This is a genomic window from Enterobacter cloacae complex sp. P38RS (assembly GCF_014930775.1).
Classification (GTDB): domain Bacteria; phylum Pseudomonadota; class Gammaproteobacteria; order Enterobacterales; family Enterobacteriaceae; genus Enterobacter; species Enterobacter bugandensis.
Window position 1 is genome coordinate 1 of record NZ_JADBRS010000001.1, and the last position, 115,343, is coordinate 115,343.

The 115,343-nt window shown below is 57.5% G+C and carries 102 protein-coding genes (1 of these 102 running past the window's edge); 58 read left to right on the forward strand and 44 right to left on the reverse strand.

Annotated features, from left to right (window positions below):
• Window positions 1-107 precede the first annotated feature (107 nt).
• Window positions 108-1,028: a L,D-transpeptidase gene (gene ldtB / locus IM303_RS00005; protein WP_049119881.1), complete on the reverse strand. Its 921-nt coding sequence runs from the start codon at window positions 1,026-1,028 to the stop codon at window positions 108-110.
• Window positions 1,029-1,250: 222 nt separating this feature from the next.
• On the opposite strand from ldtB, the gene IM303_RS00010 reads away from it, so the two are divergent.
• Window positions 1,251-2,846: an ABC-F family ATPase gene (locus IM303_RS00010; protein WP_041910703.1), complete on the forward strand. Its 1,596-nt coding sequence runs from the start codon at window positions 1,251-1,253 to the stop codon at window positions 2,844-2,846.
• 187 nt (window positions 2,847-3,033) lie between these two features.
• Here the strand turns inward: IM303_RS00010 and IM303_RS00015 are convergent, their stop codons facing one another.
• Both IM303_RS00015 and IM303_RS00020 read right to left on the reverse strand, forming a co-directional pair.
• Complete coding sequence (locus IM303_RS00015) at window positions 3,034-5,397, reverse strand: TIM-barrel domain-containing protein (protein WP_193359461.1); 2,364 nt, start codon at window positions 5,395-5,397, stop codon at window positions 3,034-3,036.
• Between the two features lie 17 nt (window positions 5,398-5,414).
• Complete coding sequence (locus tag IM303_RS00020; protein WP_193359462.1) at window positions 5,415-6,716, reverse strand: MFS transporter; 1,302 nt, start codon at window positions 6,714-6,716, stop codon at window positions 5,415-5,417.
• A 288-nt stretch (window positions 6,717-7,004) separates the two neighbouring features.
• Between IM303_RS00020 and IM303_RS00025 the strand changes: the two genes are divergently transcribed.
• A complete protein-coding gene (locus IM303_RS00025) occupies window positions 7,005-8,078 on the forward strand; it encodes a LacI family DNA-binding transcriptional regulator (protein WP_193359463.1) in 1,074 nt (357 codons plus the stop codon).
• Here the strand turns inward: IM303_RS00025 and IM303_RS00030 are convergent.
• From IM303_RS00030 to IM303_RS00045, 4 genes are all read right to left on the reverse strand, one after another.
• Window positions 8,075-9,331 carry a DUF1479 domain-containing protein gene (locus IM303_RS00030; RefSeq protein WP_048957029.1) on the reverse strand — a complete coding sequence of 419 codons (1,257 nt, stop codon included), beginning with the start codon at window positions 9,329-9,331 and terminating at the stop codon, window positions 8,075-8,077. The two genes, IM303_RS00025 and IM303_RS00030, sit on opposite strands and share 4 nt — an antisense overlap.
• A gap of 149 nt (window positions 9,332-9,480) precedes the next feature.
• The gene (locus tag IM303_RS00035) at window positions 9,481-10,296 is read right to left on the reverse strand and encodes a Cof-type HAD-IIB family hydrolase (protein ID WP_193359464.1); all 816 of its coding nucleotides are present in this window, start codon (window positions 10,294-10,296) and stop codon (window positions 9,481-9,483) included.
• Between the two features lie 166 nt (window positions 10,297-10,462).
• Complete coding sequence (locus tag IM303_RS00040) at window positions 10,463-12,895, reverse strand: formate C-acetyltransferase/glycerol dehydratase family glycyl radical enzyme (protein WP_193359465.1); 2,433 nt, start codon at window positions 12,893-12,895, stop codon at window positions 10,463-10,465.
• A 4-nt stretch (window positions 12,896-12,899) separates the two neighbouring features.
• Window positions 12,900-13,799, reverse strand: coding sequence for a glycyl-radical enzyme activating protein (locus IM303_RS00045; RefSeq protein WP_193359466.1), 900 nt, complete (start codon window positions 13,797-13,799; stop codon window positions 12,900-12,902).
• A gap of 127 nt (window positions 13,800-13,926) precedes the next feature.
• Between IM303_RS00045 and fsa the strand changes: the two genes are divergently transcribed.
• Window positions 13,927-14,589: a fructose-6-phosphate aldolase gene (fsa, locus tag IM303_RS00050; protein ID WP_028012473.1), complete on the forward strand. Its 663-nt coding sequence runs from the start codon at window positions 13,927-13,929 to the stop codon at window positions 14,587-14,589.
• Between the two features lie 89 nt (window positions 14,590-14,678).
• Here fsa and moeB read toward each other — a convergent pair whose 3' ends face one another.
• Together moeB and moeA are read right to left on the reverse strand one after the other, a co-directional pair.
• Window positions 14,679-15,431 carry a molybdopterin-synthase adenylyltransferase MoeB gene (gene moeB / locus IM303_RS00055; RefSeq protein WP_048960857.1) on the reverse strand — a complete coding sequence of 251 codons (753 nt, stop codon included), beginning with the start codon at window positions 15,429-15,431 and terminating at the stop codon, window positions 14,679-14,681.
• Window position 15,432: 1 nt separating this feature from the next.
• A complete protein-coding gene (moeA, locus tag IM303_RS00060) occupies window positions 15,433-16,665 on the reverse strand; it encodes a molybdopterin molybdotransferase MoeA (protein ID WP_193359467.1) in 1,233 nt (410 codons plus the stop codon).
• A gap of 188 nt (window positions 16,666-16,853) precedes the next feature.
• Here moeA and iaaA point away from each other — a divergent pair, with 188 nt between their 5' ends.
• The 5 genes from iaaA to gsiD are packed head-to-tail and all read left to right on the forward strand — an operon-like array spanning window position 16,854 to window position 23,076.
• The gene (gene iaaA, locus IM303_RS00065) at window positions 16,854-17,792 is read left to right on the forward strand and encodes a beta-aspartyl-peptidase (protein WP_192972081.1); all 939 of its coding nucleotides are present in this window, start codon (window positions 16,854-16,856) and stop codon (window positions 17,790-17,792) included.
• 11 nt (window positions 17,793-17,803) lie between these two features.
• Window positions 17,804-19,675 (forward strand): glutathione ABC transporter ATP-binding protein GsiA, encoded by a 1,872-nt coding sequence (gene gsiA / locus IM303_RS00070; RefSeq protein ID WP_193359468.1) that lies wholly within the window; start codon window positions 17,804-17,806, stop codon window positions 19,673-19,675.
• A 23-nt stretch (window positions 19,676-19,698) separates the two neighbouring features.
• Window positions 19,699-21,237 carry a glutathione ABC transporter substrate-binding protein GsiB gene (gene gsiB / locus IM303_RS00075; RefSeq protein ID WP_193359469.1) on the forward strand — a complete coding sequence of 513 codons (1,539 nt, stop codon included), beginning with the start codon at window positions 19,699-19,701 and terminating at the stop codon, window positions 21,235-21,237.
• A gap of 5 nt (window positions 21,238-21,242) precedes the next feature.
• The gene (gsiC, locus tag IM303_RS00080) at window positions 21,243-22,163 is read left to right on the forward strand and encodes a glutathione ABC transporter permease GsiC (RefSeq protein WP_193359470.1); all 921 of its coding nucleotides are present in this window, start codon (window positions 21,243-21,245) and stop codon (window positions 22,161-22,163) included.
• Between the two features lies 1 nt (window position 22,164).
• Complete coding sequence (gene gsiD, locus IM303_RS00085) at window positions 22,165-23,076, forward strand: glutathione ABC transporter permease GsiD (RefSeq protein WP_028012480.1); 912 nt, start codon at window positions 22,165-22,167, stop codon at window positions 23,074-23,076.
• 63 nt (window positions 23,077-23,139) lie between these two features.
• On the opposite strand, the gene rimO is transcribed toward gsiD, so the two are convergent.
• Window positions 23,140-24,465 carry a 30S ribosomal protein S12 methylthiotransferase RimO gene (gene rimO / locus IM303_RS00090; RefSeq protein ID WP_041910688.1) on the reverse strand — a complete coding sequence of 442 codons (1,326 nt, stop codon included), beginning with the start codon at window positions 24,463-24,465 and terminating at the stop codon, window positions 23,140-23,142.
• A 216-nt stretch (window positions 24,466-24,681) separates the two neighbouring features.
• Here rimO and bssR point away from each other — a divergent pair, with 216 nt between their 5' ends.
• Together bssR and IM303_RS00100 are read left to right on the forward strand one after the other, a co-directional pair.
• Window positions 24,682-25,065 carry a biofilm formation regulator BssR gene (bssR, locus tag IM303_RS00095; protein ID WP_048960862.1) on the forward strand — a complete coding sequence of 128 codons (384 nt, stop codon included), beginning with the start codon at window positions 24,682-24,684 and terminating at the stop codon, window positions 25,063-25,065.
• Between the two features lie 108 nt (window positions 25,066-25,173).
• Window positions 25,174-26,292, forward strand: coding sequence for a PQQ-dependent sugar dehydrogenase (locus IM303_RS00100; protein ID WP_048999337.1), 1,119 nt, complete (start codon window positions 25,174-25,176; stop codon window positions 26,290-26,292).
• Here IM303_RS00100 and IM303_RS00105 read toward each other — a convergent pair whose 3' ends face one another.
• A complete protein-coding gene (locus IM303_RS00105) occupies window positions 26,293-26,919 on the reverse strand; it encodes a glutathione S-transferase family protein (RefSeq protein ID WP_045259989.1) in 627 nt (208 codons plus the stop codon).
• A 240-nt stretch (window positions 26,920-27,159) separates the two neighbouring features.
• Here IM303_RS00105 and dacC point away from each other — a divergent pair, with 240 nt between their 5' ends.
• Window positions 27,160-28,365: a serine-type D-Ala-D-Ala carboxypeptidase gene (gene dacC / locus IM303_RS00110; RefSeq protein ID WP_045260004.1), complete on the forward strand. Its 1,206-nt coding sequence runs from the start codon at window positions 27,160-27,162 to the stop codon at window positions 28,363-28,365.
• 97 nt (window positions 28,366-28,462) lie between these two features.
• Here dacC and deoR read toward each other — a convergent pair whose 3' ends face one another.
• From deoR to IM303_RS00125, 3 genes are all read right to left on the reverse strand, one after another.
• Complete coding sequence (gene deoR / locus IM303_RS00115; RefSeq protein WP_041910685.1) at window positions 28,463-29,221, reverse strand: DNA-binding transcriptional repressor DeoR; 759 nt, start codon at window positions 29,219-29,221, stop codon at window positions 28,463-28,465.
• A 66-nt stretch (window positions 29,222-29,287) separates the two neighbouring features.
• Window positions 29,288-29,896, reverse strand: coding sequence for an undecaprenyl-diphosphate phosphatase (gene ybjG / locus IM303_RS00120; protein WP_193359471.1), 609 nt, complete (start codon window positions 29,894-29,896; stop codon window positions 29,288-29,290).
• A gap of 7 nt (window positions 29,897-29,903) precedes the next feature.
• On the reverse strand, window positions 29,904-30,632 hold the full coding sequence (locus IM303_RS00125) for a phosphatase PAP2 family protein (protein ID WP_193359472.1): 729 nt from the start codon (window positions 30,630-30,632) through the stop codon (window positions 29,904-29,906).
• 168 nt (window positions 30,633-30,800) lie between these two features.
• Between IM303_RS00125 and IM303_RS00130 the strand changes: the two genes are divergently transcribed.
• Entirely contained in the window at window positions 30,801-32,033 is a 1,233-nt protein-coding gene (locus IM303_RS00130) for an MFS transporter (RefSeq protein ID WP_047362755.1), read from the forward strand.
• 66 nt (window positions 32,034-32,099) lie between these two features.
• Here IM303_RS00130 and IM303_RS00135 read toward each other — a convergent pair whose 3' ends face one another.
• Both IM303_RS00135 and IM303_RS00140 read right to left on the reverse strand, forming a co-directional pair.
• Window positions 32,100-32,912, reverse strand: coding sequence for a Cof-type HAD-IIB family hydrolase (locus tag IM303_RS00135; RefSeq protein WP_193359473.1), 813 nt, complete (start codon window positions 32,910-32,912; stop codon window positions 32,100-32,102).
• Entirely contained in the window at window positions 32,902-34,116 is a 1,215-nt protein-coding gene (locus tag IM303_RS00140) for an MFS transporter (RefSeq protein ID WP_048999340.1), read from the reverse strand. The genes IM303_RS00135 and IM303_RS00140 overlap by 11 nt, the downstream gene beginning before the upstream one ends.
• A gap of 81 nt (window positions 34,117-34,197) precedes the next feature.
• Between IM303_RS00140 and IM303_RS00145 the strand changes: the two genes are divergently transcribed.
• On the forward strand, window positions 34,198-34,749 hold the full coding sequence (locus tag IM303_RS00145) for a TetR/AcrR family transcriptional regulator (protein ID WP_047368174.1): 552 nt from the start codon (window positions 34,198-34,200) through the stop codon (window positions 34,747-34,749).
• A 21-nt stretch (window positions 34,750-34,770) separates the two neighbouring features.
• On the opposite strand, the gene arsC is transcribed toward IM303_RS00145, so the two are convergent.
• The 4 genes from arsC to IM303_RS00165 all read right to left on the reverse strand — a co-directional run bounded on the left by arsC (window position 34,771) and on the right by IM303_RS00165 (window position 38,804).
• Complete coding sequence (gene arsC, locus IM303_RS00150) at window positions 34,771-35,202, reverse strand: glutaredoxin-dependent arsenate reductase (RefSeq protein ID WP_048999341.1); 432 nt, start codon at window positions 35,200-35,202, stop codon at window positions 34,771-34,773.
• 12 nt (window positions 35,203-35,214) lie between these two features.
• Entirely contained in the window at window positions 35,215-36,504 is a 1,290-nt protein-coding gene (locus IM303_RS00155) for an arsenic transporter (RefSeq protein ID WP_048999342.1), read from the reverse strand.
• Between the two features lie 40 nt (window positions 36,505-36,544).
• A complete protein-coding gene (locus IM303_RS00160; protein WP_048999343.1) occupies window positions 36,545-36,865 on the reverse strand; it encodes a metalloregulator ArsR/SmtB family transcription factor in 321 nt (106 codons plus the stop codon).
• A 253-nt stretch (window positions 36,866-37,118) separates the two neighbouring features.
• Window positions 37,119-38,804: an aspartate:alanine antiporter gene (locus IM303_RS00165; RefSeq protein ID WP_014169303.1), complete on the reverse strand. Its 1,686-nt coding sequence runs from the start codon at window positions 38,802-38,804 to the stop codon at window positions 37,119-37,121.
• A 279-nt stretch (window positions 38,805-39,083) separates the two neighbouring features.
• Here IM303_RS00165 and IM303_RS00170 point away from each other — a divergent pair, with 279 nt between their 5' ends.
• Window positions 39,084-39,452: an inner membrane protein YbjM gene (locus IM303_RS00170; RefSeq protein ID WP_080339193.1), complete on the forward strand. Its 369-nt coding sequence runs from the start codon at window positions 39,084-39,086 to the stop codon at window positions 39,450-39,452.
• Window positions 39,453-39,482: 30 nt separating this feature from the next.
• On the opposite strand, the gene IM303_RS00175 is transcribed toward IM303_RS00170, so the two are convergent.
• Complete coding sequence (locus IM303_RS00175; RefSeq protein ID WP_028012502.1) at window positions 39,483-39,752, reverse strand: GrxA family glutaredoxin; 270 nt, start codon at window positions 39,750-39,752, stop codon at window positions 39,483-39,485.
• A gap of 185 nt (window positions 39,753-39,937) precedes the next feature.
• Here IM303_RS00175 and nfsA point away from each other — a divergent pair, with 185 nt between their 5' ends.
• The 11 genes from nfsA (at window position 39,938) to IM303_RS00230 (ending at window position 50,612) form a co-directional block, all read left to right on the forward strand.
• Window positions 39,938-40,660: a nitroreductase NfsA gene (nfsA, locus tag IM303_RS00180; protein ID WP_048960877.1), complete on the forward strand. Its 723-nt coding sequence runs from the start codon at window positions 39,938-39,940 to the stop codon at window positions 40,658-40,660.
• A gap of 69 nt (window positions 40,661-40,729) precedes the next feature.
• Window positions 40,730-41,632: a 30S ribosomal protein S6--L-glutamate ligase gene (gene rimK / locus IM303_RS00185; RefSeq protein WP_028012504.1), complete on the forward strand. Its 903-nt coding sequence runs from the start codon at window positions 40,730-40,732 to the stop codon at window positions 41,630-41,632.
• Window positions 41,633-41,695: 63 nt separating this feature from the next.
• A complete protein-coding gene (locus IM303_RS00190; RefSeq protein ID WP_003858385.1) occupies window positions 41,696-42,172 on the forward strand; it encodes a YbjN domain-containing protein in 477 nt (158 codons plus the stop codon).
• A 350-nt stretch (window positions 42,173-42,522) separates the two neighbouring features.
• Window positions 42,523-43,635, forward strand: coding sequence for a spermidine/putrescine ABC transporter substrate-binding protein PotF (potF, locus tag IM303_RS00195; protein WP_028012505.1), 1,113 nt, complete (start codon window positions 42,523-42,525; stop codon window positions 43,633-43,635).
• Window positions 43,636-43,733: 98 nt separating this feature from the next.
• The gene (gene potG / locus IM303_RS00200; RefSeq protein WP_045630953.1) at window positions 43,734-44,867 is read left to right on the forward strand and encodes a putrescine ABC transporter ATP-binding subunit PotG; all 1,134 of its coding nucleotides are present in this window, start codon (window positions 43,734-43,736) and stop codon (window positions 44,865-44,867) included.
• A gap of 9 nt (window positions 44,868-44,876) precedes the next feature.
• Window positions 44,877-45,830: a putrescine ABC transporter permease PotH gene (potH, locus tag IM303_RS00205; RefSeq protein ID WP_193052258.1), complete on the forward strand. Its 954-nt coding sequence runs from the start codon at window positions 44,877-44,879 to the stop codon at window positions 45,828-45,830.
• Window positions 45,827-46,672 (forward strand): putrescine ABC transporter permease PotI, encoded by an 846-nt coding sequence (potI, locus tag IM303_RS00210; protein WP_028012508.1) that lies wholly within the window; start codon window positions 45,827-45,829, stop codon window positions 46,670-46,672. The genes potH and potI overlap by 4 nt, the downstream gene beginning before the upstream one ends.
• A 65-nt stretch (window positions 46,673-46,737) precedes the next feature.
• Window positions 46,738-47,211, forward strand: coding sequence for a YbjO family protein (locus IM303_RS00215; RefSeq protein ID WP_028012509.1), 474 nt, complete (start codon window positions 46,738-46,740; stop codon window positions 47,209-47,211).
• Between the two features lie 40 nt (window positions 47,212-47,251).
• Window positions 47,252-48,379 carry a 23S rRNA (uracil(747)-C(5))-methyltransferase RlmC gene (gene rlmC / locus IM303_RS00220; protein WP_193359474.1) on the forward strand — a complete coding sequence of 376 codons (1,128 nt, stop codon included), beginning with the start codon at window positions 47,252-47,254 and terminating at the stop codon, window positions 48,377-48,379.
• 72 nt (window positions 48,380-48,451) lie between these two features.
• Complete coding sequence (locus IM303_RS00225) at window positions 48,452-49,159, forward strand: response regulator transcription factor (protein ID WP_041912037.1); 708 nt, start codon at window positions 48,452-48,454, stop codon at window positions 49,157-49,159.
• Window positions 49,143-50,612 (forward strand): ATP-binding protein, encoded by a 1,470-nt coding sequence (locus IM303_RS00230; RefSeq protein WP_059358016.1) that lies wholly within the window; start codon window positions 49,143-49,145, stop codon window positions 50,610-50,612. Before IM303_RS00225 ends, IM303_RS00230 begins: the two co-directional genes overlap by 17 nt.
• A 75-nt stretch (window positions 50,613-50,687) precedes the next feature.
• Here the strand turns inward: IM303_RS00230 and artJ are convergent, their stop codons facing one another.
• The 6 genes from artJ to IM303_RS00260 form a co-directional block, all read right to left on the reverse strand.
• Window positions 50,688-51,419, reverse strand: coding sequence for an arginine ABC transporter substrate-binding protein ArtJ (gene artJ / locus IM303_RS00235; protein WP_015571008.1), 732 nt, complete (start codon window positions 51,417-51,419; stop codon window positions 50,688-50,690).
• Window positions 51,420-51,598: 179 nt separating this feature from the next.
• Complete coding sequence (gene artM, locus IM303_RS00240; RefSeq protein WP_028012513.1) at window positions 51,599-52,267, reverse strand: arginine ABC transporter permease ArtM; 669 nt, start codon at window positions 52,265-52,267, stop codon at window positions 51,599-51,601.
• Window positions 52,267-52,983 carry an arginine ABC transporter permease ArtQ gene (artQ, locus tag IM303_RS00245; RefSeq protein ID WP_192970834.1) on the reverse strand — a complete coding sequence of 239 codons (717 nt, stop codon included), beginning with the start codon at window positions 52,981-52,983 and terminating at the stop codon, window positions 52,267-52,269. The genes artM and artQ overlap by 1 nt, the downstream gene beginning before the upstream one ends.
• Before the next feature lie 6 nt (window positions 52,984-52,989).
• On the reverse strand, window positions 52,990-53,721 hold the full coding sequence (gene artI / locus IM303_RS00250; RefSeq protein WP_008500032.1) for an arginine ABC transporter substrate-binding protein ArtI: 732 nt from the start codon (window positions 53,719-53,721) through the stop codon (window positions 52,990-52,992).
• Between the two features lie 19 nt (window positions 53,722-53,740).
• The gene (artP, locus tag IM303_RS00255; RefSeq protein ID WP_008500030.1) at window positions 53,741-54,469 is read right to left on the reverse strand and encodes an arginine ABC transporter ATP-binding protein ArtP; all 729 of its coding nucleotides are present in this window, start codon (window positions 54,467-54,469) and stop codon (window positions 53,741-53,743) included.
• A gap of 226 nt (window positions 54,470-54,695) precedes the next feature.
• Window positions 54,696-55,214 carry a lipoprotein gene (locus tag IM303_RS00260; RefSeq protein WP_028012515.1) on the reverse strand — a complete coding sequence of 173 codons (519 nt, stop codon included), beginning with the start codon at window positions 55,212-55,214 and terminating at the stop codon, window positions 54,696-54,698.
• A 97-nt stretch (window positions 55,215-55,311) separates the two neighbouring features.
• On the opposite strand from IM303_RS00260, the gene IM303_RS00265 reads away from it, so the two are divergent.
• The 3 genes from IM303_RS00265 (at window position 55,312) to IM303_RS00275 (ending at window position 57,357) form a co-directional block, all read left to right on the forward strand.
• A complete protein-coding gene (locus tag IM303_RS00265; RefSeq protein WP_028012516.1) occupies window positions 55,312-55,635 on the forward strand; it encodes a heavy metal-binding domain-containing protein in 324 nt (107 codons plus the stop codon).
• Window positions 55,632-56,462: an N-acetylmuramoyl-L-alanine amidase gene (locus IM303_RS00270; RefSeq protein WP_045630959.1), complete on the forward strand. Its 831-nt coding sequence runs from the start codon at window positions 55,632-55,634 to the stop codon at window positions 56,460-56,462. Before IM303_RS00265 ends, IM303_RS00270 begins: the two co-directional genes overlap by 4 nt.
• Window positions 56,463-56,733: 271 nt before the next feature.
• A complete protein-coding gene (locus IM303_RS00275; protein ID WP_028012518.1) occupies window positions 56,734-57,357 on the forward strand; it encodes a helix-turn-helix domain-containing protein in 624 nt (207 codons plus the stop codon).
• Here IM303_RS00275 and IM303_RS00280 read toward each other — a convergent pair whose 3' ends face one another.
• Together IM303_RS00280 and IM303_RS00285 are read right to left on the reverse strand one after the other, a co-directional pair.
• The gene (locus IM303_RS00280) at window positions 57,358-57,996 is read right to left on the reverse strand and encodes a hypothetical protein (RefSeq protein ID WP_193359475.1); all 639 of its coding nucleotides are present in this window, start codon (window positions 57,994-57,996) and stop codon (window positions 57,358-57,360) included.
• Window positions 57,996-59,561 (reverse strand): ExeA family protein, encoded by a 1,566-nt coding sequence (locus IM303_RS00285; RefSeq protein ID WP_193359476.1) that lies wholly within the window; start codon window positions 59,559-59,561, stop codon window positions 57,996-57,998. The genes IM303_RS00280 and IM303_RS00285 overlap by 1 nt, the downstream gene beginning before the upstream one ends.
• A gap of 301 nt (window positions 59,562-59,862) precedes the next feature.
• On the opposite strand from IM303_RS00285, the gene gspC reads away from it, so the two are divergent.
• The 15 genes from gspC to IM303_RS00360 all read left to right on the forward strand — a co-directional run bounded on the left by gspC (window position 59,863) and on the right by IM303_RS00360 (window position 76,100).
• Window positions 59,863-60,594, forward strand: a complete 732-nt coding sequence (gene gspC / locus IM303_RS00290) for a type II secretion system protein GspC (RefSeq protein ID WP_041910664.1) — start codon at window positions 59,863-59,865, stop codon at window positions 60,592-60,594.
• 13 nt (window positions 60,595-60,607) lie between these two features.
• On the forward strand, window positions 60,608-62,542 hold the full coding sequence (gene gspD, locus IM303_RS00295) for a type II secretion system secretin GspD (protein WP_192985881.1): 1,935 nt from the start codon (window positions 60,608-60,610) through the stop codon (window positions 62,540-62,542).
• Window positions 62,543-62,556: 14 nt separating this feature from the next.
• A complete protein-coding gene (gene gspE, locus IM303_RS00300; protein ID WP_006809432.1) occupies window positions 62,557-64,035 on the forward strand; it encodes a type II secretion system ATPase GspE in 1,479 nt (492 codons plus the stop codon).
• The gene (gspF, locus tag IM303_RS00305) at window positions 64,035-65,243 is read left to right on the forward strand and encodes a type II secretion system inner membrane protein GspF (RefSeq protein WP_045261802.1); all 1,209 of its coding nucleotides are present in this window, start codon (window positions 64,035-64,037) and stop codon (window positions 65,241-65,243) included. The genes gspE and gspF overlap by 1 nt, the downstream gene beginning before the upstream one ends.
• Window positions 65,244-65,246: 3 nt before the next feature.
• On the forward strand, window positions 65,247-65,696 hold the full coding sequence (gene gspG / locus IM303_RS00310; RefSeq protein WP_028012525.1) for a type II secretion system major pseudopilin GspG: 450 nt from the start codon (window positions 65,247-65,249) through the stop codon (window positions 65,694-65,696).
• Entirely contained in the window at window positions 65,696-66,181 is a 486-nt protein-coding gene (gene gspH / locus IM303_RS00315) for a type II secretion system minor pseudopilin GspH (RefSeq protein ID WP_062936067.1), read from the forward strand. Before gspG ends, gspH begins: the two co-directional genes overlap by 1 nt.
• A complete protein-coding gene (gene gspI, locus IM303_RS00320) occupies window positions 66,174-66,551 on the forward strand; it encodes a type II secretion system minor pseudopilin GspI (protein ID WP_028012527.1) in 378 nt (125 codons plus the stop codon). Before gspH ends, gspI begins: the two co-directional genes overlap by 8 nt.
• Window positions 66,548-67,183 carry a type II secretion system minor pseudopilin GspJ gene (gspJ, locus tag IM303_RS00325; RefSeq protein WP_193359477.1) on the forward strand — a complete coding sequence of 212 codons (636 nt, stop codon included), beginning with the start codon at window positions 66,548-66,550 and terminating at the stop codon, window positions 67,181-67,183. The genes gspI and gspJ overlap by 4 nt, the downstream gene beginning before the upstream one ends.
• Complete coding sequence (gene gspK, locus IM303_RS00330) at window positions 67,180-68,190, forward strand: type II secretion system minor pseudopilin GspK (protein WP_048959674.1); 1,011 nt, start codon at window positions 67,180-67,182, stop codon at window positions 68,188-68,190. Before gspJ ends, gspK begins: the two co-directional genes overlap by 4 nt.
• 15 nt (window positions 68,191-68,205) lie before the next feature.
• Window positions 68,206-69,339 (forward strand): type II secretion system protein GspL, encoded by a 1,134-nt coding sequence (gene gspL, locus IM303_RS00335; RefSeq protein ID WP_193359478.1) that lies wholly within the window; start codon window positions 68,206-68,208, stop codon window positions 69,337-69,339.
• Window positions 69,336-69,821, forward strand: coding sequence for a type II secretion system protein GspM (gene gspM, locus IM303_RS00340; RefSeq protein WP_193359479.1), 486 nt, complete (start codon window positions 69,336-69,338; stop codon window positions 69,819-69,821). Before gspL ends, gspM begins: the two co-directional genes overlap by 4 nt.
• Window positions 69,818-70,615, forward strand: a complete 798-nt coding sequence (locus tag IM303_RS00345) for an A24 family peptidase (protein ID WP_193359480.1) — start codon at window positions 69,818-69,820, stop codon at window positions 70,613-70,615. Before gspM ends, IM303_RS00345 begins: the two co-directional genes overlap by 4 nt.
• 255 nt (window positions 70,616-70,870) lie before the next feature.
• Complete coding sequence (locus tag IM303_RS00350; RefSeq protein ID WP_047368191.1) at window positions 70,871-73,597, forward strand: glycosyl hydrolase family 18 protein; 2,727 nt, start codon at window positions 70,871-70,873, stop codon at window positions 73,595-73,597.
• Window positions 73,598-73,699: 102 nt separating this feature from the next.
• Window positions 73,700-74,140: a type III secretion system invasion protein IagB gene (gene iagB, locus IM303_RS00355; protein ID WP_048999354.1), complete on the forward strand. Its 441-nt coding sequence runs from the start codon at window positions 73,700-73,702 to the stop codon at window positions 74,138-74,140.
• Between the two features lie 133 nt (window positions 74,141-74,273).
• The gene (locus IM303_RS00360) at window positions 74,274-76,100 is read left to right on the forward strand and encodes a chitinase (protein ID WP_048959680.1); all 1,827 of its coding nucleotides are present in this window, start codon (window positions 74,274-74,276) and stop codon (window positions 76,098-76,100) included.
• Window positions 76,101-76,223: 123 nt separating this feature from the next.
• On the opposite strand, the gene IM303_RS00365 is transcribed toward IM303_RS00360, so the two are convergent.
• The 4 genes from IM303_RS00365 to poxB form a co-directional block, all read right to left on the reverse strand.
• Entirely contained in the window at window positions 76,224-77,237 is a 1,014-nt protein-coding gene (locus IM303_RS00365; RefSeq protein ID WP_028012536.1) for an NAD(P)-dependent oxidoreductase, read from the reverse strand.
• A gap of 91 nt (window positions 77,238-77,328) precedes the next feature.
• Window positions 77,329-78,765 (reverse strand): SDR family oxidoreductase, encoded by a 1,437-nt coding sequence (locus IM303_RS00370; RefSeq protein ID WP_047368194.1) that lies wholly within the window; start codon window positions 78,763-78,765, stop codon window positions 77,329-77,331.
• Between the two features lie 10 nt (window positions 78,766-78,775).
• On the reverse strand, window positions 78,776-79,777 hold the full coding sequence (gene ltaE, locus IM303_RS00375; protein WP_193359481.1) for a low-specificity L-threonine aldolase: 1,002 nt from the start codon (window positions 79,775-79,777) through the stop codon (window positions 78,776-78,778).
• A gap of 38 nt (window positions 79,778-79,815) precedes the next feature.
• Window positions 79,816-81,534: a ubiquinone-dependent pyruvate dehydrogenase gene (poxB, locus tag IM303_RS00380; RefSeq protein WP_193359482.1), complete on the reverse strand. Its 1,719-nt coding sequence runs from the start codon at window positions 81,532-81,534 to the stop codon at window positions 79,816-79,818.
• Window positions 81,535-81,685: 151 nt separating this feature from the next.
• On the opposite strand from poxB, the gene IM303_RS00385 reads away from it, so the two are divergent.
• Complete coding sequence (locus IM303_RS00385; RefSeq protein ID WP_048999358.1) at window positions 81,686-82,120, forward strand: DoxX family protein; 435 nt, start codon at window positions 81,686-81,688, stop codon at window positions 82,118-82,120.
• 274 nt (window positions 82,121-82,394) lie between these two features.
• Here IM303_RS00385 and hcr read toward each other — a convergent pair whose 3' ends face one another.
• From hcr to aqpZ, 4 genes are all read right to left on the reverse strand, one after another.
• Window positions 82,395-83,363, reverse strand: a complete 969-nt coding sequence (hcr, locus tag IM303_RS00390; RefSeq protein ID WP_028012541.1) for an NADH oxidoreductase — start codon at window positions 83,361-83,363, stop codon at window positions 82,395-82,397.
• A gap of 10 nt (window positions 83,364-83,373) precedes the next feature.
• On the reverse strand, window positions 83,374-85,026 hold the full coding sequence (gene hcp / locus IM303_RS00395; protein WP_048999359.1) for a hydroxylamine reductase: 1,653 nt from the start codon (window positions 85,024-85,026) through the stop codon (window positions 83,374-83,376).
• A 144-nt stretch (window positions 85,027-85,170) separates the two neighbouring features.
• Window positions 85,171-86,070, reverse strand: coding sequence for a lysine exporter LysO family protein (locus IM303_RS00400; RefSeq protein ID WP_028012543.1), 900 nt, complete (start codon window positions 86,068-86,070; stop codon window positions 85,171-85,173).
• 181 nt (window positions 86,071-86,251) lie between these two features.
• On the reverse strand, window positions 86,252-86,947 hold the full coding sequence (gene aqpZ, locus IM303_RS00405) for an aquaporin Z (protein WP_041912036.1): 696 nt from the start codon (window positions 86,945-86,947) through the stop codon (window positions 86,252-86,254).
• A 291-nt stretch (window positions 86,948-87,238) separates the two neighbouring features.
• Here aqpZ and IM303_RS00410 point away from each other — a divergent pair, with 291 nt between their 5' ends.
• Entirely contained in the window at window positions 87,239-88,897 is a 1,659-nt protein-coding gene (locus tag IM303_RS00410; RefSeq protein ID WP_088204927.1) for an ATP-dependent endonuclease, read from the forward strand.
• On the opposite strand, the gene IM303_RS00415 is transcribed toward IM303_RS00410, so the two are convergent.
• Window positions 88,894-89,850: a VirK/YbjX family protein gene (locus IM303_RS00415; protein WP_028012547.1), complete on the reverse strand. Its 957-nt coding sequence runs from the start codon at window positions 89,848-89,850 to the stop codon at window positions 88,894-88,896. The two genes, IM303_RS00410 and IM303_RS00415, sit on opposite strands and share 4 nt — an antisense overlap.
• Before the next feature lie 159 nt (window positions 89,851-90,009).
• Here IM303_RS00415 and macA point away from each other — a divergent pair, with 159 nt between their 5' ends.
• Together macA and macB are read left to right on the forward strand one after the other, a co-directional pair.
• Window positions 90,010-91,125, forward strand: a complete 1,116-nt coding sequence (gene macA, locus IM303_RS00420; protein WP_028012548.1) for a macrolide transporter subunit MacA — start codon at window positions 90,010-90,012, stop codon at window positions 91,123-91,125.
• On the forward strand, window positions 91,122-93,062 hold the full coding sequence (macB, locus tag IM303_RS00425; protein ID WP_193359483.1) for a macrolide ABC transporter ATP-binding protein/permease MacB: 1,941 nt from the start codon (window positions 91,122-91,124) through the stop codon (window positions 93,060-93,062). The genes macA and macB overlap by 4 nt, the downstream gene beginning before the upstream one ends.
• Window positions 93,063-93,132: 70 nt before the next feature.
• Here macB and cspD read toward each other — a convergent pair whose 3' ends face one another.
• Window positions 93,133-93,354: a cold shock-like protein CspD gene (cspD, locus tag IM303_RS00430; RefSeq protein ID WP_006809408.1), complete on the reverse strand. Its 222-nt coding sequence runs from the start codon at window positions 93,352-93,354 to the stop codon at window positions 93,133-93,135.
• Window positions 93,355-93,621: 267 nt separating this feature from the next.
• Here cspD and clpS point away from each other — a divergent pair, with 267 nt between their 5' ends.
• The 3 genes from clpS to IM303_RS00445 all read left to right on the forward strand — a co-directional run bounded on the left by clpS (window position 93,622) and on the right by IM303_RS00445 (window position 97,013).
• Window positions 93,622-93,942, forward strand: coding sequence for an ATP-dependent Clp protease adapter ClpS (clpS, locus tag IM303_RS00435; protein WP_006174393.1), 321 nt, complete (start codon window positions 93,622-93,624; stop codon window positions 93,940-93,942).
• Window positions 93,943-93,969: 27 nt separating this feature from the next.
• A complete protein-coding gene (clpA, locus tag IM303_RS00440) occupies window positions 93,970-96,249 on the forward strand; it encodes an ATP-dependent Clp protease ATP-binding subunit ClpA (RefSeq protein ID WP_193359484.1) in 2,280 nt (759 codons plus the stop codon).
• Between the two features lie 314 nt (window positions 96,250-96,563).
• Entirely contained in the window at window positions 96,564-97,013 is a 450-nt protein-coding gene (locus IM303_RS00445) for a hypothetical protein (protein ID WP_193359485.1), read from the forward strand.
• A gap of 70 nt (window positions 97,014-97,083) precedes the next feature.
• Here IM303_RS00445 and infA read toward each other — a convergent pair whose 3' ends face one another.
• The 5 genes from infA to trxB form a co-directional block, all read right to left on the reverse strand.
• Window positions 97,084-97,302, reverse strand: a complete 219-nt coding sequence (gene infA, locus IM303_RS00450; RefSeq protein WP_002211347.1) for a translation initiation factor IF-1 — start codon at window positions 97,300-97,302, stop codon at window positions 97,084-97,086.
• Window positions 97,303-97,586: 284 nt separating this feature from the next.
• Window positions 97,587-98,291: a leucyl/phenylalanyl-tRNA--protein transferase gene (gene aat / locus IM303_RS00455; protein WP_041910636.1), complete on the reverse strand. Its 705-nt coding sequence runs from the start codon at window positions 98,289-98,291 to the stop codon at window positions 97,587-97,589.
• A gap of 45 nt (window positions 98,292-98,336) precedes the next feature.
• Window positions 98,337-100,058, reverse strand: a complete 1,722-nt coding sequence (gene cydC, locus IM303_RS00460) for a cysteine/glutathione ABC transporter ATP-binding protein/permease CydC (RefSeq protein ID WP_193359486.1) — start codon at window positions 100,056-100,058, stop codon at window positions 98,337-98,339.
• The gene (gene cydD / locus IM303_RS00465; protein ID WP_028012554.1) at window positions 100,058-101,824 is read right to left on the reverse strand and encodes a cysteine/glutathione ABC transporter permease/ATP-binding protein CydD; all 1,767 of its coding nucleotides are present in this window, start codon (window positions 101,822-101,824) and stop codon (window positions 100,058-100,060) included. Before cydD ends, cydC begins: the two co-directional genes overlap by 1 nt.
• Before the next feature lie 114 nt (window positions 101,825-101,938).
• Window positions 101,939-102,907 carry a thioredoxin-disulfide reductase gene (gene trxB / locus IM303_RS00470; RefSeq protein WP_028012555.1) on the reverse strand — a complete coding sequence of 323 codons (969 nt, stop codon included), beginning with the start codon at window positions 102,905-102,907 and terminating at the stop codon, window positions 101,939-101,941.
• A 544-nt stretch (window positions 102,908-103,451) separates the two neighbouring features.
• Between trxB and lrp the strand changes: the two genes are divergently transcribed.
• The 8 genes from lrp to IM303_RS00510 form a co-directional block, all read left to right on the forward strand.
• A complete protein-coding gene (lrp, locus tag IM303_RS00475) occupies window positions 103,452-103,946 on the forward strand; it encodes a leucine-responsive transcriptional regulator Lrp (protein ID WP_000228469.1) in 495 nt (164 codons plus the stop codon).
• A gap of 135 nt (window positions 103,947-104,081) precedes the next feature.
• Window positions 104,082-107,777 carry a DNA translocase FtsK 4TM domain-containing protein gene (locus IM303_RS00480; RefSeq protein WP_193359487.1) on the forward strand — a complete coding sequence of 1,232 codons (3,696 nt, stop codon included), beginning with the start codon at window positions 104,082-104,084 and terminating at the stop codon, window positions 107,775-107,777.
• A 127-nt stretch (window positions 107,778-107,904) separates the two neighbouring features.
• The gene (gene lolA, locus IM303_RS00485; protein WP_028012557.1) at window positions 107,905-108,519 is read left to right on the forward strand and encodes an outer membrane lipoprotein chaperone LolA; all 615 of its coding nucleotides are present in this window, start codon (window positions 107,905-107,907) and stop codon (window positions 108,517-108,519) included.
• Between the two features lie 9 nt (window positions 108,520-108,528).
• Complete coding sequence (rarA, locus tag IM303_RS00490) at window positions 108,529-109,872, forward strand: replication-associated recombination protein RarA (protein WP_028012558.1); 1,344 nt, start codon at window positions 108,529-108,531, stop codon at window positions 109,870-109,872.
• A 92-nt stretch (window positions 109,873-109,964) separates the two neighbouring features.
• Window positions 109,965-111,257 (forward strand): serine--tRNA ligase, encoded by a 1,293-nt coding sequence (serS, locus tag IM303_RS00495; protein WP_063154575.1) that lies wholly within the window; start codon window positions 109,965-109,967, stop codon window positions 111,255-111,257.
• Window positions 111,258-111,468: 211 nt separating this feature from the next.
• Window positions 111,469-113,913 carry a dimethylsulfoxide reductase subunit A gene (dmsA, locus tag IM303_RS00500; protein WP_193359488.1) on the forward strand — a complete coding sequence of 815 codons (2,445 nt, stop codon included), beginning with the start codon at window positions 111,469-111,471 and terminating at the stop codon, window positions 113,911-113,913.
• Window positions 113,914-113,923: 10 nt separating this feature from the next.
• The gene (locus tag IM303_RS00505; RefSeq protein ID WP_014883208.1) at window positions 113,924-114,541 is read left to right on the forward strand and encodes a DMSO/selenate family reductase complex B subunit; all 618 of its coding nucleotides are present in this window, start codon (window positions 113,924-113,926) and stop codon (window positions 114,539-114,541) included.
• Between the two features lies 1 nt (window position 114,542).
• Window positions 114,543-115,343 carry the 5' portion of a dimethyl sulfoxide reductase anchor subunit family protein gene (locus IM303_RS00510; protein ID WP_048999366.1) on the forward strand. The gene runs 63 nt beyond the window's last position, so 801 of the gene's 864 nt are visible here — the first part of the coding sequence; it begins with the start codon at window positions 114,543-114,545; the stop codon falls past the right edge of the window.

Below are 115,343 nucleotides of genomic sequence, written 5' to 3' on the forward strand. Positions count from 1 at the left end.
TGGTAAAGGAAAGGCCCTGGAGATACCCCACAGCCCCGAAAAAGGGCCAGTCAGAGTCTTAACTGACTGGCATTAGGCCTCGAGGCCCGCTTTTTTGATGCGCGTGGTTAGTTCAGACGCACCGGCATACCGGAACGGTTCTGAATCGCCTGGTCGACGATGGTGGTTTCCACGTCTGGCTGAGAGGTCACGGCCTGCACCGCGCTGTTCAGCGTAATCGGCACGATCTCGTTGTTGTTGATCTGGTCTTCGCTGGTTGACAGCGGGTTGTGCACTTCGATGTAGCGGCTGCCGTCTGGCTCAGACGTCGCTTTCACCGGTTCGTTGATGAACTGCACGCGCGTACCGACCGGCACGTTTTCGAACAGGAACTTGATGTCGTCGTTACGCAGGCGCACGCAGCCGTGGCTCACGCGCAGGCCGATACCGAAGTTGGCGTTGGTGCCGTGGATGGCGTACAGACGACCAATGTACAGCGCGTACAGGCCCATCGGGTTATCCGGGCCGGCTGGCACAACGGCTGGCAGCGGCTCGCCTGCAGCGATGTATTCCGCGTGCATTTTAGCCGTCGGCGTCCAGGTTGGGCCCGCTTTCTTACGTTCAACTTTGGTGGTCCAGTTCAGCGGGGTGTCTTTACCCAACTGGCCGATACCGATTGGCAGCACGATCACGGTGTTGGTGCCTTTCGGGTAGTAATACAGACGCATTTCGGCGCTGTTAATAACGATGCCTTCATGAACGGTATCCGGCAGGATCAGCTGCTGAGGAATATTCAGCACGGTACCCGCTTTCGGCAGATACGGGTCAACGCCCGGGTTGGCTTCCAGCATGTTGGACAGACCCAGCTGGTACTGCGCGGCGAAATACTCCAGCGGCTGAGAGTTACCCTCAGGCACCGTCACCACCTGGTTTTGACCCACCAGACGGCTTCCGTCTGTCGGCAGGGGATACGTCACCGCAGACGCGGTCTTACAAAAACCTACTACGGCTAACGCCGCCGCAAAAAGCGTTGTTAATTTCATGTTCATGTTGTGCGAGGTATCTAAGCCATTCAGGCGATGAGTTGATAAGTCTGAATCTGTGATGGGAGCGCATTATATGTGCATTCCCGCTAACAGGGAATTCAGATGTGTACGAAATCACATTTTTTTCGATTTTGTTAAAGTTTAGTGGATTGCCGCAACACGGGATCTCAATTCGGAATTGTGGCATAATGCCGTGTTTATCACACTTTTCGCAGGAATCTCTCCGTGTTAGTTACCAGCAACGTCACTATGCAGTTTGGCAGTAAGCCGCTGTTCGAAAACATTTCCGTCAAATTTGGCGGCGGCAACCGTTACGGCCTGATTGGTGCCAACGGTAGCGGAAAATCCACCTTTATGAAGATCCTCGGCGGCGATTTAGAGCCGACGCTGGGCAACGTGTCGCTCGATCCGAACGAGCGTATCGGTAAGCTGCGTCAGGATCAGTTCGCCTTCGAAGAGTTCACCGTGCTCGACACCGTGATCATGGGGCACGCGGAGCTGTGGGAAGTGAAGCAGGAGCGCGATCGTATCTACGGTCTCGCCGAAATGAGCGAAGAAGACGGCTATAAAGTGGCCGATCTGGAAACCCAGTACGGCGAAATGGATGGCTACTCTGCGGAAGCGCGTGCGGGCGAGCTGCTGCTGGGCGTGGGTATTCCGGTTGAACAGCATTACGGCCCGATGAGCGAAGTCGCGCCAGGCTGGAAGCTGCGCGTGCTGCTGGCGCAGGCGCTGTTCTCTAACCCGGACATCCTGCTGCTCGACGAACCAACGAACAACCTGGACATCGATACCATCCGCTGGCTGGAGCAGACGCTGAACGACCGCGACAGCACCATGATCATCATCTCGCACGACCGTCACTTCCTGAACATGGTCTGTACGCACATGGCGGATCTGGACTACGGCGAGCTGCGCGTGTATCCGGGCAACTACGACGAGTACATGACGGCGGCCACCCAGGCGCGCGAGCGTCTGCTGGCAGATAACGCCAAGAAGAAAGCGCAGATTGCGGACCTGCAGTCCTTCGTCAGCCGCTTCAGCGCCAACGCCTCTAAATCCCGTCAGGCAACCTCGCGTGCGCGTCAGATCGACAAAATCAAGCTGGAAGAGGTTAAAGCCTCCAGCCGTCAGAACCCGTTCATCCGCTTCGAGCAGGACAAGAAGCTGTTCCGTAACGCGCTGGAAGTGGAAGCCCTTACCAAAGGCTTTGATGAAGGCCCGCTGTTTAAAAACTTCAACCTGCTGCTGGAAGTGGGTGAGAAGATTGCCATTCTGGGCGCCAACGGCGTGGGTAAATCTACCCTGCTGAAAACCCTGGTGGGTGAACTGCAGCCGGACAACGGCACCGTGAAGTGGTCCGAGAACGCGCAGATTGGCTACTACGCGCAGGACCATGAGTACGAGTTCGAAAACGATTTGACCGTCTTCGACTGGATGAGCCAGTGGAAGCAGGAAGGTGACGACGAGCAGGCGGTGCGCAGCATTCTGGGGCGTCTGCTGTTCAGCCAGGACGACATCAAAAAGCCGGCCAAAGTGCTCTCCGGTGGTGAAAAAGGCCGCATGCTCTTCGGCAAGCTGATGATGGAAAAACCGAACATTCTGGTGATGGACGAACCGACCAACCACCTGGATATGGAATCTATCGAATCGCTGAACATGGCGCTGGAGATGTATCAGGGCACCCTGATCTTCGTCTCTCACGACCGTGAGTTCGTCAGCTCCCTGGCGACCCGCGTGATCGAAATTACGCCAGAGCGCGTGGTGGACTTCACCGGTAACTACGAAGATTACCTGCGCAGCAAAGGTATCGACGGCTAATTTCCCGTCGTCTTTCACGCTGCAGATGCGTTGGCTGCACCTGTTCACCCCGGTCACTTACTTATGTAAGCTCCCGGGGATTCACAGGTTTGCCGCCTTCCTGCAGCGCGAAATACTTAGGGAAAGGCGTCGTGCCTTTATCCCCTCTCCCCGTGGGAGAGGGTTAGGGTGAGAGCATCAGGCCGTACTACACCACCCACTCGCTCCCTTCAACCCCATTCACCCGCAGCGTACGTTTTTCCCCCGCCGGTAACGACACCTTCAGCGCCTTCCACGCCGGACGATAATCCCCGCGCGCGTTCACCTTCAGGTTGATGGTTGCGCCATCACACTCCATTTCCCATTCCACCCACAGCGCATTGCCCTTCTTATAGCCCCAGCTTTCACCGTCGTCTTCAAACAGCAGCCCCGTGGTTGTGCCGACGCCTTTAACTGGGAACAGCTTCAGCTCGCGGGTCGAATCTTTTTCAGCACTCACATGCGTGATGCGCTCGCTAAGCGGCAGACCGGCCCCGGCGCGCACCAGCAGCGGCAGTTTTTCCAGCGGCGCATCAAGGACGATGGATTGCCCGCCCGCATACCACGCGTGGGTGTAAAAATCGTACCAGCCCGTTTCGTTATCTGGCAGCCAGACGCGGCGCTCGCGCTGCCCGGCTTCGACGACGCTGGCGACCAGCAGGTCGCGGCCCAGCAGGAAGTCATCGCACTCTTCGAAGGTCTGCGCGTCGTGCTCGTGGTCGAGGAAGGTCGGGCGCAGCATCGGCTCGTCGTCGGCGTGCGCCTGCCAGAGCAGGGTGTAGAGATACGGCAGCAGGCGGTAGCGCAGCTCAATCGCGCCGCGAATGGCAGGCGTGACGCCCGGATACATCCACGGCTCGTTCACGGTGCGATCGTCATTCCAGGAATGGATGGTAAAGCGCGGGTGCATTACGCCGTTCTGCACCCAGCGCACGAACAGCTCGGCGTCCGGCTTGTCGCCGGAGAAACCGCCCACGTCGTGACCGACGTTGAATAATCCGGACAGGCTCATGCCCAGCCCCATGCGGATGTTATAGCGCAGCGTGTCCCAGTTAGTGCGGTTGTCGCCGCTCCAGGTCTGAACGTAGCGCTGCATCCCGGCGCAGCCGGAGCGGGAGATGAGATACGGACGCTTCTCCGGCGCAAAGCGCTGCTGCGCTTCCAGCGAGGCGCGCATCATCAGCAGTGGCATCACCGGGCGAATGTGCTTGATGGCGATCTCCTTGCCGAAGCCAAAGCAGCGGGCTTCCCCGTCCCACACTTCATACTCGTTGTTGTCGTTCCAGGTGGAGTCGATACCCATCTCCAGCAGCTGTGTGGTCACGCCGTTCTGCCACCACTGCACCGTCTGCGGGTTGGTAAAGTCGAGGTGCGAGCCTTCGTCATCCCAGAAGCTGGAGCGTTCAGGCGCGTCGGTTTCTGAATCACGGATGAACAGGCCGCTCTCCGCCACTTCACCGTAGCGCGGATGATCCTGCAGCAGGCACGGCTTGATGTTGGCCGCAAGCTTCAGTCCCGCGTCGTGGAAGGCCTGGCTCATCGCCTTCGGCTGCGGCACTTTGTCGTAGTTCCAGTTGAAGACGTAGCGCTTGCCGTTGATGGAGGTATAGCCGGACGAGAGCTGGAACGAATCGCACGGAATGGCGTGCTCTTCGCACAGGCGGATGAAGTTCATCAGCTGATTCTGCGCGTCCGGTGCGTCGGTGTAGTGCATGGTCGAGCCGCTGTAGCCCAGGCTCCACTTCGGCCCAAACAGCGTTTTCCCGGTCAGGCGCACGAAGGCTTTGGTGACGTCCAGTGCGCGCTTGCCGGTAAAGATGTAATAATCAATATCGCCCGCTTCCGCCTGCCAGCGGCGATAGGCGGTGTGATAGTTGTCGATCTCGTTGCCCAGATCCAGCCAGCAGCTGCTCAGGTTGTCGTAGAACAGGCCGTAGCTCACGTCATCGCGGCGGGTGAGGGTAAACGGAATGTGCTTATAAAGCGGATCGGTGCTGGCGGCGTTATAGCCCATGGCGTCCAGGTTGCGCATCTCGTAACGTTTGCCGTTGCGCTGCAGATCGCCCGCTTTCTCGCCCAGGCCGTAGAAACGCTCGTCCTTGCGGCGGCTGAGATAGTGCGCCACGCCGTCGCCGTGGGCGTCCAGCAGGTAGGCGCTGGTCGGGCGATCCTGGACCAGCGGCTGCCATTCGCCCGCATCATTACGGTAGTGCCACTCCAGCCACAGGGGCTGGTGGACGGTCACGCGCAGCTGCTCGGTTGCCACCGTCACTGCGTCATCCTGCTGCGTCAGGGTCCAGGCCGGGCAGGAGAAACCGCTCAAGTCGTCACGACGGCGGCCTTCCCACGGCACGTCTTGTTCCGGCGCGATGCTCCAGGTGCGGTCCAGCGCCAGCTCGCCTTTGCGTTTGATCAGCACGCGGAACAGGTTCTGTTCCAGCACGTACAGGCACAGGCGGTGCTGATTATCCACCAGCAGCTCCAGATGATTCGCAGACTGCTTATCAACGGTCCAGTTTTTCAGGGTTTTCATATGCAATACATCCACTATCAGGCGCGCTTGGCGCGACGTTCAGCAATAAATGCCACCAGGAAGAGAGCGCCAATCAGGTCAAAAAAGCCCATGGCAATAAAAAGCGGGTTGAAGCCGATTTTGTCGGCGGTCACCCCGATTAACAGGGAAAACAGGAAGCTGGCGATCCACGCCGCCGAGCCGCGCATGCCGTTGACGGTCGCCATCTGGCCCTTATCGAAGGACTCCACCACCAGCGCGCTCAGCATGCATGAGATAATCTGGTGCCCGAAGCCGCCGATGGAGATCAGCACGATGGTGATATACGGGTCGCGGGTCACGGCGACGATGGCCAGAGAAATCATCAGAAACGCGCCGGTGACGGAGCTTGCCACCACCGAGTTCACGCGGGAGTAGCCGAACCAGCGGGTGTACAGGCGCGTCAGGTAGCCGCTTGCCACGCTGCCGAGGTCGGCGGCGAGGAAGGGCAGCCAGGCAAACATCGCGATCTGCTTCAAATCCATGCCGTGCTCTTTGGCGAGGTACAGGGGCACCCAGAAGCTCAGCACCGCCCAGGCGGGTTCTGCCATAAAGGCCGGGATGGCGATACCGTAGAAACGTTTGTTTTTCGAGACGGTTTTCAGCGCGGTCAGGAAGGGCAGCTTGACCGGTGCGGGTTCGTTATCCTGCTTGATAAACGCCAGCTCGTCGCGGCTCAGGTTCGGGTGCTGTTCCGGGTTGTGGTAGAACGCCCACCACAGGATCACCCACAGCAGCGCCAGCACGCCGGTAAACATAAACGCCCCCTGCCAGCCGAACGACGCGTGAGCGAAGTAAATGATAGGCGGAGCCAGCATCGCGCCGATGGAGAAGCCCACGCCCGCCCAACCGGCGGCAACGGGACGCTCTGATTTCGGGAACCATTCGCCGATGGTTTTGGCATTCGCTGGCGTGGCGGCAGCTTCGGAAGCACCCATAAAGAAGCGCAGAATCGCCAGGTGCAGCCAGCTTCCGGCGCCCGCGTGGAAGATACACATCAGCGCCCAGATCCCGGCACAGACCATAAAGCCAATCTTCAGGCCGATAACGTCGATCAGCCAGCCGCACAGGGGCTGGAAAATGGTGTAGGCGATCTGAAACGCGCCGACTATCCAGGAGTACTGCTCGGTGGTGATCCCGAGGCTCTCTTTCAGTTCCGGGGCGAGGATCCCCAGTGAGTTACGGGTGATGTAGTTAACGGTGACGCCAAGTAAAAACAGCACCAGCACGTACCAGCGCAAATTCTTAATGACGCGACGGGTTTTGCTTGTCGCAACGGTGTTATTGATGTCCTGACTCATTTTACTCTCCACAAGACGGACGGTAAGGGGACGGAGGTTCAGATGTCACACAGATTGTTATGCCTTTGATTTCTATCCGCTTAGAATGCTTAAGTTGCTATACAACTAGTATGGAAGCTGTGTGACAAGTTCACCTTAGGGAAGAAAATGAGAGGGCAAAAGTGGATTTTGTGCAAAATTTCTCATAACTGACGTAAACCCTCTGGCATGATGGTCTTTATATCAGTTATTGCCTGATGAACACGCTATGAAAATTTTTTCATTTCGCAAATGGAGCCAGATCACAAAATGGACAAAAGGCTAAAAATCACCGAAATCGCCGCCCGTACCCAGCTCTCCATCAGTACGGTTTCCCGTGTGCTGGCAGGCAAAGCGAATACCAGCGAAAAGGCGCGGGCTAAGGTGCTGGCGTGCGCGCGGGAGCTGGGGGTAATGGACGGCATGGCGGCGGGGCGTCTGCTGCTTAACAGCCTTGTGGTTTTTGCCCCTCAGCGTGCCTTCGACGAGCGGTCCGACATCTTTTATTACCGCGTGATCCAGAGCGTGAGCAAAGGGCTTGCCTCGCACGAGGTTCGGCTGCGCTACTGCGCGCTGGAGGAGAACGACAGCGACGCCCAGATTTTTCTGGCACGCATGAACGAGCCGGATACCCAGGCGGCCATTCTGCTCGGTATCGACGATCCGCATATCCACGATCTGGCGGTGGATGTGGGGAAACTCTGCATGCTGATTAACTGCCGGGACCGCCGCATGCGCCTGCCTGCCGTTGCCCCGGATCACCGTGCTATTGGCGAGCGGGCGGCGGAGTACCTGTTCGAGATGGGGCACCGCGAGGTGATGAACGTGCTGTGCCTGCGTCGCTACACCATGGAGCTGCGCCTGGCGGGTATCCGCGACGCGTGGCATGCCCATAATCTCAGGTTTAACGACAGGCGCGACCTGTTGGTGGTGCCAAGCTTCAGCGCCAGAGAGACGGAGCAACTGGTGAGCGAGTGGCTTAACCAACAGAAGGGAAAAGACCTGCCGACGGCGTTCCTGGTAGGCGGGGACTTTATGGCGGCAGGCACCATCAGCGCGCTGCAAAATCACGGTCTGCGCGTGCCGCAGGACGTCTCGGTGATGAGCATTGACGGCTTTAATCTGGCGGCGATTCAGGATGTGCCCTTAACGGCGGTGCATGTTCCCCGCGACGAGCTGGGAACGGAAGCGGTGCATATGCTCCAGCAGCGGCTGATGCGCCCGGATGCCCCGGTAGGAACATTGCTGCTGAACGGTACGCTGGCCGTGCGGGAATCGGTACGGCGGATACGTCAGGGGAAACGACGCACCGCCGTGGAGCGGGAAGGGCTGTACGACAGTTAAGCCATGCCCAGCGCGCGCTTGCCGTGGATATTGAGATCGTTCACGGTAAAACGGTCCTGCCAGCTTTTTTCATAATCCTCGCGCGGGAAGTCTCCTGGCGACGCGCCGGTTTCCAGCGCTTCCTTGACCTTTTTCGCATAGGCGAGGTTCTTCTCGCACATTGGCGCGGCGGGGATGTACATCACGTTGCCCCAGCCCTGCTGATTTTCCACCGGCGCGACGGAGTGGATCACGTCGCAGTGCCACCACACGGAATCGCCCGCCTCCAGCGCTGGAATACTGGTCAATGCTTCGACAAGCAGCGGGTGCCACTTCTCGGAAATCGGCAGCACGCGCCCCGGCGCCACGCCGCAGAGTTCGTCTTCCGGCACGTCGTCCAGCAGAGGACGCAGCAGAATGTAGGCCATTGCTTCCGGGATCGGCACCACGTGCAGCAGCCCTTGGCCGGGGATCATGTCCGACAGCGCCGTCCAGCCCTGGAAGGTGCGGAACACCGAGCACTTGGTGGTGTTATCCACGGTGTACTCTTCCACTTCGGTACGGTGTGCGGCGTTCCACGGATCGTATTTCTCGACGTTGCCGTCAAACACGCGGGCAAACACCTGCTGGTAAGCCGGCAGCAGCCAGCGCTCCAGCGCGCCGGAATCGGTATGCGCCCCCAGCCCTTTGGAGGTGGTTCCCGGCGGACGGCGGCGAATGCGGTCCGGGTAAATCACGCTCACGTCAGGGTCGAACCACTGCTTGCCGTTGCTCTCGAATGTCCATAAACGGTTCAGGAACGACTGCACCTGCGCCATCGCTTCACTCTGGCGCGCCTGCATTTGTGCCTGGGACCAGTAGATCGGGTAAATCTCCGGGCGGGAGGCGGTTAAGGTGCCGAAGAAGTTGTCGCCCGGCCCTTTGTACACCTCGTCAAACTTGTTCAGATCGAGGTAGTCGAGCATCGACCGATCCCACGCCAGCGCCTGCTCGCGGGGGAAGTGACCTTTAATCACCGCGCAGCCGCGGCGCTTAACGGCCTCGCGCTGAGCGTCGGTAATCGTGCCGTTTTTCACATCTGCAAACGGAATCACCGGCCAGACGGATTCGCCTTTATTTTTCAGGGCGTTGATCTCCGCCACGCGGGTGGCGATTTTATCGCTGAGCTTGTCAAACACCGCCTGCACGTCGCCGATCTGCGCGCGTAACTCACGTTTTAACTGACGGATTGCCGCTTTATGGTCCGCTGGCAAGGTTTCACTGGTAAAGGTCATAACTGCCTCGCATCTTTCATTCGAAAGTAAAAATATCTACAAGTGATACTTTAAGTTAAAAATAAGTTAATGCAAGTTTAAAAACTTGACGCAAGCCACAGGACGGAAAAAGAGTGAGAGGCCGGAGCGGGGCTCCGGCGAGGAAAGGATCAGACGTCGAAAGGAGAGTGGTTGTCGAGCACGGCCTGAATGACGTTCAGCGCGCCCTGATGGTTGTTATCGTCGGTGCTGTAGCGGCTAATGTCTTTAATGCTCTGCGCCGCGTTGCCCATCGCAAAAGCGTATTTCACCAGCTTCAGCATTTCCGCGTCGTTGCCGCTGTCGCCAATGCCGACGCACTCCTGCGGGGAGATTTTCCAGCGTTTCAGCAGGCGGCTAATGCCGTTGGCCTTGTGCAGGCCGGGGATAATCAAATCGACAAAACCGAAACCGCTGGTGACCGGCTTCATGATGCCGTCCAGGGAGACGTGCAGTTTATCGACCAGGTTCGGGATATCGCTGTCCGGCAGGTTCAGGGAGAACTTAAACAGCACGTCGTCGATTTCGCGGTAATCGCTGATGCGTTTTAAGCGGTGATAGTGCTTTGACATCAGCGCCACGAAGGCGTCCGGGGCTTTGTCGCTGACGTAGGCGCTCTCCAGACCGCAGGCTACAAAGTTCAGCCCTTCGTCTTTCAGCAGTTCGCCAATAACGATCTGCGACTCATGGCGGGTCAGCTCGCCGTGGAAAACCTGTTCGCCGTGGTCAAACACCAGCGCGCCGTTCTCCGCCACGAAGGAGATCTGCTCTTTCAGTTCGGGGAAGAAGGAGATGAGCTGGTAATACTGGTTGCCGCTGGCGACAACGAATTCAATATCGCGGGATTTAAGCTGCTCAAACTGTGCCTGGAAGCGGTCACGATCGTACTGCTTGGCATCATCAAGGAAAGTTCCGTCCATATCGGTGACGATAACTTTAACGGTCATACTGTGCTCCTGGGTCACTGCGTTTTGAAACATTCTAATAACAAGGTGACGGGGAGCACAAATTTAATTTCGAATGAAAGTCAGAAAGCCGGGTGGCGGCTTCGCCTTACCCGGCCTACGGGGAGATGCTGTAGGCCCGGTAAGCGCAGCGCCACCGGGCGTTTTCTTACAGCGTATGCTCAGTACGGGCGATAATATCGTCCTGCGCATCCGGCGACAGGGCGGTGAAGAACGCCGAGTAACCCGCCACGCGCACTACCAGGTCGCGGTACTGGTCCGGGTGCTTCTTCGCTTCCAGCAGCGTTTCGCGGGAGACAATGTTGTACTGAATATGCCAGCCCTTGTGCACCTCGAAGAAGGTACGCAGCAGTACCATCAGCTTCTGGCGATCGCTGTCGTTTTCCAGCGTCGACGGGTTCAGCTTCTGGTTAAGCAGCACGCCGCCAAGAATCGCTTCCGTCGGCAGTTTACCCACGGAGCCAATCACCGCCGTCGGGCCGAGGTGGTCCGTACCGGAGGCCGGGCTAGCCCCTTCTGCCAGCGGGGTGTGGGCCTTACGTCCGTCCGGCGTGGCCATCGTTGCCGCGCCGAACGGAACGTTAGCGGAGATAGACGACGTGCCCGCGTAGTAGTTACCGCCAATCGGGCCGCGGCCGTAGCGCGGGTTGTGGTACTGCTTCAGCTCCTCAATGTAGGTTTCGTAAGCACGGGTCAGCAGCATGTCCACGCTGTCGTCATCGTTGCCGTACTTCGGCGCGCCGTTGATCAGGCGCTGGCGCAGCTGCTCGTGGGTCAGCCCGTCGAAGTCATCCGCCAGCGCCGCCGCCAGCTGCTGCTGACCGATAGCGCCCTGCTCAAAGACCAGCTTTTTCACCGCCGCCAGGCTGTTGCCGAGGTTGGCGATACCCACCTGCAGGCCGGAGACCCAGTCATACTTCGCGCCGCCCTGCTTAATGCTTTTCGCGCGTTCGATGCAGTCGTCCACCAGCGCCGAGCAGAGAATGTCGTGGACGTTCTCTTCCAGCATGGTATCCACCACGTACTCGATCTCGATGGATTTGCGGGTGTAGTAGCGGATCTGGGTATCCCACGCCGCCATCACCTCCTCGAAGTTATCGAAGTTGCCGGCAGAGAGCGCTTTTTCCTGCGGCAGGAACACCTTGCCGCTGGTGGCGTCGCGGCCGCCTTCCAGCGCGGCGAGCATCACGCGGGCAAAGTTGATAAAGCTCATGCCGGTGCAGCGGTAACCCCACTTGCCGCCCACCGCGGTTTCGATACAGCCGATGGCCGCGTAGTCATACGCATCGTCGCGCTCCACGCCAAGCTTGATAAATTCCGGGATCACGATTTCATCGTTGTTAAATGCGGGCATCCCGAAGCCGCAGCGGATCACCTGCACGCAGGCGTCGAGGAAGTCGTTGCTCATGCCCGCGTGATAGCGCACGCTCAGGTTCGGCTGGGTAGAGCGCAGACGGCCGCAGGACTCCAGGATCGCGTAGGAGAGCGGGTTCACCGCGTCCATCGGCTCGCCGTTAACCAGCTTCTGACCACCAATAGTGACGTTCTGGTACAGCGGGCTACCGGCAGAGGCTTTGGAGTGCGAGCCGGAGCGGATCTTGTTCACTTCCAGCAGCTTCAGCCAGCAGCTGTGCAGCAGCTCGATGGCGTGCTCGCGATCCAGGCTCTGGTCCAGCTCCACGTCGCGGCGATAGTACGGATAGAGATACTGGTCCATACGGGCGAAGGAGACGGAGTGGCCGTTGGACTCAATCTGCAGGATCAGCTGAATGAAGTAGCACAGCTGCAGCGCCTGCCAGAAGGTTTTTGGCGGCTCGTGGGCAATCACGTCGCAGTTTTCCGCCATCGCCAGCAGCTCGTCGCGGCGGCTTTCGCGGGTTTCCGTAGACGCCATCTCACGCGCCAGGTCGGCGAAGCGTTTGATGTGCAGGCTGACGGCTTCCAGCACGATATCAATTGCTTTCAGGAACTGATCGCCGTGCAGGTCTTCCAGCACCGTCAGGTTGATGCGCGAGCGGCGCTCGTCCACTTTGGCGCGCAGGCCGTCGAGACCTTTCTTCAGCACCAGCGGGAAGTTTACCGCCAGGTGCGCGTCGCCGGAGGTCATGTTGCCTTCGGCTTTGATGATGCCGGTTTCCAGCAGGCCTTTCTGCTCGTCGGTGAACATGCCGTAGCAGCGGTCCTGCACCGTCTGGCCGCGCCACCACGGGCAGATTTCATGCAGCACACGCTTGTTTTCTTCACTCACCGCGAAGCCCGCACCAGGACGGTCCGCCAGATCGTCAATCTCTTTCTCAATCCAGGAGACGGTATATTCCGGGAAGATCGGCGCGGCGCGCACTTCGCTTGCCTGGTTGCCGATAATCAGCTCGTCGTGCTTGATCCAGATGGTGCGTTCCGCCAGGTGATGTGCCAGCGCCAGGGCGCGACGCACCGGGATCGGCTTGTCCATGTGCTGCTGGTACATTTCGGTGTAATGCTGCGCGCGCTCGGTACAGACCGGCGGCTTGACGATATGCACCAGCGCCATTTTATGCGCTTTAATACGTTCGCTGAGGGTGTTGAGATTCAGGGTGGTCATAGGTTTATCCTCGTAAGGTCGCGGTTAACCCTTTCTGGCAGGCGTACTGCTGCGCGAAATCCAGCAGGGCAGGGTTATCCAGCGGTTTGTCAGGGGCAGAGTAGGGTTGGCCGAGCAGGGTGTATTTGTTCATGCCCAGCGTGTGATACGGCAAAAAATGAATATCATCGACGCCGAGTTCGTCGGCGGCGAAGTTGGTAATGGCTGTGATGGAAGCTTCATCGGCGTTAAAGCCCTGGATCAGCGGCACGCGGATGGTGATCTTTTTCCCGGCAGCGGCGAGGCGCTTCAGGTTGTCCAGGATCCGTTTGGCCGAACCGTCGGTCCACTGTTTGAACACCGCTCCGTCGACGTGCTTAAGGTCGGCAAGGAACAGATCGACGTACGGTAATGACGGCTCGATATAGTGCCACGGCACGTGAAGGCAGGTTTCGACGGCGGTGTGGATACCCTGTTCGTGGCTGGCCTTGAACAGGGCGTGCGCCAGCTCCGGGTTCATAAACGGCTCGCCGCCGGAGAGGGTGATCCCGCCGCCGCTGCGGTCATAAAAGGGTTTGTCGCGCAGCACGGTGGTCATGATCTCGTCCACCTGCTTCTCTTCACCGCAGACGGTAAGCGCCTGCGTTGGACAGCAGTCGGTGAGGGCATTAAGCGTCTCTTCACTCAGCTTTTCGCGGTGGATGACCAGGCCATTGAGCGCGCGTTCGATACAGCCCGGTGCCGCCAGCTGGCACAGGTCGCAGCCTTCCAGACACAGGCGCGCGTCAAACAGCACGTCCCGGCTGCGCGAGCGGCTTTCCGGGTTCTGACACCAGCGACAGCCCAGCGAGCAGCCTTTCATGAACACCACGGTTCGAATACCGGGGCCGTCGTGGGTGGAGTAACGCTGAATATTGAAGATCATATTTTTGCCCTCAAGTTGCATATGAAGATTAAATGACTTTCGAATGAAAGTTATCTTGATGCAGGTCAACTCTTGAGCAGGTTTTGTCGTGATAGGGTAAGTGCAGGCTAATTTTGAGGGTGACATCATGGAACTTTATCTCGACACATCTGACGTTGCGGCAGTCAAAAAGCTGGCGCGTATCTTCCCGCTGGCGGGCGTGACCACCAACCCAAGCATTGTGGCGGCAGGAAAAACGCCGCTCGACGAGCTGCTGCCCGCGCTGCACGACGCGCTGGGCGGTAAGGGCCGTCTGTTTGCGCAGGTAATGGCTACCACCGCCGAAGGGATGGTGGAAGACGCGCGCAAGCTGCGCGCTATCATTAACGACCTGGTGGTGAAGGTGCCGGTGACCGCAGAAGGGCTGGCGGCCATTAAGATGCTGAAAGCGGAAGGGATCCCGACGCTGGGCACGGCGGTGTACGGCGCCGCGCAGGGGATGCTGTCCGCCCTGGCCGGAGCTGAGTATGTGGCCCCTTACGTTAACCGCGTGGACGCGCAGGGCGGGGACGGGATCCAGACCGTGATTGAACTGCAGCAGCTGTTGGCGCTGCACGCGCCGCAGTCAAAGGTGCTGGCCGCGAGCTTTAAAACCCCGCGTCAGGCGCTGGACTGCCTGCTGGCAGGGTGCGAGTCCATCACGCTGCCGCTGGACGTCGCGCAGCAGTTTATTACTTCCCCTGCGGTGGATGCGGCGATTGTGAAGTTTGAGCAGGACTGGCAGGGAGCGTTTGGACGGACGTCTATCTGACGGGTGCGGCCTGATGCCCTCGCCCCAACCCTCTCCCACAGGGAGAGGGAGCAAACACTAAAACGGCAACCTGAAGGTTGCCGTTTGCTTTAACCTCCGCAAACCTCACACCCCGGATTGCGCATCAGCTTCATCTCGCGGAACTGACAGGTCATCGCGTCATACATCACGATTTTCCCCGCGGCAGGCGTGCCGTAGTGCGCCAGCACTTTGATCGCTTCCATTGCCTGCAATGAGCCAATCACGCCGACGAGTGGCGCCATCACGCCCGCCTCGACGCAGGTCAGCGCATTCTCGCCAAACAGACGGCTCAGGCAGCGGTAGCAGGGTTCACCATCCGCGTACGTGAAGACGCTGATTTGCCCCTCCATGCGGATCGCCGCGCCGGAGACCAGCGGGATTTTGTGGGCAAAACAGCCCGCGTTCAGCTGGTTACGGACGGCGACGTTATCGGTGCAGTCGAGCACCAGATCGTGCTGCGCAATCTGCGCGAACAGCGCGTCGTCATCCAGCATCGCGTCAATCAGGGTGAACTGAACGTTGGGGTTGATGCGCGCCAGCGCCGTGCGGGCAGAGTCCACTTTCGGCTGGCCAACCGTCGCGTCGCTGTGCAGCGTCTGGCGCTGCAGGTTGGACACCGAGACGGTATCGAAATCCAACAGCGTCATCCTGCCCACGCCCGCCGCCGCAAGATACTGCGCGGCGGCGCAGCCCAGCCCGCCGAGACCGACGACCAGCACATTGGCTGCCTTAAGCGCTTCCTGGCCCTCAAAGTCAAACCCGCGCAGCACGATCTGGCGGTTGTAGCGCATCATCTCCTGGTCGCTCAGCTCCACCGTCATGTCAGCCTCCGAACAGGTGGTTAAAGCGCTCAACCTCAACCCATTCGCCGGCTTCCACGTTGCCGCGCTCGCGCTCCAGCACGATGAAGCAGTTACCCAGACTGAAGGAGCTGAAAATGTGCGAGCCCTGATGTCCGGTGGTGCTCACTTCGAGCTCACCGTCCGCGCCGCGGACCAGAATGCCGCGCTGGAAATCGAGACGACCCGGCGATTTTTTCAGCCGCGTAGCGGCACGCACGCGCAGGCGTTCCGGCAGCGGGCTGGCTTTGTTGCCGGAAAGCTTCGCCAGCAGCGGGATCGCCAGCTGGTAGAAGGTGAGTGCCGCAGAGACCGGGTTACCCGGCAGGCCGCAGAACCAGCTGTGCGGAAGCTTGCCAAACGCGAACGGTTTGCCCGGCTTAATCGCCAGCTTCCAGAAGGCGATTTCGCCCAGCTCTTCAAGCAGGGTTTTAGTGTAATCCGCTTCGCCCACGGAGACGCCGCCGGAGCTGATGACCACGTCGGCGGATTTGTCCGCCTCGATAAACGCCGCGCGCAGTTTTTCCGGGTCGTCTGGAATAATGCCGAGGTTAATCACCTCGCAGCCCAGCTGTTCCAGCATCAGGTGTACCGCCAGGCGGTTGGTGTCATAAATCTGGCCGTCCTGCAGCGGCTGGCCCGGAAGCTGCAGCTCGTCGCCGGTGGAGAAGACCGCCACGCGCACCTTGCGGACAACGTCAACTTCGGCGATGCCGAGCGACGCCAGCACCGGCAGTTCACCTACCGTCAATTTCTGCCCGGCGGCAAAAACGGTCGCGCCGAGGGTGATGTCTTCGCCCGTGCGGCGGATGTTCTGGCCCGCTTTAACGTTCGCGGTAAAACGCACCCCGCCGTCGGTCTGCTCGGTCTCTTCCTGCATCACCACGGCATCGCAGCCCTGCGGAACCGGCGCGCCGGTCATAATGCGCACGCAGGTGCCCGCAGGCCATTCGCCGCCAAACGGCTGGCCCGCAAAGGCTTTACCCGCCACCGGCAGGGCGTTACCCGTCTGGAGATCCGCCAGGCGCACCGCGTAACCGTCCATCGCGGAGTTATCGAACCCCGGCACGTTCATCGGCGAGACGATATCGCGCGCGGCAATACGACCAAAACAGCGCACAAGCGGCAGCGTCTCAACGTCATGCAGCGGAGAAATACGGTCAAGCATCTGCGAGAGTGCCGTCTCAAGCGGCATCAGTCCGGCGGTAAAATCCATGGTGGGCTCCTGCGGAGTAACAACGAAAGCGCTCATTATGGCAGAAAAGTGCGGCTAACTGTATGACCCGATGGGTGTACGCTTTACATCACTGTTGCGTCTTTCTATATTCAAAAATCATCTGAAGTTTCATCGACGATAATGATATTTATAGAAAAAGCCGCGAATCAGGCTAACGGGTGATGCGAATGGTTAATGCGGTAATCGCAATTCATGGCGGCGCAGGGGCAATCACCCGTGCACAGCTCAGTCCCGAGCAGGAAAAGCGCTACATTGACGCGCTGTACGCCATTGTGGAAACGGGCCAGAAAATGCTGGAAGCGGGCGAGAGCGCGCTGGATGTGGTCACCGAGGCGGTGCGCCTGCTGGAAGAGTGTCCGCTCTTTAATGCCGGAATAGGTTCGGTTTTTACCCGGGATGAAACCCACGAGCTGGACGCCTGCGTGATGGACGGCGTCACCCTGAAGGCGGGCGCCGTGGCGGGCGTGAGCCATCTGCGAAATCCGGTGCTGGCGGCGCGTCTGGTGATGGAGGAGAGCCCGCACGTTCTGCTGGCGGGCGCCGGGGCGGAAAAATTTGCCTTTGAGCACGGAATAGAACCGGTATCGCCGGATCTGTTTTCCACGGAAGAACGCTATCAGCAGCTGCTGGAAGCCCGTACGGCGGGCATAACGCAGCTTGACCATACTGCGCCGCTGGATGAAACCACCAAAATGGGCACGGTTGGCGCGGTGGCGCTCGATAAAGCCGGTAACCTCGCGGCGGCGACGTCAACGGGCGGCATGACCAACAAGCTGCCGGGACGCGTCGGCGACAGCCCGCTGCCCGGCGCGGGCTGCTATGCCAATAACGCCACGGCGGCGGTGTCGTGTACCGGCACCGGGGAAGTGTTTATTCGCGCCCTCGCGGCCTACGACATCACCGCGCTGATGGATTACGGCGGGTTAAGCCTGAGCGAGGCCTGCGAGCGCGTGGTGATGGAAAAATTACCTGCCCTGGGCGGCGTCGGCGGGCTGATTGCGGTCGATCGTGAGGGCAACGTGGCCCTGCCGTTCAACAGCGAAGGCATGTACCGCGCCTGGGGTTATGCCGGTGATGAGCCGAGCACGGGCATCTATCGTGAATAAGGGGGCAGCGCGTGCCGCACACTGAAGAACTGGACAACCGCGAGGTGCTGGCTGTCCATCAGCTGAATATTGCGTTTCAGGAAGAGCGGCAGTTCATCCCCGCAGTACAGAATTTATCGTTCTCGCTCAGGCGCGGCGAGACGCTGGCGATTGTTGGCGAGTCCGGCTCCGGTAAATCGGTCACCGCGCTGGCGCTGATGCGCCTGCTGGAACAGACGGGCGGGCAAATCAGCAGCGAGAAAATGCTCCTGCGCCGCCGTAACCGTCAGGTCATCGATTTAAACGAGCTGAGCGGCGCGCAGATGCAGGACGTGCGCGGGGCGGATATCGCGATGATATTCCAGGAGCCGATGACCTCGCTCAACCCGGTGTTCCCGGTCGGGGAACAAATTGCCGAGTCCATCCGGCTGCATCAGGGGCTGAGCGGCGATGAGGCGCTCAAAGAGGCCCGACGGATGCTGGAGCTGGTGCGCATTCCGGAGGCGCAGGCCATTCTGGGGCGCTACCCGCATCAGCTTTCCGGCGGCATGCGCCAGCGGGTGATGATTGCCATGGCGCTCTCGTGCCGTCCGGCGGTGCTGATCGCCGATGAGCCGACGACGGCGCTGGACGTGACGATTCAGGCGCAGATCCTGCAGCTCATCAAAGTGCTGCAGCAGGAGATGGAGATGGGGGTGATTTTCATCACCCACGATATGGGCGTGGTGGCTGACATCGCCGATCGGGTGCTGGTGATGCACAAGGGCAATGCTGTGGAAACCGGTGCGGTCGAGCAGATTTTCCATGCCCCCGAGCATCCTTACACCAAAGCGCTGCTGGCGGCGGTGCCGCGGCTTGGAGCGATGAACGGCAGCGATTTGCCGCGTCGTTTTCCTCTGATTTCCCTGGAGGCGACAGAGCCGCAGGAGGATGAAGGCGAGCAGGACACCGTGGTGTCGGGCAAACCGATACTCGAAGTGCGCAATCTGGTGACCCGCTTTCCGCTGCGCAGCGGAATTTTCAACCGCCTGAAGCGCGAAGTGCATGCAGTGGAAAACGTCAGTTTCGATCTCTGGCCGGGTGAAACGCTGGCGCTGGTAGGAGAGTCCGGCTGCGGGAAATCCACCACCGGGCGAGCGCTGCTCAGGCTTGTGGAGACCCAGGAGGGGACGATAACCTTTAACGGTGAACGTATCGACACTCTGCCAGATAATAAATTACAGGCGATACGGCGAGATATTCAGTTTATCTTCCAGGATCCGTATGCCTCTCTCGACCCGCGCCATACGGTAGGGTACTCAATTATGGAGCCGCTGCGGGTGCATAACCTGCTCGACGGCGAGGCGGCGCAGCGTCGCGTGGCCTGGCTGCTGGAGCGCGTTGGCCTGAAGCCGGAACACGCCTGGCGTTATCCGCACGAGTTTTCCGGCGGGCAGCGGCAGCGTATCTGCATCGCCCGCGCGCTGGCGCTGAACCCGAAGGTGGTGATTGCGGATGAGTCCGTCTCGGCGCTGGATGTCTCGATCCGGGCGCAAATTATCAACTTACTGCTGGATTTACAGCGGGATATGGGCATTGCCTTCCTGTTTATCTCGCACGATATGGCGGTGGTAGAGCGTATCAGCAACCGCGTGGCGGTGATGTTTATGGGGCAGATCGTGGAGATTGGCCCGCGAAGGGCGGTGTTTGAGAACCCGCAGCACCCCTACACCCGCAAGCTTATTGCGGCGGTCCCGGTTGCCGATCCCGCGCACCGCCACGGCCAGCGCGTGCTGCTGCAGGATGAGATGCCGAGCAACATTCGTAAACGCGGCGAAGCCGTGGAGCGCGTCACGCTGCGTGAGGTTGGTCCGGGCCACTTCGTGGCTCCGCCGCGCCAGGACAATGCCTTCTCACGGTTATAACTTACAACAGGCAGGAGAACACAATGGTTACATTTGTAGCGCGTAAATGGTTGTTAGCCGCGAGCGTGACGGCAGCCCTGGCCGCTGCCCCCGCGTTCGCCGCCAAAGACGTGGTGGTTGCCGTAGGCTCCAATTTCACCACGCTCGATCCGTACGACGCCAACGACACGCTCTCCCAGGCGGTGGCGAAATCATTCTATCAGGGGCTTTTTGGTCTCGACAGAGAGATGAAGCTGAAAAATGTGCTGGCGGAGGGGTACACCGTATCCGACGACGGGCTGGTCTATACCATCAAGCTCCGTTCCGGCGTGAAGTTCCAGGACGGGACTGATTTCAATGCGGAGGCGGTAAAGGTCAACCTCGACCGTGCCAGCAATCCTCAAAACAGCCTGAAGCGCTATAACCTGTATAAAAATATCGCCAGCACCGAGGTAGTCGACCCGGCAACGGTAAAAATCACCCTGAAAGAGCCATTCTCCGCGTTTATCAATATTCTGGCGCATCCGGCGACGGCGATGATCTCGCCCGCCGCGCTGAAAAAGTACGGTAAAGAGATCGGCTTCCACCCGGTGGGAACCGGGCCGTACGAGCTGCTCACCTGGAACCAGACCGATTTTGTGAAGGTGAAAAAATTCGCGGGATACTGGCAGCAGGGTCTGCCGAAGCTGGACACCATCACCTGGCGTCCGGTGGTGGATAACAACTCCCGCGCGGCAATGCTGCAAACCGGCGAGGCGCAGTTTGCCTTCCCCATCCCGTATGAGCAGGCCGCCATTCTGCAGAAAAACAGCAAGCTGGAGCTGGTTGCCAGCCCGTCTATCATGCAGCGCTACATCAGCATGAACGTCACGCAGAAGCCCTTTGATAACCCGAAGGTGCGTGAAGCCATCAACTATGCCATTAACCGTCAGGCGCTGGTGAAGGTCGCTTTTGCGGGTTATGCCACCCCGGCCACCGGCGTGCTGCCGCCGTCTATCGCGTATGCGCAAAGCTATCAGCCGTGGCCGTACGATCCGGCTAAAGCGCGCGAGCTGCTGAAAGAGGCGGGTTTCCCGAACGGCTTCAGCACCACGCTGTGGTCGTCGCATAACCACAGTACCGCGCAGAAGGTGCTGCAGTTTACCCAGCAGCAGTTGGCGCAGGTGGGGATTAAGGCGCAGGTGACCGCGATGGATGCCGGGCAGCGTGCGGCAGAAGTGGAGGGGAAAGGGCAGAAAGAGAGCGGCGTGCGGATGTTCTACACCGGCTGGACGGCCTCGACCGGTGAAGCCGACTGGGCGCTGTCGCCGCTGTTCGCCTCGCAGAACTGGCCGCCAACCCTGTTCAACACCGCGTTTTACAGCAATCCGCAGGTGGACAAAGACCTGGCCGATGCCCTGAAAACCACCAAACCGGAAGAGAAAGCCCGCCTCTACAAGGACGCGCAGGACATTATCTGGAAAGAGTCGCCGTGGGTACCGCTGGTGGTGGAGAAACTGGTCTCAGCCCATAACAAAGCGCTGACCGGGTTCTACATCATGCCGGACACCGGCTTTAGCTTTGACGATGCGGATTTAAAATAAACCTCATGCTGAATTATGTTTGTAAACGTCTGCTGGGGCTTATCCCGACGCTACTGATAGTGGCGGTGCTGGTGTTTTTGTTTGTCCACATGCTGCCGGGCGATCCGGCGCGTCTGGTAGCCGGGCCCGAAGCGGATGCCACCGTCATTGAGCTGGTTCGTAAACAGCTGGGCCTCAACCAGCCGCTGTATATGCAGTTTCTGCACTATATGTGCAACGTTCTGCAGGGCGACTTTGGTATCTCGATGGTGTCGAGGCGTCCGGTGTCGGAGGAGATTGCCAGCCGCTTTATGCCCACGTTCTGGCTAACGATTGCCAGCATGAGCTGGGCGGTGGCGTTTGGGCTGGGCGCGGGGATTATTGCGGCCGTCTGGCGTAACCGCTGGCCGGACAAGCTCGGCATGGCCCTGGCGGTGACCGGCATCTCCTTCCCGGCATTCGCGCTGGGGATGCTGCTGATGCAAATCTTCTCCGTCGAGCTGGGCTGGCTGCCGACCGTCGGGGCCGATACCTGGAAGCATTACATTCTGCCCTCCATGACGCTGGGCGCTGCCGTTTCGGCGGTGATGGCCCGCTTTACCCGTGCCTCGTTCGTGGACGTGCTGAGCGAAGATTATATTCGCACCGCGCGGGCGAAAGGAGTCAGCGAGAAGTGGGTCATTCTCAAGCACGGGTTCCGCAATGCGATGATCCCGGTGGTGACGATGATGGGGCTACAGTTTGGTTTCGTGCTGGGTGGCTCTATCGTCGTGGAAAAGGTCTTCAACTGGCCGGGGCTGGGGCGCCTGCTGGTCGATTCCGTCGAGATGCGCGACTACCCGGTGATTCAGGCAGAAGTCCTGCTTTTCTCGCTGGAGTTTATTCTTATCAACTTAGTGGTGGACGTGCTCTACGCCGCCATTAACCCGGCCATCAGGTATAAGTAAGATGCGATTGTTGAACTGGCGGCGTCAGGCCGTTTTGAACGCGATGCCGGGGCTGAAACCGGAGCATGTCCGCACCCCGTGGTCCGAATTCTGGCGACGTTTTCGCCGTCAGCCGGTCGCAATGGCGGCGGGGCTGTTCGTGCTGGTGCTGATTGCCGTGGCGATCGTTGCGCCGTGGGTAGCGCCGTTTGATGCGGAAAACTACTTTGACTACGACCGTCTGAACGACGGCCCCTCAATGCTGCACTGGTTCGGCGTGGACTCGCTTGGCCGCGATATCTTCAGCCGCGTGCTGGTGGGGGCGCAAATTTCTCTCGCCGCCGGGGTAGTCGCGGTGCTGATCGGCGCGGCTATCGGTACCGTGCTGGGGCTCGTCGCCGGGTATTATGAAGGCTGGTGGGACCGCATCATCATGCGCATCTGCGACGTGCTGTTTGCCTTTCCCGGCATTCTGCTGGCGATTGCCGTTGTCGCCATTATGGGCAGCGGTATGGCCAACGTCATCATTGCGGTTGCGGTGTTTTCGATTCCGGCCTTTGCCCGCCTGGTGCGCGGCAACACGCTGGTGCTGAAACAGCAGACGTTTATTGAATCCGCCCGCAGCATGGGAGCCAGCGATACCACCATTCTGTTCAGCCATATTCTGCCCGGGACGGTGTCGTCCATCGTGGTCTATTTCACCATGCGTATCGGCGTGTCGATTATTTCGGCGGCCAGCCTGTCGTTTCTGGGGTTAGGGGCACAGCCGCCGACGCCGGAGTGGGGCGCGATGCTGAACGAGGCGAGGGCCGATATGGTGATTGCGCCACACGTGGCGATCTTCCCGAGCCTGGCGATTTTCCTGACCGTGCTGGCGTTTAACCTGCTGGGGGATGGGCTGCGCGACGCGCTGGATCCGAGGATAAAGGGGTAGTGCAGTGAAATGTGCCGGGTGGCGGCTACGCCTTACCCGGCCTGTAAAAGATGTGCAGTGAGATTAAACCCGGCTACCCCACAGGTCATACTCGTCCGCGTTTTCAACTTTGACGCGAATAATATCACCCGGCTTAACGTTGGTTTCGCCGTTCAGGTACACCGCGCCGTCGATTTCAGGGGCGTCCGCCATGCTGCGGCCAATCGCGCCTTCTTCGTCTACTTCGTCGATGATAACCATGATCTCACGGCCTACTTTCTCCTGCAGACGTTCAGCAGAAATCTGCTGCTGCAGCTGCATGAAGCGGTTCCAGCGCTCCTCTTTCACCTCTTCCGGCACCTGATCCGCCAGCTCGTTGGCGGTTGCGCCTTCCACCGGGCTGTATTTGAAGCAGCCGACACGGTCCAGGCGCGCTTCCTTCAGGAAGTCGAGCAGCATCTGGAAGTCTTCTTCGGTTTCACCCGGGAAGCCGACGATAAAGGTGGAGCGCAGGGTTAGATCCGGGCAGATCTCACGCCACTGCTTGATGCGCGCCAGCTGGCGGTCAACGGAGCCAGGGCGTTTCATCAGCTTAAGGATACGCGGGCTGGCGTGCTGCAGCGGGATATCCAGGTACGGCAGGATTTTGCCTTCCGCCATCAGCGGGATCACATCGTCAACGTGCGGGTACGGGTAGACGTAGTGCAGACGTGTCCAGATACCGAGCTTAGCCAGCTGCTCGCACAGGCCCACCATGCTGGTTTTCACCGGCTCGCCGTTGTGGAAACCGGAGCGGTGTTTGACGTCCACGCCATAAGCTGAGGTGTCCTGGGAAATCACCAGCAGCTCCTTCACGCCCGCATCAGCCAGACGTTTCGCTTCCGCCAGCACTTCGCCAATCGGACGGCTCACCAGATCGCCACGCATGGACGGGATGATGCAGAAGGTGCAGCGATGGTTGCAGCCTTCAGAAATTTTCAGGTAGGCGTAATGACGCGGCGTCAGCTTCACGCCCTGTTCCGGCACCAGGCTCAGGAACGGGTTGTGCTTTGGTTTTGGCACGTAGTGATGAACATGTTCCAGCACCTGCTCGTAGCTGTGCGGGCCGGTGATCTCCAGCACCTTCGGGTGCACTTCGCGGATTTGGTCCACTTTCGCGCCCAGGCAGCCGGTCACGATCACTTTGCCGTTTTCGGTCAGCGCTTCACCGATCGCTTCCAGTGACTCCTGCACCGCGCTGTCGATAAAGCCGCAGGTGTTAACGATCACCATATCGGCGTTGTCGTAGCTTGGCACCACGTCATAGCCCTCGGTGCGCAGTTCGGTCAGGATGCGTTCTGAATCCACCAGGTTTTTCGGGCAGCCCAGGGAGACGAAGCCGATTTTCGGCTGGTGCGTAACATTGCTCATAGGTTAAAAATTCATCAATTATGGAGTTATCAGGGCGGGATTTTACAGCGTATCGCGGGGGATTTATACACTCTTTGCAAGGCGGATGCGCCAGGCCGAGGTTGTAACATTGTAAATAATGTTAATCAGTTAAGAATAATTGATCTCAGGCATTAAACTGTACAAAAAATGACCTTATTCTGAATGTGCAACATGGCTGACAGAGGAGGAAATAGCATGTCCGTTGACAGACTGAAACGCGATCTGCTTAACAAGCTGATCAACGCCCGAATCGACCTGGCCGCCTATCTGCAGCTCAGGAAGGCAAAGGGCTATATGTCAGTCAGCGAAAGCGAACATCTGCGTGATAATCTGTTTGAACTGTGTAATTTCATGCGTGAAAAAGCACCGACCCTGAAGGCGGAATACGATGAATGCGAGCTGATGGCGCTGCGTCGCGCCGCTGAGGTGCTCTCCATTGCAGGGGTATGTTTAATGAACGGACGCCACGACTGCCCGACTTTTATCGCTGTTAACGCGGAGAAGCTTGAAAACTGCCTGACAACGCTCTCTCTTTGCATCATGTGTCTTAACAAGCACGAGACGCTTGCACAGCACTGAGTTCGGGGGGAGGCAACTCCCCCCATCTGATTAAGCTTTTGTAAAAGTGGTAACGCGCCCGGAGGTAATGGCTAATCTTTATGCCATATGCCGAAAAAGGAGCGCTTTATGCCTCGATCCTCGTTGATTTTCCTGCCTGCATTGTTCATTCCGTTTTCGCTTCTTGCTGCGCCAGAGGCGGTAAAGGTTGAGGTGCTGCAAAACCGACTCGATCACCCCTGGTCGATGGCGTTCCTGCCGGGTAATGACGGTTTACTGGTCACTCTTAAGGGCGGGCAGCTCAAGCACTGGCAGGCCGGGAAAGGACTTTCCGATCCCATTGTCGGCGTGCCGAAGGTGTGGGCGAACGGCCAGGGAGGACTGCTGGACGTGGTGCTGGCGCCTGATTTTGAAAAGTCGCGCCGCGTCTGGCTGAGCTACGCCGAAGCCGGGCGTGACGGCAAGGCCGGAACGGCGGTGGGCTATGGCCGCCTGAGCGACGATCTTTCCCGCATCGAGGGATTCCAGGTAGTGTTCCGCCAGATGCCGAAACTCTCAACCGGTAACCATTTTGGTGGGCGACTGGTGTTCGACGGCAAAGGGTATCTCTTTATTGGACTCGGCGAGAACAACCAGCGCCCGACGGCGCAGGATCTGGACAAGCTGCAGGGTAAGGTGGTGCGCCTCACCGAAGACGGTAAAGTGCCGCCGGATAACCCCTTTGTGAATACCCCCGGTGCGCGACCCGAAATCTGGTCTTACGGCATTCGTAACCCGCAGGGGATGGCGATGAACCCGTGGAGCGACACGCTGTGGCTGAACGAGCACGGCCCGCGCGGCGGGGATGAAATCAACATCCCGGAGAAGGGCAAAAATTACGGCTGGCCGCTGGCAACGCACGGCATTAACTACAGCGGGCTGAAAATCCCGGAAGCCAAAGGCGAGCACGTTGAGGGAGCCGAAAAGCCGCTGTTTGTCTGGAAAGTGTCGCCCGCGGTCAGCGGCATGGCGTTCTATAATAGCGACGTGTTCCCGCAGTGGAAAAACAAGCTGTTTATTGGGGCGCTGAAGGAAAAGGACGTTATCGTGCTGAGCGTGGACGGCAATAAAGTGACGGAGGACGGGCGGATCCTGGGCGACCGGGAGCAGCGTATTCGCGATGTGCGAGTGGGGCCGGATGGCTATCTGTATGTCCTGACTGACGAAACGGACGGGCAGCTGTTAAAAGTCAGCCCGTCCGGTGCGTAATCAGGTGACCGGGATCATCACCACGTTACGGTACGCCGGGCGCTCGCTAAGCTGCTTAAGCCAGCGGTCAAGGTTCGGGCGCGGCGTCCATTTCAGACCGAGGTTAGTCAGGTTCCAGACGAACGGCGCTACGGCAATGTCCCCCACGCCGAACGTATCGCCGGAGAACCAGGCGTGCTTCGCCAGCTCATCGTCCATCATCGCAAACAGGTTTTCGCAGGCATCCTGCGCGGCATGAATGGCGGGGTAGTCGCGCTCGGCTTCAGGGGTTCTCACCAGCCCCATCAGGATCACGCGGTGAACGGGAGAGAGCGTCTGATTTGCCCAGTCCATCCACTTCTCACCCTGCGCGCGCTGCGCCGGGTTTTCAACCCACAGGCGGCCAAGACCGTACTGGGCGGCGAGGTAACGCACAATGGTGTTGGACTCCCAAAGGGTTGCGTCTGTTTCGTCATCGCGCAGCAGCGGCACCAGGCCGTTCGGGTTCATCGCCAGATAGTCGGCCTCTTTGTTCACGCCGAACGACATGCCAGCCATGATTTGGTTAAACGGTAAATCCAGTTCCTCCAGCGTCCAGAGCACTTTCTTCACGTTGGTCGAATTATTCCTGCCCCACAGCGTAATCATATTTACTCCTGATGAGTGTGAATCCGGGTCGGCTTTTTGCCATGGTGAGATAAACCTAACAATTACGCAACAGAAGACAAAAAAATCGCCTGAATCAAAGCGTAAATGAATGTTATTGCATAAACTTTAATAACTTTACCCTCGTTGGGTTTCTTTAACCGTTTTAGTGCGCTATTACTCATCGCTTCTTGCGACACGGTGATGTGACGTAATTTTTGAATGGACACTCGGGTGGCATTTATGACGCGAAAAATGACTTCTCTGCGCAGCCTGGCGGCAGGCTCTGCGCTCCTTTTCCTGTTTGCACCAACACTCTACGCGGCTGAACAGGCTGCGCCCGAAGCGCCGCCTGTGGACGCGCGCGCCTGGATACTGATGGACTATTCCAGCGGTAAGGTGCTGGCGGAAGGCAATGCGGATGAGAAACTCGATCCGGCCAGCCTGACCAAAATCATGACCAGCTATGTGGTCGGGCAGGCGTTAAAAGCGGGCAAGATCAAGCTGGACGATATGGTCACCATCGGGAAGGATGCCTGGGCGACCGGCAACCCGGCGCTGCGGGGCTCGTCGGTGATGTTCCTGAAGCCAGGCGATCAGGTCTCCGTCTCCGATCTGAACAAAGGGGTAATCATTCAGTCGGGAAATGATGCGTGTATCGCGCTGGCCGACTACGTTGCCGGCAGTCAGGATTCTTTCATTGGTTTGATGAATGGCTATGCGCAAAAGCTCGGCTTAACCAACACCACCTTCAAAACGGTCCACGGCCTGGATGCGCCGGGACAGTTCAGTACCGCGCGCGACATGGCGCTGCTGGGAAAAGCGCTGATCCACGACGTGCCGGATGAATACGCCATCCACAAAGAGAAAGAGTTTACCTTCAACAAAATTCGCCAGCCGAACCGCAACCGCCTGCTGTGGAGCAGCAACGTTAACGTGGACGGAATGAAGACCGGCACTACGGCCGGCGCGGGCTACAACCTGGTGGCCTCCGCGACGCAGGGCGACATGCGCCTGATCTCGGTGGTGCTGGGCACCAAAACCGACCGCATCCGCTTTAACGAGTCAGAAAAACTGCTGACCTGGGGCTTCCGCTTCTATGAAACCGTGACGCCGATTAAACCGGATGCCACGTTCGTCAGCCAGCGCGTCTGGTTTGGTGACAAGAGCGAGGTGAATCTGGGGGCGGGTGAGGCCGGTTCCGTGACCATTCCACGTGGTCAGCTGAAAAACCTGAAAGCAAGCTATACCCTGACTGACCCGCAGCTCACCGCGCCGCTGAAAAAAGGCCAGGTGGTTGGGACGATTGATTTCCAGCTAAACGGTAAGTCGATTGAACAGCGTCCGCTGATTGTGATGGAAGCGGTGGAAGAGGGCGGCTTCTTCAGCCGGATGTGGGATTTCGTGTTGATGAAATTCCATAGCTGGTTTGGCAGCTGGTTTAGTTAAGTTTTATGCCGGGTGGCGCTGCGCTTACCCGGCCTACGTTTTTTCTCCCTCTCCCTGTGGGAGAGGGCCGGGGTGAGGGCATCAGACCGCACCCCGTTTAATACATCAACTTCACCTGCTGCGCCTTCGCGTGGGCCACAATCTCGTCGTCCGGCCGGCAATCGCTGACGATGGCGTCAAACTGCGCCAGCTCGCCCATTCTTGCCGAACGCACCTTGCCAAACTTGCTGTGATCGACCACCAGCACATGATACTGCGCGGCATTTAACGCCCAGTTCTTCACCGGCAGCTCCTCCAGATTAAAGCAGGTTGCACCCTGGCGCACGTTCACGCCTGCGGCAGAATAAAACGCGATGTCCGGGCATAAATTGCTAAGCGTGTCCTGCAGGTTAAGCGGCTTAAAGATGGCGTTGCTGGCGTGAAACTCGCCGCCGCAGAGGATCACCCGGCACTCGGGTTTCTCCTGAAGCGCCAGAAAGGTGTTCAGGGAGTAGCACACGGCGGTAAAGGGAATACTGCTGTCAATGGCTTCGATAATCCACGGCGTAGTGGTGCCGCAGTCAAAAAACAGCGTCTGGTGCGGCTGAACCAGCGTGGCCGCAAGGCGCGCGGCTTTGCGCTTCTCTTCAACCAGACGCGTCTTCTGGTCGCTGATCAGATAATGGCTGGCGCTGCGCGGCTCAAGGACGATGTACCCGCCCAGCAGTACCACGGGGGCGCTGTCGCTGTTCAGATCGCGACGAATGGTCATCTCTGAGACGCCGAGGAGGTTGGCGGCTTCCTTCAGATGCAGCTTATCGCTGCGCTTCAGCGCCTGCAGCAGCTGAGCAATGCGGTCATCGCGTCGTGTTTCCATAGTTCCTCGGGATAAAAAAGTGAGCCCCCGCAGGGCGGGGGCTCAGTGTAACCTGTCCGGTTGGGATTAGTCACGTATCCAGCCCTTACGGATCGGGATGGCAAAAATGGCGCGATAGAGCGAAGAGAGCCCGCGGTAGAGCGCCTCACCGAAGAGATTCCACAGGATAGCCGCGCTCACGCAGCCAATCAGCCCCACCAGGAAACCACCCACCATATCCAGCGGCCAGTGGACGCCAAGATAGACGCGCGACCAGGCGATAGCCACAGCGGCCACCATCAGCACCGCACCCGACCACAGGCGATGCCAGAACAGGAAAGCCAGCGCGAAGGTGAAGATCACCGTACCGTGATCGCTCGGGAAAGAGTCATCCGGCGCGTGGTGCAGGAAGGTGTAGCCAATGCGATCGACAAAAGGACGATCGTGCGGGAACGCGTGGCCGAGAAGATAGCTGACCAGCACGCTTACCCCGAGCGCCATCGCGACTTTGATCACCAGCTGGCGCTGTGCCTTAACCTGGCTGCGCGGCCCCCACAGCCAGAGAATGGCAGCCAGCGCAGGCACGATGCTGATAAGGTCTTTCGCCAGAAAGGTGGCAAAATCAATCATCCACTCTGGCGAGGCCGGGGTGGCGTTGATCAGATAAAACAGCTGATAATTCAGATTCTCTAGCATAGCGTAATCACTCTTTTGCAAACCGGGTGGAAACCAGCCCGTAGACCGCCACCTGGGAAAACCAGACCCACCACCCGGCCCACAGGTTGTGAGAGAAAAAATGTGCCCCGCGCATCACCTGGCCGAAGCCCATCGCCAGACCCAGAACCGCGCCAAGGACCACAAAGCTCCAGGCGAGACGCGGACGCTCGCGCCAGAAGGCAAAAAACAGCCCCATCACCATAAAGCCGCTGGAAGAATGGCCACCCGGGAAGCAGCGGCCCGGGCCGCTGTCTGCCGGAACGGCGCTGAACAGGGGGTAAGACACGGCCTTACCGCCATATTCCACCAGATCCCACGGGCAGCTGTGGTGGCTGATGCTTTTCAGCACGCCAACCACCAGCGCGCCAAGCCCCATCAGCAGCGCGGCTGTGACAAGCCTTGCGTTACGTTTGTAAGCGCCGTAAAGCAGCGCCCCGGCGCCTAAGGCAATCGCAATGTACTTCGCCAGACGATGATTCAGCAGATCCAGCAGGTGGTCTTTCTGCAGCGGGAAAGTCTGTGTCGCCGCGTCATACCAGAAGCCGGTGATCCATCTGTCGAGCGCTTCATCGCGCGATAGCCACGTAAACACCACGGCAAGGGCTAACAGCACCAAAAGCTGATAACCATAAAAGCGGGACGGTAAGCGGTAAAGCTGTTTTGTCTTATTAGTCTGTAAGTTAGACAATTCTGAACGGCTGGAAGTGAGTGCCATAATTAGGGATCATCGACGAGTAATCGCGCTATCATAAATCTGTCAACTTAAGGAAACCTTAAACGAAGACGATATGTGCTTTATTTCTGTTTCTCCTCGATAAATCACTATCTCGGATTACGGCATTTCATTAAACTCGTCGCGATTTTGTCATTATAAAGAGATTGCATGTTAAACCGTTCTTCTTCTGGTTCACGTCTGGGTCGTCAGGCGTTGCTTTTCCCTCTGTGTCTGGTGCTCTACGAATTCTCTACCTATATCGGCAACGATATGATCCAGCCCGGTATGCTGGCCGTTGTGGAGCAGTACAACGCGGGAATCGAGTGGGTGCCGACCTCCATGACCGCCTATCTGGCTGGCGGCATGTTTTTGCAGTGGCTGTTAGGCCCGCTGTCGGATCGTATTGGCCGCCGTCCGGTGATGCTGACAGGCGTGGTGTGGTTTATCGTTACCTGCCTCGCCACGCTGCTGGCGCAAAACATTGAACAATTTACCCTGTTGCGTTTCCTGCAGGGGGTGAGCCTGTGCTTTATCGGTGCCGTGGGGTATGCAGCCATCCAGGAGTCGTTTGAGGAGGCGGTGTGTATCAAAATTACCGCGCTGATGGCGAACGTGGCGCTGATCGCCCCCTTACTCGGGCCGCTGGTGGGAGCCGCGTGGGTGCATGTGGCCCCCTGGGAAGGGATGTTTGTGCTTTTTGCCGTTCTCGCCGCCATCGCCTTCTTTGGCCTGCACCGTGCGATGCCGGAAACGGCCACCCGTCTGGGCGAAAAACTCTCGCTGAAAGAGCTGGGCCGGGATTACAAAGCCGTGTTGCAAAATGGCCGCTTTGTGGCGGGGGCGCTGGCGACCGGATTCGTTAGCCTGCCTCTGCTGGCGTGGATCGCGCAGTCACCGGTGATTATCATCAGCGGTGAAAAGCTCAGCAGCTACGAGTACGGCCTGCTGCAGGTGCCGATCTTTGGCGCGTTGATTATCGGTAACCTGGTGCTGGCCCGTCTGACGTCTCGCCGCACCGTGCGTTCACTGATTATCATGGGCGGCTGGCCGATTGCGGCAGGGCTGATTCTGGCTGCGGTAGCGACCGTCGCGTCATCCCACGCCTACCTGTGGATGACGGCGGGGCTGAGCATTTATGCCTTCGGAATTGGCGTGGCGAACGCTGGCCTGGTGCGCCTGACCCTGTTTGCGAGCGAGATGAGTAAAGGTACGGTCTCTGCGGCGATGGGCATGCTGCAGATGCTGATTTTTACCGTCGGTATCGAGGTGAGCAAGCACGCTTACGCGCTGGGCGGCAACGGGTTGTTCAGCCTGTTTAACCTCGCCAACGGCGCGCTGTGGGTTGGCCTGATGGTGGTGTTCCTGAAGGACAAACGCGTCGGAAACGCCCTGCAACCATAATCTTTTTTCCCTCTCCCCTTTGGGGAGAGGGCCAGGTGAAGGGCGAGGCCGCCAGACCGCACGCGGTCAATTAAACGGTGCCTCCCCGTTCATTACCTTCTCAATCACGTTTAAAACGCCTTCCTCGTTATTATGCGGTGCTTCAAAGCGCGCCTCCGCTTTAATATGCGGTTTGGCATTTGCCATCGCAAAGCTGAACCCGGACTGACGCAGCATCTCCACGTCGTTGCCGCTGTCACCAAAGGCCACCACTTCGCTGTCCTCGATGCCCCAGCGCGTTTGCAGGATCCGCAGGCCGTTGGCTTTATGCACGCCGGGGATAATCAGGTCAATGCTGCCGTGACCGGTGGTGACGGGCACCATAATGTCACTCAGCTTTTCATGCAGCAGCGCCTGAATGTGCGGAATTTCGTCATCGGAAACGTTGAGCCCGAACTTGAAGAAGATGTCGTTCAGGCTGTTGAAATCCTGCACCCTTTCGAGACGGTGATAATATTTTGACGCGATATCAATGAAGGCATCGTCATAGGCCTTAAGCGTGTAGGCGCTGCCTTTCCCGCAGGCGATAATCTCAATGCCGGGAACATCGTTTAAGACGGTGGCCACGGTGTTGAAATGCGCTTTTGTCAGCTCGCCGTTGAACACATCTTCCCCGGCATCGACCACCCAGCCGCCGTTTTCGGCAACAAAGGCAATTTCATGGGCGATCTCCGGGAAGAAGGAGATCAGCTGGTAATACTGGTTGCCACTCGCGACCACAAAGCGAATGCCTTGCTCCTTCATGCGCGCATACTGCGCCAGAAAGCGCGGGCGGTTATAGGTCTTGGCATCACTCAGGAATGTGCCATCCATGTCGACGGCGATCAGTTTAACGCTCATATCCCTTCTCCATTGACGTTTGTTCCGTTTCCGGCTTTGCCACCGCGCGCGCCACCAGCGCCGCGATGATAACCAACCCTAACACCACCAGCATGGCGCTGCGCAGCCCGTAGTGCTCACCGAGGAAACCGAGCAGCGGCGGCCCGACCAGGAAGGCGAGGTAGCCCGTGGTCGCCACCACGCTGACGCGGGTCGGGGCATCCGGGCCGGTGTCGCTGGCGGCCGAAATAGTCAGCGGGAAGCCGAGCGACGCGCCCAGACCCCAGAGGATCACCGAGACCCCGGCAATCCAGTCCACGTCCACAAAGACGATCATCGCGATACCCAGGCCGCCGAGCAGGGCGCTGGCGCGCACTACCGCCACGCGGCTGTAGCGATCGATAAACCAGCCGCCGGTGAAGCGCCCGACGGTCATCCCCAGCGTAAACCCGGCGTAAATCAGCGAGCCGGAGGTCGGACTAAAGCCGTGGCCGTCCACCATCAGCAGCGGCAGCCAGTCGTTGGCAGAACCTTCCGCGAAGGCCATCGCCAGCACCACCACGCCGATGAGCATCAGCTGGAAATCGCGGTAGAAGGGCAGCCCTTTTTCCGTCGACTGCTGTTCTTCAGCGGAATTCTTGCCGGTACCGTTCGGGATCGCCCGAATGCCGGTCAGGATCGGAATGATGCATACCAGCGCCGCCAGCAGGATATGCAGATTCGCGCTCATGCCAAAGGCCGTCAGCGCCATCCCCACGCCCGCGCCAGCGAGCGTGCCGAGGCTGTAAAAGCCGTGCATCATGGGCAGCACGGTTTTGTTCATCTCGCGCTCGACCGCCGCCCCTTCAACGTTAATCGCAACCTCTGCCGAGCCGAAGCTGCCGCCAAATACCGTCAGCCCCAGGGCAAACAGCACCGGCGAAGCAAACCACAGCGCCACGCTTAGCACGATCATCCCAATTACCGCGAAGCACATGGTGGTGCGGATCACCGCCCGCGTGCCAAAGCGCTTCACCAGCCACGCGGAGCAGAGGATGCCGCTCATGGAGCCTATCGACAGGCCGAACAGCACGATGCCCATCTCCGCGGTAGAGACGGACAAAATATCGCGAATGGCGGGCGTACGTGTGGCCCAGGAGGCCATCAGCAGACCGGGAATAAAGAAGAACATAAACAATGCCCACATGCGTAGTCGCAGGGCGTTGCGGGAAGAGGTCAGCGTCATTGGGGTAGCACCAGAAGTACAACAGTAGCGACAACACTAGCAAGTTTGTGTACATTTGTACACAAACCAGGTGAGGGATTTATGAGCAGACCACCGAACGATCCGCATCGACGTGAAAAAATTCTCCAGGCGACGCTGGATACCATTGCCGAACACGGGATTCACGCCGTTACGCACCGTAAAATCGCCAGCTGCGCGGGCGTGCCGCTGGGGTCGATGACCTACTATTTCGACGGCATGGAGCCGCTGCTGGAGGAGGCCTTCACGTGGTTTACGCGGCAGATGTCACAGCAGTACCGGGATTTCTTCGCGGGCGTCACCGGGCCGGAGATGGCGTGTGAATCCATCACCACCCTGATCCACAGCTCGCAGGTGACCACGCCGCACAACATGGCGCTGATGTATCAGCTTTACGCCTTTATGCACCGAAGCGCGGCGCTCAAAACGGTGATGCAGGACTGGATGAAAATGAGCCAGACCACGCTGGAGCAGTGGTTCGACCCGGTCACCACCCGCGCGCTGGATGCCTTCATCGAAGGGATGACGCTGCACTATGTGACTGACCGAGAGCCATTAAGCCGGGAGGAAATTCGGGCGATGGTGGGGAGAATTGCGGGCGAGGGGAACCCTTAAGCATCACTCGCCCTGCCTGTTTTACCTGCGTTCGATTTTTTTCCCGCTGGCGTCCACGACGGCTTCGCCATCCTCTTTCGTAAACGCGCCTTTCTGCGCGTCCGGCAGGATGTCGAGGACGACTTCAGACGGGCGGCACAGGCGGGTGCCCAGCGGCGTGACCACAATCGGACGGTTAATCAGGATCGGGTGTTGCAGCATAAACTCGATAAGCTGGTCGTCGCTGAAGATATCTTCAGCAAGGCCGAGTTGTTCATAGGGCTCCACGTTTTTGCGCAGCAGATCCCGCACCGAAATCCCCATATCGGCAATCAGGGTGGTCAGCTTATCGCGCGACGGCGGGGTTTCCAGATAGAGGATAATCTCCGGCTCCGTGCCGCTGTTGCGGATCATCTCCAGCGTATTGCGCGAGGTGCCGCAGGCTGGGTTGTGGTAGATGGTGATGTGGCTCATATCAGTGGCTCATTACAGTGTGAAGGAGAGACGTAGCGCCAGCGCGGCGAGCGTCACAAACAGGACCGGCAGCGTCATGATGATGCCCGTCCGGAAATAGTAGCCCCAGGTAATCGTCATGTTTTTTCGCGCCAGCACGTGGAGCCAGAGCAGGGTGGCGAGGCTGCCGATAGGCGTGATTTTCGGCCCCAGATCGCAGCCAATCACGTTGGCGTAAATCATCGCGTCCTTGAGCAATCCCGTCGCCGTACTGCCCTCAATGGAGAGCGCGCCAATCAGCACCGTGGGCATATTGTTCATTATGGATGACAGGAACGCGGTGATGAACCCGGTTCCCAGCGTGGTGGCCCACAGTCCGTGTCCGGCCAGGCTATTCAGCACGCCAGTGAGATAATCCGTCAGCCCGGCATTGCGCAGGCCATACACCACCAGATACATCCCGAGCGAGAAAATAACAATTTGCCAGGGTGCGCCGCGCAGCACTTTTCCGGTGTTTATTGCATGTCCCCGTTTTGCGACAGCGAATAAAATCAGCGCGCCGACGGTGGCGATGGCGCTGACCGGAATGCCGAGAGGTTCAAGCACAAAGAAGCCAACGAGCAGAAGCAGCAGCACGATCCAGCCCGTTCTGAACGTCGGGAGATCGTGAATGGCCCGCGCGGGCTCCTGAAGTTTCGCCAGGTCATATTCCGGGGGAATTTCCTTGCGGAAGAAGAGATGCAGCATCACCAGCGTTGCGACAATCGCGGCGATATCAACGGGGATCATCACCGAGGCGTATTCGCTGAACCCCAGCTTAAAGAAGTCTGCCGACACGATGTTGACCAGGTTGGAGACAATCAGCGGCAGGCTGGCGGTATCGGCGATAAAACCTGCCGCCATCACAAACGCCAGCGTGGCCTGCTTGCTGAACCCCAGCGCCAGCAGCATGGCGATGACGATAGGCGTCAGGATCAGCGCCGCGCCGTCATTGGCAAACAGCGCCGCCACGGCCGCACCCAGCAGCACGATATAAGTAAACAGCAATCGCCCACGACCGTTTCCCCAGCGGGCAACGTGCAGCGCCGCCCATTCGAAAAAGCCGGACTCATCCAGCAGCAGGCTGATAATGATGACGGCGATAAACGTCGCCGTGGCGTTCCAGACGATATTCCAGACCACAGGTATATCGTTAATGTGAATTACCCCGCTGGCCAGCGCCAGCACGGCGCCAATGGTCGCGCTCCAGCCGATACTGAGCCCTTTGGGCTGCCAGATGACCAGTACCAGCGTAAACAGAAAAATTGCCCCTGCCAGAAACATCGCTTACTCCGTTATATCTGATTTCATGAATATGTTTTGATTAGCATGAGCCCGGGAGTCGGTTTTTCAGCTTCATGCGCGTCTCTTCCCGCAGGCAGTTCCAGCTGGTGTCGATAACGGCTGCCGCCCATGCCGGCATGTTGGGAGAGAGACGGTAATGGACCCATTTGCCCTCGCGACGATCGATAACCAGCCCGGACTCGCGCAGCAAGGCCATGTGGCGGGAGACTTTCGGCTGAGATTCGGCGGTGGCGGCGCAGAGATCGCAGACGCACAATTCTCCCGTTTCGCGAAGCAGCATGACGATGGCGAGTCGCGTTTCGTCGGAGAGGATTTTGAAGAGCTGGAGCGGGTGGAGCATGGGTGTTCCTGAGGGTAGATTAAATCATATTCGTTTAATCATATATGTTTTGGTGGGAAGAGAGAAGGTCAGATTACAGAAAGGGGAATTTCAGGCAACAAAAAACCCATCAACCTTGAACCAAAACGGCGGGGTTGATGGGCTCCACAAATTGGGGACATCAAAGAAAAGCAGTGGCACTAGTTATGACTGCCCCCTGCTAAAAAAGTTCTGCGCGTTACAAAAATTTTTTCATTACGCGCAAACTTAGGAGTTATCCGAGTCCCGGCCAGATGATGATAATCAGCGTACCCGCCAGCGTCAGCAGTACGTTCGCGATAGCATAGGTGCCTGCATACCCCAGCGCCGGGATGTTGCTGCGCGCGGTATCGCTGATGATTTCCATCGCCGGGGCACAGGTACGCGCCCCCATCATTGCCCCGAACAGCAGGGCGCGGTTCATACGCAGCACGTAGGCGCCGAACAGGAAGCAGATCACTACCGGTACCAGGCTGACGATAAGGCCGGAAACCAGCATCTGCCAGCCGACGGCGCCCAGGCTGTGGCCGATGCCGCTGCCCGCGCTCAGGCCGACGCCCGCCATAAACACCATCAGACCGAACTCTTTCACCATGTTCAGCGCGCCCTGCGGAATGTAGCCGAAGGTCGGATGGTTGGCTCGCAGGAAGCCCAGCATGATCCCGGCGAACAGCAGACCGGCGGCGTTACCGATGCCGAAGCTGAAGTTGCTGAACTGGAAGGTGATCATCCCGATCATCAGGCCAACGATGAAGAAGGCGCAGAAGGCCAGCAGGTCGGTGACCTGGCTGTGAATAGAGATAAAGCCGATGCGGTCGGCAACGGTTTTTACGCGTCGCGCGTCGCCGCTGACCTGCAGCACGTCGCCTTTGTTGAGCACAACGTTGTCGTCGATAGGCATCTCAATCTGGCTGCGGATCACGCGGTTGAGGAAGCAGCCGTGGTCGGTCAGCTTCAGCTGCGCCAGGCGGCGGCCCACGGCGTTATGGTTTTTCACCACGATCTCTTCGGTGACGATGCGCATGTCGAGCAGGTCGCGGTCGAACACCTCTTTGCCGTTACGGAAGCTCGGGTCGAGACGGGCGTGCGCGTCCGGGTAACCCACCAGCGCGATGTCGTCGCCCATCTGCAGCACCGCGTCGCCGTCCGGGTTCGCCAGAATGCCGTTGCGGCGGATACGTTCGATGTAGCAGCCCGTCTGGCGGTAAATTCCCAGTTCGCGAAGATTTTTGCCGTCTGCCCATGCCACCAGCTCCGGCCCGACGCGGTAGGCGCGGATAACCGGGAGATAGACTTTACGTTTGGAATCGGTATCCAGGCCGCGCTCGCGGGCGATTTGCTGGGCGCTGGTCTGCAGATCCTGGTGCTGCAGTTTTGGCAGGTAGCGCGCGCCAACGATCAGGCTCACCAGACCAATCAGATAGGTCAGGGCGTAGCCCAGACTCAGATGGTCGAGGGCGGTAGAGAGCTGCGCGCCCGCCATGCCGGAATGCCGCAGCGTATCACCGGCGCCCACGAGCACGGGGGTTGACGTCATAGAGCCGGCCAGCATACCGGCCGTAAGCCCGATATCCCAGCCAAACAGTTTGCCCAGTCCTAACGCGATCAGCAGCGCGCTGCCGACCATCACCAGCGCCAGCATCAGATAATTTTTGCCGTCGCGGAAGAAAATTGAAAAAAAGTTAGGTCCCGCTTCTACGCCAACGCAAAAAATAAACAGCATAAAACCTAAGTTCAGCGCGTCCGTGTTAATGCTGAAGTGCTGCTGGCCTAATAATAAGGAGACGACTAAAACGCCAATGGAATTACCGAGTTGAACCGAACCCAGGCGCAATTTACCCAGGCAAAGACCCAGCGCCAGTACCACAAATAATAACAGGATGTAATTCCCATTTAACAAGTCTGCGACGTTTATATTCACGGAGGCTAACTTCTTGTTTACCAGTAAGTTGTTGAATGAAAGGACTTTTTGGGCTACTGTTTTCTGGATCAGGGAAAAGCGCTAACGCTCCCTGTTTCCTGCTTTATTCCCTAAAACATTAGCTGGCGTGTAGTTTAATCGCATTAGCTACTGACAGCTACTGATTATCGCATCACCCTGTGCGTACTTTGGCATGGATTGCCGCACTGCTTTATCTGACTGGGCGTCTACCCGACGAATGTGTATTTGATAGAGATAAGTCAGGAGGATAGTTTGAATATGAAACGAAACTGGGCGGGGGTGATCAGCTGTTTTTTGCTGTTCACGGTCGTGTGCATGTCGCTCGCATTTAATGTAAAGGGCGCGTTCAGGGCGTCCGGGCATCCTGAGCTGGGGTTGCTCTTCTTCACGTTGCCGGGGGCTGCCGCCAGTTTTCTCTCCCGTCAAGGGGAGGTGGTGAAGCCGCTGTTGGGCGCCATGCTCGCTGCACCGCTGTGTCTGCTGATGATGCGCCTGATGTATATTTCAACGCGGAGTTTCTGGCAGGAGCTGGCGTGGTTGCTGAGCGGCGTATTCTGGTGCGCGCTTGGCGCGCTGTGCTACCTGTTTGTGCGCAGCCTGGTTCAGCACCGACGGCACCGCAAATAAAAACGCCCTCAGGGTGAGGGCGTCTCTTTATTACTGCTCGGCAAACAGGCCCAGATGCTCTTTAGCGTAGGCCTCAAAGTCGGTGCAACCGCCGATGTGTTTCTGATCGAGGAAGATCTGCGGCACGGTTTCAACCGGCTTACCGACGGTTTTTTCCAGGTCGGCTTTGGTGATGCCTTCCGCGTGGATGTCCACATAGCGGAAGTTGAAGTCATCGCGCTCTTCGGTCAGTTTCTCAGCCAGCTCTTTCGCGCGCACACAGTAAGGGCACCCTGGACGACCAAAAATTACTGCAAACATTTCTCTCTCCTCAAAAAACAAGCCTGACGGCGAATGACACGTATAGTGCCCCATAACCCGCCGTCATTAAAGAAGGTTTCGCCTGTCGTTATAATATCTATGAGCTATGTTTCGCCAATTACACCGCGCACATCATTGCCTATACTGGCTGCCATACGTATTAAGCAAGACTAAAGAGAGACAAGATGACGCCAACCATAGACCTGCTCCAGTCCCACCGCTCCATTCGCCACTTTACCGATGAGCCGATTACCGAGGCGCAGCGTAATGCGATTATCGACAGCGCAAGAGCCACCTCCAGCTCCAGCTTTTTGCAGTGCAGTTCGATTATCCGCATTACCGATAAAGCCATGCGTGAACAGCTGGTGACGCTCACCGGCGGGCAGAAGCATGTGGCTCAGGCAGCCGAGTTCTGGGTGTTCTGCGCCGACTTTAACCGCCACCTGCAGATCTGCCCTGAGGCGGAACTTGGGCTGGCCGAACAGCTGCTGCTGGGCGTGGTGGATACCGCGCTGATGGCGCAAAACGCCTTTACGGCCGCGGAGTCGCTGGGGTTAGGCGGTGTCTATATCGGCGGCCTGCGTAACAACATTCAAAGCGTGACCGACCTGCTGAAGCTGCCAAAACACGTGCTGCCGCTGTTTGGCCTGTGCCTCGGCTGGCCGGCGGACAACCCGGATCTCAAGCCGCGCATTCCTGCCGCGATGCTGGTGCATGAAAACCATTACCAGCCGGTCGATCAGGATGTCCTGAATCACTACGACGAAGAGCTGGCGAACTACTACATGACGCGCGGCAGCAATAACCGTCGCGACACCTGGACGGACCATATTCGCCGCACCATCATCAAAGAAAACCGCCCGTTTATTCTTGAGTATCTGCACAAGCAGGGCTGGGCAACGCGATAGTCCATTCCTCCTGCGCCTGCCTGCGTATATGATATGCAGGCTTTTTCCATGTCTTCAGAGAGGTGCAGGGTGAAAATTGCCATATTGTCCCGGGACGGAACGCTCTATTCATGTAAGCGCCTGCGAGAAGCGGCGGCGAAACGCGGGCATCAGGTTGAGATCCTCGACCCGATGTCCTGCTATATGAACATCGACCCCGCCGCCTCGTCGATTCACTACAAAGGCCGCAAGCTGCCGCACTTCGATGCGGTGATCCCCCGCATCGGCTCCCAGATTACCTACTACGGCACCGCCGCGCTGCGCCAGTTCGAGATGCTGGGCAGCTATCCGCTCAACGAATCCGTCGCCATTTCCCGCGCCCGCGATAAGCTGCGCTCCCTGCAGCTCCTCGCCCGACAGGGGATCGATCTCCCCGTCACGGGCATTGCCCATTCACCGGACGACACCAGCGATCTGATCGATATGGTGGGCGGCGCGCCGCTGGTGATCAAGCTGGTGGAAGGCACGCAGGGTATTGGCGTGGTGTTAGCGGAAACGCGTCAGGCGGCGGAGAGCGTGATCGACGCCTTTCGCGGGCTGAATGCGCACATTCTGGTGCAGGAGTACATTGAAGAGGCGAAAGGGCGCGACATTCGCTGTTTCGTGGTGGGGAACGAGGTCGTGGCGGCCATCGAGCGCCAGGCCAAAGAGGGCGACTTCCGCTCTAACCTTCACCGCGGCGGCGTTGCGCGGGTAGCCGATATTAGCGAACGCGAACGGGAAATAGCCGTGAAAGCGGCGCAAACCCTGGGGCTGGACGTAGCGGGCGTGGACCTTCTGCGCGCGACGCGCGGGCCGCTGGTGATGGAGGTGAACGCCTCCCCGGGGCTGGAAGGTGTGGAAAAAACCACAGGGGTCGATATTGCAGGTAAAATGATCTCATGGATCGAGCGTCATGCCACGCCGGGTTACTGTCTGAAAACGGGCGGTTAAATGGATTACCGGGCGCTTTTTGAGTACCCTATGCGAAGTTTTTACTAAAGAGGCTGCACAGCGATGGATTTACAGGTCGTACCTACACTGGATACGTTACGTCAATGGCTTGATGATGCCGGGATCACCTTCTTCGAATGTGATTCCTGCCAGGCGCTGCATCTGCCTCATATGCAGAATTTCGACGGCATTTTCGATGCCAAAATCGATCTGATTAACGACGTGATCCTTTTTTCCGCGCTGGCCGAAGTGAAGCCTTCTGCGCTGCTGGCGCTGGCCTCCGATCTCTCGGCTATCAACGCCAGTTCTTTGACGGTGAAAGCATTTCTCGATATACAGGACGATAATCTGCCAAAACTGGTCGTTTGCCAGTCTTTATTCTCCGGGGCAGGGCTGTCGTTCAAGCAGTTCGCCTGGTTTATGCGCCTGAGCGAAGAGCAAATTTCCATGGTTATGATGGAAGCCAATGCACATCATCTGCTGTATAGCGCGGAAGACGATGCTGAGAATAATGATGCATCTCCCAATTTTCTTCACTAAGCCTGTCTGACTTTTGCGCAGTCGCTGCCATAGCGGCTGCAGAAGGCCATTTTTTCTGCTGCCTTTAACCTTTCTTTAAAGAATTTTTCACCTCCCTCAAGGCCATTTCGGCTTATCACGTAGACTTAACCTGCATAAAAAATTGATAAAAGGCGTTTTTTCGTCTGGGCTATAGCCGGAGACACGGGCTACAGTTATTCTTGCGATGCTTAAAAAAGCGAGCGGATCCTGCCGGGTAAAGAGGTTTCTTTTTATTTTGAGCAGAGCGACAAACTATGCATGATTTTTGCATATATCCAGATTGCACAGTTTAGTTCGTTTGTTAACGAGCTTTCAGAAGGAATAACACTATGATCGCCTTGAATAAAAAATGGTTATCGGGTCTGGTTGCGGGTGCTCTGATGGCCGTCTCTGCCGGCACGCTCGCTGCGGAACAAAAAACGCTGCACGTATACAACTGGTCTGACTATATTGCGCCGGACACGGTCGCTAATTTTGAAAAAGAGACCGGCATTAAAGTGGTCTATGACGTTTTCGATTCCAACGAAGTGCTGGAAGGAAAGCTGATGGCAGGCAGCACCGGTTTTGACCTGGTCGTACCTTCCGCAAGCTTCCTGGAGCGTCAGTTGACGGCGGGCGTCTTCCAGCCGCTGGACAAGAGCAAGTTATCGAACTGGAAAAACCTCGATCCGGAAGTGCTGAAGCTGGTGGCGAAGCACGACCCTGACAACAAATACGCCATGCCTTACCTGTGGGCGACCACCGGTATCGGCTACAACGTGGATAAAGTCAAAGCCGCGCTGGGCCCGGACGTTAAGCTGGACAGCTGGGACGTGGTGCTGAAGCCGGAAAACCTTGAGAAGCTGAAAAGCTGCGGCGTCTCCTTCCTCGATGCGCCGGAAGAGATTTTCGCCACCGTGCTGAACTACCTGGGCAAAGACCCGAACAGCAATAAAGCCGATGATTACACCGGCCCGGCGACCGATCTGCTGCTGAAGCTGCGTCCAAACATTCGCTACTTCCACTCGTCACAGTACATCAACGACCTGGCGAACGGCGACATCTGCGTGGCGATCGGCTGGGCAGGGGACGTGTGGCAGGCGGCGAACCGCGCGAAAGAGGCGAAAAACGGCGTGAATGTGTCCTACTTCATTCCGAAAGAGGGGGCGCTGGCCTTCTTTGACGTCTTCGCCATGCCTGCTGACGCGAAAAACAAAGAGGAAGCCTACCAGTTCCTGAATTACCTGATGCGTCCTGAGGTGATCGCCCACATCAGCGACCACGTTTACTACGCCAACGGTAACAAGGCCTCCGTGCCGCTGGTGAGCGAAGCGATCCGCAGTAACCCGGCAATCTATCCGCCAGCGGACGTGTTCGCCAAGCTCTTCACCCTGAAAGTTCAGGATCCAAAAATTGACCGCGTGCGTACCCGCGCGTGGACCAAGGTGAAAAGCGGTAAATAACCCTTTGTCACAGGCCGGGCGAGCGAAGCACCCCCGGCAACAGGCGCACCGTTCTGGTGCGCCTGCACCATGATTTGATCTCTACCGGAGAACACCCCGTGAATGACGCGATCCCCCGCCCGCAGGCGAAAGTCCGTAAAGCGCTGACCCCGCTTCTTGAAATTCGTAACCTCACCAAATCTTTCGATGGCCAGCATGCCGTGGACGACGTCAGCCTGACTATCTATAAAGGCGAAATATTCGCGCTACTGGGCGCATCGGGCTGCGGTAAATCGACCCTGCTGCGTATGCTGGCCGGTTTTGAACAGCCTACCGCCGGGCAAATCATGCTCGATGGTGTGGATCTCTCCAGCGTGCCGCCGTATCAGCGCCCGATTAACATGATGTTCCAGTCCTACGCGCTGTTTCCGCACATGACGGTGGAGCAAAACATCGCCTTTGGCCTGAAGCAGGACAAGCTGCCGAAAGCCGAAATCACCGCGCGCGTGGCCGAAATGCTGAGCCTGGTGCATATGCAGGAGTTCGCGAAGCGGAAGCCGCACCAGCTTTCCGGCGGCCAGCGTCAGCGCGTGGCGCTGGCGAGAAGCCTGGCGAAACGCCCGAAACTGCTGCTGCTCGACGAGCCGATGGGCGCCCTGGATAAAAAGCTGCGCGACCGTATGCAGCTCGAAGTGGTCGATATCCTCGAGCGCGTGGGGGTGACCTGCGTGATGGTCACCCATGACCAGGAAGAGGCCATGACCATGGCCGGGCGTATCGCGATCATGAACCGCGGGAAGTTCGTGCAGATTGGCGAGCCGGAAGAGATTTACGAGCATCCGACCACCCGCTACAGCGCGGAGTTCATCGGCTCGGTCAACGTTTTTGAAGGGCTGCTGAAGGATCGTCAGGAGGATGGTCTGGTCATCGAATCGCCGGGGCTGCAGCATCCGCTTAAGGTCGATCCTGACAGCTCGGTGGTGGATAACGTGCCGGTCTACGTGGCGCTGCGCCCGGAGAAGATCATGCTCTGTGACGATCCGCCTGCCGATGGCTATAACTTTGCCGTCGGGGAAGTGGTGCACATTGCCTATCTGGGCGATCTCTCCATTTACCACGTGCGCCTGAAAAGCGGACAGATGCTCAGCGCGCAGCTACAGAACGAACATCGCTACCGCAAGGGGCAGCCGACCTGGGGCGACGAAGTGCGCCTGTGCTGGGACGCGGACAGCTGCGTCGTGCTGACGGTATAAGGAGCGATCATGAGCACACATGAACCTCCAGCCCGCGTCAAAAAACCGGGCGGCGTTGCCCACTGGCTGACGCGCCTTAAGATGAACCACGGCCGCAAGCTGGTAATCGCCATGCCTTACGTGTGGCTGATCCTGCTGTTCCTGCTGCCGTTCCTGATCGTCTTTAAGATCAGCCTGGCGGAGATGGCGCGGGCGATCCCGCCGTATACCGATCTGTGGGAGTGGGCCGACGGGCAGCTGACGCTGACGCTGAATCTGGGCAACTTCCTCCAGCTCACCGAGGATCCGCTCTATTTCGAAGCCTATCTGCAGTCTCTGCAGGTGGCGGCGATCTCGACGCTCTGCTGTCTGGTGATGGGCTACCCGCTGGCGTGGGCCGTGGCGCACAGCAAGCCGTCAACGCGCAACATCCTGCTGCTGCTGGTGATCCTGCCGTCGTGGACATCGTTTCTGATACGCGTTTACGCGTGGATGGGGATCCTGAAAAACAACGGGGTGCTGAATAATTTTCTGATGTGGCTTGGGGTTATCGATCAGCCGCTGACCATCCTGCACACCAACCTTGCGGTCTATATCGGAATTGTCTATGCCTATCTGCCGTTTATGGTGTTGCCGATTTACACCGCCCTGACGCGGATTGACTACTCGCTGGTGGAAGCCTCGCTCGATCTCGGCGCGCGTCCGCTGAAGACCTTCTTCAGCGTGATTGTCCCGCTGACCAAAGGTGGAATCATTGCCGGGTCGATGCTGGTGTTTATTCCGGCGGTCGGGGAGTTTGTGATCCCGGAACTGCTCGGCGGGCCGGACAGCATCATGATTGGCCGCGTGCTGTGGCAGGAGTTCTTCAATAACCGCGACTGGCCGGTGGCGTCGGCGGTGGCGATTATCATGCTCCTGCTGCTGATCGTCCCGATCATGTGGTTCCATAAGCATCAGCAGAAACAGATGGGAGATCGCGGATGAACAACTTACCGGTAGTACGCTCCCCGTGGCGCATTCTGATCCTCGTTATCGGCTTCACCTTCCTGTATGCGCCGATGCTGATGCTGGTGATCTACTCGTTCAACAGCTCTAAGCTGGTGACGGTCTGGGCGGGCTGGTCGACGCGCTGGTACAGCGAGCTGTTCCACGACGACGCAATGATGAGCGCGGTGGGGCTGAGCCTGACCATTGCCGCGCTGGCGGCCACGATGGCCTGCGTTCTGGGCACCATCGCCGCGCTGGTGATGGTGCGCTTCGGGCGTTTTCGCGGCTCAAACGGTTTCGCCTTTATGATCACTGCCCCGCTGGTGATGCCGGACGTCATTACCGGCCTGTCGCTGCTGCTGCTGTTCGTGGCCCTGGCGCACGCCATCGGCTGGCCGGCGGATCGCGGCATGCTCACCATCTGGCTGGCGCACGTCACCTTCTGTACCGCGTATGTGGCGGTGGTGATCTCCTCGCGCCTGCGCGAGCTGGACCGCTCCATTGAAGAGGCGGCGATGGATCTCGGCGCCACGCCGCTAAAGGTCTTTTTCATCATTACCCTGCCGATGATTATGCCGGCGGTGATCTCCGGCTGGCTGCTGGCGTTCACGCTCTCCCTCGACGATCTGGTTATCGCCAGCTTTGTCTCAGGGCCGGGCGCGACGACGCTGCCGATGCTGGTCTTCTCCAGCGTGCGCATGGGGGTGAACCCGGAGATCAATGCTCTGGCCTCTATCATCCTCGGCGTGGTCGGAATTGTCGGATTTATCGCCTGGTATTTGATGGCGCGCGCGGAAAAACAGCGCGTGCGCGATATCCAGCGTGCAAGACGCGGCTGAAGGATTTAAAATTTCCGGTGATGTGCCGCGCATGACGCGGCACTGTTTTTCAGGGAAGTAAAACATTGGGATTAGTAAAAAAATCACGTATTACGCACGCCCGTCCTAACGTTCCTGCGCTGGTTCAGGTGGCGGCGCTCGCCATTATTATGATCCGCTGCCTGGACGTGCTGATGATTTTGAATACGCTGGGCGTGCGCGGCATCGGGGAATTCATTCACCGCAGCGTGCAGACGTGGAATCTGACGCTGGTCTTTTTAAGCAGCCTGGTGCTGGTGTTTATCGAGATCTACTGCGCGTTTTCGCTGGTCAAAGGGCGAAACTGGGCGCGCTGGGTCTATCTGCTCACGCAGGTGACCGCCGCCAGCTATCTGTGGGCCGCCTCGCTGGGCTATGGCTATCCTGAGCTGTTCAGCATTCCGGGTGAGTCGCGACGTGAGATTTTCCATGCGCTGGTCATGCAAAAACTGCCGGATATGCTGGTGCTTTGCCTGCTTTTCGTTCCGGCGTCCAGTCGGCGGTTCTTCCGCCTGCAATAATGTGTATAATCGCAGCCCTCGTTTTCCTTAAGGTTTTCATATGCAGTGCGCACTCTATGACGCCGGACGCTGCCGCTCCTGTCAGTGGATAGAACAGCCGGTCTCTCAACAACTCACCGCCAAAATGGCCGACCTGCAACAGCTGCTGGCAGCGCACGCGGTGGGCGAGTGGTGCGCACCCGTCAGCGGCCCGGAGCAGGGCTTTCGTAACAAAGCCAAAATGGTGGTCAGCGGCAGCGTTGAAAAACCGCTGCTGGGGATGCTGCACCGCGACGGCACGCCGGAAGACTTAACCGACTGCCCGCTCTATCCCGCCTCGTTTGAGCCGGTCTTTGCCGCACTGAAACCGTTTATCGCTCGCGCGGGGTTAACGCCTTACAACGTTGCCCGCAGGCGCGGCGAGCTGAAGTACCTTCTCCTGACGGAAAGCCAGATCGACGGCGGCATGATGCTGCGCTTCGTGCTGCGTTCGGAAGCCAAGCTGGAGCAGCTGCGCGCGGCGCTGCCGTGGCTGCAGGAACAGCTTCCTCAGTTAAAGGTGATTACCGCAAACATTCAGCCGGTGCATATGGCGATCATGGAAGGGGAGAAAGAGGTTTTCTTCACCGACCAGCACGCGCTGGCGGAGAGCTTCAACGGCGTGCCGCTGTGGATCCGCCCGCAAAGCTTCTTCCAGACCAACCCGACCGTGGCAAGTAGCCTGTACGCCACCGCCCGCGACTGGGTGCGCGCGTTAAACATCCATCATATGTGGGACCTGTTCTGCGGCGTGGGCGGTTTTGGCCTGCACTGCGCCACGCCCGAGATGCAGCTCACCGGCATTGAGATCTCCGCCGAAGCGATTGCCTGCGCAAAGCAGTCCGCCGCCGAGTTGGGGTTAACCAATCTGCACTTTCAGGCGCTGGACTCCACGCAGTTCGCGACCGGTCAGGGCAACGTGCCGGAGCTGGTGCTGGTTAATCCGCCGCGTCGTGGGATTGGCAAATCCCTGTGCGACTACCTGAGCCAGATGGCGCCGGAATACATCGTCTATTCAAGCTGTAACGCACAGACCATGGCGAAAGATATCGCTAATCTGCCGGGCTACCGCATTGAACGCGTGCAGCTTTTCGATATGTTCCCGCATACCGCGCATTATGAAGTCCTGACGTTGCTCGTGAAATCTTAAACAAAATGTGAACTCTGCCCGCCCATAAAATCAGGTAAGCTTACGTCATAAGAGATGAATAAAGGCTTACCCATGAAGCAGATCCTGCTGGTGGAAGACGACCACGATATCGCGGCGCTTCTGCGGCTCAACTTAGAAGACGAAGGCTACGCCATCACCCACGAGCCCGACGGGGGCAACGCCCTGCAGCGCCTTGAAAAACAGCCGTGGGATGCGGTGATCCTCGACCTGATGCTGCCCAACGTTGACGGCCTGGAGATCTGCCGCCGCATCCGCCAGATGACCCGCTACCTGCCGGTGATCATCATCAGCGCCCGCAGCAGCGAAACCGACCGCATCACCGGGCTGGAAACCGGCGCCGATGATTATCTGGCAAAACCCTTTTCAGTGCAGGAACTGATTGCCCGCATCAAAGCGCTGTTCCGCCGCCAGCAGGCGATGGGGCAGGCGCAGGCTGACGGGCAAATTCAGGCCCACGGCCTGACGATCGATCCCCTGGCGCGCAGCGTGCTGCTTCACGGCCAGGTGGTGGATCTCACCCCGCGCGAATTCGAACTGCTGTACTTCTTCGCCCGCCATCCCGGCGAGGTGTTTTCCCGTCTGGCGCTGCTGGAGCAGGTGTGGGGCTATCAGCACGAAGGCTACGAGCACACCGTCAACACCCATATCAACCGCCTGCGCATCAAGATTGAGAAGGACGCCGCCGAGCCGGAGATAATTCGCACCGTCTGGGGCAAGGGTTACAAATTTGCGGAGCCAAACCATGATGCGCCGCTTTAGCCTGAGCCAGCGACTGACGCTGCTGTTTGTCCTGCTGATGATGCTCTGTGCTACCGTCGCCTGCGCGGTACAGCTCTACAGCAGTATGCAGTACGGCAACGCGATGGTGCAGCGGTTGTCGGGCGGCCTGGCGCAGCAGATCGTCCAGCGGGAACCGATTCTGGACGCGCAGGGCAGGGTTGACCGCACCGCGCTGAAGCCGCTGTTCGACCGGCTGATGACCTTCAACCCGAGCGTTGAACTGTACGTTATCTCGCCGGACGGCGATATCCTGGCCGATGCCGCACCGCCGGGCCATATTCAGCGGCAAAAAATCGACCTGGCACCGGTTCAGACCTTCCTGAGCGGTACCGCCATACCGGTACTGGGCGACGATCCGCGCAGTCAAAATAAAAAAGTGTTCAGCGCCACGCCGCTGCGGCAGGACGGCGAGCTTAAGGGCTACCTGTACATTATTTTGCAGGGCGAGGAGTCGAACGCGCTGGCGGAAATGGCCTGGCATAAGGCGCTCTGGAGCACGGTGCTCTGGTCATTGCTGTGGGTCGCGCTGTTTGGCCTGCTGGCGGGACTGCTGGTCTGGTACTGGGTGACGCGTCCGGTTAAGCGCCTGACGGAAGAGGTCACCGGCCTGGAGCAGGACAGCATTAGCGCAATCAGGCTGCTCGCAGCACAGCCGCCGGATGCCGCGGCCAATGACGAAGTGGCGCTCCTGCGCAACAGTTTCATCGAGCTGGCGCGGAAAATTACCCGCCAGTGGGACCAGCTGGCCGACAGCGATCGCCAGCGCCGGGAGTTTATCGCCAACATTTCGCACGATCTTCGCACGCCGCTGACCTCGCTGCTGGGCTATCTTGAAACCCTGTCGCTCAAATCCGCCACCCTGACGCCGCAGGAGCACCAGCAGTATCTCGCCACCGCGCTGCGTCAGGGACAAAAGGTACGACATCTTTCCCAGCAGCTTTTCGAGCTGGCGCGCCTTGAGCACGGCGGCATTAAGCCGCAGCGCGAGCGTTTCGCGATGGGAGAGCTGATTTCCGACGTGGCGCAGAAGTTTGAGCTTACCGCCCGCACGCGCGAGGTGAATCTGCATATTGACGTGCCGGGCCCCTTGCCGCTGGTCAATGCCGATGTGTCGATGATCGAGCGCGTGGTGACCAACCTGCTCGATAACGCGATGCGTCATACGCCCACTGGCGGGGAAATTCGTCTGGCGGTGTGGCAGGAGAATGAACGGCTTCAGGTCGAAGTGGCAGACTCCGGAACGGGCGTGGATGCCGCGCTGCGCGACGATCTGTTCCAGCGGCCTTCGGCGCTGAATACCCAGGCATCGCGGGAGAACCGCGGCGGGTTAGGGCTGTTAATCGTTAAGCGAATGCTGGAGCTGCACGGCGGCGGGATCAGGCTGATGGAGTCCGTGAGCGGGGCGCGGTTCAGGTTCTTTGTGCCGCTGTGAGAAATTGCCGGGTGGCGCTGCGCTTACCCGGCCTACAGACTACCCCCGTAGGCCAGACCACCCGGCAAAAAGAGATTACTGCGGGAACCACTGCTCGCTGATTTTCTGGTACGTGCCGTCTGCTTTAATCGCCTTCAGCGCGCCGTTCAGTTTTTCCAGCAGGGCTTTGTTATCCGGACGTACCGCGATGCCGAGGCCCGTGCCGAAGTACTGCGGATCGGTCACTTTTTCCGTTGCCGTACCCAGCTGCGGGTTGGTTTTCAGCCATTCGTTTACCACGGCGGTGTCGCCGAAGACGCCATCGATACGGCCGTTTTTCAGGTCGATAATCGCGTTCTGGTAGCTGTCATAGGCGACGGTTTTCACTTCAGGATGTTTGTCCTGCAGGTATTTCTGGTGCGTGGTGCCATTTTCCATCCCGATGCGTTTGCCTTTCAGCTCGTCAAAGGACTTATAAGCCCCTTTCTTCGCAATCACCACCGCCGAGTTGGCGTAGTACGGGTCGGTGAACGCGACCTGCTTGCTGCGCTCCGGCGTGATGTCCATCCCGGAGATCACCGCATCGTATTTCTTGAATTTCAGCGACGGGATCAGGCTGTCGAAGGCATGGTTGGTAAAGGTGCAGTCGGCCTGCATCTGCTTGCACAGGGCTTTCGCCAGGTCGATATCGAAACCGACGATCTGATTGCTGGCATCCAGCGATTCAAACGGCGGATAGGTGGCCGAAACGCCAAAATTGATTTTATCAGCAGCGGATGCGCCAGCGGCGAAGGTGGCGAGTAGTGCGGCCAGAACTAACTTTTTCATTGTAATGCTCCCGTCTGTCTATCTTGTCATTATGCGCCGTGTCTGCGGCATGGATGTACAATGCCAGTTAATGAATTTATATGCAATAAATATGAGTAAATATTGTATATGGTATAAAAAAAAGCGGATAAGCCATCGGGTTATCCGCTCTGGTAATTACGTTTTATGCACTCGCGTGATTAATTTCTGCGCTCAAACGCTAACGCTTTACGCTCAATCAGTCGCATCATCAGCGTCAGCAGACCGTTCACCACCAGATAGACCACGCCAGCCGCGCCGAACACCATCACGTCATAGGTGCGCCCGTAAAGCAGCTGCCCGTGACCCATCACTTCCATCAGGGTGATGGTGTAGGCCAGTGAGGTACTTTTGAACACCAGCACCACTTCGTTGGAGTAAGAGGAGAGCGCGCGCTTGAAGGCGTACGGCAGCAGGATCGCCAGCGTGTCTTTTTTGCTCATGCCCAGCGCCCCGCAGGACTGCCATTGTCCTTCCGGGATGGCACGGATCGCCCCGTAAAACAGCTGGGTGGTATAGGCCGCGCTGTTCAGCGAAAGGGCAATCAGAGCGCAGAGCCACGGCTCAGAGAGCAGGTGCCAGATAACCGGATACGCCTGCAGTGACGGGAACTGGCCCGGACCGTAGTAAATCAGGAAGATCTGCACCAGCAGCGGCGTACCGGTAAACAGGGTGATGTAGCCGCGCACGATCCACACCAGCACCGGCGTTTTCAGCGTCAGGATGATGGTGAAGATGAGCGCCAGGATCAGCGCCACAATGATGGACGCCACGGTCAGCGTCAGGCTGGTGTGCAGCCCTTTCATCAGCTCCGGGAAATATTCAAGCATCAGCCTGGTCTCCGTTCAAAGCGCGTCGCACGCAGGTCAATACGCTTGAGGATGTACTGACTGAGCAGCGTGATTACCAGGTAGATAGCCGCCGCCACAATGTACCAGGTAAATGGCTCCTGAGTACGGGTGGCGATGCTTTTGGTTTGCAGCATCAAATCGTTCACGCTGATCAGGCTCACCAGCGCGGTATCTTTCAGCAATACCAGCCACTGGTTGCCCAGGCCCGGCAGGGCGTGGCGCCACATCTGCGGCATCACCAGACGGAAGAAGATCGCTGCTTTCGACATGCCCAGCGCCTGACCGGATTCCCACTGCCCCTGCGGTACCGCTTTCAGCGCACCGCGCAGGGTTTGCGACGCGTACGCGGAGTAGAGCAGGGATAGGGCAATCACGCCGCAGAGGAACGGGCTGACGTCAAAGTTGTCAATCTGCATCTGCACCGGTATCTGCGCAAAGCCGAGATTCATCGTGAAGCCGTCCGACAGCGTGAGCAGCAGCTGTGAGGAGCCGAAATAGATGAACAGGACCACCAGAATTTCCGGTAGCCCACGCAGTACGGTGACCAGCGCGGAGCCCGCCCAGGCGACGGGGAACCATTTTGCTGATTCCCACACCGCAAAGAACATTGCCAGCACCAGGCCGATAATCAGTGCGCAAACGGCAAGGCCGACGGTCATCCCGGCGGCGCTTGCTAAAGGAAAAATTTCATTCATCAGGAATTACTTCTGGAACCATTTTTTGTAGATGGTTTCGTAGGTGCCGTCTTTCTTCACTTTTTCCAGCGCAGCGTTGAATTTCTGCTGCAGCTCGGTGTTGCCCTGACGAACGGCAATCCCCAGACCGGTACCGAAGTAGTCCTTATCGGTCACTTTGTCGCCCACTGGCGCCAGTTTGTCGTTGGCTTTCAGCCACTCGGTCACGACAGCGGTATCACCAAATACCCCGTCGATACGGCCATTCTGCAGATCCAGCTTCGCGTTCTGGTAGCTGTCGTACGGAACGGTGGTGATTTCCGGATGTTTATCCATGATGAACTTCTGGTGCGTGGTGCCGTTCTGCACGCCGACTTTCTTGCCTTTCAGCTGATCGACAGAGGTGAATTTACCTTTCTGACCAATAAACAGGGCGGAGTTGTCGTAGTAAGGGGTGGTGAACAGCACCTGCTTTTCGCGCTCAGGAGTGATGTCCATACCTGCCATGACGGCGTCAATACGGCGGAACTTCAGGCTTGGGATCAGGCTGTCGAACGCCTGATTGCTGAAGGTACAGGTTGCGTCGATCTCTTTACACAGGGCGTTTGCCAGGTCTACGTCGAAGCCAACAATTTTGTTGTTCGCATCAATGGACTCAAACGGAGGGTAGGAGGCTTCCGTGGCGAAACGAATGGTCTGGGCTGCGGTAGCGGAAAGGGTAACGCCAGCAAGCAGCACGGCAAGTAATACTTTTTTCATTATATTTCCCCTGACACAATCAATGAGATAAATAGTTTTTGAAGGCATCGGTTTGCGGGTTCGCGAAGCAGCTCGCGTCACCTTGCTCAACGATATACCCGTTTTCCATGTAGACCACACGGCTGGCGGTTTTACGCGCCACTTCCACTTCGTGGGTAACAATGACCTGCGTAATATTGGTTTCCGCCAGTTCGCGAATGATGCTGACGATCTGGGCGGTGATTTCCGGGTCCAGCGCCGCGGTCGGCTCATCAAACAGCAGTACCGCGGGCTCCATCATCAGCGCGCGGGCAATCGCCACGCGCTGCTGCTGACCCCCAGAGAGGTGCAGCGGATAGCGGTCGCTGTAGGGCTTAAGGCGCAGACGCTCCAGCAGCTTTTCAGCACGCGCGATGGCCTGATCTTTGCTTAACCCCAGCACGCGGCACGGGGCTTCAATCAGGTTTTGCAGCACCGTCAGGTGCGGCCAGAGATTGTATTGCTGGAAGACCATGCCGACGTTTTGACGCAGTTCGCGTATAGCTTTATCTGACGGGGTTTTCGCGAAATCAAAATGGTTACCGGCGATAGCCAGCGTACCGGAACGGGGCATTTCAAGCAGATTAAGGACGCGCAGAAGGGAGCTTTTGCCTGCACCGCTTGGGCCAAGTAAAACCAGCGTTTCGCCTTCCGGGCAGTTCAGCGTGATGTCAAACAGCGCCTGGTGTGCGCCGTAGAAGCAGTTAATGCCGTTTAGTTTAATACTCATCGGGGCAGTCTTTACTCATCCAGGCAATCTATAGCAATTGAGGCCGCAGATAGTACCGTTGACAGAATAGTTATGCAATATTTCTGCGTTAAAAGTTAAATATAACCCGCATTTCCTCTTAAACATAGCACAAAATAGCGAACGGCAAGGTCGGCGAGTATAAATGTCGGCATTCCGCGTGAAATGCCGGACATTTTACGGGGGTAACATTTTTATCACTAATGATCTAGCGGTTCTCAATCGACTGGCGCAGCGTGCCGGCCGGGGCATGAACGCTGCCGCCGATATAGCGCACATCGTCCACCGCCCAGCACTGGCCTTCACGGATCATCAGCACTTCGTCCTGCCAGGTTTGGGTTCCCTGGGTCAGCTTCACGCGCAGCGGAATGTTCCGCGCATCGGTGTTCGGGATGGTTGACGCGCTGGCCACCTCGGCGCTGTCCGGCAGCGTAGTGCGGCTGGAGAACGGATCGGATTTCAGCAGGGCGTTATGCTGCGGATCGCGAGTGGCATCGTTGAGCAGTTTTGCAAGATTATCGCTCAGGTACGGGCGCAGGGCGGTGAGATCATTTCCGCGATGCTGAATGCGGTAATCATAGAACTGTTGCGCCACGGTATCCGGGCCGCCGTCTATGCAGGGGCCGCTGCGGGTACCGATATCCTTAAAGGCTGGCGTGACCGTGGTAGTACAGGCGCTGAGCACCAGCGCGCAGGGCACTAAAAGTGTTAAAGCAGAGTAGCGCATGTTGATTTCCTTATTTATTAACTATCCTTTCAATCATAGCGTAACGAACCGATAATGCTGTTGCTAACGCATTGAACGCTAAAGAAGGAGAGAAAGTATGCAGTTTTCAACAACGCCAACCCTGGAAGGACAGACCATTACCGAGTATTGCGGCGTGGTCACCGGCGAAGCGATTCTGGGCGCGAACATTTTCCGGGATTTCTTTGCCGGGATTCGTGACATCGTCGGTGGACGCTCCGGCGCGTACGAAAAAGAGCTGCGTAAAGCGCGCGAAATTGCGTTTAAGGAGCTGGGCGAGCAGGCCAAAGCGCTGGGCGCGGATGCCGTTGTAGGAATCGATATTGATTATGAAACCGTCGGCAAAGATTCGAGCATGCTGATGGTGAGCGTAAGCGGCACGGCGGTGAAAACCCGTCGATGAAGCGCTCGCTTTCAACGCTCCTGCTGGCGATGTTGCTGGCAGGATGCGCCCAGGAAAAAGGCATTGTTGATAAAGGTGCCTACGAGCTGGATACCCGCCATCAGGCGCAGGCGGCCTACCCGCGCATAAAGGTGCTGGTGATCCACTACACCGCCGACGACTTCGACACCTCGCTGGCCACGCTGACGGACAAAAACGTCAGCTCGCATTATCTCATCCCTGCGAAGCCGCCGACGCCGGACGGGAAGCCGCGCATCTGGCAGCTGGTGCCGGAGAGCGAACTGGCCTGGCATGCGGGCATCAGCTTCTGGCGCGGCACCAACCGGATCAACGACACGTCTGTCGGCATTGAGCTGGAGAACCGCGGCTGGCAGAAGCGCGACGGTGTGAAAGTTTTCGCCCCGTTTGAGCCCGCGCAAATCGCGGCGCTTATCCCGCTGGCGAAAGACATTATCGCCCGGTACGACATTAAACCGCAGAACGTGGTGGCGCATGCTGATATCGCGCCCCAGCGTAAGGACGATCCCGGCCCGCTGTTTCCCTGGCAGGCGCTGGCGAAGCAGGGGATTGGGGCCTGGCCCGATGCCGGGCGCGTGAACTTCTATATCAATGGTCGTCCGCGCTATCAGGAGGTAGATCGTGCAGCCCTGCTCGATCTGCTGATGCGCTATGGCTATGAGGTGCCGGACAACGCCACGGATCAGCAGCAGCAACGCGTTATCACCGCCTTTCAGATGCACTATCGCCCGCAGGTATGGAACGGCGTCGCGGATGTGGAAACGATGGCCATTGCAGAAGCCCTTTTAGAGAAATACGGGCAGGGGTAAACCTTCGGTTTGCGCCCGAATGCGCGTTTTCCCCTTATTTGTGCTTGAGATTAATCTTAAGTACAAACTCAATTCATTTTTAGTAAATTGACTTAAAATTATCCGGATTTAAGATAGACACATAGCTTGCTAAGTAAATCAAAAAATATTGCTGGCGGCAGGCGTTCTTATTTTCTCCTTGAGCCTTTCATCAGGAAAAGATTGTTGGTTTTCGGTTTTAATGCCGCGGCCATGCTATGTCTAATAAATCTAATCTTAAATGGGTATAACAATGTTAAGCATTTACGGTAAAAAATTACGTCCACAACCTGAAATGGAAGCCATTATTTCTGCCACAGAAGGTTTTGAAGAGAAAACCTTAAAGAAATGGCAGAAAATTTCCACGGCTGACTCTCAGTATATTCATATTATCGTCAGCGGCGAAGTCGAATTCCGTCGTGAATCAGACGAACTCTGCATGTTTACCGTCACCGGACAGTGCGTGTTTGGCCTGTCCGCTATTTTCTATCAGTCAGCCCATATGTACGGCCTGGTCCGCGCAAACACCGTGGTACGCAGCATCAAAAAAGAGGCCTTCGCGCAGCTTATGACCGAGAAAAACCTGTGGCCTGAATTGACCAAAGTGCTCTCCTGGTACATCTGCCTGCTGAGCAAACGCGATGATGTTCTGGTCGCCCGTAGCGCCTATTCTGTGGTCCGCGAATTCCTCTACGAAATTAATGAGCTGATTGTTCACCAACAGCGCGATATTAATATCTATGACTATATTCAGGAATATACCAACCTGGCCCGCAGTACCATTATTAAAATCCTCTCCGACCTGAAAAAAGGTCAATATATTGTGGTGGAGAAAGGTCGTCTGCTTAACCTCACCACGCTGCCTGAAAAATATTAACTACTCCAGCCGGTCTCCTTTTTTACTCAAAGGAGACTGGACGTGATCGTTATGCAACAAACTGCTTTGCGATTGATCCTGCGTTTCGTCAACCGGCGGCGCGGGAATTTTGCCTTGAGAATAATCCTGCTCTTGTTCTTTTAACGCCTGCTTAAACAATTCGGCTAACGAAGCATCTTCACTACCCGACGACGCGGTGGCGTTTTCGTGCGCCTCGGTTCCCGGCAGGGTATCGCGCGAGGTATCGTGCCCGACATCCTGCGGCACGGTGCTGTCAGGGGCCTGTTGCCAGTCAGCATCATCGGTGCTTATCGGCAGATCCTGCATGGGCGGCATCTCTTCCCGTACCGGCGCCGGTTTAGGATGCGGATGCGGGAACGGTTTACTCACGTACACATAATGCATATCGGAAAGCTGCGTTTCCGGTTTAGCGACGCTCGCTTTTACCGGTTCAGGCGCCGGGTGGCGCAAATTCCAGTAAATATGCGCGTACAGCCCTGCCATGGCCAGGGCGCACAAACCCAATACCCATAAAAAGGTATGACCGCAAATTTTTCTCAGGCTGGGGAGGCGGTACGAAAACCAGACCGCCTCTCCGGTGGTGTAGCTGCGCTGAGCCGCAAGACAGATGGTAGACATTAGGAATGCTTCTCCTGCGTGTTGGCGTCCGGTGTGGCATGCGTGGCCTGAATCAACACGCTCGGCGTGGTATGGGTTTCACGCATTAACTGCATCAGCGTATCTTCCCCTGGAATACCATCCACATGCAGATGCATTTTTTGCTGGAACTCGCGGGTGCGTTTCATCATCTCAGCCGTCCAGGTCTGAGCATGGGTTTCAGGCTGGCCAAGAGCCAGACTCAGCGCCTGATCCAGCCAGCCCATGTCTTTCGCATCGCTGGCGGCGCTGATGGCATCTTTGCCTTCCGGCGTCAGGCGATGCAGCTGGGTAAAGTTACCGGTGGCATGCTGGTTAAACCAGCTGCGGCTCACCTGCCAGGTGCGGTTATTCATCAGCAGATCCATCGAGTCATCGCCTACGCGGGCGACAACAGCGTAGTTAAGATGGTTACCGGTTTTGAGTTCACTGACCCACGGATAACCCTCCTGTGCCAGCGTATCCGGTGACGCGTTACCCTGTTTACACATCAGATTGACCTTCCCGGCGTTCTGACACAGCGCATCATCCGCGGAGGCGTCATACCCCCACATCAGGTACAGCTGATGCATCGCATCCGGCTGATTAACCACTTCATTGTCGATAACCGGCACGACAGGCGCGTCGGCTTTTGACTTCTGCTGTTTCCAGCTCGCCGGTACGGGAAGCTGAATCGGCAGTTTTGCATTGATTGAGGCGGTTAAATACCATCCGCAGGCGGCGAACAGAACCGAGGCGAACAATCCCACGGTCGCCAGGCGCTTACCGTGTTTTTTTGCCGGGAGGATCTCGCCTGCCGCCAGGCGTAAATGACGCGGGCTGACCTGCGCTGCACGTTCGGTCCAGGCCGCGAGCATTGACAGGTGCGCCAGTTCATTCAGTTTGCTGATGTTGCCTTTGGTCAGCGCGTGCATCTTGCGCACGCGCGCCGGGGTTAGCGGCGAATTCTCGCACCCGTGTTCTTCACACTGCGCCTGCACATAGCTGAGAAATTCCCGGCAGGTCAGGGGACGCAATGTATGACGGGTATGGGCATATTCGCGAAGTTCAGATGGGTGTAAGAGGGCGGCTTCCTGATCCGCGCTGCCCATCAGCACGATGGACAGACGGAACTCCAGCTCCTGAGCACGCGTAAGCAACATCCCCAGCACCTCACGGCAGGTCTCCTTCATCGCTTCCGCGTGACGGATGACCAGGGTTTTGCTGCGGTTTTTTCCGCCCTGCCACTGATGCAGCACGGCATCCACCGCCTGAATGCGGCTCTTGCTCTCTTTCGTTCCCGGGTTGAGCTTGTACAGCAGGCTACTGGCACTCAGCTTAGGAAACGCGTTGATGGCAATGGCGCCAGGAAGGCTGGCCTTCAGCGCATCGCTGAAGTGGCCCAGCAGCGGTGCGTCGTTACAAAAGAGCCCGATAATTCCCGCCACCTGGCTTTTCTCTTTCAGCAGGTTGAATACGTCCTGATGATAAGGCACCAGAAAATCGCCGGAGAAACCCGTGATTGTTCTGAATGGCGGTTGTTTAAATTTAAAGTGGCTCTGATACATAACGACTTACCGTCTCTGATTAGGAATAGCAACAGGACGAGAAAGTAAAGCAACGCCACAGGGTGGTCAATTTGCGCACAGGGTAAAAATATCCAGTTGCAATGACCTAACATCCCGATTTTATTTGGTCAATAGTTTTTTTTATTAAAGTTAATGGCGAAGTCGATGGTCGTATTTACGGCAGTTAATTACTATTTTTCACACATATTGGCGCAGCCCGACGCTGCTTATTTCCGCTTTGCTAAAGGCCAGATGAAAAATGAGGTTCTCATTTCTGTCACGGTGGATAACGCCTTGTATTATGTTTGTGCTGTTAATTTTTTGCGGCCAGCAAGGCTATCTGACGTTTAAAGATTATAAAAAAGTTACGAATAAGTTGGCTAAATCTGATGAACAGCCGCTGAAAAATCGTCGTGAAGAAAAGACATTTACTCTGTTCACGGCTGCGGTGCGTCAGGATAACTTACCGGCTGCCGCGAAAGCCCCGCTGGCAGCGGAAATTGAAGGAATTGTCAGCAGTGACGATGCCTGGCTCTCCTTTGCGGTGATTAAAACCCCGGCAGGCCAGCGCAGCTATCGCGAAGGCGAGCCGCTGACCGGTTTTAACGATGCCTTTATTCAGGAAATTAACAAAGACAATGTGGTGGTTAATTATGAAGGTGCTACGCAGGTACTGGCATTAAATAAGCCTGACTATTTTAAGGGCGGCGTTGACAGCGGCCCGGTAACCAAATCGACGAAAGATGCAGGCGCGGAAAGCGTGCATCTGGATGATTATCTGGTGTTAAAACCGGTAATCGAAAAAGGCCAACTGGAAGGCTACAACATCAATCCAAGGAATGCCTCAGCGTTCTTCAGCCATTCCGGGCTGGAAAAGGGCGACGTGGCTGTGAAAGTCAACTCTGTCGATATGACCGATGAAGCAAAGGCAAAAAGTATTATTGCCAACTGGTCGAAAATGAAAGAAGCGGAGGTCGTCGTCAGACGTCACGCTCACCTTGAAAATATTCGGGTTAATGTTCTAAACAATTAACAAGTGTACAGACATGAAGAAATTTCCTTGGGCGTGCGTGGCGCTGACCGCATTGTCGTTATATTCCAGTTCGCTGCTTGCAGCCAACTTTAGCGCGAGCTTTAAAAATACCGATATCCGCGAGTTTATCGATACGGTAGGCCGCAATCTTAACAAAACCATTCTCGTCGACCCGTCCGTTCAGGGTACGGTGTCGGTGAGAACCTATAACGTGCTGACGGAAGATGAGTATTACCAGTTCTTCCTGAGCGTGCTGGACCTGTACGGTCTGTCGGTGATCCCGATGGACAACGGCATGGTCAAAGTGGTGCGCTCAAGCGTAGCCCGCACCGCCGGGGCCCCGCTGGCCGACAGCAAAAATCCGGGCAAAGGCGATGAGATCATCACCCGCGTCGTGCGCATGGAAAACGTGCCGGTGCGTGAGCTGGCCCCGCTGCTGCGCCAGCTGAACGATGCCACCGGTATCGGTAACGTGGTGCATTTTGAGCCGTCGAACGTCCTGCTGTTAACCGGGAAAGCCTCGGTGGTGAACCGCCTGGTGGATCTGGTGCAGCGCGTCGACAGAGACGGCATTCAGCGTCGCGAAATCGTACCGCTGCGCTTTGCGTCCGCCAAAGAGCTCTCCGACATGTTGAACAACCTCAACAACGAAGAGCAGAAGGGGCAGAACGCGCCGCAGCTCGCCACCAAGGTGGTAGCGGATGACGAGACCAACAGCCTGGTGATCAGCGGTTCGGAAGATGCGCGCATGCGCACCCGTTCCCTGATCCATCAGCTGGATCGCGAGCAGAACAACGAGGGGAATACCCGCGTCTTCTACCTCAAATACGCCAGCGCCACCAAAGTGGTTCCGGTGCTGACCGGTATTGGCGAGCAGCTGAAAGACAAGGCGGGTGCGCCGAAGTCGAAAACCGCCACGTCGGCCAGCGATCTGAATATTAGCGCCGACGAGTCAACGAACTCGCTGGTGATCACCGCGCAGCCTAACGTGATGAACTCCCTGGAGAAGGTGATCGACAAGCTCGACATTCGCCGTCCGCAGGTACTGGTGGAAGCGATCATTGCTGAAGTGCAGGACGGTAACGGCCTGGATCTCGGCGTGCAGTGGACCAGCAAGCACGGCGGCGTGCAGTTCGGCTCAACCGGCCTGCCTATCAGCCAGATTAAAAACGGCACCATGAAGGGGGCAAGCTTCACTGGCCTGGCGACCGGTTTCTTCAACGGCGACTTCGGCGCCCTGATGACCGCGCTCTCCACCGACGGTAAAAACGACATTCTCTCCACGCCGAGCGTGGTCACGCTGGATAACAAAGAAGCGTCGTTTAACGTGGGCCAGGACGTGCCGGTCCTTGCCGGTTCGCAGACCACCAGCGGCGACAACGTCTTTAACTCCGTTGAGCGTAAGACCGTCGGTACCAAGCTGAAAATTGTGCCGCAGATTAACGACGGTGACATGATCCACCTGAAGATTGAGCAGGAAGTTTCCAGCGTTGACAACAGCGCGACGGAAGACGCCAGCCTCGGCCCAACCTTCAACACTCGCACCATCAATAACGAAGTGATGGTCCACAGTGGCCAGACGGTGGTGCTCGGCGGCCTGATGGAAAACGTCACCAAGCAGTCGGTTTCCAAAGTGCCGCTGCTCGGCGATATCCCGCTGGTGGGCCAGCTGTTCCGCTACACCTCGCAGGACACGTCGAAACGCAACCTGATGGTGTTTATCCATACCACCGTCCTGCGTGACGACGACAACTACAGCGCCGCGTCGAAAGAGAAATATGACCAGATCCGCGTTCGCCAGATGCAGCGCGTGGAGGAGAAAAAGCTCGGCATTATTGAGCCAGCGGATAACGCCATTCTGCCCGCGTTTCCGTCTGCCGACACTAAGACGGCCACCCATGCCGCACCGGTGAAAACCAGCGCGACACGCAATCCGTTTAAAGAGTAAGGCGGAGGGGCAACGTGGACGAACTGAGTAAAACACTGTGTAGCAGCAGCTACGCAAAAGATAACGGCGTTTTATTTTATAACAATGACGTCTATATCCGTGATGACACCCCGGCATTTGCACTGCTGGAAGTGCGCCGGGTGCTGGGACGCGCGTTCGTCCCGGTCACCCTCACGCCGGAAGCGTTTGACGAGATGCTGGCCAAAATCTGGCAGCAGAGCAGCGGCGTCTCGCAGCAGCTGGTGGACGATATGGACGCCGATATCGACCTGATGGCGTTAACCGAGGAGATCCCGGATAACGAAGATCTGCTCGATAACGACGAAAACTCGCCGGTAATCCGCCTGATCAACGCCATTCTCGGCGAGGCGGTGAAGGACGGCGCGTCGGATATTCATATCGAAACCTTCGAGCGCACGCTGAGCATTCGCTTCCGCGTTGACGGCGTGCTGCGCCCGGTGCTGCAGCCGGCGCGCAAGCTCGCGCCGCTGCTGGTATCGCGCATCAAGGTCATGTCAAAACTCGACATCGCCGAGAAGCGCCTGCCGCAGGATGGCCGTATCTCCCTGCGCATTGGCCGCAAGGCGATCGACGTGCGCGTCTCGACCATTCCGTCCCAGTACGGCGAGCGCGTGGTGATGCGTCTGCTCGATAAAAGCAATCTTAAGCCTGACATCAACAAGCTGGGCCTGATTGATGAAGAGCTGGAGAAGCTGAAAGGGCTGATTGACCGCCCGCACGGCATTATCCTGGTCACCGGGCCGACAGGCTCCGGTAAAAGTACCACCCTGTACGCCATTCTTTCGGCGCTGAACGGTCACGAACGCAACATTCTGACCGTAGAAGACCCGATTGAATACGAGCTGGAAGGGGTGGGACAGACGCAGGTTAACCCGCGCGTGGACATGACCTTTGCCCGAGGGCTGCGCGCCATTCTGCGTCAGGACCCGGACGTGGTGATGATCGGGGAAATTCGTGACGGTGAGACCGCGCAAATTGCGGTGCAGGCGTCGCTTACCGGTCACCTGGTCATGTCTACGCTGCACACCAACAGCGCCGCAGGGGCGATAACCCGCCTGCGGGATATGGGGCTGGAGTCCTTTTTAATCGGTTCATCGTTGCTCGGTGTCATTGCCCAGCGTCTGGTGCGTCGGCTGTGTACGCACTGCCGGACCACCAGTCCGCTGGATGCCAATGAAAAAGCGCTGTTCAGCTTTATGGACGCGCCGCCAAAAGCAATCTACCGCGCGGTGGGCTGTGAACACTGCCGCCAGAGCGGCTATCAGGGCCGGGCCGGTATTCATGAGTTCCTGGTGGTGGACAGCACCATGCGCCGCGCCATTCATGAAGATAAGGACGAAATGTCCATCGAGACGCAGCTCTTTAAGCAGGCTTACAGCCTGCGTGAAAACGGGCTGCTGAAGGTGATTAGCGGCGTGACCTCGCTGGAAGAGGTGATGCGCGTCACCGCCGAGCGTGGGGGGGATGCGTAATGGCCTTCTACGCCTGGACCGCAACGGACGGCGCGGGGAAAACCCAGCGCGGCACGCTGCAGGCCGAGGGGCAAAAGCAGGTTCGCCAGTGGCTTCGCGAGCAAAAGCTGATGCCCGTCAGCATCAACGAAACCCGCGAGGCGGCGGCGTCCGGTAAAGCGAAAACCGGCGCAAAGCTCTCCACGCCGGTGCTGTCGATGTTTACCCGCCAGCTTTCGACGCTGGTCAACGCCGCGCTGCCGCTGGAAAGCGCCCTGAAGGCTATCTCGAAGCAGACGGAGGACAAAAAGCTGGCGGCGATGGTGGTGGAGATCCGCGAGAAAGTAGTGGAAGGCCACACGCTGTTCGACGCGTTTAGCCAGTTCCCGCGCACCTTCGACAAGCTCTACTGCACCCTGGTGATGGCCGGCGAAAAAACCGGCCACCTGGGCGACGTGCTGGAGAAGCTGGCGGAGTACAACGAGCAGCGCCAGAAGATGAAAAGCAAGCTGACGCAGGCGATGGTCTACCCGATTACCCTGACCGTGGTCGCCATCGCGGTCATCAGCATTCTGCTGGTGGCGGTGGTGCCGCAGGTGATCGAGCAGTTCACCCACATGAAGCAGCAGCTGCCGATCACCACCCGCACGCTGATTGCGGTGAGTGATTTTCTGCAGGCGTACGGGATCTACATCGTGGGGATCCTCGGCGGCGGGTTTGTCGGCTTTAAGACCTGGCTGAGAAACGCCAAAAACCGTTTTCGCTGGCACAGCTGGCTGGTGAACGGATCGCCGATCAAAAAGCTGGTGTGCGCCATCAACAGCGCCCGCTACATCCGTACCCTGAGCATTCTTCAGGCCAGCAGCGTGCCGCTGCTGGAGGGGATGTATATCGCGATGGACGGTATCGAAAACCTCTATGCCCGGCAGGTGCTGGAGCAGGCGGCGGATACCGTGCGCCAGGGGGCATCACTCTATGCCGCGCTGGAACAGGCGAAATTATTCCCGCCAACCATGCTGTATATGATTGCCTCCGGCGAAGAGAGCGGGGAATTAGGCAATTTAATGGACCGCGCGGCGGAAAACCAGGAATCGGCATTGCAGCATCGAATTACATTAACGCTGTCGGTATTTGAACCGGCGCTGGTGGTATCCATGGCGACGATTGTTTTATTCATCGTGCTGTCAATATTACAACCGCTTCTGCAACTTAATAATATGGTAGGTTAAATCATGGCTTTAAAACGTAAAAACCTGGCGCGTCAGGCGGGTTTCACCTTGCTCGAATTAATGGTGGTCATTGTTATTCTCGGCGTACTGGCGAGCATGGTGGTGCCAAACTTAATGGGCAATAAAGAAAAAGCAGATACGCAAAAAGCAACCAGCGATATTGTCGCGCTCGAAGGTTCGCTGGATATGTATAAGCTGGATAACCACCGCTACCCGACAACCGAGCAGGGCTTACAGGCGCTGGTAACCAAGCCTGAAATCGCGCCAATCCCGAACGGCTACCGTGCTGATGGCTATATCCGTCGCCTGCCGCAGGACCCGTGGGGCGGAGATTATATTCTGGTTAGCCCGGGCGAACACGGCGCGGTCGACGTATTCTCCGCCGGTCCGGACGGTGAAGCCAATACCGCCGATGATATTACGAACTGGTCTCTGGATAAGAAAGAGAAATAATGAATAAACAACGCGGCTTTACGTTGCTGGAAATTATTCTGGCGCTGGTGATATTTGCCAGCTGCGCCATGATGGTGGTGTCAACCATACCCTCACGCAGCGGTGCGGATATATTTGGCCAGCAATTAAAAGCCCTCGTTGATTATGGTTCAGACCGTGCGGTGATGGACGGAAATATCGTCGGGCTGGTCATCACGACGGATAATTATCAGCTGGTGACGCTCGATGATAAAAACGGCGAACGTCACTGGGTGCCGTTATCCGCCGGGCGTATTACCACCAAAGGCGATTTCCCGGAAGAGATGCACGTTTCGCTCTCGCCCCAGCGCCTTGCCGCCACGGTAAGCGCCGATCCGCAGGTGCTCTTTTTACCGGACGGCGAAATCAGCCGCTTCACGCTGACGCTGCAAAGCTATGACAAACAGCACCATTTCCGCGTGGTGTCGCAAGGCGCTGCGCCTGTATCGGTAGAGAACGATGGCTAACGGCAAAAAGCAAAAGGGGATGACGCTGCTGGAGGTGATGGTCGCGCTGGTGATCTTCTCCACCGCCGCGCTGGCGCTGATGAACTCCGTCTCCCTGAACGTGCGTTTCACTCACGGCCTGGCCGACACGCTGCAGGCCAGCTGGGTGGCGGAAAATCAGCTGGCGGAAGCGCAGCTCACGAAAACCGACTTCCCGGACGCCGAGGCGCAGGGGACGGAAATCATGGGCGGGCGCAGCTGGAACTGGCGCAAGCAGCGGGTGAAAACCGCCGACAACGGCTGGGCGAACGCCATTCGCGTCTACGCGGAAGGGGACGACAGCCAGCCGGTTATCGCTTTGCAGATCGTTCCGCCGGGAGAGAGCAAGTGAAAAAAACGCGACGCCAGCGCGGGTTTACCCTGCTGGAGATCATGATTGCCCTGACCATTTTCGCGGTGATCAGCACCCTGGCCTGGCAAATTCTGGACGGCGCAATGCGCACCAGTTCGGCAACCGACGCCAGCGCCGCGAAGCTCAATCAGCTGCAGCGGGCCTGGAATCTGATGGAGCGCGATTTCTACCAGCTGCAGGCGCGCGCCCCGCGTAACGAGCCGGATCTGTTTCGTCAGGTGGATGATGCGCTTGAGCTGACCACGCTGAATGGCGTGAGCGGAACGATCCAGCTGGAGCGTGTGCGCTGGCGCCTGGAAGATGGGCGTCTGTATCGCGACGTCTGGCCGGTGATTGATGGCCCGGTGGACGCGAAGCCCGATGAAGTGCCGATTGTCAGTGAGGTGAAATCGCTGCAGTGGCGTTTTTACCGTCAGGGCTGGCAGAAAAGCTGGAGCGACCCGGCGCATCTGCCGGATGGCGTGGAGCTGACGCTGACCATGGAAAATGGCGATACCTGGCGCTGGGTCTTTACGACCCCGGGCGATATGCCTGAAGCGGCGGCGCCAGCGCCCGCCGCTGCGCCAGAGACCGCACCTGCGCCGCTGCCGGCACCGGAAGCAAAATCATGAGTGCATTACGTAAACAGAAAGGGGTAGCGCTGCTGGTGGTGCTGATCCTGCTGGTCATGATGTCGGCGCTGGCCGCCAAAATTAGCCAGCAGTTCTGTCGCAATCTGCAGAAAACCCATTATCAGGTCAGCCAGCAGCAGTTGCGCTGGGCGATGCAGGCGCAGGAGAAGGTGGTGAAAGATCGCCTGCAGACCGACGCCACCGGTGAAAACAAGGCCCTGAACCTTGACGGCGACTGGCACCAGCCGCTGGAGACGCGGGGCGAAGATTACACGGTGGTCAGCCAGGTGGAAGACGCGCAGGACTGCTTTAACGTCAATAACCTGCTGGCCGCAGAGAAAATACCACAGGGGCAAAACGCGCCCGCCGTGCCGGAAAAACCGCGCAACGAGCAGATTGTCGAACAGATCCTGACGGAAAGTGGCATCAGCCACACTACGGCAGAAGAGGTGTATCAACAGCTGGTGGACTATCTCGATGGCGACGCGACGACGGTCAAAGACGGTGCAGAGAGCGATGCCTGGGCGGGCGTCGTGCCCGCCCGACAGCCCGCGAACCAGATGATGCGCACCATTGCTGAGATCAAACAGCTGCCCGCGTTCCCGGTAGCGGCATATCCGAAGGTGAGCAAGCTGCTCTGCGCGCTGCCGGACTCTGCCAGCAAGGTGGATGTGAACACCCTGAAACCGGAACAGGCCGCCTTACTGGCCGCCCTGTTCCCCGGAAAATTAACGGAAGATGATGCCGTTCGCCTGATTGATTCGCGTCCAGAAACCGGCTGGGAAAATATGGAAACCTTCAGCAAAGCGCTGGAGCAGACCTTCCCGCAGTTGAAAGACGATCTCCCGCAGGTGGCTGAGCTTCTCTCCATCAGCAGCCGGTATTTCCGCGTGAACTATACCGGCAATACCGATGAATTAACGCTTCGCGTGGTTAGCCAGCTTCAGGTCAATAACGAGGCCGGTGAGATCGTGACGTGGCAACGTCGTTACCGAATGATTGAATAAGAAAAGTAGATCGCTATGAAACAGGTACTTTTTGTTCGTCCCGATAACCGCGAGGGCGGGAAAATAATGGGGTGTGTCTCCGGCAGCCAGCAGGTTGAGACGCTGGAGAGCCTGGACGCGCTGGCGGACCACCCACTGGCGGCCCGTGTTTGTTTGCTGCTGCCCGCCAGCAGCATGATCTTCCGCCATTTTACGCTGCCGAAGAAAGTCGCCTCTCAGGCGACGGCATTCTCCTGGATGGCGGAAGAGACGCTGATTGGCGAGGTGGATAACCTCCACTGGACGGTGCTGAACAAAAAAGGCGCTGAGGTTGATGCGGTGGCGATAGACGCCGATCTGCTGCGCGGGTGGTTAAGCCGCTGTCAGGAGGCGGGGTTAAAAGTGATCCAGGTGCTGCCGGATGCCTGGCTACTGCCCGTGACGGCTGGCGGAAGTACTCTTGTCGCTCAGGACGACGGCTACTGGCTACGTTTATCACCGCATGTTGCCAGCGAAATGGAAGCGAGCCTGCTGCCGCTTCTGATGCAGAAGGCCGGAGAGGGGGAGGTGTGCTGTTACGGCGAAGCGCCTGCTGGTGTGGACGTCGACATTGCCCAGCCCTGGCAGCATCCGTTGGTGCTGATCCAGCCGCAGTGGCAGGCCTGTCGCGTGAATCTGCTTCACGGTGAATTCAGTCTTAAGGCCGGTAACGGGCGTGGCGCGAAAAGCATGAAAGCCGCAGTGGCGATTGCGGGCCTGCTGTCCGTTGGCCTGCTGCTGGGGCCGCGCGTTGCGATGGCCTGGATGCTGGTGCAGCAGGAAAACCAGATACAGGAGGAGATCCTCCAGGTGTATAAGCACCATTTCCCCAGCATGCGTCACCAGACCAATATCAAATATCACTTTGGTCAGAACGTCAAAAAACAGAGTAAGGGGATCTTCCTTCAGCTGGACGAGCTGGCGGCCGCCCGGCAGTCAGTGCCTGCGATGGAAATCGATCTGCTGGAATACGATGCGCAGCAAAACACGCTGACGCTGAGCGTCAGCGCGCAAAACCAGCCCGCGTTGCAGGCGTTTGTTAACCAGACCCGTGAGAATTTCGATTTTACCTTACAGCCTGTTTCAACCACCGAACCCTATACCGCCATGATCGCAGGGAAACATAAATGAAAGAGCGAATCGCGCAGCTGAAATCACGCTACCAGAACTACAGCGCCCGGGAGAAAGTTATTTTAAAACTCTGCATCGTTGCCCTGCTTGGGGCTGCGGTGTATTACGCAGGAGTCATCCCTTTGGATAATATGATTCAAAATAGTAAATCGACGCTTAAAAGACAAAAAGAGACGCTTAACTGGATGCGCAATGAAATTGATAAAAATCATCTTCAGGTTCAGTTAGTCAAAACGGATAATCCACGCACGGTGGTCGAGAAAAGCGCCAATGAAATTAACCTGTCGCTGACGGACGTGCGCCAGGAGGGACAAACTTTATCGTTCGTGGTTAATCGGGTAAATGTTTATGAATTAAAAAACTGGCTGCGCGAAATTAATCAGACCTCCGGCGTCAGATTGCAAAAAATAAACCTCACGCCGGTTGACCATCTCAGCGATGTAAAAGCGCAGGTGCAGTTCACCTGGGCAAAAAACGCATGAATACCTTCTCGCTGATCCGGGAGGCCTGCCCGGTTAGTTTTCCGATAATGAGTGCGATCCTGGGCGGGATTATGGGCAGTTTTCTTGGCGTTGTTGCCGAGCGCCTGCCGGGGATCGTGATGGATGAAGAGGGAAGCGGCAATCTGCTCTTTCCTGCCTCGCACTGTCCGGTGTGCCAGCACACGCTTGCTGCATGGGAAAATATCCCCCTGGTCAGCTGGCTGTTATTACGGGGACGCTGCCACCAGTGCGGCACGACCATCCCGCTGCGGTTATTTTTGATCGAACTTTTCTCGGCGCTGTTTTTTGGCGTTACGGCCTGGTGCATGCCGGACGTTCAGGGGTTGTTTGCGCTGTGGTTACTCGCGCTGTTTTTACTGCCACTGGCGATGATCGACTGGCAGTATCAGCTTCTCCCGGACTCCCTGACCCAGCCGCTGTTGTGGGCAGGTCTCTTACTCCATGCATTTGACCACAGATTGCCGTTGCAGGACGCGTTGTTCGGTGCGGTAGCAGGCTATCTGTCGCTCTGGCTGCTCTACTGGGCCTTTCGCCTGCTGACAGGGCGGGAAGGGCTGGGCTACGGCGATTTTAAGCTGCTGGCGGCCTTAGGCGCCTGGTGCGGTTGGCAGGCGCTGCCTTCAATTGAACTTGCCGCAGCGTTGAGCGGTATCGCGGGCTATTTCGCGTTAAATAATTTAAATAAAAATAACCTCACTATTTCTTTCGGACCCTATCTGTCATTTGCTGGAATAGTCGTGTTTATTGGACAGCAGTTTGCTTTCATATTTTAAATATACAGGTCAAGTTTTTTTATAAGTTTTTTTGACGGTGGAAGAGAAGGATGTCTCTTTGCGCTCAGTGTATCGTAAAAGATATAAGCTACACGGAATTTGGGCTTGTATCTTTTTATGGAGGAATACAACGCAGCAAGACGTTTATTGTCACGGTTTTCAGGTTGGTTAAATACGCATTACGCAAATAGACTCCATGCTCTCAAGGAAGACATGGATTATTACGTTACGAATAAATTTATCAGGAAATAAAAAATGAAATTTATGAAGCCTAAATATCTGGCGCTTTTTGTTGCAGCCGCAACAAGCTCAGTATTTGCAGCGGCGCCGGGTACACCGTCAATTACATCAGGCAATGATAAGTTTGCGCTGGTAGAGGTGGATCAGGCGGCACAGGACTACAACAACCTCATCAAAGTGCATAAAGATGGCGTTGACGTGAAGGTGGAGTGGAACGTCTGGAGCGGCGATGCCCCAACGTCTGCAAAAGTTTTGCTGGACGGCAAGACCGTCTGGACCGGTGCGGGTAGTGCCGCAGGCTCTGCGACCTTTAAAGTGAAGAAAGGCGGACGCTATCAGGAGCAGGTCGAGCTGTGTAACGACAGCGGCTGCACCAAGAGCGCCAGCAAGCTGATCATCGTGGCGGACACCGACGGTAGCCACCTGCTTCCTCTGAACACCCCGCTGCTGGAAAACAACAAAGCGTTCGCGCAGCACACCGATAAAGTGGTTGGCGCTTACTTCCCTGAGTGGGGCGTGTACGACCGTAACTTCTCGGCAGACAAAATTCCTGTCGCGAACATTAACCACCTGCTGTACGGCTTCATTCCAATCTGTGGCGGCGACGGCATTAACGACAGCGCCAAATCCTCCGGCGCGCTGGAGTCTCTGAAACGCGCCTGTCAGGGCCGCCAGGACTACACCGTGGCGATCCACGACCCGTGGGCTGCGCTGCAAAAACCTCAGCAGGGCGTAAGCAACTGGGACGACCCGTACAAAGGCAACTACGGCCAGCTGATGGCGATGAAAAAAGCCCATCCTGATCTGAAAATCCTGCCATCCGTAGGCGGCTGGACTCTGTCTGACCCGTTCTATCAGATGGATAACAAAGTGCTGCGCGACCGCTTCGTTGCGTCCGTTAAAGACTTCCTGACCACCTGGAAAGTGTTCGACGGTGTGGATATCGACTGGGAATTCCCGGGCGGCGGCGGTGAGAACGCCAAGCTGGGTAACCCGCAGACCGACAAAGCGACTTACACCGCGCTGATGCATGACCTGCGTCAGATGCTGAACGAGCTGTCTGCGGAAACTGGCCGTACCTACGAGCTGACCACGGCAATCGGTGCAGGTAAAGATAAGATCGAAGACGTGGACTACAACACCGCGCAGCAGTACATCGACCATATCTTCCTGATGAGCTACGACTTCTACGGTGCGTGGAGTAATACCGATTTGGGTCACCAGACCGCGCTGTACGGTGCGTCCTGGAAACCAGATACCAACTACACCACCGATAACGCAGTGAAAGAGATGCTGGCGCAGGGCGTTCAGCCTGGCAAGATCGTCGTCGGTGCGGGCATGTATGGCCGCGGCTGGACCGGCGTTCACGGTTACACGGGTGACAATCCATTCACCGGTACCGCGACGGGTCCAATCAAAGGGACATGGGAAAACGGTATTGTTGACTACCGTCAGATTGTAAACCAGATGCTGGGCAAACCAGGCTGGGAATACAAATACGACGAAGCAGCAGAAGCGCCGTACGTGTTCAACAAATCCACCGGTGAGCTGGTGACATACGATAACGCCCGTTCCGTCAATGCGAAAGGCAAATACGTGCTGAGCAAAAACCTGGGTGGTTTGTTCGCATGGTCTATCGAATCCGATAACGGCGATATCCTGAATGCCATGAACGAAAGCCTGCTGGGCGGCAGCTCTACGCCTGTTGAGCCGGTTGTAACCAACCATGCGCCGGTCGCTTCTGCAACCGACATGACGGTAACGGGCCCGGCGACTGTCACGCTCGACGGCTCAGCCTCCAGCGACCAGGACGGCGATGCGCTGACCTATAAATGGACGCAGGTTTCCGGCGCCACCGTGACCCTCGCGAACAGCACCAAAGCGAAAGCCAGCTTCAGCGTACCGGCCGTGACCAGCGATCAGAACCTGGTGTTCCGCCTGACCGTGACCGACGCGAAAGGGTTGAGCAACGCTATCGACGTACAGGTAGTGAACAAAGCGCCTAAGGCCAACCAGGCTCCGGTGATCAATGCCATGGAATCCGTTACCGTTGAATCCGGTGAAGCGATTTCTCTGCATGCACAAGCCTCCGATCCTGATGGCGATGCGCTGACCTACAGCTGGAGCGTACCGGCTGATATGAACGCAACGGGTACCGATACTGCTAACGTTCGCATCACTGCGCCAGAGGTGAACAATACCTCTTCTTACACGCTGAGCGTTGTTGTGACGGATGGTAAAACCAGCGTGCAGTCTAACGTGCAGGTGACTGTGAATCCAAAACCGGCTGACGTAACGCCACCGGCTGATGAGGTGACCCCTCCGGCTGACGATGTGACCCCACCAGCTGACGATGTGACCCCTCCGGCTGATGATGTGACTCCGCCATCTGACGAAGGTTCTGCAACCGGTAGCTGCGACGCGCCTGTCGATGCTAACGCCAGCAAATATGCTGCGTGGGATGCCAGCAAAATCTACAACAATGGCGATACCGTAAGCTTCGACCATCTGGTGTGGAAAGCGAAGTACTGGACGCAGGGCAACCAGCCTGGCTTCGGTGTGGATGCATGGGAACTGGTGAGCAACGTGAAGATGAACTGGCGTTCTGACCTGGTCTACAACGGCGGTGATACCACCACTTACCAGGGCAGCGTTTACCGTGCCAAATGGTGGACCCGTGGTGATAACCCGGCTAACAGCGATGTATGGGTAAAAGAAGGCGCAGCAACAGACTGCAAATAATCTAGCCCAATAAATGCTCCCCCCTTATTAGGGGGGGCAATTCAAACTTCATTTTACAGGATGTTGGCCAGGAGAAATAACCGAAAATGTCAGCAGGTAAAAATGAAAAAGTTCATCTTGTTATTATTGATAATAAGCCACGGCGCACTGGCAAACTGTTGGAATAACGCCGCGCACTATTATCATGTCGATCCTTATTTGCTGTACGCCATCGCTAACGTTGAATCGGGGATGAACCCGTATGCGGTAGGGCAAAATCATGATGGCACACGCGATGTCGGATTAATGCAAATAAACAGCTCACACTTTACGGAGCTTGAGAGAAAAGGCATTGATGAGTATCGGTTGATGGCCGAACCCTGTACCTCAATTATGGTGGGAGCGTCGATTCTCTCAAACATGATTAAGGTCTACGGTTATAACTGGGAAGCAGTAGGGGCTTATAACGCCGGATTAAAAAGAGAGAACTATCCGCAGCGTATGATGTATGCCCACAAAGTCTGGAAAAAATATCAGGAATTGAAATTAGCAGCGAGTTATTAACGTTTTTTATTTTTGAAGAATTCCTTTTGGTGTTCTTCGAAAAGTGAAAACAGCTGTCTGTGGTTTATTTATTAATGGATTAATACATAAACCGGGATTCTTTTTTTAATCTTAACGAAACAGGAATATTGAAATGAACAAAAGGACGTTACTGAGTGTACTTGTTGCTGGTGCTTGCGTTGCACCTTTTATGGCGCAGGCTGCCTCTTTGCAGGCGACCACCGGCGAGCCGTACACCATGAAAGCCAGCGATCTGGCGAAGAAAGAGCAGGAGCTCACTAACTTCCCGCTGATGACCTCCGTTAAAGAGACGATTCAGACCCTTGATAATGCGCAGGTCGAAATGATTGAGCCAGGCCGTGCGGCGAACCCGGACAACGTTAAGCGCGTGGAAGGGATCGTGAAGGCCAGCGACTGGGATTATCTCTTCCCGCTGCGCGCTCAGGCCTATACCTACAGCAACTTCCTGAAAGCCGTAGGTAAATTCCCGGCGCTGTGTAAGACCTATAACGACGGTCGCGACAGCGATGCGATTTGCCGCAAAGAGCTGGCCACCATGTTTGCCCACTTTGCCCAGGAAACCGGCGGCCACGAAAGCTGGCGTCCGGAAGCCGAGTGGCGTCAGGCGCTGGTCCACGTGCGTGAAATGGGCTGGAGCGAAGGGCAGAAGGGCGGCTATAACGGCGAATGTGACCCGAAAGTATGGCAGGGCCAGACCTGGCCGTGCGGTAAGGATAAAGACGGCGACTTCCTGAGCTACTTCGGTCGCGGCGCGAAGCAGCTGTCCTACAACTACAACTACGGTCCGTTCTCCGAAGCAATGTACGGCGACGTGCGTACCCTGCTGGATAAACCTGAGCTGGTGGCGGATACCTGGCTGAACCTGGCGAGCGCGATCTTCTTCTTCGCCTACCCGCAGCCGCCAAAACCAAGCATGCTGCAGGTTATCGACGGCACGTGGCAGCCGAACGATCATGATAAAGCCAACGGTCTGGTCCCTGGCTTCGGTGTGACCACCCAGATCATCAACGGCGGCGTAGAGTGCGGCGGCCCGACTGAAATTGCTCAGTCTCAGAACCGTATCAAGTACTACAAAGAGTTCGCGAACTACCTGAAAGTGCCTGTTCCGGCCAATGAAGTGCTGGGCTGCGCCAACATGAAGCAGTTCGACGAATACGGTGCCGGCGCCCTGAAGATCTACTGGGAGCAGGACTGGGGATGGAGCGCGGATACGCCAGACGGTAAGACCTACTCGTGCCAGCTGGTGGGCTACCAGACGCCGTTCAGCGCGTTCAAAGACGGCGACTATACCAAGTGCGTGCAGAAGTTCTATAACGTCAATATCGTGAACGATGACGGCTCTGCCGTAACGCCGGACGAAACCCCGGTAACGCCAGCGCCAACGCCTTCAGAAGATGAAACGCCGGCACCAGCTCCAGCGCCAACGCCGGATGAAACCCCGGCTGAACCTGTTGCGGTGAACCACGCGCCGGTTGCGCAGATTGCGGGTCCAATCGGTGCCGTTGAAGCGGGCGCACAGGTTTCTCTGAGCGCGGAAGGCTCTACCGACGCGGACGGCAACAAGCTGACCTACACCTGGCATTCTCAGGATGGCCAGACTGTGACCGGCGAAGATAAAGCGGTGGTGACCTTCAAGGCACCTGAGTCCGCAACGGCGCAGCAGATTGAAATCAGCCTGACCGTCAGCGATGGCGAGCTGAGCAATACCACCACTTACCTGCTGAACGTGAAAGCGAAAGCGGCAACGCCATCAGGTGACGAAGGTGCTTATCAGGCGTGGAGCGCGAACAGCAAGTACAACGCAGGTGATATCGTGAACAACCACGGTAAACTGTTCCAGTGCAAACCGTTCCCGTACAGCGGCTGGTGTAACAACTCCCCGGCATACTATGAACCAGGCGCAGGTCTGGCATGGGCTGATGCCTGGACGGCTCTGTAAAAGCAAACGGCAACCGAAAGGTTGCCGTTTTAGTATCTGCACTTTCCCCTCACCCTAACCCTCTCCCCGGAGGGGCGAGGAGATGTAGGCCCGGTAAGGCGAAGCCGCCACCGGGCAAAAAGGCTAGCGGTGCAACTTCCCGTGATCCCGTAACCACGCCGCCGTGCGCACAATGCCTTCATCCAGCGTCACAATCGGCTTATACCCCAGCTCAGTCTCCGCGCGCGTGATATCCAGCGTAAAATCAAAGTTAAGCTTCGATACGCCGTAGTGCGTCAGCGCGGGCTCTTTGGCGGATTTACTGCCAAAACGCTCCATGCTGCGGGCGATCATGTCCAGCATCGGGTAGGGCACGGAACGGATACGGCAGTCGATCTGCAGTTCATCAATCAGCCGCTGCACGATGCTGCGCAATGTGCACGGTTCACCGTTGGTGATGTTATAGGCGCGACCGGAGATAAGCTTATCGCAGTCCGGCTGGCTTGCCAGCCACATGGCGTGGACGGCATTTTCGTAATAGGTCATGTCCACCAGCGCATCGCCGCCGCGCGGCAGCAGCACGCTGCCGTAGTGGTGCATCATCTGCGCCAGACGCGGAATAAACACTTTGTCGTGCGGTCCGAAGAGGCTCTGCGGGCGCAGGACGGTAAAACGGGTATGCGGGTTTGACTGCGCCAGCAGGTCGATCACCTCTTCGCTGGCCGCCTTGCTGCGGGCAAACTCGCAGGCAAAGCGAGCAGGGCGGAAATCTTCCTGCACGTCGCGATGGTGGTGATAATCAAAATAGAGCGACGGGGAGGAGATATGGATAAAGTTACGCACGCCCCAGGCGACGGCCCATTCGCCCAGACGACGCGTGGCGCGCACGTTGGCGAGATCGAAGGCTTCCTGGGTTCCCCACGGGGAGGTAAAACTGGAGCAGTGCCACAGCGTGTCGATACCGGCGAGCATCACCTTCGCCTGCGAGGAGACCAGCTCCGTCAGGTCGGCATGGACGAACTCCGCGCCCATTTTTTGCAGCAGTTTCCCCATCGCTTCGTTGCGACCGGTGGCCCTGACGCTGATGCCCTTGTTGCGCAGAAATTCGACCGCATTTCGGCCTAAGCCGCTGGTCGCCCCGGTAACCAGTACCTTCATATCAATCCACTGTGTTGAAAAGAATTTCGTGCGCATTCTTTCGTGAATTACGATGTGTTGCAATGGGAAAGGTGAAAGAAAGAGGGTTTTATTAACTTATTTTCGTCTTTTGTTCTGCCAGTTGCGCAATGCGTTTTGCCATTCCCCGGAAGATAAACAGATGGGCGGGGATCATAAACAGCCAGTAGAACAGACCCGGCATCCCGTGTGGGTGCCACCAGGCGCGAACGTCCAGTTCCCGATGGTCGCCTTTGTCCTTGAGCGTAAAGCAGAGCCGCCCCAGCCCCGGCGCCTTCATGCCGAACAGTAGCGCCAGCTGTTTTTCCGGCTCGACGACGATCACCTTCCAGCTGTCGACCGCATCGCCTGGCGCAAGATACGGATGCGCCGGGCGGCCTTTCGCCAGCCGGTGACCGACCAGCAGATCCATCGCACCGCGCGTCTGCCAGAGGATATTGCCGAAGAAATAGCGCTCTTTGCCGCCGATCTGGTTCACCACCTCCCACAGCGCGTGAAGGCTGGCAGAGGTTTTTACCGTGCAGCCCGCCTGTTTCGGGTAATAGCCGTACTCGGGGCGCCAGCGGGCAAAGGCCTGCGCGTCGTAGCCCCAGTCGCTGGAGTTCACCAGCTTCTCTTCTTCTTTCAGCGTATGCCGCACCGCGTCGTCAAAGCGGATCAACGCCTGGGGGATTAATGCGCGCAGCGCGCGATCGTCCGCCAGCAGATCGTGCTTTAGCCCCTGGATCAGTGCTTTGGCAGTCGTCGGGGGAACCGAGGTGATCACATTCAAAAACCACACCGATATCCAGCGGGTCGGGAAGGGAATGGGGATCAGCCAGCGGCGGCGTCCGCTGACGCGCATGAAATGTTCGAACTGCTCCTGATAGCTCAGCACTTCCGGGCCTGCCGCCTCCAGCACGCGGTGTTGCTCTGCCGGGTGATCCAGCAGGGCCACCAGATAGTGGAGCAAATTCTCCAGCGCAATCGGCGTGGTGCGCGAGCGCACCCAGCGCGGCGGGGTCAGCACCGGCAGGTTGTAGACCATATCGCGCATTACTTCGAAGGCGGCGGAACCCGCGCCGACGATGATCCCGGCGCGCAGTTCGGTGACGGGAATATTCGCCCCGCGCAGCGTGTCTGCCGTCAGCTGGCGGGCGCGCAGATGGTCGGACTGCTCGTGTTCGGGTGCCTGGAGCGAGCTTAAAAAAATCACCTGCTTAACCGGGGTTTGCAGCAGGGCATCGCGGACGTTCATCGCCACCTGACGCTCGTGGGCGATAAAATCCCCGCCTTCGCCCATGCTGTGGACCAGGTAGTAAAGCGTGTCGACCCCTTCCAGCAGCGCGGGGAGTTCCTTCGGCCAGTTGAGATCGACGTTGTGACAGGTCACGCCAGGCAAACCAAGCTTTTGCAGGCGCTCGGTATTGCGTGCCGCTGCCCGCACCTGATGCCCCTGCTGGCTTAATGCAGTAGTGAGGTGCTGACCGATATATCCGCTGGCGCCAAGCACCAGAATACGTTGCGGCACGTGATACTCCTTAACCCTGTAAAAACGCCTGCCAGTGTTTTACCACGTCCGCCAGCTGTTCGCGGCTTACGTCGAGATGCATCACCAGGCGCACGACCGGGGAGGCGTTGATCAGCACGCCACGCGCTTTCATAAATTCACCCAGCGCAGCGGCGTGCTCGTCGCCCACGCGCACAAAAAGCATGTTGGTGTCGTGACGCATCACGTCCGCGCCGATCTCGCGCAGCTGCGTTGCCATCCACGCGGCGTTGTCATGATCGTCCTTGAGGCGCGCCAGGTTATTTTTTAATGCGTACAGTCCGGCAGCCGCCAGAATGCCCGCCTGACGCATGCCGCCGCCGGTCATTTTACGCCAGCGGTTGGCGCGCTTGATGTAGTCTGCGCTGCCGACCAGCAGCGAACCCACCGGCGTACCCAGCCCTTTTGAGAGGCAAATGGTGAACGAGTCGCAATATTGCGTTATCTCTTTTAGCTCGCAGCCGTACTCCACGACGGCGTTGAAAATGCGTGCGCCGTCGACGTGCAGGCCGAGGTTGCGCTCGCGAGTGAATTCCCACGCTGCTTTCAGGTATTCGCGCGGCAGCACTTTACCGTTGTGGGTGTTTTCGAGGCTGAGCAGCCTGGTGCGGGCGAAGTGAATATCGTCAGCTTTGATTTTTGCCGCGACTTTATCCAGCGGCAGGGTGCCGTCCGGCGCGGCGTCAATCGGCTGCGGCTGGATGCTGCCAAGCACCGCCGCGCCGCCAGCTTCGTACAGGTAGTTATGCGCACCCTGGCCGACGATATACTCTTCACCGCGCTCGCAGTGGCTGAGCAGCGCCACCAGGTTAGCCTGCGTGCCGGTCGGCAGGAACAGCGCGGCCTCCTTGCCGCTCAGCTCTGCCGCATAGCGCTGCAGTTCGTTGACCGTCGGGTCATCGCCGTAGACGTCGTCCCCGACCGGGGCGGCCATCATCTCTTCGAGCATGGCGCGGCTCGGGCGGGTAACGGTATCACTACGCAAATCAATCATTTCACATCCCTTTATTTTAAGAGGTCATGCGAAACGTTTTACCTGAGCCAGTTGGTTTTTGCCAGTTCGATCACTTCGTCACCGCGCCCGCTGATGATGGCGCGCAGCATGTAGAGGCTAAAACCTTTGGCCTGTTCCAGCTTGATCTGCGGCGGGATCGCCAGCTCTTCTTTGGCGACGACGACGTCAACCAGTACCGGACCGTCGATGGAGAAGGCGCGCTGCAGGGCTTCATCCACCTCTGAGGCTTTCTCCACGCGGATGCCGGTGATGCCGCACGCTTCGGCGATGCGGGCAAAGTTGGTGTCGTGCAGCTCGGTGCCATCCGTGAGATAGCCTCCTGCCTTCATCTCCATCGCCACGAAGCCCAGCACGCTGTTGTTAAAGACCACGATTTTCAGCGGAAGCTTCATCTGCACCACCGACAGGAAATCCCCCATCAGCATGCTGAACCCGCCGTCGCCGCACATCGCCACAACCTGACGCTCCGGTGCCGTCGCTTTTGCCCCCAGCGCCTGCGGCATGGCGTTGGCCATCGAGCCGTGGTTGAACGAGCCGAGCAGGCGACGTTTGCCGTTCATCTTCAGGTAGCGCGCCGCCCAGACGGTGGGCGTGCCGACGTCGCAGGTAAAAATAGCGTCGTCGTCCGCAAAATGGCTGATCTGCTGCGCCAGATACTGCGGATGAATGGCTTTGTCGCTCGGTTTGGCGAGATCGTCCAGCCCCTTGCGCGCGTCGCGGTAGTCGCCCAACGCCTTATCAAGGAATTTGCGGTCGGTTTTCTCTTCCAGCAGCGGCAGCAGGGCGGCAAGGGTGGATTTAATATCGCCCACCAGCGCCATATCGACCTTGCTGTGCGCGCCGATGCTGGCCGGGTTGATATCAATCTGAATGATTTTGGCATCCGTCGGATAGAACGCGCGGTACGGGAACTGGGTGCCGAGCAGGATCAGCGTGTCGGCGTTCATCATGGTGTGGAAGCCGCTGGAAAAACCGATCAGCCCGGTCATGCCCACATCGTACGGGTTATCGTATTCGACGTGCTCTTTGCCGCGCAGGGCGTGGACGATGGGCGCTTTGAGCTTACCGGCAAATTCCAGCAGCTCTTTATGCGCGCCCGCACAGCCGCTGCCGCACATCAGGGCGATGTTGCTGGAGTAGCGCAGCAGCTGCGCCAGCTTTTTCAGCTCCTCTTCGGCTGGCGTTACCACCGGCTGCGGAGCGTGATACCAGTGGGTGCTGGCCCCTTCAGGCGCAGCCTTGAGCGCCACGTCTCCCGGGATAACGACCACGGAAACGCCACGGTTTAGTACGGCTTTGCGCATGGCGATCGCCAGCACCTGCGGGATCTGCTCCGGGGATGAAACCAGCTCACAGTAGTGGCTGCATTCACGGAACAGCTCCTGCGGATGCGTCTCCTGAAAATAGCCGCTGCCGATTTCGGAAGAGGGGATATGGGCGGCAATCGCCAGCACCGGCACGTGGTTACGGTGACAGTCGAACAGGCCGTTGATCAGATGCAGGTTGCCAGGTCCGCACGAGCCTGCACACACGGCCAGTTCTCCTGTGAGCTGCGCTTCGGCACCGGCGGCGAAGGCAGCGACCTCCTCATGACGGGTCGGCATCCATTCGATGGTTTTCATCTTGTTCAGGCTGTCGCTAAGCCCGTTCAGGGAATCGCCGGTCACGCCCCAGATACGTTTTACGCCAGCCTGTTCGAGCGTTTTCGCTATATATGCAGCCACGGTTTGTTTCATGGTTGTCCGTCTCCTTTTTGTGATATCGCTTACAAGCTTAGAAGAAAGTCACTGTATTGCCCGTCAAATCCCCCCATTTAAAAGGTGCTTTTCATGCGCCACGCTTCGGCATAATCTGGTGATGTCTCAGTGAAAACAGGAATCATTTCAAATGGTTAAAACATTGTTAATTGCTGTTAATGAAAAGCTATCGTGCGACGATCTCGGCAAACTCTTGTTACGACTTGCCGTCGGTGGGCTGATGCTTTTTCACGGTTTGCATAAGCTGTTTGGTGGGGTGGGCTTTATCAGCGGCATGCTGGTAGAGAAAGGGCTGCCGGGATTTATTGCCTACGGCGTGTTGATTGGCGAAGTGGTGGCACCGATCCTGATTATTGTCGGGCTCTTTACGCGCCCGGCCGCGCTGGTGCTGGCGTTTACGATGATCGTGGCATGGCTGATGGTGGGAGTGGGTGAAACGTTCGCGCTCGATAAGGTTGGGGCATGGGCGATTGAAAGTCTGGTGTACTTCTTTGTTGGCTCGCTGGCGGTGGCGTGTTTAGGGGCAGGGCGGTTTGCGTTAGGGAAAGCGCCTGCGTGGCAATAAAGCTGGGTACTGAAAATATAAGGGTCTCTGGCCTCTTTTTATTGGTGGTTTTTAACTCTTTGATTTTATTAAGCGGAATTATTTGTGATGAAAAAGGGTTTAAGGGGTATTTTTTAGGGGAATTCTTTATCTGACAAGGTGATAGGTGTAGATTGTTCCAGTTCACTGCCGTACAGGCAGCATGCACAACGTAGGCCGGGTAAACGCAGTGCCACCCGGCAAAAAAGCCCGGTGGCGCTGACGCTTACCGGGCCTACGATCGAACGTTTATTGCTTATGCGAGGACCAAATCCCCCTGCGGATGGCACGAGCACGCCAGCACGTAACCCTCGGCAATTTCCGCGTCGGACAGCGTCATGGTGCTGGTGACGGTATATTCCCCGGAAACCACTTTCGTTTTACAGCAGCCGCACACGCCCGCACGGCAGGCCGCGACTACCGGCACCTTGTTGCTTTCCAGCGCTTCCAGCAGCGTGGTGCCCACGCGGCCAAAGAAGGTCTGTGCGGGCTGCAGTTTGGTGAACTGAATCCCGCTGGTTGCCGCTTCCGCCACCGGCGTGAAGAACTGCTCTTTGAAGAAGCGGGTCACGCCAAGCGCTCTAACTTCTTTCTCCACGATATCCATGTACGGCGCCGGGCCGCAGGTCATCACGGTACGGTTCGCAATGTCCGGCACGCTTTGCAGCAGCTCGCGGCTCAGGCGACCGGGCACAAAACCGTGGGTCGCGTTGTGTTCCGCCACCAGCGTCACCGGATAATCACGCCACTCCTCGGCAAAAATCACATCTTCCGGAGAGCGCACGCTGAAGATCGTCTGCACGTCGGCCTGCGGGCGGTTCTTCGCCAGCCAGCGGCGCATCGACATGATCGGCGTTACGCCGCAGCCCGCCGCCAGCAGCAGGAATTTATCGTCTGCCTTGTCGTCACAGGTGAAATCCCCCTGCGCGTCAGACAGCCAGATGTAATCCCCGCGCTTCACGTCACGGGTCAGCCACTGGGAGCCTGCACCGTCATCAATGCGGCGGATAGTGAGCGTAATGTACTCGCTCACGCCCGGCGTGGAGGAGATCGTATAGGCGCGAAGCGTGTCCGCCGAGTTGCGAACGCTGACCAGCGCATACTGGCCCGCACGGTACGGATAGTAGTCGTGGCAGAGCAGCGACAGCGTCCACACATCCGGCGTCTCCTGATGGATGTGATGAACCTGCATCCGCCACGGACATTGTGAGGTTGGCATGGTCATGAATCGCTCCTTACGCGCTCAGCAGTTGCTTCATATCATCTTCAACGTTGGTCACGGAACGCAGACCGAATTTCTCGTTCAGCACCGCCAGCAGGTCCGGCGTCAGGAAGCCTGGCGCGGTCGGGCCGGTTACGATGTTGGTCACGCCGAGAGAGAGCAGGGTGAGCAGGATGACAATCGCTTTCTGCTCAAACCAGGAGAGCACCAGCGACAGCGGCAGATCGTTGACGCCGCAGCCGAGTTTTTCCGCCAGCGTGACCGCCAGAATGATGGCCGAGTAAGCATCGTTGCACTGGCCTGCATCAATCAGGCGCGGCAGGCCTTCGATGTTGCCGAAGTCCAGCTTGTTGAAACGGTATTTACCGCACGCCAGGGTCAGGATCAGGCAATCATCCGGCACGCTGGTGGCGAAATCGGTGAAGTAGTTACGCTCGCCGCGCGCGCCGTCGCATCCCCCAACGAGGAAGATGTGGCGCAGCTTTTCACGGCTGACGAGGTCAATCAGAGAATCTGCCGCACCCAGCAGCGTTTCACGACCGAAGCCAACGGTGATCAGATGTTCGATTTCGCTGTACGGGAAGCCCGCCATCTGCTGCGCCTGCTCGATAACCGGACCGAAATCGTCGCCTTCAAGGTGGCTCACGCCCGGCCAGCCGACGATGCTGCGGGTCCAGATGCGGTCGTCATACGCGCCCACGGTAGGGTCGATGATGCAGTTTGAGGTCATCACGATAGGGCCAGGGAAGCGGGCGAACTCTACCTGCTGATTTTGCCAGCCGCTGCCGTAGTTACCCACCAGATGCTTGAACTTGCGCAGTTCCGGGTAGCCGTGGGCGGGCAGCATTTCGCCGTGGGTATAGACGTTAACGCCGGTGCCTTCGGTCTGCTTCAGCAGGTTGTAGAGATCTTTCAGGTCGTGGCCGGAAATCAGGATGCATTTGCCTTCGGTCGCTTTGACGTTGACCTGCGTCGGGGTCGGATGACCGTAAGTGCTGGTTTCACCGGCATCCAGAATGCTCATGACCTTGAAGTTCATCTGGCCGATTTCCATTGCGCACTCGAGCAGGGCGTTCATGTCGGAAGGCCAGGTGCCGAGCCACGCCATAATTTTGTGGTACTGGGCGTAAATGTCGTTATCTGACTTCCCGAGAACGTGCGCGTGTTCCATATAGGCCGCTGCACCTTTCAGGCCGTACAGGCACAGCAGACGCAGGCCAAGGATGTTCTCGCCAATCGCCGCTTTATCCTTATTAGGGGTAAATTCTGCGGCCTGGCGCTGTAGCTCGCCCAGGTCGTCGCTCACCAGCTGAAGCTCCGCCATTGGGTTGTCCACGCGGGCACTGGTATCGGCATTCAGGCACTGCGCTTTCAAAGCTTCGCGCAGGGCAATCGCTTCGCGGGCATAGCCGACGATGCGCGGAGAATCGAAGTTGACGTTAGTCAGCGTGGAGAAAAACGCGCGCGGCGCGAAGCTGTCGACGTAATGGTCGACGATGCCGTATTCACGGGCTTTGAAGGCCCAGGCGGAAAGACCATGCAGGGCGGCTATCAGCAGATCCTGCAGGTCTGATGTTTCTGCGGTTTTACCGCACATACCCTGCGCGTAAGAGCAGCCGTTGCCTGCCGGGGTACGGATGGTTTGTTCACATTGCACACAAAACATAATCACACCTGTAAAAGTTATATTTAATATACATGTTTAAGGGTATGCCTGTGCCAGAACGGTGAAAAGAGCTTTCTGCGACAAAATAGAGGGAGATTGATTTAGCGCAATTTTGGCGGCAGGAGCCCTACCGCCACAGAGGTATCAGGCAGAGAAAAACGCCATCAGGACGGGAACCAGCAGGCTCAAAATAAAGCCGTGAACGATGGCTGCGGGCACCATCTCCAGCCCGCCAGAACGCTGGAGGACCGGCAGGGTAAAGTCCATCGACGTGGCGCCGCACAGGCCCAGTGCCGTCGAGCGGCTGCGGCGAACCAGACCCGGGATCAGCATGATGGCAATCAGCTCTCGAGCCAGATCGTTAAAGAAGGCAGCGCTGCCGATCACCGGGCCGAAGGATTCGGTCAGCAGAATACCGGAGAGGGAGTACCAGCCAAACCCGGAGGCCATCGCCAGGCCGGTTTTCAGCGGCAGATCGAGAATAAAGGCATTAATCACGCCCGCGACCATTGAGCTGACGACAACCATAACGGCAACGATCATTCCCCGACGGTTCAGGACAATCTGTTTCAGCGTCATACCGTTATTTCGCAACTGAATACCAATCAGGAACAGCAGGAAGATCAGGGTATATTCGCTGGCGTCTGTCGCGTGCTGCAAAAATGTCCATCCGGTAAGGCCAAGAAGAAATCCAAGCACCACGACGCCGCAGAGCTTTAATGATTCCAGCGCCATTGCAATTCGGGAGGGAAGCTTTTCCTGGTGGTGATTATTTTTCCACGGAATAGTGCGTTCCAGCCACAGCAGGGCGGCAATATTGCACAGCAAAATAACCACCACGGTGACCGCAGAATAATGCAGGATGGAAAGTAAATTTGTCGCCAGATTATCCAGGAAGGCCAGGCTGATCCCCATAAAGAACAGAATGACGTAAACAATCCAGCTGAGAAAACGGTTAATAAGCTTTAAGGCCGATTCATGACGCAGCGGAATAAGATAGCCCACAATCAGGGGCAGCAGAATAATGAGGAGTCCTGAAAACATGAACAGCCGGTCCTTTTGAGTTTCTGTTAAGCGCCAGAGACACTACCCAATAAAGGCTGTCAGGTAAAGGAGCAATAAAAAAGCCGGGTGGCGGCTGCGCCTTACCCGGCTTGTGTCTATGTGGGGGTGCGGCCTGTTGACCTCACCCCGGCCCTCTCCCACGGGGAGAGGGAGGGAAAGATTAATCGCGTTTTTCCAGCAGAGAGCGGTACAGCACGCCGCCCAGAATACCGCCGACGATCGGCATCACCCAGAACAGCCACAGCTGCTCAAGCGCCCAGCCGCCCTGGAAAATGGCGACGGCGGTGCTGCGCGCCGGGTTAACGGAGGTGTTGGTCACCGGAATGGAGATCAGGTGGATCAGCGTCAGCGCCAGACCAATGGCGATGGGCGCGAAGCCTGCAGGCGCGTGTTTGTCGGTTGCACCGTGGATCACCAGCAGGAAGCCTGCGGTCAGTACAATTTCAATTACAATGGCAGAAAGCATGGAATAACCGCCCGGAGAGTGTTCGCCGAAGCCGTTAGAGGCGAAGCCGCTGGCCGCCGCGTCAAAGCCTGCTTTACCGCTGGCAATGACGTACAGCACGCCCGCCGCAATAATACCGCCAACCACCTGCGCCACGATGTAGCCAATAACCTCTTTCGCCGGGAAACGTCCGCCCGCCCATAAGCCTAATGTCACCGCCGGGTTAAAATGACCGCCGGAAATATGCCCCACGGCGAAAGCCATGGTTAATACGGTTAAGCCAAATGCCAGCGCGACGCCGACAAAACCAATACCTAATTCCGGGAATGCTGCTGCCAGAACGGCGCTACCGCAGCCACCAAATACCAGCCAGAATGTACCAAAGCATTCTGCTGCCAATTTTCTAAACATAACCACCTCAAAATAATTTTCCACGCGTTTTCCCGCGCGCGGGATATATCGCCATAAAGGGATGACGACTCAAAGAGCCCGTATTTTAAAAACCAACAACATCCCTTCGCCACTTAAATAAATTCGGTTAATTTGATTTAAGGCAATGTGATGTCAATCCTTGTTCAAATCAGCGGTAAATAGAGCATAGTTCAAATCCCGCAAGGGTGAATGTTCTGCTGTCGTGCCAGGGTTCCTGCCGCTATACTGCTGATAACTTAAAGGAAAAAGTGATCATTTCGCGGGGGATTTATGCTTCTCGAACGTGTGGAAATTGTCGGGTTTCGCGGTATTAACCGCCTGTCGCTGCAGCTGGAGCAGAACAACGTCCTGATCGGCGAGAACGCGTGGGGTAAGTCCAGCCTGCTGGATGCGCTGACGCTGCTGCTTTCACCCGAAGACAAGCTGTATCACTTCGCCCACGATGATTTCTGGTTCCCGCCCGGCGATATCGCGGGCCGCGAGAAGCACCTGCATATCATCCTGACGTTCCGTGAATCTGAACCCGGCCGTCACCGCGTGCGTCGCTTCCGCCCGCTGTCGCCCTGCTGGGTGCCCTGCGACGACGGTTTCCACCGGATTTTCTATCGGCTGGAAGGTGAGATGGCGGAAAACGAGGGGGTACTGACCCTGCGTGAATTCCTCGATGAGAAAGCCAACCCGATTCCGCTGGAGAATATCGACGATCTGGCGCGTCACCTTATCCGCCTGACGCCGGTGTTACGCCTGCGCGATGCGCGCTTTATGCGCCGTATTCGTAACGGCACCGTACCGAATATGCCGGAGGTGGAAGTCACCGCCCGCGAGCTGGATTTCCTGGCGCGAGAGCTGGTGTCGCGTCCGCAAAACCTCACCGATGGTCAAATTCGTCAGGGGCTGTCGGCGATGGTGCAACTGCTGGAGCACTATTTTTCCGAGCAGGGCACCTCGGAGTCGCGCCATCGTTTGATGCGCCGCCGTTCTCATGATGAACAGCGCAGCTGGCGCTATCTCGACATCATCAACCGGATGATCGACCGGCCCGGCGGGCGTACCCATCGGGTGATTTTGCTGGGGCTGTTTTCAACTCTTCTGCAGGCGAAGGGCACCGTGCGTCTTGACCGGGATGCCCGCCCGCTGCTGCTGGTGGAAGATCCGGAAACGCGCCTGCACCCCATCATGCTCTCCGTGGCGTGGCACCTGCTGAATCTGCTGCCGCTCCAGCGGATTACCACCACCAATTCCGGTGAGCTGCTATCGCTGACGCCGGTGGAGCACATCTGCCGTCTGGTGCGCGAGTCCTCCCGCGTATCCGCGTACCGCCTCGGGCCCGGCGGGATGAACGCCGAAGACGGGCGGCGAATCGCGTTTCATATACGCTTTAATCGCGCCTCGTCGCTCTTCGCCCGCTGCTGGCTGCTGGTGGAGGGGGAAACGGAGACCTGGGTCATCAACGAACTGGCGCGCCAGTGCGGCCACCATTTTGATGCCGAAGGTATTAAGGTGATCGAATTTGCCCAGTCGGGACTCAAGCCGCTGATAAAATTTGCCCGCCGAATGGGAATTGAATGGCATGTGCTGGTGGACGGCGACGAGGCGGGGAAAAAATATGCCTCAACCGTGCGCAGCCTGCTGAACAACGAGCGGGAAGAAGAACGGGACCATTTAACGATGCTGCCCGCGATGGACATGGAGCATTTTATGTACCGTCAGGGCTTTGACGACGTATTCCACCGCATTGCGATGGTGCCGGTCGACGTCCCGATGAACATGCGGCGCGTGATCGCCAAAGCTATTCACCGTTCGTCGAAACCGGACTTAGCCATTGAAGTGGCGACGGAAGCGGGAAGGCGGGGCGTAGAGGCGGTTCCGACCCTGCTGCGGAAAATGTTCTCCCGCGTGCTGTGGCTGGCACGCGGAAGGGCGGATTAACGTTCGGTCGCCTGTTTCACCTGCTGAATCAGACTATCCAGCAGCGCGTAGCGGCGACGGTATTCGGCGCGTTTTTTGCTCGCTATCTCTTCTACGGGTTTACGCGGCATGGCAAGCGGCAGCATAAAGTGGCCGCTCTCCTGTTTTTCCCCACCGAGGGAACTCCAGAAGCCGTCGTAATCGGCCAGCAGTTTTCCCTCTTTTTTCTTGCGGTAGCGCCAGCTGCGATAAATATGAGTGGCGTTACTGACGGCAACAATCTGCGCGACCGGGAATGCGGCGCCGAACGTCATGGCGGCTTCAACCAGCAGGCGTTTCGGGAACAGACCGTGGCAGGCCTTCGTCGCTTTCTGGATCAGCTCATGAGGAACATGCGCTTTCGCGCCCTGCAAACCGCCGATGAACAGCGTCGATTTTCCTTCAAACTGGCAGAGCGTAAAGGTTAGCTCCGCCAGCACCGTATTCTGAACGTCGCAGAAGGTGAGGGTGGCCTCTCCCTCTTTATCCAGAAACGCATCGGCACACAGGCGGACGGTAAATTGCTGTTCATCTTTCCCGGTTAAGGTCAGCAGTGTAGTCCCCTGCGTCGAAAGATAGCCCTTCAGGAGCGTGGTCGGGAGCTGGCGGCTCATGGCCTGATAGTGCCAGTTCAGGGATTCCAGCGCGTGCTGGCGATCCATCTTCACCGTCAGCCAGGGACGATGAAGCCGACACGGCAAACCGGGCTGCACCTGCAGCATCTGCATCAGACGCGGCTGCTTAGCGAGGTTTGTTAGCAGGCGAGAGGTGCTCACGGGCGTCGCCAGAGAACGCAGCATGAACTTACGGCGATAGGCGGGGTTCTGCCATGCAAGGCCGGGCGCGATCTTGCCGAACGCCAGGTTTTTGAAGAGCTGCCAGCCGGATGTCGGCTGCGTCAGGTTTGGAAGAGGTGTATCGACGATAGAAGACATGATAAATCCTGAGTCTTTTGGAATACCGCTATTTCAGCAGGGGAAATATCAACGTCTTGTAAACAAATTAGGGTGATTTCGGAGAACAGGGGTTTCGTTAAGGAGTCGTTTAGATAGAATCAACGTTTATTATTGCCAGAACATTTATTTGGAATATTTATGAACCTCAAGGGAAAACGCAGAACGCTGTTTCTGCTGCTGGCGCTGGTGATTGTAGCCGGTGGATTCTGGTTATGGCAGGTGCTTAACGCGCCTGTGCCGCAGTACCAGACGCTGATCGTTCGTCCGGGTGAACTGCAGCAAAATGTCCTTGCGACGGGCAAACTTGATGCGCTGCGCAAAGTTGACGTCGGCGCTCAGGTCAGCGGCCAGCTGAAAACGCTGTCGGTAGAGATTGGCGACAAGGTGAAAAAAGGCCAGCTGCTTGGCGTTATCGATCCCGAGCAGGCTGAGAACCAGATCCGCGAAGTGGAAGCGACGCTGATGGAGCTGCGCGCGCAGCGTGCGCAGGCGCAGGCAGAGCGTAACCTGGCGCAGGTGACGCTGACCCGCCAGCAGGCGCTGGCGAAAACCCAGGCTATCTCGAAACAGGATTTAGACACCGCCGCGACTGAACTGGCGGTGAAACAGGCGCAGATTGGCACGATCGACGCGCAAATCAAGCGTAATCAGGCCTCGCTGGATACGGCGAAAACCAATCTTGATTACACAAAGATCGTCGCGCCGATGGCCGGGGAAGTGACGCAAATTACCACGCTGCAGGGCCAGACGGTGATTGCCGCCCAGCAGGCGCCAAACATTCTGACGCTGGCGGACATGAGCACCATGCTGGTGAAGGCCCAGGTCTCCGAGGCGGACGTGATCCATCTTAAGCCGGGACAGAATGCCTGGTTTACCGTACTCGGCGATCCGCAGACCCGCTACGAAGGCGTGCTGAAAGACATTCTGCCGACGCCGGAAAAGGTTAACGACGCCATTTTCTACTATGCGCGTTTTGAAGTGCCAAACCCGAAGGGCGTGCTGCGCCTGGACATGACCGCGCAGGTGCACATCCAGCTGACCGGCGTGAAGAACGTGCTGACCGTTCCGCTCTCCGCGCTGGGTGAATCCGCCGGGGACAATCGCTACAAGGTGAAAGTGCTGCGCAACGGTGAAACGCGCGAGCGCGAGGTGGTGATTGGCGCGCGCAACGACACCGACGTGGTGGTGGAGAAAGGGCTGGAAGAGGGCGAGGAGGTTGTTATCAGCGAAAGCCTGCCCGGAGCCGCTAAATGACCGCGCTGCTTGAGCTGAAGCACATTCGTCGCAGCTATCCGTCCGGCGACGGCCCGGTAGAGGTGCTGAAAGGCATCTCCCTGAGCGTGGAGGCGGGCGAGATGGTAGCGATTGTCGGGGCATCGGGCTCCGGTAAATCGACGCTGATGAACATTCTCGGCTGTCTGGATAAACCCACCAGCGGTACGTACCGCGTGGCCGGGACGGACGTCTCGACGCTGGACGGCGACGCGCTGGCGAAGCTGCGCCGGGAACACTTTGGCTTTATCTTCCAGCGTTACCACTTGCTCTCTCACCTGAGCGCGGCGCAGAACGTGGAGGTTCCCGCGGTGTATGCGGGCGTTGAGCGGAAGAAACGCCTTGAGCGCGCGAAGGCGCTGTTAACGCGCCTGGGGCTGGCGGAGCGGGTGGAGTACCAGCCGTCGCAGCTGTCCGGCGGCCAGCAGCAGCGCGTGAGTATTGCCCGCGCGCTGATGAACGGCGGGCAGGTGATCCTCGCGGATGAACCGACCGGGGCGCTCGACAGCCGCTCCGGCGAAGAGGTGATGGCGATCCTGCACCAGCTGCGCGATCAGGGCCACACGGTGATTATCGTTACCCACGATCCGCAGGTGGCAAAGCAGGCCGAACGCATTATAGAGATCCACGACGGCGAGCTGGTGAGCAACCCACCGCCGCGTGAGTCCCGCGCGGCGGCACCGAAGGAAGCGCTGCCTGCGTCGACCGGCTGGGCGCAGTTCTCCAGCGGCTTTCGTGAAGCGCTGACCATGGCCTGGCTGGCGATGGCGGCCAACAAAATGCGCACCCTGCTGACCATGCTCGGCATCATTATCGGTATTGCCTCGGTGGTGTCGATTGTGGTGGTGGGCGACGCGGCCAAGCAGCTGGTGCTGGCGGATATCCGCGCCATCGGGACCAACACCATTGACGTTTATCCCGGCAAAGACTTCGGCGACGACGAGCCGCAGTATCAGCAGGCGCTCAAGTATGACGATCTGGCGGCGATTCAGAAGCAGCCGTGGGTGAACTCCGCCACGCCTGCGGTCTCGCAAAACCTGCGTCTGCGCTACGGCAACATCGACGTGGCGGCCAGCGCCAACGGCGTGAGCGGCGACTATTTCAACGTCTACGGCATGACCTTCAGCGAAGGCGCCACCTTCAACGCCGAACAGCTGGCGGGGAGGGCGCAGGTGGTGGTGCTGGACGCCAACTCGCGCAGGCAGCTTTTCCCCAATAAAGCGAACGTGGTGGGCGAAGTGATCCTCGTCGGCAACATGCCTGCCACGGTCATTGGCGTGGCGGAAGAGAAGCAGTCGATGTTCGGCAGCAGCAAGATCCTGCGCGTCTGGCTGCCGTATACCACCATCTCCGGGCGGATTATGGGCCAGTCGTGGCTTAACTCCATCACCGTGCGCGTAAAGGAGGGCTACGACAGCGCGCTGGCGGAACAGCAGCTGGAACGGCTGTTAACGTTGCGTCACGGGAAGAAGGATTTCTTCACCTGGAATATGGACGGCCTCTTGAAAACGGCGGAAAAGACCACACGTACTCTTCAGCTGTTCCTGACGCTGGTGGCGGTGATCTCGTTGGTCGTTGGCGGTATCGGGGTGATGAATATCATGCTGGTGTCGGTAACTGAACGCACCCGGGAGATTGGCATCCGCATGGCGGTTGGGGCCAGGGCCAGCGACGTGCTTCAGCAGTTTTTAATTGAAGCGGTGCTGGTATGCCTGGTGGGCGGCGCGATGGGCATTGCGCTCTCGATGATGATTGCCTTTGCGCTCCAGCTCTTTTTACCCGGCTGGGAGATTGGCTTCTCGCCGATGGCGATACTCACCGCGTTTTTGTGTTCCACCTTTACCGGGATTTTATTTGGCTGGCTGCCTGCGCGCAACGCGGCGCGGCTGGATCCGGTGGACGCGCTGGCTCGGGAATAACCCGAAAATAAAAATGCCAGCCGATCGGGCTGGCATTTTGACTGCGTGATGTACACAATAAAACAGAGAGCTATGCAACCGTTTCTGCTTCAACGGGTACGATTAGGCTTGCATGATTGCCTTTTGGTCCCTGGTGTACATCGAACCGGACGGACTGCCCGGCTTTGAGCGTCCTGTAACCATCCATCTGAATGGTGGAATAGTGAGCGAAGATATCTTCGCCGCCGCCTTCGGGGCAGATGAAGCCAAACCCCTTGGCGTTGTTGAACCACTTAACAGTACCCATTTCCATGCTTCGACATCCTTCGTAAATCTTATAAATTAAGATGGAATGAACCGGTGGTGGAGTGGGGGCTGTTCAAAACCTCGCCATCTCACGCTTGTACAATTTAGATAAACGAAAGACGTCGTCAAGCGTTTGGCGCTGGAGTTGGGACAATAATCAACCAAAGTTTGAAGCAGTTAACGCTATTGCAACAGTTTGTGACAGACATCGCGGATGACAGTAATAGATGATTGTTATCTAACATCTGAGGTAGATTCAAAGTGGTTATGCAAAATGGGTAAGACCAACGACTGGCTGGATTTTGACCAGCTGGCGGAAGATAAAGTGCGCGACGCGCTAAAACCGCCATCTATGTATAAAGTTATGTTAATGAACGATGATTACACGCCGATGGAATTTGTTATTGACGTGCTACAAAAGTTCTTTTCTTATGATGTAGAACGTGCAACGCAACTGATGCTTACCGTTCATTATCGTGGCAAAGCTATCTGCGGCATTTTTACCGCCGAAGTGGCGGAAACCAAAGTGGCGATGGTGAACGACTATGCGAGGGAGAACGAGCATCCGTTGCTGTGTACGCTGGAAAAGGCCTGATAAGGCATAAAATTGGGGGAGGTGCCTATGCTCAATCAAGAACTGGAACTCAGTTTAAACATGGCTTTCGCCAGAGCGCGTGAGCACCGACATGAGTTTATGACCGTCGAGCATTTACTGCTCGCACTGCTTAGCAACCCATCTGCCCGCGAAGCGCTGGAAGCCTGCTCCGTGGATCTGGTGGCGCTACGTCAGGAACTCGAAGCCTTCATCGAACAAACCACACCGGTGCTGCCAGCCAGTGAAGAAGAGCGCGACACGCAGCCGACGCTCAGCTTCCAGCGTGTGCTGCAGCGCGCGGTATTCCACGTCCAGTCTTCCGGACGTAGCGAAGTGACTGGCGCAAACGTCTTAGTCGCCATCTTCAGCGAGCAGGAGTCACAGGCTGCCTACCTGCTGCGCAAACACGAAGTCAGCCGCCTCGACGTGGTTAACTTTATTTCTCACGGAACGCGCAAAGACGAGCCTAACCAGGCATCGGATTCCAGCAATCAGGTCAATAACAATGAAGAGCAAGCAGGCGGGGAGGATCGTATGGAAAACTTCACCACCAACCTTAATCAGCTTGCTCGCGTTGGCGGCATCGATCCGCTGATCGGTCGCGATAAAGAGCTGGAGCGTGCGATCCAGGTGCTGTGCCGTCGCCGCAAGAACAACCCGCTGCTGGTGGGCGAGTCAGGCGTGGGTAAAACGGCGATTGCCGAAGGTCTTGCCTGGCGCATTGTGCAGGGCGACGTGCCGGAAGTGATTGCCGACTGCACCATCTACTCGCTGGATATTGGCTCGCTGCTGGCGGGCACTAAATACCGCGGTGATTTTGAAAAACGCTTCAAGGCGCTGTTAAAACAGCTGGAGCAGGACACCAACAGCATCCTGTTTATCGATGAGATCCACACCATCATCGGCGCAGGTGCGGCTTCCGGTGGCCAGGTGGATGCGGCAAACCTGATCAAACCGCTGCTTTCAAGCGGCAAGATCCGCGTGATGGGCTCCACGACGTACCAGGAGTTCAGCAACATTTTTGAGAAAGATCGCGCGCTGGCGCGTCGTTTCCAGAAAATCGACGTCACCGAGCCGTCGGTTGACGAAACGGTGCAGATCATCAACGGCCTGAAAACCAAGTACGAAGCGCACCACGACGTGCGTTACACCGCGAAAGCGGTGCGTGCGGCGGTGGAGCTGGCGGTGAAATACATCAACGACCGTCACCTGCCGGATAAGGCGATTGACGTGATTGATGAGGCCGGGGCGCGTGCGCGCCTGATGCCGGCCAGCAAGCGTAAGAAAACCGTGAACGTGGCGGATATCGAGTCCGTGGTCGCCCGCATCGCGCGTATTCCTGAGAAGAGCGTTTCTCAGAGCGACCGCGACACGCTGCGCACCCTCGGCAACCGCCTGAAAATGCTGGTCTTTGGTCAGGATAAAGCCATTGAGGCCTTAACCGAAGCGATCAAGATGGCCCGTGCCGGACTGGGGCATGAGCACAAGCCCGTTGGTTCCTTCCTGTTTGCCGGCCCGACCGGCGTGGGGAAAACCGAGGTGACGGTTCAGCTCTCCAAAGCGCTGGGCATTGAGCTGCTGCGCTTTGATATGTCCGAGTATATGGAGCGTCACACCGTCAGCCGTTTGATTGGTGCACCTCCGGGCTACGTGGGCTTTGACCAGGGCGGCCTGCTCACTGACGCGGTGATCAAGCATCCGCATGCGGTCCTGCTGCTCGATGAAATCGAGAAAGCGCACCCGGACGTGTTCAACATCCTGTTGCAGGTGATGGACAACGGGACGCTGACCGATAACAACGGGCGCAAGGCGGACTTCCGCAACGTGGTGCTGGTGATGACCACTAACGCCGGGGTACGTGAAACCGAGCGCAAATCCATCGGCCTGATCCACCAGGATAACAGCACCGATGCGATGGAGGAGATCAAGAAGATCTTCACGCCGGAGTTCCGTAACCGTCTGGACAACATTATCTGGTTCGATCATCTGTCTACCGAAGTGATCCATCAGGTGGTGGATAAGTTCATCGTCGAGCTGCAGGTTCAGCTGGATCAAAAAGGCGTCTCGCTGGAAGTGAGCCAGGAGGCCCGCAACTGGCTGGCCGAGAAAGGCTACGACCGCGCGATGGGGGCCCGTCCGATGGCGCGCGTGATTCAGGACAACCTGAAGAAACCGCTGGCGAACGAGCTGCTGTTTGGCTCGCTGGTAGACGGCGGCCAGGTGACCGTGGCGCTGGACCAGGCGAAGAACGAATTGACGTACGATTTCCAGAGTGCGGCGAAGCACAAGCCGGAAGCGGCTCACTGATTTCTTACGTAGGTCTAAAAACCGGGCTATAGCCCGGTTTTTTTATGCCTGCTTTTTTCCTTTCTCTGTGGCTGAGGGTTTCACACAAAATAGTGTATGCACTGAACAGTTCCCTCGCCCCTTTAGGGAGAGGGGTAGGGTGAGGGGAACAGGCCGCAGCGAAATTTTGCGAGGCGCTTTCCAGTTTTGTTCGACGTTGGTTGCTGGATAAATCCACAGTAATAAAATGGCGGCGCACCTGCAAAAATTAGGTGCCGGGATTGGCGTCCTGAAAGTGTGTGCACAGATAATCTTGCGTGCATAAAGGATCACATATGACTAATATTAATAGCTTCGCCCAACTCTACACCGAACTCTCCCTCAACCCCGATCTCCCAACCCTTGCAGAGCGCTGCCAACTGCTCACCGAAATCCTGCTGGATTGCAAATCACTTCCGCAAACGCAGCCCGTTTGCCGTTGTCTCGGAGCCTACCTGGAAGAGGTGAAATCCGGCCTTACAGAATCAATGCGTGATTTTCAGGTGGTGGAATTTGAGGAAGAAGCGGAACAACCGCGACAAAAAGAGTGGTTGCTTGAAGATACAGAAACGAAATGTGACTACTGCCGGGCGTTGAATCATGTGCTGCTGGTGTCGCATTTGGACCGTGATATGCTGCCGCACCTGACGGGATTACTTCATGACATGGCTCATTCTATGGCGGGGGATTTAATCGCTCCTGTACAACCATGGATGACAATACATCTTCCGAAGCAGCAACACTAACGCCATAAATAAAAAAGGCCGGGATTAACCCGACCTTTTATATATTCATCTGCCATTACAGGCGAAAAAATTAGCGACTACGGAAGACAATGCGGCCTTTGCTCAGGTCGTACGGGGTCAGTTCAACAGTCACTTTGTCGCCCGTCAAAATGCGGATGTAGTTTTTGCGCATTTTACCGGAGATGTGCGCAGTTACCACGTGACCGTTTTCCAGCTCTACGCGAAACATGGTATTAGGCAACGTATCAAGTACGGTACCCTGCATTTCAATATTGTCTTCTTTGGCCATCTAATCCTCTGGGGTATCACTACCAAGTTTTGAACCGGCAAGATAATGCCGAAATTCATCAATTAAGTAAAGAATTGCGCGATTAAAACGCAGCAAAACAGTTTCGGCGCATTGCCCAAGCGTCACGGTACAACCGAACAGGAAGCGCATTCGTAAAGGGGAGACAACAGGATAAACGTCAGGACGTTATCTGAAGCGAGGGTCCCAAACGGCGGCGGGGCAACAGGCAGAAGCTACTCTGCGGCATAATTATAACACCCTCACAAAAAATATGCGGAAAACATTTAAGCATTGGGCATAAAGAGCGTTCTGGGGATCCAGAAGTCGCGCGGGAGCTTCTCCTGACGGCAGGCGTCAAGATGCTCAATATACTGTCGTCGCGGGATGTCAACTGCACCGAGAGAGGCCGTGTGCTCGTTGAGCACCTGACAATCGATCAGGCGTCCGCCGCGCTGGGCAAAGGCCTCGCAGAAGACCAGCAGCGCGGTTTTCGAGGCGTTGACCGCACGGGAGAACATCGATTCGCCGCAAAACAGCGTCCCTTGCGCCACACCGTACATGCCGCCAACCAGTTCCCCCTTTTCCCAAACCTCAATGGAGTGGGCGTAGCCAAGCTCATGGAGCTGGTGGTAGGCGTTGACGATATCGCGAGTGATCCACGTCCCTTCATGGCGATCTTCGGCACAGCCTTCGATCACCTGCCCAAAGGCGTGATTCAGCGTGACGCGATACGGGGATTTTGCATGGAAACGCTTCATGCTGCGGCTCAGATGGAACTGCGCTGGCCACAGCACGGCGCGCGGGTCGGGAGACCACCATAAAATCGGGTCGCCGGGAGAAAACCACGGGAAGATGCCGCGCTGGTAGGCCATTAATAGCCGCGCAGGGCTAAGGTCACCGCCAAGGGCCAGCAGCCCGTTGGGCTCACGCAGCGCTCCCTCCGGCGAAGGAAACGCGATGTTATGACGAGAAAGCTGGACCAGGCGCATGACAGCAAAACTCCAGTACGCGAATGAGGACGCTACAAATATAGTCTACAGACGCTGTTTGAACTGGTAGTAGCGACCCTGTTTCGCCAACAGCTCTGCGTGACTACCTTGCTCAATAATGTGTCCGTTGTCCATCACAATTATCCGATCAAAACTTGCCAGCCCGCGCAGGCGGTGCGTCACCATCAGGACGGTTTTTCCTGCCATAACGTTTGCCAGTAAATCAAGGATTTGACTCTCGGTTGTCGCATCAAGCCCTTCTGTAGGTTCGTCGAGCAGCATCAGAGGTGCATCATGCAGCAGCGCGCGCGCAATGGCCAGACGGCGCAGCTCTCCGCCGGAAAGCTGACGACCGCCTTCTCCCTGCCAGCTGTTCAGTCCTTCGTCCTCAAGCAGCTTTTGCAGTCCGACCTGCTCCAGTACGGCGCGAAGATCATCGTCCGAAGCCTCTGGCGCGGCCAGCAGCAGGTTATCGCGCAGGGTGGCGCTAAACAGATGCACGCGCTGTGGAACAACGCTCACGGTCTTGCGCAGGGCCTGCTCGCTGAAATCAGTCAGCAACGTGTTATTAAAACGAATCTGACCGTGCTGTGGATCCCAGGCGCGCGTCAGCAGCTGCAGCAACGTCGACTTACCGCAGCCGGTACGGCCGAGGATCGCAATCCGCTGCCCTGCATTAACGGAAAGGTTGATACCTTCCAGCGCGTTCTGCGCCTGTTTGTCATAGGCGAAGGTCACGTTATCAAGCGTCAGCGCCACCTGCTCAGGCACGGTGGTTTGCCCGGCACTGAACGTGACTTCAGGCTCCTGTTCGGCAATCTGGGTGATGCGCAGGGCAGAGGCGATCACCTGTCCAAGATGCTGGAAAGCGCCCGTCACCGGGGCCAGAGCCTCAAATGCGGCCAGCGCGCAGAAAACAAAGAGGGCAATAAGAGGGCCTGGCTGGGTATTACCGCCAATGCCGCCTGATGCCAGCCATAGCATGGCGATCACCGCCACGCCGCCGATTAACACCATCAGCGCCTGCGAGAAGGCCGTCAGTTCCGACTGGCGGCGCTGGGCTTCATGCCAGTTCAGCTCCGTACTTTCCATTCGGGCACGGTAGCGCTTGCTGGCTCCAAAAATGGTCAGCTCCGCCTGGCCCTGAAGCCAGGAGGTCAGCTGCTGGCGGTAATCCCCGCGCAGCCGCGTCAGGTTTTCCCCGGTGGATTTTCCGGCGCGGTAAAAGAGCGGCGGCAGAATGATAAGCGTCAGCAGCATGATCCCGCCCAGCGTCAGCGCAACGGGAACATCCAGAACGGACAGCCCCAGCGTAACTACCACAATCACCACAAACGCGCCCACTATCGGGGAGATCACCCGCAGGTAAAGGTGGTCCAGCGTGTCGACATCCGCAACGACACGGTTCAGTAATTCGCCCTGGCGAAAACGCGCCAGCCCGGCAGGGGAGAGGGGAAGCAGTTTGCTGAAGGTGTAAATGCGCAGGTGCTGCAGGACGCGGAACGTCGCGTCGTGGCTGACCAGCCGCTCGAAATAGCGTCCGGCAGTACGGGTAATGGCGGTACCCCGCACGCCTGCCGCCGGCAGCATATAGTTGAAGCTATATAATCCGGCGAACCCGGCTACGGCGGAGGCCGACAGGAACCAGCCGGAAAGCGTGAGCAGGCCGATGCTGGCAAGCAGCGTGACAATCGCCAGCACGATCCCCAGCGTCAGCATCCACTTGTGGCGTTTATAGAGCGCAAGATAAGGCAGCAGAGCGCGCATCAGATGTCCTCCTGACGGTTCGCCAGCAGGGCGGCGAACGGCCCCTGCGCGGCAACAAGAGCGGCGTAATTGCCTTGCTCAACAATATGACCGTTTTCCATCACCCAGATCTCATCCCAGTCAGCAATGCCTTCCAACTGATGGGTAACCATAAGGGTGGTTTGCTGCAGGGAAGCGGCGCTCAGGGCCGCCATGACGCGCTGCTCGCTGTGTGAATCCAGGCTGGCAGCAGGCTCATCCAGCAGCATCAGCTGGCACGGGTTAAGCAGCGCACGGGCGACGGCCACGCGCTGTGCCTGGCCGACAGACAGCCCGGCAGACTGATCGCCTACCACGGTATCGACACCCTGCGGGAGCAGCGGCAGAAATTCACTGACCCACGCGCGGTCGAGAACGGACTGCAGTTCATCTTCACGAGCATCCGGGCGTGCCAGGAGCACGTTTTCGCGCAGCGTGGAAGCAGGTAGCTGAGGGTTTTGTCCGACCCAACTGAGCTGCTTACGCCAGGCGTCGGGATCGAGATTACGCAGTTCAGTTTTGTTTATCCGCAGCGAACCGGTGTAGGCCATAAAACCGGATAACGCATTCAGCAGAGAACTCTTCCCTGAACCACTGGTGCCGACCAGCACCACGCGTTTTCCGGCGGGCAGGCTAAAGTTCAGCGGGCCAGCCAGCACTTTTCCTTCCGGCGAGAGAATGCAGAAGTCGCTCGCGTCGACGGTTACCGGCTCTTTAGCGTTCAGCGCCACGTCACCGCGCTCTGGATGCGCCAGCGGCGTCTCCAGGAAGGTTTTCAGGCTGTCGGCCGCGCCAACGGCCTGCGCTTTGGCATGATAGAAGGTCCCCAGGTCGCGAAGCGGCTGGAAAAACTCCGGAGCCAGGATGAGCGCGAGGAAACCGGCAGAGAGGGTCACCGCAGTGCCGTAGTGGCCGAAATCCAGCGCGCCGAGATAGGAGAAACCGAAATAAACCGCCACGAGGGCAATCGACAGCGAGGTAAAGAATTCCAGCACGCCGGACGAGAGGAACGCCAGGCGTAACACTTCCATCGTGCGCTGGCGGAAGTCCTGTGATGCCAGGCGAATATTCTCGGTTTCCGCTTCACCGCGACCAAAAATACGCAGAGTTTCCATCCCGCGCAGACGATCGAGGAAATGTCCGCTCAGCCGGCCCAGCGCCAGGAAGTTGCGGCGGTTGGCATCAGCCGCACCCATGCCGACCATCGCCATAAACAGCGGGATCAGCGGGGCGGTCCCCAGCAGGATCAGCGCCGCCACCCAGTTAACCGGGAAGATGGCAATAACAATCAACAGCGGCACAAAAACCGCCAGCGCCATCTGCGGAAGATAGCGCGCGTAGTAATCGTGCATATCGTCGATCTGCTCAAGGATCAGCGTCGCCCAGCTTCCGGCCGGTTTACCCTGGATCCACGCGGGCCCGGCTTCCTGCAGGCGGTCGAGCACCTGACGACGGATCTCGTAGCGGATATGCTGTCCGGCGTGGAAGCCGACACGTTCACGCAGCCACACCACCCAGGCGCGCAGGACAAAAACCAGGATCAGAACAATAAAGGGCAGCAGGAGCGCTTCGCGGGGAATGTTCTCCATGATCATGTGATTAAGAATGCGGGCCAGCAGCCATGCCTGGGCAACAATCAACAGACCGCTAACGAACCCCAGAAGACGGGAGATCGTAAGCCAGCGGCGGGAAATAACGCTTTGCTGTTTCAGCCAGCGTGTTAACTCTTGTTGACGGGTTTTTTCCATTGCGTATTTTGCAGGTGACGTTATAAGAAATTAGACATCTGCATGTTACACGCGAGCAAAAATAAAGGCGACCTGTGGCCGCCTTTATTTACGTTTGTTACTGACTTGTAAAGATTATTTACCTTGTTCAGCCAGTCCATCGAGGTAGCGTTCAGCGTCCAGCGCGGCCATACAGCCGGTGCCCGCAGAGGTGATCGCCTGACGATAAATATGGTCCATCACGTCACCGGCAGCGAACACGCCCGGGATGCTGGTCTGGGTCGCGTTACCGTGAATGCCGGACTGCACTTTGATATAGCCGTTTTCCAGCTCCAGCTGGCCTTCGAAGATCGCGGTGTTCGGGCTGTGGCCGATTGCCACAAACAGGCCCGCCACTTCCAGCGTTTCGACGTTATCGGTGTTCTGGGTATCACGAATGCGCAGACCCGCAACGCCCATCTGATCGCCCGTGACTTCTTCCAGGGTACGGTTGGTGTGCAGCACGATGTTGCCGCTCGCCACTTTATCCATCAGGCGCTTAATAAGGATCTTCTCGGCGCGGAAGGTGTCACGACGGTGGATCAGATGCACCTCGGAGGCAATGTTCGCCAGGTACAGCGCTTCTTCCACCGCGGTGTTACCGCCGCCGATAACCGCCACTTTCTGGTTACGGTAGAAGAAACCGTCGCAGGTGGCACAGGCAGAGACGCCGCGGCCTTTGAACGCTTCTTCAGATGGCAGGCCGAGATAACGGGCAGAGGCGCCGGTGGCAATGATTAGCGCATCGCAGGTGTATTCACCGCTGTCACCCGTCAGGCGGAACGGACGGTTCTGCAAATCCACTTTATTAATGTGGTCGAACAGGATTTCGGTTTCGAATTTGGCGGCATGCTCGTGCATGCGTTCCATCAGCAGCGGCCCGGTCAGATCGTTCGGGTCGCCCGGCCAGTTTTCCACTTCCGTGGTGGTGGTCAACTGACCGCCTTTTTCCATGCCGGTGATCAGTACCGGCTGCAGGTTTGCGCGTGCAGCATAGACCGCCGCGGTATATCCCGCAGGTCCAGAACCAAGGATTAACAACTTACTGTGTTTGGTCGTGCCCATGAGATCCCCATTGTTGTTGGCAGGCAATGGGCTGGATTGTAGGGAATTTGTTGCCGTAAAAAAAGAGCACTGGGATTTTGCTTTCGATATATGTAATAGCTGCGCCCGATGAATCCAGTGCCGTTACGTCACGTTTTCTACTGAAAACCGCTCGTTTATAAAGCAGTAAAATGAGGATTAATACCCCCCCGTAATGAATATCCGGCATCTTGTACTAAAAAACGATGTTTTGCTTTGACAATCCCCTGCGCATTTGCGAAAACATTCAAGGAAGAAAAAAAACCGCGTTAACCGTATGCCGCATAGGCATGCACGTAAATGCCATTTTTACCGTGTCAGTGAAATCTACGCATGGCGTGGACAGACGCCATACGTGATGTCGGTGACAGCCTTCGGGCAGCGGTCTTCTTACCAACAGAACCCGAATCCGCATCGCGTCTAATACATAACCAGGCGATGTGATGACTAACGGGTACAGGCTCTGAACAGTGATGTGCACAGGGTCCAGGCAGGAGTAGGGAAGGAATACAGAGAGACAATAATAATGGTAGATAGCAAGAAGCGCCCTGGCAAAGATCTCGACCGTATCGATCGTAACATTCTTAATGAATTGCAAAAGGATGGGCGTATTTCCAACGTCGAGCTTTCAAAACGTGTGGGACTTTCCCCGACGCCGTGCCTTGAGCGTGTGCGCCGACTGGAAAGACAGGGTTTTATTCAGGGCTATACGGCTCTGCTGAACCCGCATTATCTGGATGCCTCACTTCTGGTATTTGTTGAGATTACTCTGAATCGTGGTGCGCCGGATGTGTTTGAGCAATTTAACGCCGCTGTACAAAAACTTGAAGAAATTCAAGAGTGTCATCTGGTGTCCGGTGATTTCGACTACCTGTTGAAAACCCGTGTGCCTGATATGTCCGCCTACCGTAAGCTGCTGGGGGAAACCCTGCTGCGTCTGCCAGGCGTGAACGACACCCGTACCTATGTGGTGATGGAAGAGGTCAAACAGAGCAATCGTCTGGTTATTAAGACGCGCTAACACGGAACAGGTGCAAAATCAGCGTAGTTTGATTACACTCCTGTTAATCCATACAGCAACAGTGCCGGGGAGTCCCGGCGCTGTTGTCCGTTTTAGCAAACAGGCAGGATATGCCTGATACCTGGAGAGCCTTTCTTGAGCCAGGAATACACTGAAGACAAAGAAGTCACACTATCGAAGCTAAGCAGCGGACGTCGTCTCCTCGAGGCTTTGCTGATCGTTATTGCCCTTTTTGCCGTCTGGCTGATGGCAGCCTTACTCAGTTTCAACCCCTCCGATCCCAGCTGGTCGCAAACCGCGTGGCATGAGCCTATCCATAATTTAGGTGGCGTACCCGGAGCCTGGCTTGCGGACACGCTCTTTTTCATTTTCGGTGTGATGGCCTACACCATTCCCGTCATAATCATTGGCGGATGCTGGTTTGCATGGCGTCATCGTCAGAACGATGATTACATCGACTATTTTGCGGTTTCCCTGCGCCTGATTGGCGCCCTGGCGCTGATCCTCACCTCCTGCGGGCTGGCGGCGATTAATGCCGATGATATCTGGTACTTCGCCTCCGGTGGGGTGATTGGCAGCCTGCTGAGCTCTGCGCTACAGCCGATGCTTCACAGCAGCGGCGGCACGCTGGCGCTGCTCTGCATCTGGGCGGCCGGGCTGACGCTGTTTACCGGCTGGTCATGGGTGAGCATTGCCGAGAAGATCGGCAGCTTTATTCTGACGATCCTGACCTTTGCGAGCAACCGTACCCGCCGCGACGACACGTGGGTCGATGAAGAAGAATATGAAGATGAGTACGAAGAGGAAGACGATGCGCCGGTGCAACGTCGTGAATCTCGTCGTGCCCGTATTCTGCGCGGTGCCCTGGCGCGTCGCCAGCGCGTTGCTGAAAAATTTGCCAACCCGCTTGGACGTAAAACCGATGCGGCGCTCTTCTCCGGTAAGCGTATGGATGAAGACGAGCAGGTGGAGTACCGCGCAGCGGGTAGTACAGTCGATCCTGATGATGTACTTTTCTCCGGCAACCGTGCGATGCCGGGGGATTTCGATGAATACGATCCGCTGCTTAACGGCCATACCGTTACCGCGCCGGTTGACGCGGCCGCAGCCGCAACGACAGCATCACAGGCGTATGCCGCGCCTGTCGAAGCCGTGATGCCATCCGCGCCGGTTCCGCCTCCGGAATCCGCTATTCAGCAGCCTCAGGTTGCCTGGCAGACCGCGCCGGGTGTCCACACGCCGGAGCCTGTTATCGCGCCGGAACCAGAGAGCTATATCCCCGTGCAGCAGGAGCAGTGGCAGCAGCCTTATCAGCCGCCGCAACCTGAGTATGAACAGCCGCACTATGAGCAGCCTGTGGCCCAGCCTTATCAGGAGTACGTGCCTGAACCGGTTGAACCTGTGCAGCCTTATGTCGAGCCTCAGCCTGAACCTGAGGTGGTGGAAGAGGTGAAACCGTCTCGTCCGCCAATGTACTATTTTGAAGAAGTTGAAGAACGCCGTGCTCGTGAGCGCGAACAGCTGGCGGCATGGTATCAGCCTGTGCCTGAACCGGTGCAGGAACCTGCGCCAAAAGCCCCGTCGGTTTCGGTTCCACCGGTCGACCCGACGCCTGCTGTTGCCCCCGTAGCGGAAAGCGTGAAGCAGGCTACCGCAGCCGCAGCGGCGGCGGCACCTGTCTTTAGCCTGGCAACGGGCGGTGCGTCGCGTCCGCAGGTGAAAGAGGGAATTGGTCCGCAACTGCCTCGCCCTAACCGCGTCCGCGTTCCAACTCGTCGTGAGCTTGCCTCCTATGGGATCAAGCTGCCTTCCCAGCGGATGGCCGAAGAGAAAGCGCGTGGAACGGACTACGAAGATGATGCTGATGAAATGCAGCAGGACGAGCTGGCGCGCCAGTTCGCCGCGCAGCAGAATCAGCGCTACGGTGAAGACTATCAGCATGATGAACCGATGCTGGAAGACGAAGATGACGCGGCTGAAGCCGAATTAGCGCGTCAGTTTGCGGCAACCCAGCAGCAGCGTTACTCAGGTGAACAGCCAGCTGGTGCGAACCCGTTCTCATTATCGGATTTCGAGTTTTCGCCGATGAAAGATCTGGTGGATGATGGCCCGAGCGAGCCACTGTTCACCCCGAGCGTGATGCCTGAAGCAGAGCCTGTGCGCCAGCAGCCAGCGCCGCAGGCACAGACTTACGCGCAGCCGCAGCAACCTGTTCAGCAGCCGTATGCGCAACCGCAGCAGCCACAACAGCAGCCGCCGCAGTACCAGCAGCCAGCACCGCAGCCGCAGGAGAGCCTGATTCACCCGCTGCTGATGCGTAACGGTGATAGCCGTCCGCTGCAGCGTCCGAGCACGCCGCTGCCGTCGCTGGATCTGCTGACGCCGCCACCGGCTGAAGTCGAGCCGGTTGATACGTTTGCCCTGGAGCAGATGGCCCGTCTGGTGGAAGCCCGTCTGGCAGACTTCCGCATCAAGGCGGACGTGGTGAACTACTCACCGGGCCCGGTGATCACCCGCTTCGAGCTGAACCTGGCGCCGGGCGTCAAAGCCGCGCGTATTTCTAACCTCTCCCGCGACCTGGCGCGTTCTCTGTCGACCGTGGCGGTACGTGTGGTGGAAGTGATTCCGGGTAAACCGTACGTTGGCCTTGAGCTGCCGAACAAGAAACGTCAGACCGTTTACCTGCGTGAAGTGCTGGATAACACCAAGTTCCGCGATAACCCATCTCCGCTGACCGTGGTGTTGGGTAAAGATATCGCCGGCGACCCGGTGGTGGCAGACCTCGCGAAAATGCCTCACCTGCTGGTAGCGGGTACCACCGGTTCCGGTAAATCGGTCGGCGTGAACGCCATGATCCTGAGCATGCTCTACAAAGCGCAGCCTGAAGACGTGCGTTTCATCATGATCGACCCGAAAATGCTCGAACTGTCGGTCTACGAAGGCATTCCGCACCTGCTGACGGAAGTGGTCACCGACATGAAGGACGCCGCCAACGCCCTGCGCTGGAGCGTCAATGAAATGGAGCGTCGCTACAAGCTGATGTCTGCGCTGGGCGTGCGTAACCTGGCCGGTTATAACGAGAAGATCGCCGAGGCGGCGCGCATGGGTCGTCCGATTCCGGACCCATACTGGAAGCCGGGTGACAGCATGGATGCCCAGCATCCTGTGCTGGAGAAACTGCCTTATATCGTCGTGCTGGTGGATGAATTCGCCGACCTGATGATGACCGTCGGGAAGAAAGTGGAAGAGCTGATCGCGCGTCTGGCACAGAAAGCGCGTGCGGCAGGTATTCACCTGGTGCTGGCGACCCAGCGTCCGTCCGTGGACGTTATCACCGGTCTGATTAAGGCGAATATTCCGACCCGTATTGCGTTTACCGTTTCGAGCAAAATCGACTCCCGTACCATTCTTGACCAGGGCGGCGCTGAGTCGCTGCTGGGAATGGGTGACATGCTGTACTCCGGCCCGAACTCCACCTCTCCAGTGCGCGTACACGGCGCGTTTGTTCGCGACCAGGAAGTACACGCCGTGGTGCAGGACTGGAAGGCGCGCGGACGTCCGCAGTACGTTGACGGCATTACCTCCGACAGCGAAAGCGAAGGCGGCGGTGGTGGCTTTGACGGCGGCGAAGAGCTGGATCCGTTATTCGACCAGGCGGTTAATTTCGTTACTGAAAAACGCAAAGCGTCCATCTCTGGCGTGCAGCGTCAGTTCCGCATCGGCTATAACCGCGCGGCGCGCATCATCGAGCAGATGGAAGCGCAGGGCATTGTGAGCGAGCAGGGGCACAACGGTAACCGTGAGGTGCTGGCTCCGCCGCCGTTTGATTAACCTTCAGCGATTGCAAAGAAGGGTAAATCAGCAAAAATTAAGCATATTCTTCTGTCGCCTGCCTTCGGGCAGGTCCAGAATAGAAACGGAAACCCCATTTCGGGAAGACGTATTTTAAGGAATAACAATGAAAAAAATCGCCATCGCCTGTGCATTACTCACCAGTTTTGTAGCCAGCAGCGTCTGGGCTGATGCAGCCAGCGACCTTAAAAGCCGACTGGATAAAGTAAGCAGCTTCCACGCCAGCTTCACGCAAAAAGTGACGGACGGCAGCGGCAACGCGGTGCAGGAAGGACAGGGTGATTTGTGGGTGAAACGCCCCAATCTGTTTAACTGGCACATGACCCAGCCGGATGAGAGCATCCTGGTTTCTGACGGTAAAACCCTGTGGTTCTTCAACCCGTTTGTTGAGCAGGCCACTGCGACCTGGCTGAAAGACGCGACCAGCAATACGCCGTTTATGCTGATCGCCCGCAACCAGACCAGCGACTGGCAGCAGTACAACATTAAACAGAATGGTGATGAGTTTGTCCTGACGCCGAAAGGCAGCAACGGCAATCTGAAGCAGTTCACCATCAACGTAAGCACCAACGGTACCATTAATCAGTTCGGCGCGGTTGAGCAGGACGATCAGCGCAGCAGCTACCAGCTTAAGTCTCAGCAAAACGGCGCCGTTGACGCATCGAAATTCACCTTTACCCCGCCGCAGGGCGTAACGGTGGACGACCAACGCAATAAGTAAGAGGCGTGAGTGAGCAACCTGTCGCTCGATTTTTCAGATAATGCGTTTCAACCTCTGGCCGCCCGTATGCGGCCAGAAAATTTAGCGCAGTACATCGGTCAGCAGCATCTGCTGGCTGCGGGGAAACCCTTGCCGCGCGCTATTGAGGCGGGGCATCTGCACTCCATGATCCTCTGGGGGCCGCCCGGCACCGGAAAAACCACGCTCGCTGAAGTGATCGCCCGCTATGCCAACGCGGACGTTGAGCGTATCTCGGCGGTAACGTCTGGCGTGAAGGAGATCCGCGAGGCGATCGAGCGCGCGCGTCAGAACCGCAATGCCGGACGCCGCACCATTCTCTTTGTCGATGAAGTCCACCGCTTCAACAAGAGCCAGCAGGATGCTTTCCTGCCGCACATTGAGGACGGGACGATCTTCTTCATCGGCGCCACCACCGAAAACCCGTCGTTTGAACTCAACTCGGCGCTGCTGTCCCGCGCCCGCGTCTACCTGCTTAAATCCCTGACCACGGAAGATATCGAAAAGGTTCTGACCCAGGCAATGGACGACAAAGCGCGGGGTTACGGTGGGCAGGATATCGTTCTGCCTGACGACACGCGACGTGCGATTGCGGAGCTGGTCAACGGCGATGCGCGCCGCGCGCTGAACACGCTCGAAATGATGGCCGATATGGCAGAAGTGGACGATGCGGGCAAGCGCGTATTGAAGCCTGAACTGCTCACGGAAATTGCCGGCGAGCGCAGCGCGCGTTTCGATAATAAAGGCGACCGTTTCTACGACCTGATCTCGGCGCTGCATAAGTCGGTGCGCGGCAGCGCGCCGGATGCTGCGCTCTACTGGTACGCACGTATCATTACCGCAGGTGGCGATCCGCTATACGTTGCGCGCCGCTGTCTGGCGATTGCGTCAGAAGATGTTGGCAATGCTGACCCACGCGCCATGCAGGTTGCGCTTTCAGCCTGGGACTGCTTCACCCGCGTAGGCCCGGCGGAAGGCGAACGCGCCATTGCGCAGGCGATTGTCTATCTGGCCTGCGCGCCGAAAAGCAATGCGGTCTATACCGCGTTCAAAGCGGCGATGTCGGATGCGCGCGAGCGCCCGGACTATGATGTGCCGGTTCATCTGCGCAATGCGCCAACCAAACTGATGAAAGAGATGGGTTACGGGCAGGAGTATCGCTACGCCCATGATGAGCCTAACGCCTACGCCGCCGGGGAGGAATATTTCCCGCAGGAGATGGCACAAACGCGCTATTATCATCCCACAAACAGAGGTCTTGAAGGCAAGATTGGTGAAAAGCTCACCTGGCTCGCCGGACAGGATCAAAATAGCCCTATAAAACGCTACCGTTAGTTCAATCGTTGCGGTAATGTTGGCAATTGTATCCTTGTGACCGCAGGCTGTGGTCACATTTCCTATTTTAATTCGATAAGCACAGGATAAGCATGCTCGATCCCAATCTGCTGCGTAATGAGCCAGACGCAGTCGCTGAAAAACTGGCACGCCGGGGCTTTAAGCTGGATGTAGATAAGCTGCGCGCTCTTGAAGAGCGTCGTAAAGTACTGCAGGTACAAACTGAAAATCTGCAGGCAGAGCGTAACTCTCGATCGAAATCCATTGGCCAGGCGAAAGCGCGCGGGGAAGATATTGAGCCATTACGCCTGGAAGTGAACAAGCTGGGTGAAGAGCTGGATCAGGCGAAAGCGGAGCTGGACGTTCTTCAGGCCGAAATTCGTGACATCGCTCTGGCTATCCCGAACATTCCTGACGAGAGCGTGCCTGTCGGCAAAGACGAGAACGACAACGTTGAAGTGAAGCGCTGGGGTACGCCTCGCGAGTTTGACTTCGAAGTGCGCGATCACGTGACGCTGGGCGAAATGCACGCGGGCCTGGACTTTGCCGCTGCGGTTAAGCTGACCGGCTCTCGCTTCGTAGTAATGAAAGGTCAGATTGCCCATCTGCACCGCGCCCTGGCGCAATTCATGCTGGATCTGCACACCGAGCAGCACGGCTACAGCGAAACCTATGTTCCGTATCTGGTTAACCACGATACGCTGTACGGTACGGGCCAGCTGCCGAAATTTGCCGGCGATCTGTTCCATACCCGTCCGCTGGATGAAGAAGCAGACAGCAGCAACTATGCGCTGATCCCAACCGCGGAAGTGCCGCTGACCAACCTCGTGCGTGATGAGATCATTGACGAAGACGATCTGCCAATCAAGCTGACGGCACACTCTCCGTGCTTCCGTTCAGAAGCCGGTTCTTACGGTCGCGACACCCGTGGTCTGATCCGTATGCACCAGTTCGACAAAGTCGAGATGGTGCAGATTGTCCGTCCGGAAGAATCTATGGACGCGCTGGAAGAGATGACTGGCCATGCGGAAAAAGTGCTGGAGCTGCTGGGCCTGCCGTATCGCCGCATGGCGCTGTGCACCGGTGACATGGGCTTTGGTGCCTGCAAAACCTTCGACCTGGAAGTCTGGGTGCCTGCACAGAACACCTACCGTGAAATCTCCTCCTGCTCTAACGTCTGGGATTTCCAGGCGCGCCGCATGCAGGCACGCTGCCGCAGCAAATCTGACAAGAAAACCCGTCTGGTGCATACCCTGAACGGTTCTGGTCTGGCTGTTGGCCGTACGCTGGTTGCCGTGCTGGAAAACTACCAGCAGGCAGATGGCCGCATCGAGATCCCTGAAGTGCTGCGTCCATACATGAAAGGACAGCAGTACATCGGCTAATTCTTTGCCTCACAACAAAAAAGCGCCTTCGGGCGCTTTTTTTATGCCTATGAATTGACACGACGCAATACCCCCTCCCTCTAAAGTAGTAATACTCCTCCGAATGAAAGTCAGCATAAGACGCTGATAACGAAGTAATTCGTTATTTACAAAACTATATAGCGGTTCGTGCCGCCTCTTTTTTCTTAGTGAGCAACCAAAGTGAGTCTCTATGAAAATCAAAGCGCCTGAAGCGTTAATGGCTGCCGAGGTCACTCGCCGTGGGTTGATGAAAACCACGGCAATAGGCGGCCTGGCTGTAGCCAGCAGCGCCTTCACGCTCCCTTTTACCCGGCTGGCGTCGGCGGCGGACGCACTATCCGCAGCCGCAGCTCCGGAAAAAGTGGTGTGGAGTGCGTGTACCGTAAACTGCGGTAGCCGTTGTCCGCTGCGTATGCATGTGGTGGATGGCGAAATTAAGTATGTCGAAACCGACAACACCGGGGACGATAACTACGAAGGGTTACACCAGGTTCGCGCCTGCCTGCGCGGTCGCTCCATGCGTCGCCGCGTCTACAACCCGGATCGTCTGAAATACCCAATGAAGCGTGTCGGTAAGCGTGGGGAAGGGAAGTTTGAGCGCATTAGCTGGGACGAAGCCTACGACATTATCGCCACCAACATGCAGCGCCTGATCAAAGAGTACGGCAACGAGTCCATCTACCTGAACTATGGCACCGGGACGCTGGGTGGCACGCTGACCCGCTCCTGGCCACCGGGTAAAACGCTGGTCGCGCGTCTGATGAACTGCTGCGGCGGTTATCTCAACCACTACGGCGACTACTCTTCCGCACAGATTGCCGCAGGTCTGAACTATACCTACGGCGGCTGGGCCGACGGCAACAGCCCGTCCGATATCGAAAACAGTAAGCTGGTCGTCCTGTTCGGTAACAACCCGGGCGAAACCCGCATGAGCGGCGGCGGGGTGACGTACTACCTCGAACAGGCCCGCGCCAAATCTAATGCCCGCATGATCATTATCGATCCGCGCTATACCGACACCGGTGCCGGGCGCGAAGATGAGTGGATCCCCATTCGTCCCGGTACCGATGCGGCACTGGTTTCCGCGCTGGCGTGGGTGATGATTACTGAAAACCTCGTCGATCAGCCGTTCCTTGATAAATACTGCGTCGGTTATGACGAGAAAACGCTGCCAGCCAGTGCCCCTGCCAATGGTCACTACAAGGCATATATTCTCGGCCAGGGCAGCGACGGCGTAGCGAAAACGCCGGAGTGGGCCTCCACCATCACCGGTATTCCGGTCGAGCGCATTGTTCAGCTGGCGCGTGAGATAGGTTCAGCTAAACCGGCCTACATCAGCCAGGGCTGGGGACCGCAGCGTCATGCGAATGGTGAAATCGCCACCCGCGCTATCTCCATGCTTTCAATTCTGACCGGCAACGTCGGCGTTCATGGCGGTAACACCGGCGCGCGCGAAGGTTCTTATGAAGTGCCGTTTGAGCGGATGCCGACGCTGGATAACCCGGTTCAGACCAGCATCTCCATGTTTATGTGGACTGACGCAATCGAGCGCGGTCCGGAAATGACCGCGCTGCGCGACGGCGTTCGGGGCAAAGACAAGCTGGATGTGCCGATCAAGATGATCTGGAACTACGCCGGCAACTGCCTTATCAACCAGCACTCGGAAATCAACCGCACCCATGAAATTCTGCAGGACGACAAGAAGTGCGAGATGATTGTGGTGATCGACTGCCACATGACCTCCTCGGCAAAATATGCCGATATTCTGCTGCCGGACTGCACCGCGTCTGAGCAGATGGATTTCGCGCTGGACGCTTCCTGCGGCAACATGTCCTACGTGATCTTTACCGACCAGGCCATCAAGCCGCGCTTCGAGTGCAAAACCATCTATGAGATGACCTCCGAACTGGCGAAGCGATTGGGCGTCGAACAGCAGTTTACCGAAGGGCGTACTCAGGAAGGGTGGATGCGCCATCTGCACGAGCTCTCTCGTAAAGCAATTCCCGATCTGCCGGACTTCGACACCTTCCGCAAGCAGGGCATGTACAAGCAGCGTGACCCGGAAGGGCATCACGTGGCGTATAAAGCGTTCCGTGAAGATCCGCAGGCGAATCCGCTGACCACGCCGTCGGGCAAAATCGAAATCTACTCCGAAGCGCTGGCAAAAATCGCGTCTACCTGGGAGCTGCCGGAAGGAGATGTTATCGATCCGCTGCCGATCTACACGCCGGGGTTCGAAAACTATAACGATCCGCTGACGGCGAAATTCCCGCTGCAGCTGACCGGTTTCCACTACAAGGCGCGCGTGCACTCCACCTACGGCAACGTTGACGTACTGAAGGCCGCCTGCCGCCAGGAGATGTGGATCAACCCGATGGATGCCAAAGCACGTGGTATCCGTAACGGGGATCGCGTGCGTATCTTTAACGGTCGCGGCGAGGTACACATTGAAGCCAAAGTGACACCGCGCATGATGCCTGGCGTAGTGGCACTGGGGGAAGGGGCCTGGTACAGCCCGGATGCCAACCGCATCGACCAGGCAGGCAGTATTAACGTCCTGACCACGCAGCATCCGTCGCCGCTGGCGAAAGGCAACCCGTCTCACACAAACCTTGTCCAGGTTGAAAAGGTTTAAGGAGTAACCGATGACAACCCAGTATGGATTTTTCATTGATTCCAGCCGTTGCACCGGGTGCAAAACCTGCGAGCTGGCCTGTAAAGATTATAAAGATCTCACCCCGGACGTGAGCTTCCGCCGCATTTACGAATACGCCGGGGGCGACTGGCAGGAAGATAACGGCGTCTGGCATCAGAACGTCTTTGCCTATTACCTGTCGATTGCCTGTAACCACTGTGAAGATCCGGCCTGCACCAAGGTGTGCCCGAGCGGGGCGATGCACAAGCGGGAGGACGGTTTTGTGGTGGTGGATGAAGATGTCTGCATCGGCTGTCGCTACTGCCATATGGCGTGCCCGTACGGCGCGCCGCAGTACAACGCCGCTAAAGGACATATGACCAAGTGCGACGGCTGCCACAGCCGCGTAGCGGACGGCAAAAAGCCAATCTGCGTCGAGTCCTGCCCGCTGCGCGCGCTGGATTTTGGTCCGATAGAAGAGCTGCGTCAGAAACACGGTCAGCTTGCCGCTGTGGCACCGCTGCCGTCCGCGCACTTCACGAAGCCGAGTATTGTCATTAAACCTAACGCCAACAGCCGTCCGACGGGTGACACCACCGGCTACCTGGCAAATCCGAAGGAGGTGTGAGATGGGAAGTGGATGGCATGAATGGCCGCTGATGATCTTCACGGTCTTTGGGCAGTGCGTAGTGGGCGGCTTTATTGTTCTGGCGCTGGCGCTGTTAAAAGGGAACCTCAATGCCGAACAGCAGCAGCGTTTAGTGTTGAGCATGTTTGGCCTGTGGGTGCTGATGGGGATTGGATTTATCGCCTCTACGCTGCACCTGGGCTCACCGATGCGCGCGTTCAACTCCCTGAACCGCGTGGGGGCGTCGTCGCTCAGTAACGAAATTGCCAGCGGGGCAATCTTCTTTGCCGTCGGCGGGCTGGGGTGGCTGCTGGCTGCGTTGAAAAAATTGCCTGCGGGCCTGCGCAGCCTGTGGCTGATCGTCACCATGGTACTGGGCGTGGTGTTCGTGTGGATGATGGTGCGCGTCTATAACACCATCGATACCGTTCCTACCTGGTACAGCGTCTGGACGCCGATGAGCTTCTTCCTGACGATGTTTATCGGCGGGCCGCTGCTGGGCTACCTGCTGCTGCGCGTGGCGGGGGTAAACGGTTGGGCAATGCGTCTGCTGCCAGCCGTTTCGCTGCTGGCGCTGGTGGTGAGCGCGATGGTCGCCCTGATGCAGGGGGCCGAGCTGGCAACCATTCACAACTCTATCCAGCAGGCTTCTGCGCTGGTGCCGGACTACGGTTCGCTGATGGCCTGGCGTGTGGTGTTGCTGGCAGCTGCGCTGGTGTGCTGGATCGGCCCTCAGCTTAAAGGTTATCAGCCTGCACTGCCGCTCCTGTCACTGGCTTTTGTGCTGGTGCTGGTAGGGGAG

Bases quoted from the DNA above. Each gene is read 5' to 3' on its own strand.
- ldtB (WP_049119881.1), bottom strand. From the start codon at position 1,028: ATGAACATGAAATTAACAACGCTTTTTGCGGCGGCGTTAGCCGTAGTA.
- IM303_RS00015 (WP_193359461.1), bottom strand. From the start codon at position 5,397: ATGAAAACCCTGAAAAACTGGACCGTTGATAAGCAGTCTGCGAATCAT.
- IM303_RS00020 (WP_193359462.1), bottom strand. From the start codon at position 6,716: ATGAGTCAGGACATCAATAACACCGTTGCGACAAGCAAAACCCGTCGC.
- IM303_RS00025 (WP_193359463.1), top strand. From the start codon at position 7,005: ATGGACAAAAGGCTAAAAATCACCGAAATCGCCGCCCGTACCCAGCTC.
- IM303_RS00030 (WP_048957029.1), bottom strand. From the start codon at position 9,331: ATGACCTTTACCAGTGAAACCTTGCCAGCGGACCATAAAGCGGCAATC.
- IM303_RS00035 (WP_193359464.1), bottom strand. From the start codon at position 10,296: ATGACCGTTAAAGTTATCGTCACCGATATGGACGGAACTTTCCTTGAT.
- IM303_RS00040 (WP_193359465.1), bottom strand. From the start codon at position 12,895: ATGACCACCCTGAATCTCAACACCCTCAGCGAACGTATTAAAGCGCAT.
- IM303_RS00045 (WP_193359466.1), bottom strand. From the start codon at position 13,799: ATGATCTTCAATATTCAGCGTTACTCCACCCACGACGGCCCCGGTATT.
- fsa (WP_028012473.1), top strand. From the start codon at position 13,927: ATGGAACTTTATCTCGACACATCTGACGTTGCGGCAGTCAAAAAGCTG.
- moeB (WP_048960857.1), bottom strand. From the start codon at position 15,431: ATGACGGTGGAGCTGAGCGACCAGGAGATGATGCGCTACAACCGCCAG.
- moeA (WP_193359467.1), bottom strand. From the start codon at position 16,665: ATGGATTTTACCGCCGGACTGATGCCGCTTGAGACGGCACTCTCGCAG.
- iaaA (WP_192972081.1), top strand. From the start codon at position 16,854: ATGGTTAATGCGGTAATCGCAATTCATGGCGGCGCAGGGGCAATCACC.
- gsiB (WP_193359469.1), top strand. From the start codon at position 19,699: ATGGTTACATTTGTAGCGCGTAAATGGTTGTTAGCCGCGAGCGTGACG.
- gsiC (WP_193359470.1), top strand. From the start codon at position 21,243: ATGCTGAATTATGTTTGTAAACGTCTGCTGGGGCTTATCCCGACGCTA.
- gsiD (WP_028012480.1), top strand. From the start codon at position 22,165: ATGCGATTGTTGAACTGGCGGCGTCAGGCCGTTTTGAACGCGATGCCG.
- rimO (WP_041910688.1), bottom strand. From the start codon at position 24,465: ATGAGCAATGTTACGCACCAGCCGAAAATCGGCTTCGTCTCCCTGGGC.
- bssR (WP_048960862.1), top strand. From the start codon at position 24,682: ATGTCCGTTGACAGACTGAAACGCGATCTGCTTAACAAGCTGATCAAC.
- IM303_RS00100 (WP_048999337.1), top strand. From the start codon at position 25,174: ATGCCTCGATCCTCGTTGATTTTCCTGCCTGCATTGTTCATTCCGTTT.
- IM303_RS00105 (WP_045259989.1), bottom strand. From the start codon at position 26,919: ATGATTACGCTGTGGGGCAGGAATAATTCGACCAACGTGAAGAAAGTG.
- dacC (WP_045260004.1), top strand. From the start codon at position 27,160: ATGACGCGAAAAATGACTTCTCTGCGCAGCCTGGCGGCAGGCTCTGCG.
- deoR (WP_041910685.1), bottom strand. From the start codon at position 29,221: ATGGAAACACGACGCGATGACCGCATTGCTCAGCTGCTGCAGGCGCTG.
- ybjG (WP_193359471.1), bottom strand. From the start codon at position 29,896: ATGCTAGAGAATCTGAATTATCAGCTGTTTTATCTGATCAACGCCACC.
- IM303_RS00125 (WP_193359472.1), bottom strand. From the start codon at position 30,632: ATGGCACTCACTTCCAGCCGTTCAGAATTGTCTAACTTACAGACTAAT.
- IM303_RS00130 (WP_047362755.1), top strand. From the start codon at position 30,801: ATGTTAAACCGTTCTTCTTCTGGTTCACGTCTGGGTCGTCAGGCGTTG.
- IM303_RS00135 (WP_193359473.1), bottom strand. From the start codon at position 32,912: ATGAGCGTTAAACTGATCGCCGTCGACATGGATGGCACATTCCTGAGT.
- IM303_RS00140 (WP_048999340.1), bottom strand. From the start codon at position 34,116: ATGACGCTGACCTCTTCCCGCAACGCCCTGCGACTACGCATGTGGGCA.
- IM303_RS00145 (WP_047368174.1), top strand. From the start codon at position 34,198: ATGAGCAGACCACCGAACGATCCGCATCGACGTGAAAAAATTCTCCAG.
- arsC (WP_048999341.1), bottom strand. From the start codon at position 35,202: ATGAGCCACATCACCATCTACCACAACCCAGCCTGCGGCACCTCGCGC.
- IM303_RS00155 (WP_048999342.1), bottom strand. From the start codon at position 36,504: ATGTTTCTGGCAGGGGCAATTTTTCTGTTTACGCTGGTACTGGTCATC.
- IM303_RS00160 (WP_048999343.1), bottom strand. From the start codon at position 36,865: ATGCTCCACCCGCTCCAGCTCTTCAAAATCCTCTCCGACGAAACGCGA.
- IM303_RS00170 (WP_080339193.1), top strand. From the start codon at position 39,084: ATGAAACGAAACTGGGCGGGGGTGATCAGCTGTTTTTTGCTGTTCACG.
- IM303_RS00175 (WP_028012502.1), bottom strand. From the start codon at position 39,752: ATGTTTGCAGTAATTTTTGGTCGTCCAGGGTGCCCTTACTGTGTGCGC.
- nfsA (WP_048960877.1), top strand. From the start codon at position 39,938: ATGACGCCAACCATAGACCTGCTCCAGTCCCACCGCTCCATTCGCCAC.
- IM303_RS00190 (WP_003858385.1), top strand. From the start codon at position 41,696: ATGGATTTACAGGTCGTACCTACACTGGATACGTTACGTCAATGGCTT.
- potF (WP_028012505.1), top strand. From the start codon at position 42,523: ATGATCGCCTTGAATAAAAAATGGTTATCGGGTCTGGTTGCGGGTGCT.
- potH (WP_193052258.1), top strand. From the start codon at position 44,877: ATGAGCACACATGAACCTCCAGCCCGCGTCAAAAAACCGGGCGGCGTT.
- potI (WP_028012508.1), top strand. From the start codon at position 45,827: ATGAACAACTTACCGGTAGTACGCTCCCCGTGGCGCATTCTGATCCTC.
- rlmC (WP_193359474.1), top strand. From the start codon at position 47,252: ATGCAGTGCGCACTCTATGACGCCGGACGCTGCCGCTCCTGTCAGTGG.
- IM303_RS00225 (WP_041912037.1), top strand. From the start codon at position 48,452: ATGAAGCAGATCCTGCTGGTGGAAGACGACCACGATATCGCGGCGCTT.
- IM303_RS00230 (WP_059358016.1), top strand. From the start codon at position 49,143: ATGATGCGCCGCTTTAGCCTGAGCCAGCGACTGACGCTGCTGTTTGTC.
- artJ (WP_015571008.1), bottom strand. From the start codon at position 51,419: ATGAAAAAGTTAGTTCTGGCCGCACTACTCGCCACCTTCGCCGCTGGC.
- artM (WP_028012513.1), bottom strand. From the start codon at position 52,267: ATGCTTGAATATTTCCCGGAGCTGATGAAAGGGCTGCACACCAGCCTG.
- artQ (WP_192970834.1), bottom strand. From the start codon at position 52,983: ATGAATGAAATTTTTCCTTTAGCAAGCGCCGCCGGGATGACCGTCGGC.
- artI (WP_008500032.1), bottom strand. From the start codon at position 53,721: ATGAAAAAAGTATTACTTGCCGTGCTGCTTGCTGGCGTTACCCTTTCC.
- artP (WP_008500030.1), bottom strand. From the start codon at position 54,469: ATGAGTATTAAACTAAACGGCATTAACTGCTTCTACGGCGCACACCAG.
- IM303_RS00260 (WP_028012515.1), bottom strand. From the start codon at position 55,214: ATGCGCTACTCTGCTTTAACACTTTTAGTGCCCTGCGCGCTGGTGCTC.
- IM303_RS00265 (WP_028012516.1), top strand. From the start codon at position 55,312: ATGCAGTTTTCAACAACGCCAACCCTGGAAGGACAGACCATTACCGAG.
- IM303_RS00270 (WP_045630959.1), top strand. From the start codon at position 55,632: ATGAAGCGCTCGCTTTCAACGCTCCTGCTGGCGATGTTGCTGGCAGGA.
- IM303_RS00275 (WP_028012518.1), top strand. From the start codon at position 56,734: ATGTTAAGCATTTACGGTAAAAAATTACGTCCACAACCTGAAATGGAA.
- IM303_RS00280 (WP_193359475.1), bottom strand. From the start codon at position 57,996: ATGTCTACCATCTGTCTTGCGGCTCAGCGCAGCTACACCACCGGAGAG.
- IM303_RS00285 (WP_193359476.1), bottom strand. From the start codon at position 59,561: ATGTATCAGAGCCACTTTAAATTTAAACAACCGCCATTCAGAACAATC.
- gspC (WP_041910664.1), top strand. From the start codon at position 59,863: ATGTTTGTGCTGTTAATTTTTTGCGGCCAGCAAGGCTATCTGACGTTT.
- gspD (WP_192985881.1), top strand. From the start codon at position 60,608: ATGAAGAAATTTCCTTGGGCGTGCGTGGCGCTGACCGCATTGTCGTTA.
- gspF (WP_045261802.1), top strand. From the start codon at position 64,035: ATGGCCTTCTACGCCTGGACCGCAACGGACGGCGCGGGGAAAACCCAG.
- gspG (WP_028012525.1), top strand. From the start codon at position 65,247: ATGGCTTTAAAACGTAAAAACCTGGCGCGTCAGGCGGGTTTCACCTTG.
- gspH (WP_062936067.1), top strand. From the start codon at position 65,696: ATGAATAAACAACGCGGCTTTACGTTGCTGGAAATTATTCTGGCGCTG.
- gspI (WP_028012527.1), top strand. From the start codon at position 66,174: ATGGCTAACGGCAAAAAGCAAAAGGGGATGACGCTGCTGGAGGTGATG.
- gspK (WP_048959674.1), top strand. From the start codon at position 67,180: ATGAGTGCATTACGTAAACAGAAAGGGGTAGCGCTGCTGGTGGTGCTG.
- gspL (WP_193359478.1), top strand. From the start codon at position 68,206: ATGAAACAGGTACTTTTTGTTCGTCCCGATAACCGCGAGGGCGGGAAA.
- gspM (WP_193359479.1), top strand. From the start codon at position 69,336: ATGAAAGAGCGAATCGCGCAGCTGAAATCACGCTACCAGAACTACAGC.
- IM303_RS00345 (WP_193359480.1), top strand. From the start codon at position 69,818: ATGAATACCTTCTCGCTGATCCGGGAGGCCTGCCCGGTTAGTTTTCCG.
- IM303_RS00350 (WP_047368191.1), top strand. From the start codon at position 70,871: ATGAAATTTATGAAGCCTAAATATCTGGCGCTTTTTGTTGCAGCCGCA.
- iagB (WP_048999354.1), top strand. From the start codon at position 73,700: ATGAAAAAGTTCATCTTGTTATTATTGATAATAAGCCACGGCGCACTG.
- IM303_RS00360 (WP_048959680.1), top strand. From the start codon at position 74,274: ATGAACAAAAGGACGTTACTGAGTGTACTTGTTGCTGGTGCTTGCGTT.
- IM303_RS00365 (WP_028012536.1), bottom strand. From the start codon at position 77,237: ATGAAGGTACTGGTTACCGGGGCGACCAGCGGCTTAGGCCGAAATGCG.
- ltaE (WP_193359481.1), bottom strand. From the start codon at position 79,777: ATGATTGATTTGCGTAGTGATACCGTTACCCGCCCGAGCCGCGCCATG.
- poxB (WP_193359482.1), bottom strand. From the start codon at position 81,534: ATGAAACAAACCGTGGCTGCATATATAGCGAAAACGCTCGAACAGGCT.
- IM303_RS00385 (WP_048999358.1), top strand. From the start codon at position 81,686: ATGGTTAAAACATTGTTAATTGCTGTTAATGAAAAGCTATCGTGCGAC.
- hcr (WP_028012541.1), bottom strand. From the start codon at position 83,363: ATGACCATGCCAACCTCACAATGTCCGTGGCGGATGCAGGTTCATCAC.
- hcp (WP_048999359.1), bottom strand. From the start codon at position 85,026: ATGTTTTGTGTGCAATGTGAACAAACCATCCGTACCCCGGCAGGCAAC.
- IM303_RS00400 (WP_028012543.1), bottom strand. From the start codon at position 86,070: ATGTTTTCAGGACTCCTCATTATTCTGCTGCCCCTGATTGTGGGCTAT.
- aqpZ (WP_041912036.1), bottom strand. From the start codon at position 86,947: ATGTTTAGAAAATTGGCAGCAGAATGCTTTGGTACATTCTGGCTGGTA.
- IM303_RS00410 (WP_088204927.1), top strand. From the start codon at position 87,239: ATGCTTCTCGAACGTGTGGAAATTGTCGGGTTTCGCGGTATTAACCGC.
- IM303_RS00415 (WP_028012547.1), bottom strand. From the start codon at position 89,850: ATGTCTTCTATCGTCGATACACCTCTTCCAAACCTGACGCAGCCGACA.
- macA (WP_028012548.1), top strand. From the start codon at position 90,010: ATGAACCTCAAGGGAAAACGCAGAACGCTGTTTCTGCTGCTGGCGCTG.
- macB (WP_193359483.1), top strand. From the start codon at position 91,122: ATGACCGCGCTGCTTGAGCTGAAGCACATTCGTCGCAGCTATCCGTCC.
- cspD (WP_006809408.1), bottom strand. From the start codon at position 93,354: ATGGAAATGGGTACTGTTAAGTGGTTCAACAACGCCAAGGGGTTTGGC.
- clpS (WP_006174393.1), top strand. From the start codon at position 93,622: ATGGGTAAGACCAACGACTGGCTGGATTTTGACCAGCTGGCGGAAGAT.
- clpA (WP_193359484.1), top strand. From the start codon at position 93,970: ATGCTCAATCAAGAACTGGAACTCAGTTTAAACATGGCTTTCGCCAGA.
- IM303_RS00445 (WP_193359485.1), top strand. From the start codon at position 96,564: ATGACTAATATTAATAGCTTCGCCCAACTCTACACCGAACTCTCCCTC.
- infA (WP_002211347.1), bottom strand. From the start codon at position 97,302: ATGGCCAAAGAAGACAATATTGAAATGCAGGGTACCGTACTTGATACG.
- aat (WP_041910636.1), bottom strand. From the start codon at position 98,291: ATGCGCCTGGTCCAGCTTTCTCGTCATAACATCGCGTTTCCTTCGCCG.
- cydC (WP_193359486.1), bottom strand. From the start codon at position 100,058: ATGCGCGCTCTGCTGCCTTATCTTGCGCTCTATAAACGCCACAAGTGG.
- cydD (WP_028012554.1), bottom strand. From the start codon at position 101,824: ATGGAAAAAACCCGTCAACAAGAGTTAACACGCTGGCTGAAACAGCAA.
- trxB (WP_028012555.1), bottom strand. From the start codon at position 102,907: ATGGGCACGACCAAACACAGTAAGTTGTTAATCCTTGGTTCTGGACCT.
- lrp (WP_000228469.1), top strand. From the start codon at position 103,452: ATGGTAGATAGCAAGAAGCGCCCTGGCAAAGATCTCGACCGTATCGAT.
- lolA (WP_028012557.1), top strand. From the start codon at position 107,905: ATGAAAAAAATCGCCATCGCCTGTGCATTACTCACCAGTTTTGTAGCC.
- serS (WP_063154575.1), top strand. From the start codon at position 109,965: ATGCTCGATCCCAATCTGCTGCGTAATGAGCCAGACGCAGTCGCTGAA.
- dmsA (WP_193359488.1), top strand. From the start codon at position 111,469: ATGAAAATCAAAGCGCCTGAAGCGTTAATGGCTGCCGAGGTCACTCGC.
- IM303_RS00505 (WP_014883208.1), top strand. From the start codon at position 113,924: ATGACAACCCAGTATGGATTTTTCATTGATTCCAGCCGTTGCACCGGG.